This window comes from Actinomadura harenae, from assembly GCF_003696215.1.
GTDB classification, from domain to species: Bacteria; Actinomycetota; Actinomycetes; order Streptosporangiales; family Streptosporangiaceae; genus Spirillospora; species Spirillospora harenae.
Genome location: NZ_RFFG01000007.1, coordinates 56,975 through 154,259, shown reverse-complemented (window position 1 = coordinate 154,259; position 97,285 = coordinate 56,975). Strand labels below are relative to the sequence as shown.

Sequence of the window (97,285 nt, the reverse complement as noted above, 5' to 3'; positions counted from 1 at the left end):
GCCTGGGCGACACTCTCCAACCCCTTGATGATGGCCATGACGTCGAATCCCCCCGAATCCGATGGATGATCTTCCCGATTCCTCATCTACCCCTGAAGATCATTCCCACGCCTGAAGAGATACCCCCGACTACTCAAAGCGCAGTAGGGCGGCGTGGCTGGGGCGCGGTGCGCTCGGGTGTCGTGGGATGGGGCGTGTAAGGACTCGGGCGTGATGCCGGGGCGCGATGGTGTTGGTGCGTGGTGGTCAGACGAGGGCGGCGCGTAGGCGGGCGGCGAACTTGGCGGCTTCCTCGTCGGACTCGTACTTGTGCCGAGGCCAGAAGAAGCCCTTCAGTCCGTCCTTCGGGTTGCGGGGGACGACATGAACGTGCAGGTGAGGGACGCTCTGGCTGATGCGGTTGTTGGTCGCGACGAACGACCCGGCCGCCCCGAGCTCGGTCTCCATCACTCCCGCCAACCGCCGGGCCTGCGCGAACAGCGGTCCGACCTGCTCCTCGGGGAGGTCGACGAGCGTCTCGTGATGCTCACGTGGCACCAGCAAAGTGTGCCCCTTGAACAGCGGACGAGTGTCCAGGAAGGCCATCGCCTCAGGCGCGTCCAGGACCACGTGCGCCGGATGCTCGCCCCGGATGATCTCGCAGAACACACACGGCTTGTCCGCCATCAGTCCCGTCCTCCCGGCGGCTCACGCCGCCTTTAGTCCGCACCCACTACCGTGCGCAGCCTATGCGTCTAGACAGTGTCGCCTTCCGTTACGGACGGCGGGGCCCATGGGTGCTCCGCGACGTCTCGCTTTCCCTCCATCCCGGCGACATCGTCGAACTCACCGGACCGAACGGCGCAGGCAAGTCGACCCTGTTGCGTCTGCTCGCCGGGCTCCACCGACCACGCGGCGGAACCATCACCGGACGCCCATCCGTAGTCGGCTACGCACCCGAGCGCTTCCCCACCGACCAGCCGTTCACCGTAACCGCCTACCTGGCGCACATGGCCGCCCTTCACGGTCTCCCCGCGTCCGCCGCGGCCCGCTGGTCTCACCTCCTCAACCTCGATCACCTGCTCAACACTCGGCTCCCTGAACTCTCCAAGGGCAGCGCCCAGAAAGTGGGCTTGATCCAAGCCCTCCTCCCCACGCCCAAGCTCCTTCTCCTGGACGAACCCTTCTCTGGCCTGGACGCCGCGACCTTGGGCCTCCTCCCCGAACTCCTGGCCTCCCTCGCCAAGGCAGGCGCGACGATCGTCATCAGCGACCACCAGCGCGTCCTTCACGCACCGGAAGCCACCATTCACCTCCCCTCCATCAGGCACCTCCACCTCTCCAACACCGCCCTGACGGACAGGGTCTCCACATCGACCTCCGCCACAGCAGCGAGCGCTGAGGCTTCACCTGCCACAGGAACGGCACGCGCCGCAACAGCGAGCGCACCAGCCCCAACACGGCCGAGCGCGCTGGCCTCGTCTGCAGGAGACTTCTCGACCACCGCTGCAGCGCACACACCCTCCGCGCCGGTCGCGGACGCGAATGGCCCAGCAAGGACCGACACGCCACACCAGGTGATGGCGGATGGGTCCGCTTCCTCGGTCACGATGACGCCGTCCGACTTCAGGTCCACCGCTGGCTTGGCTGAGCCCTTCGCGAGGCAACTCGAGCCCTCGGCCGGGCCGTGGTCCGGATCCCCCCGCCGGCAGGTCGAGCCTCCTGGCGAAGGGGCTCATTTCCCAGCCAGGGGGCCCGCGCCCTCCGACCAAGCCGACGGGCCCACATCCTCCGGTCGAGCCGGGGCGCACGTGCCCCCCGCCCAAAAGGACACGGCTCATATCGATGAGGTCGCAGCTCCGAAGCGTGGGGTCGAGCCCTCTGTCGTGGGGGGCGCGCACCCGGCTCCTGAGGAGGCGACTCCCACCAATGGGGACGCGCCTCCCGCGCAGAGAACCGAGGTCCCCGAGGGGTGGACGGTGCTCGAGGTGATCGTGCGTGCGGACGAGGCCGACGACGTCGAGCATGGGTTGCGGGCCGCCGGCCGAATCGTTCGGAGAGGCGGCGGCTCATGATCGCCCTCATTCGCTTTCAGCTCGCCGGATACCTCCGTTCGTCGCGATTCCTCCCCTCTTTGATCGTCACACTGCTGCTCGTGATGCTGGTGTTCAGCCAGTGGCCGACCGGCCCCGACCCGGTCAAGCTCGCCACGGGCACCTACGGGGACGCGGCCGCGTTCATGGTTCCGCTCGCGGCCTGGACGACCCGTTCGCTGCTCGACACCCAGCCCACCGTGCAGCGATGGCTCACCCTCCTGGCCGTCCGCCGTTCCGCGGTCGCCGGGCTGTTCGCGGCCTTCTTGGCCAGTGCCGCTCTCAACCTCGTGTTGTTCGCCGCTCCCCTCCTTCAGGCGGTGACGGTCGGCGTGCCGTTCAAGACCACGGCCGCCGCCGCGCTGCTGGCCGTACTCGCCTGCACCGCCGGCGCCCTCATCGGCGCCTGGTCCAGCCGAGCGATCATTCCGGGATCCGGCGCCTCCCTTCTGGTGCTGCTCTCGGCGCTGACGATGACACTCCTGCTCGGTCTCGGCCGCCTCGGTTTCCTGGCCATCCCCTACCTGGACTGGATCAAGGCGGCTCACGACGGTCCGGCGAAGTTCCAGGCCGCGCTCCCCGGGCTCCTCCTGCACCTGGTGCTCTGGTGCGTGGTCGTGGCGACCGGCTACTTCGTGACCCTTCACCGCCGCAGTTCTCCCACCTAACCCGCACCACCCGGGGCTGCGGCCGATGGGGCAGGTGCCCGGTCGGGCCTCACGGAGGGCGATCTGGGGTCAGAGTGCCTGGCGGTCGAGCCAGGCACTCTCCAGCGGCTCATCCGGTTCGATCGTGAACATCAGGCATCCCGGATCGCCCCAGAACCAGCCCAGGCGCGGATCCGCGTCCAGTTGCAGGATGAGTCGTCTCGCGTTGAGGAGTTCGCGAAGTCGATCGGTCAGCCCCCGAGTGCCGACCTTCCGGGCCTCGGAGGCCCTTCTTGCCTCCTCCTCGAAGGCTTCCCGGCTCTCGGACGATGTCGATCTCGCCGCCGCGATGGCAGCCCTGACCTCCTCAAGGCGGAGGGAGTCCACATTCGACGGGAGGACGGAGACCGACCGCCGTGGGGTTCGCGGATACAGAAACGCGGGATCGCCGTCTCCTCCGAAGCGTCCGCGATCCAACTCGGGCGGGACGGGTTTCAGAGCAGATCGGCCATCGTCGCCCGCCCCGGAGGGAAGGCAAGCAGTGGGCTGGCAGACACCGTTCCCAACCGAAAGGGCTGACGCGGTGGCCGCCATCGACGGTCCCGGCACACTCGATGCCGCGTAGCGAGGCTGGATCCGACCGAAGCCGGTCTGGCGCGGATCTCGGAGGCTCGGCGCGGAACGGCGACGATTTCTCTTGCCCGCAGCGCTCCGATGGTCGGTCAGGCGAATGACCTGGTCACTCCTGGGCTCGGTCTCCACCGTGGACGGCGTTGCCTCAGCGTCGGGGTAGGGCGGAGCGTCCGGGATGTCGGCCGCGGGCACGCCGTGCCCCACCGGCCCCACGGGACGTCCGGCCTCGACCAGCACGGGCCATCCCCCGACCTGGTGCCTGGGGCAATCCTCCGGCCAGACCTGATCAAGCCAGCCCTCGTACAGCACCCCGTACGGGGCGAGCGTCCCGGGGCGGACCTGTTCCAGCAGGTCGAACGCCGGTTCCAGCGGGCTCGGAAGGGACCAGAACGGAGCCACACCCCAGGACTGAGAGACAGGCGTGGGTCTCCGGACGGGCGGCTCGGTCGGCTTCAGATCGTGGGCGAAGACGCGCCACGCCTCGCGCGGCCCGGACGCGTCGTCCCACGGGCTGGGCGTGATGCCCGAGTGGTAGAAGGACGCGTGGCCCAGAGTGGGCAGGCCGTCCAGGCGCGGGATCCCGGCGAAGTCGATCGTGCCGAGATGGTCCATGGGACGGCCCGCCGTGGTCGGCCAGGGCTCGCCGGACGGAAGTAAGGGCCGTCCGCCGAGGTGTACGACGGTCGACCCGCCGGAGACCAGGCGCAGGGCCGGACGGGCGAGGGAGAGCAGGATCCCGGCGGTCTCCGGCGTCAGGAAGGCGCTGAAGAGCGGGTGGAGTCGGCGGAACAGTTCGGTGTTCATGTGACCCAGCGTGACGGCTCGCCGCCGACCATCGCCAGTCATCCCGCGATCTGTGGATAACTCGTGGGTCAGTGTGGTTCGAGGGCCCCTGCGAGCTGCTCCAGGAACTGGTCCACCTCGCGCTCGCCGTAGGCGAGGTTGAAGCGGGCCGTCCGGAACGTCACCTCACGCACGTCGCGCCCCGTGACCGGGGCCTGCTTGCCGCGCAGGCCGGCGATGACCCGGTCCAGAAAGGCGTCCACATCCGCCATGACGTAGCCCTCACGCGCCACGGACTTGGGGAAACGCACGTTCTGCACCCACGAGATCAGCCACTCGGGCTGGACTCGCGGACGTCGCTGGCGACCGCCGGACGGCGTCGTCGTGGCCCGGAGCCTCAGGATGCACTCGTGCAGCATCGCGTCCACGGCCTTGCGGTCATAGCCGCGGACGACCACGTCGAAGCGGGTGTCACGGACGTCGTCCGCGCTCAGCCGCGGCCCGGTCCCCTCCAGGGCGGCGCGGACGCGTCCGACCAGCTCGTCCACCTGGGCGCGGTGGTATCCGCGCATGGCCACGGAAAAGCCCTCGGACATCGCCGCCACCGGCGTTCTCCTTCCGGGGCGCGCGGCCGGGGCTCAGTCCTTGGTGGACGCGGCGAGCTGGCCGCAGGCGCCGTCGATCTCGCGCCCGCGCGTGTCGCGGACCGTGACCGGAACCCCGTGGGCCTCCAGCCGCCGGACGAACTCACGCTCGTCCTCGGGCCGGGATGCGGTCCACTTGGAGCCCGGCGTGGGGTTCAACGGGATCAGATTGACGTGGACGAGGTGTCCGCGCAAGAGGCGTCCGAGGAGGTCGCCACGCCAGGCCTGGTCGTTCACGTCCTTGATCAGCGCGTACTCGATGGAGACCCGGCGTCCGGACCGTTCCGCGTAGGCCCACGCGGCGTCCAGGACCTCGGAGACCTTCCAGCGGTTGTTGATGGGGACGAGGTCGTCGCGCAGCTCGTCGTCGGGGGCGTGCAAGGACACCGCGAGTCGGACGGACATGTCCTCGGCCGCGAGCTTCTCGATCGCGGGCACGAGGCCGACCGTGGAGACCGTGACCGAACGCTGGGAGATGCCGAGTCCGCCGGGGGCGGGGTCCGTGATGCGCCGGACGGCGCCGATCACGGACTTGTAGTTGGCGAGGGGCTCGCCCATCCCCATGAAGACGATGTTGGAGACCCGTCCGGGGCCTCCGGCGACGTGTCCGCGGGCGAGCGCTCGCGCGCCCGCGGCAACCTGCTCCACGATCTCGGCGGTCGACAGGTTCCGGGTGAGGCCGGCCTGACCGGTGGCGCAGAACGGGCAGTTCATGCCACATCCGGCCTGTGACGAGACGCACATCGTGGCCCGGTCGGGGTAGCGCATGAGCACCGACTCGAACAGGACCCCGTCGAACGCCTTCCAGACGGTCTTCAGCGTCCTGCCGTCGTCGCAGGCGAGTTCGCGGACCGGGTCGAGGAGTTTGGGCAGCAGCGCCCCGACCAGCCGCTCACGGAGGGCGGCGGGCAGGTCGGTCATCTGCTCGGGGTCGTCCTCCAGCCGCGCGAAGTAGTGCCGGGACAGCTGGTCGGCCCGGAACGGCTTCTCACCGAGCTCGGCGACGGCCTCGCGGCGCTCGGCGACGGTCAGGTCCGCGAGGTGGCGCGGCGGCTTGCCCCGGCGCGGAGCGGCGAAGACGAGCTTCGGCGGGGTCTTCTTAGCGGTGGCGGCCGGTTCGGCGGTGGCAGACATGGTGCTCCCAGTGTCGCAAACCCCGGCCTATGCCTTGGCCACTCCGCACACGCCTCGGCCACTCCGCACGCCCGCCCTGCGAAGGCGCCCAGCCCTACGGAGTCGGGTCGTCCGCCCAGGCGTTGCGGACGTGCCGCAGGTGGTGATCCATCGCGGCTGACGCGGCGCTGGGGTCGCCTGAGGCGACCGTGTCCAGCAGCTCCAGGTGCTCGCGCGCGTAGAAGCTGAGCTCCTGGCTCTGGGCGAGCTTAGGCACCCCATAGAGGCGGGAGCGGTAACGGAGCCGTTCCACGACCTCGATCAGGTGGCGGTTGCCCGCCAAGGCCAGCAGTTCGAGATGGAACGCGTGATCAGCCTCGATATAGGCGATCGTGTCGCCGCGCTCTGCCGCCTCCACGATGGCCTCGGCCATAGGCCTCAGGGCGGCGATCCGCTCGGCAGGAACGGATTCGGCCACCTGGCCGACAGTGGGGACCTCGATCAGGGTGCGGACGGCCGTGATCTCGTCCAGGTCGCGGGCGGTCAGCTCGGTCACCCGGAAACCCTTGTTCCGGACGGCCGTGACGAGCCCCTCCTTGGCGAGGTCGAGCATCGCCTCGCGCACGGGCGTGGCGGAGACGCCGAACCGCTCGGCCAGCACCGGCGCGGAGTAGACCACGCCCGGACGCATCTCGCCCGCGACCAGGGCGGCGCGCAGCGCCTCGGCGATCTCCTCCCGGACGTTCGGGCGGGCCCCGAGCGCGGGCAGGTTCGGCGTTTCGGTCACGGACGCTCCTTCTTTCCCTGGCCGGTAGCGTGTCACATTGTGACGCAACGTCACAACACGGCCGAGCCATGCAATGTGAAATGTTACAGTGCGGGCATCACCCCTCACCTGGCCTTCACCCAGGTCACCCGAAGGGACCGCCCATGTCCGACGCCGGCATCCCCGACACCGCAGCCGACCGTTTCGCCACCGGCAGCCACGATCTGCCCGTCTCCCCCGCGCTGGCCGAGTACTTCAGCCATTCGTGGGCCGACACCTCCCTCGCGCCCACGCCCCTCGACTCCGCGCCCTATGCGCAGAAGCGCCGGGCCGCGCTCTCGGACCGATTCCCGGGCGAGCGCCTGGTGATCCCCGCCGGAAGCCTGAAGGTCCGCAGCAACGACAGCGACTACGCCTTCCGGCCGCATTCGGCGTTCGTCCATCTCACCGGTGACACCGGCCTTGGCGCGGTCCCGGATTCGGTTCTGGTCCTGGAGCCCACCGGCAACGGCCACGAGGCCACGCTCTTCACGCACCCGCGCTCCCCCCGCGACACCGGGGAGTTCTACCGGGACCGGCGGCACGGCGAGTTCTGGGTCGGCCGCCGCCGCACCCTTGAGGAGCTTCAGGCCACGCTGCAAATCGAAGGCGCGCCTAGGGAAAAGCTCGCTGACGCACTGCGCGGGCGCGAGGTTCCGACGCGCGTAATGCGCGGTGTCGACGCCGAGGTGGACGGCCTTGCCCCCGCCCATTCCAATCCGGCGGCCGACCACGAACTGGCCTCTTTCGTCTCCGAACTCCGGCTCGTCAAGGACGAATGGGAGGTGGCACAGCTCGCCGCGGCCGTCGACTACACGACCCTCGGATTCCGTGACGTCGTGGCCGCCCTGCCCAAGGCTCTGACGCATCGGCGTGGTGAGCGTTGGGTCGAGGGCCAGTTCAACATGCGCGCCCGCCTCGAGGGGAACGGCGTCGGATACGAGACGATCGCGGCCTCCGGCTCGCACGCGTGCGTCCTGCACTGGATCCGCAACGACGGGCCCCTGCGCTCCGGTGAGCTGCTTCTGCTGGATGCCGGCGTCGAGACGGACACGCTCTACACCGCCGACATCACCCGCACCCTGCCGATCTCCGGGAGGTTCACCCCGGAGCAGAGGCGCGTGTACGAGCTCGTCTATCGCGCGCAGGAGGCGGGCATCGCGGCGGTCAAGCCGGGCGCCCGATTCCGCGACTTCCACCTCGCCGCAATGCGCGTCATCGCGGAAGGGCTCGAAGACTGGGGCGTCATCCCGGACGCCGAAGCCGCCCTCGACCCCGACTCCGGCATCTACCGCCGCTACACACTCTGCAGCAGTGGCCACATGCTCGGAATGGACGTCCACGACTGCGCCAAGGCACGCGCAGAGGTCTACCTGGACGGCGTCCTCGAGCCCGGCCACGTCCTCACCGTGGAGCCCGGCCTTTACCTCCAGCCGGACGACCTGACCCTGCCCGAAGAACTGCGCGGAATCGGCGTCCGCATCGAGGACGACCTCGTCGTCACCGAAGACGGATCGCGGCTGCTGTCGTCCGACCTGCCCCGCCACCCGGACGACATCGAAAGCTGGATGGCCGACCTCATGTGAGTTCGCCCTGGCGCGACTCTGGGTTCTGCCAAGTGAACGGCCTCCCCGGTTCTCGGGGAGGCCGTTCCTCATGGGGCCGGGCCGTTGGTGGGGCCCGGAATTCATGGGCTGAGCCGAGATAGGGCACCTCGACTCATGCGCGCGCGAGGCCGGGACCGCCCCGATGAGGCCCCGGCCTCACACGGGTCAGCGGATCCGGTAGTTGTCCAGCGGACGGACCGACTCCCCCGGCTGCGCGGCGGCCTTGGCCACGCCGACCCACGTGGGCGTGGGGTCGGGTGTCTTGGCACACCGGAGGTCTACCAGACCCCGGTTCTTGGGCAGCGTACCGTCGCGCAGGTAGTCGAAGAGAGGTTTGTCGAGACAAGCGTTACCCGCGAGGGTGATGGCGTGACGGCCACCTCCCTGCTCGACGACGAAGCGCGAGTTCGGCATGGCCTTGGCCATTTCCACACCGCCCTGGTAGACGGTCGCGGCGTCCTCGGTGGCCTGGAACAGCAGCGCTGTAGGCAGCCCCTTGCCGGTAATGCGCGGACGCTCTCCGCCCTTGCCCGCCCAGAAAACACAGGCGGCGTTGTACCACATGTTGGAATACGTGTAGTAGTGCGCCTTCTTGTCGATCCGGGCTTGGTCCTTACGCCAGAAGCCCCAGTCCCGAGGCCACGTGCTGTCGCTGCACTGGACCGCGTTGTAGAGGTCGAACGAGTCGTCGCTGGGATCAGGCGCGGCGTACTTGTCATAGGCGACGCGCAGCGGCCCGGCGTCCTTGCTGTTCGTGTAGGCCGCGAGAACGGTCGCTAGGCGCGGCCACTTGGCAGGGTCGTAACCGCCCGCGAGCTGGGTGTCGTCCCACTCGTCCGCGCCGATCTTGCCGTCCACCGGGGCCTTCCCCAAGGCCGCGCGCATGGCGTACCACTTACTCTCGACCCCGGACGCGTCCGTGCCCAGGTGGTAGGTGCCGTCCGCCTTGGCGACCCACGCGGTGAACGCCTTGAAGCGCTTCTCGTGCTGGAGGTCCTGCCGGACGTTCTGCTCGTACCACGTGATGTGCGGGCCCACGATGCTGTCCAGGACGAGCCGCCTCACATGGCTCGGGTACATCGCGCCATACGTCGACCCAAGCGTCGTCCCGTAGGACCAGCCGAAGAAGCTGATCTTCTTGGCGCCAAGCGCCTGCCTGATGTCGTCCATGTCCCGGACGATGTCGACCGTACGGAGGTGCGGCAGGAGGTCGGCGTACTTGGAGGCGCAGTCGGCGGCGTATCCGGACGCCTTCCGCAGCCAGGCCTGCTCCGTGCCGGCACTGGGCTGGTAGTCGGGACGCGGCCCATCGAAGTAGTTCGGGTCGCATGCCATGTGCGGCTCACTGCTCTGGGTGCCGCGCAGGTCGAAACCGATCCAGTCATAGGACGCGGCCACGTCCGCGGGCATTTTCGAGGGAACCCACGGCGCCATCCACAGGCCGCTGATACCCGGACCGCCCGGATTGAGCAGGATCGGCCCCTGCTGCTTGTCGGCCGGGGCGGTCGCGGGCAGCCGGTTCACCGCGATCTTGATCTTCGGTCCGTTCGGCCGGGCATGGTCGAGCGGGACCTCGAGCTTGGCGCACAGCAGCCGCGGATTGCTCGCGTCACCACAGGACTTCCAGTCCAGGTGCGGACGGTACCCCGCGGCCCCCGAGGGCGCTCGCCCCGGGGCGGCCTGCGCGGGCATGGTGGCGGCTACCAGGGCGGACGATGCCGCAGCGGCGGTCATCGCCAACGCGACGGATCTCCTCATGCGTCTCTCTCCTCCACTGCGCGGAACCGGAACGAGGGAAGGCCCCGCGGGGCCTTGCGGCCCGACAGAAGAATGCGACAGTACAATGTCACGCACTACACACCTGTGAACCTGTGGCCGAACCGTGACCAAGAGCAGGCCTCGAGACACAAGACCCCCACCCAACACGAAGACCCCGGGAGTGACTCCCGGGGTCTGTCGGGCAACGCTTCTTTCGAAGATCGCGCCGATGTGTCTAAGCAGGGACGAAGAGCTCCAGCAGCAGCCACACGACTGGGGCCGTGGCCACCAGGGAATCCAGACGGTCCATGACCCCGCCGTGCTCCGGCAGGAGCGTCCCCATGTCCTTGATGCCGAGATCACGCTTCAGCATGGACTCGATGAGGTCGCCCACGGTCGCGGTGACCACGGCCGCCAGGCCGATGATCACACCCTGCCACCACTGGCCGTCGTCCAGAAGTGTGGCGACGAGGACACCCCCCACCAGCATGCAGGTGAGGGCCGATCCCGTGACGCCTTCCCAGGTCTTCTTCGGGCTGATCGTGGGCGCGAGCTTGTGCTTGCCCAGGAACGACCCCGCGAAGAAGCCCCCGATATCGCTGGCCACCGTCACCGCGATGAAGATGACGATCCGGTGATCACCGTCGTCCGGCTTCATCAGCAGGGCGACGACGCCGCCCATGAGAACCAGGTAGCCGATCGCGAAGACGCCCGCCGTGACGTCCCGGACATAGCCCTCCGCGCCGTCCACCATGCGTGTGACCAGGACCGCCAGCGTGGTCAGCGCGACCACCGCCACCAGGCCGTTCGTGCCCCACACATAGGCGACCACCGGCGCGGCCACCATGCCCGCCGCCAGCGGGATGAACGGCACCTCGATCTCGCGCGTGCGGAACGCGTCGGTCAGCTCCCGCAGCCCGAGCAGCAGGAACCCCACCATGACGACGAGGAAGATCTGCTTGAACGTGTAGAGCGAAAGCAGGACGAGCGCGCCGAGCGTGACGCCCACACCGACGGCGATGGGCAGGTTCCGCCCCGCCTTCTTCTGCTTCGCCGGAGGCTCCGAGGAGGTCTCACCGCCTGCGGAATCGCCGTCGCTCGCCGGGGCGTCGCCACCCGTGGAGGCGACGGTGTCGAGGGAAGCGCGCTCGCCGGCCCGCTCCTCGGAGGCTTCGCTCCGCATGCCTGAAGCGGCGCTCGCCTCCGCCGGGGTCCTCCCCGGCTCGGCCTGAGCGCCGCCCGCGTCCGCCGTTGCGGACTCGGTCACCGGACGGTCCCCGTGATCCGCCTCAACGGGCGGATCAACGGGACCGGGGGTGACCGGCTCGTCCGGGGAGCGAGCTGGCTCCCCGGCGTTGTCCAGTTCCATCAAACCTCGAGCAGTTCGGCCTTCTTGTGCTCGAGCAGCTCGTCGATCTGCGCCACATAGCGGTGCGTGGCGTCGTCGAGCTCCTTCTCCGCACGCCGGACGTCGTCCTCACCGGCCTCGCCGTCCTTGGCGAGCTTGTCGAGGGCGTCCTTGGCGCGGCGGCGGATGTTGCGCACCGACACCTTGGCGTCCTCGGCCTTGCCGCCGGCGACCTTGATGAACTCCTTGCGGCGCTCCTCCGACAGGTCGGGGAACACCACGCGGATGACGTTGCCGTCGTTGGACGGGTTCACGCCGAGGTCGCTGTCACGGATCGCGCGCTCGACCGCCGCCATGGACGACTTGTCGAACACCTGCACGATCACCATGCGCGGCTCGGGCAAGGTGAACGAGGCGAGCTGGTTGATCGGCGTGGGCGTCCCGTAGTACTCCGCGGTGATCTTGTTGAACATCGCGGGCGTGACCCGGCCGGTGCGGATGGCCTGGAAGTCCTCCTTGGCGACCGCGACCGCCTTCTCCATCTTCTCCTCGGCCTCGAGGAGGGTCTCGTCGATCACTGCGACTCCCATGTCATCCGATGGTCCGTGCCGTCACTGCTCGGCCGGGCTGACCAGCGTGCCGATCTTCTCACCGCGGACGGCCCGGACGATGTTCCCCTGCCCCATGAGGTCGAAGACCACGATGGGGAGCGTGTTGTCCATGCAGAGGCTGATGGCCGTGGCGTCCATGACCTTCAGTCCCCTCTGCAGAACCTCACCGTATTCCAAACGGTCGAACTTGACCGCATCCGGATTCTTGCGGGGATCGGCGTCGTACACGCCGTCCACCTGGGTGGCCTTGAGCACCGCCTCCGCGCCGATCTCCAGCGCGCGCTGCGCGGCGGTGGTGTCGGTGGAGAAGAACGGCTGGCCGAGGCCCGCGCCGAAGATGACCACGCGCCCCTTCTCCAGGTGCCGCATGGCACGGCGCGGGATGTAGGGCTCGGCGACCTGGCTCATCGTGATGGCCGTCTGGACCCGGGTGTCGACCCCGAGCTTCTCCAGGAAGTCCTGGAGCGCCAGGCAGTTGATCACGGTGCCGATCATGCCCATGTAGTCGCTGCGGCCCCGGTCCATGCCGCGCTCGGCCAGCGCCGCGCCGCGGAACATGTTGCCGCCGCCGCAGACGACCGCGACCTGGACGCCGTCCTGGACGGCCTCGGCGATCGCCTCCGCGACGTGCTGGACGACCTCCGGGTCGATGCCCATGGGGTCGCCCCCGGCGAAGGCCTCGCCGGAGAGCTTCAGCAGGACGCGCTTCCAGCCCGCCCTCGGCGCGTGGGTCTCACGCTCCCGCGCGTCGGCGGACGGCGCGCTCTTCGCGGACGACGAGGCCGCCGTCGTGTCAGTGTTGATGTTGTCCGGCACGTCGGCGGCCCCCTCGATCATGGTCTGCGTTTTCTCGTCCCGTCTCCAGGGTGCGTCAGGACTGGCCGACCTTGAAGCGGGCGAAGCGAACGACCTTGACGCCGTTCTCGTCGAGCAGCTTGGCGATCGTCTTCTTGGTGTCCTTGACGAACTGCTGCTCGAGCAGGACGAAGTCGCGCAGGTAGGCGTTGACCCGACCCTCGACGATCTTGGCGATCGCGGCCTCGGGCTTGCCCTCCTCGCGCGTCTTGGTCTCGGCGAGCGCGCGCTCCTTCTCGATCACCTCGGCGGGGATCTCCTCGAAGGTGAGGTACTTCGGCGCCATCGCGGCGATCTGCTGCGCGACGTCCTTGGCGACCTCGGCGTTCTCCTTGTCCAGCTCGACCAGGACGCCGGTGGTCGGCGGCAGGGACGGGTCGGACTTGTGCAGGTAGCTGGCCACGAAGGCGCCCTTGAAGTGGGCGTACCGGCCGAGCTCCAGCTTCTCACCGATCTTGGCGCTGTTCTCCTCGATCAGGGCCTGGACGGTCTTGCCCGGCTCGATCTCGGCGGTCGCCAGGGTCGCGGCGTCGGTGGCGTCGCCACCGGCGGCGAAGTCGACGATCCGCTGCGTCAGCTCGATGAACTCGGCGTTCTTGGCGACGAAGTCGGTCTCGCACTTGATCTCGAGCATCGCGCCATCGCCGGAGCCGTTGAAGTGCTCGGCGACCAGGCCGTTGGCGGCGGTGCGCTCGGCGCGCTTGCCGACGTCCTTGGCGCCCTTGAGGCGCAGGATCTCAACAGCCTTCTCGAAGTCCCCGTCGGCATCCGTCAGGGCGTTCTTGCAGGCCATCATGCCCGAGCCGGTGAGCTCACGGAGGCGCTTGACGTCCGCGGCGGTGAAGTTGGCCATCGCTCTTCGCTTCTCTCGTCAGTGGTCGTGGTGCCCATGGCGATCCCCGGCGGCCGCCTCGGGTGGGCGGCGCACCGGGGATCGGGGGCTCAGGACTGGTCGGACTCGGCCGGCTTCTCGGCGGCCTCGGCCTCGACCTCGACCTCGGCTTCGGCCTCGGCCGGCTTCTCCGTGGCCTCGGCCTCGACGGCGCGCTCGGTCTCGGCGGCGCTCTGGACCTCGGTGGCGCCACCCTCCTCGGCGCGGGCCTCGGTCGCGACCTCCTCGGCGGGCTTGCCCTCGAGCAGGTCGCGCTCCCACTCGGCCAGCGGCTCGGCGGCGGCACCGCCGGCGGCCGGCTTCTCGTCGCCGCCCTGGGCGGCGCCGGCGCGGGCGATCAGGCCGTCGGCGACGGCGTCGGCGACCACGCGGGTCAGCATCGCGACCGAGCGGATGGCGTCGTCGTTGCCCGGGATCGGGTAGTCGACCTCGTCCGGGTCGCAGTTGGTGTCCAGGATGGCCACGACCGGGATGCCGAGCTTCTTCGCCTCGTTGACGGCGATGTGCTCCTTCTTGGTGTCCACGATCCAGATGGCGGAGGGGACCTTCGCCATGTCGCGGATACCGCCGAGGGTGCGCTCGAGCTTGTCCTTCTCACGACGCAGGCCGAGCAGCTCCTTCTTGGTCATACCGGAGCCGGCCACGTCGTCGTAGTTGATCTCCTCCAGCTCCTTGAGCCGGGTGAGCCGCTTGTGGACGGTGGAGAAGTTGGTGAGCATGCCGCCCAGCCAGCGCTGGTTGACGTAGGGCATCCCGACCCGGGTGGCCTGCTCGGCGATGGCCTCCTGGGCCTGCTTCTTGGTGCCGACGAACAGGATGGTGCCGCCGTGGGCGACCGTCGCCTTGACGAACTCGTAGGCGCGGTCGATGTAGGACAGCGACTGCTGCAGGTCGATGATGTAGATGCCGTTGCGCTCAGTGAGAATGAAGCGCTTCATCTTCGGGTTCCAGCGGCGAGTCTGGTGGCCGAAGTGGACGCCGCTCTCGAGGAGCTGCCGCATGGTGACGACGGGAGCCATAGCCCGTGTTCTCCTGTCCGGCCCGGCCTTGTGGGGCGGGGCCACGTCTCGGTTGGTACCTGCGCCCGGACACTGCCCCACCGCCGCAGACGACGGACCGAGAGGCCGGTGCCCCACACCAGGTGGCGGGCGGGCGCGTGAATTCGGCCGCCCGGGGGTGACCACCGTGCGACCGTTTCCCAAGTCTACGGGATGACGGGACCCAACGAGGAATCAACCGGCCATCACGGCCCGTCGCGACCGGGGTTATCCACAGGACGGGCGTCCACTGGCGGCGTCGCTCCCGGGCTGGGCACCCTCGGTTCATGACCCTGCTCACAGCGTTGACCATCTGCGTGCTGACCGTATCCGGCCCGGTTCTGGGCCTCTTCGTACCGCCCGGTCGCCAGACCTCGCCCCATCTGCCGCCATCCGGTTCGGGCAGCGGTAGGTCCTTCTGGGTGACCGCTGCGGCTTTACCTGGATTGACCAGGTCGAATGCGACGATCCGGGCGGCGAGCAGCTCGCCACCGGCTTCGGCGGATGTCGCGATCATGGCCGGTGGCGCCGGAAACGATCCGCCTGCGACCTCATGGCGGTGGCCGCTAGGCCCGCCGGTCCCTGCGGTGGTACGTGGCTTCAGCCCGCCTACGTCGCCTTGGCTCCCCGGGCATCGTGGCGTCGATCTTGCGGCGTCGCCGGGTGACCCGGTGTACGCGGCCGGATCTGGACGGGTCTCGTACTCAGGCGCCTTGGCCGGACGGGGTGTCGTGGCGATCACCCACGGGGAGCTGCGGACCACTTACCTGCCAGTGCGCCCTGCCGTCCTTGTGGGTCAGGATGTCCTGGCCGGTGCGCGTATCGGGACCATCGAGGCCGTGCAGGCCTCACCTCACTGCACACAGGCGTGCCTGCATTGGGGGCTGCTGCGCGGCGCGACCTACCTTGATCCGCTGGCCCTCGTCCGTCCCATCGTCCGCTTGCTGCCGTTGTGGCAGTCGAAGTCCGCACCCGATCTTCATGGGGCGCCTGCTCCTGGGGAGCCGATGCCCTCGCCTGGGCTGCGTCCCCCGCCTGAGCGGCGGTTCTCGCGGGATGGGGAAAGGCCTTCCGCCCCTGGTGGGCCCAGTGAAGCGCCAACGACAGGGAAGCATCGGCCACCGCACGGTGATCGTCCGTCGCATCCTGCGCTGCGTGGGGCTTCATCTGCCGCCGCTGGCGCCCTGACCTGCCTGGTCCTCGCCCTGTCGCTGGCCTTTGTGCGCCGGTCGCGGACGCGCCCTCGCTCTTCTCCCCCGGAGCCGCGCCTCCACCACCGGCCTCCGCCAAACGTGATCGATCTGGCACACGAACGCCGTCTCCGACGTCCTCCGGCGACGCAACACCATCGGTAGGCAGACGCCCCCAGGACGAGGGCTTGAGCCGGGCCTGTGTCAGTCCGCGGCGCCGCGGGGGTGGGCCTGGCGATGCACCTGCTTGAGGCGTTCGACCGAGACATGGGTGTAGAGCTGCGTGGTCTGAAGGGAGGCGTGACCGAGGATCTCTTGGACGCTGCGCAGGTCGGCACCACCCTCGAGGAGGTGGGTCGCCGCGGAATGGCGTAGGCCGTGAGGTGCCAGGTCCGGCATCTCGCCGACCTCCGCGATGCGCGTATGGACGATCCGCCGGGCGCTGGTGGCATGCAAGCGTCCTCCGCGCACGCCCAGAAAGAGTGCGGGACCGCTGGCCTCCGTCACCACGCTCGGACGTCCTGCCCGCATCCAGTCCCCCAGGGCTCTGAGCGCCGGCTCCCCCAGGGGCACGGTGCGCTCCTTCCCGCCTTTACCGAAGACGCGCACCGTATTGCGGGCGGTGTCGATGTCGTCGACATCGAGCCCGCACAACTCGCTGACGCGCATGCCCGTGCCGTAAAGGACCTCCAGGATCGCGAGGTCCCGGAGGCCTATCGGCCCGGTGGCGTCCATCTCGTCCAGCAGGCGGTCCGCGTCGTCCTGGGCGAGCACGGTCGGCAGGTCGCGCGTCCGTTTCGGCGTGCCCAGAAGCGGCCCTGGATCGCTTGGGAGGACGCCCCGCCGGTACAGCCATCGGGTGAACGTCCTCGCGGCCGCGGTTCGTCTGGCAAGGGTCGCCCGAGACAGGCCCATCGCGTACTGGCGCGCGAGCCACGCGCGAAGGACGTGCACGTCGAGTTCCGCCGGCCCGGAAAGCCCGACGGTGGTCCCGTAGCGCGACAGATCCCGGAGATCTCCCAGGTAGGCGCGCAGGGTGTGTTCGGAGACGTCTCTTTCGGCCTTTAGGAACGTCGTGAACTCGGGGAGCACTTCGTCCAGCACACCAGGACCGTCGCCCTCATCCTCCGGCTGACCGCCACCACGTTCCTCAGTGCTCACATCCGCCACGTTGCGTCCCACAACCACCGAAATCAAGTACCGGCACGTCCCTGAATCTCACAGCACCCAACAACGCACGGGACACGTTCGGCCGAGGGCACCCAGCTCGCGCATGAGCGACACACACGTTTCTCCGACTTATCCACAGAATGGCGTTCGGTTATCGGGGAGGGGGGCCGGGCGGCATCGTCGAAGGCCGGAGGTGAAGCCGATGAACGGCAATCAGTTGCTCGGACGGCGAGGCGAGGACGCGGCGGCCGCGTACCTGGAGCGTCTCGGATGGAACGTGCTCGACCGGAACTGGCGGTGCTCGGAAGGCGAACTCGACATCGTCGCGTACGACGGGCGGCGGCACGTCGCCTGCGAGGTGAAGACCCGCAGGTCGAAGGCGTTCGGCGACCCGCTCGAAGCGATCAACGAACGCAAGGCGACGCGGTTACGGAAGCTGGCGCTGCGCTGGGCGGCCGCGAACCGGGTTCCAGGGTCGCAGATCCGGGTGGACGTCATCGCTCTGGTCTGCCAGGGCGAAGGCTTCGCCCTGGAGCACCTGCGGGAGGTGTGCTGAATGACGCTCGCCAAGACGCGCTCCGTCTCGCTCGTGGGCGTGGACGGCTTCGTGGTGGACGTCGAGGCCGCCATCACGAGCGGCGTCCCGGGCCTCCACCTGGTGGGGCTTCCCGACGCCGCCCTGAACGAGGCCCGCGACAGGGTTCGCGCCGCGATCTACAACTCTGGTGAGGATTGGCCCAACAGGCATGTCACGGTCTCGCTCTTCCCGGCCAGCCTGCCGAAGAAGGGCTCGACCTTCGACATCGCGATCGCCATCGCCCTCCTCGCGGCAGCCGAGGCGATCCCCCCGTTCTCGTGCGCCGGTCTGACGCTGGTCGGCGAGCTCGGGCTGGACGGACGGATGCGGGCCATCCCGGGTGTGCTGCCCGCGGTCCTGGCGTCCGCCAACGCGGGCTGTCAGACGGTCGTCGTGCCCCGGGCGAACGCCGCCGAGGCCAGGCTCGTCCCGGATGTCGAGGTCGTTCCGGTCGCCAGCCTGCGCGAGTTGCTCTGCCTGCTCCGCGATGAGCCGCCGCCGACCGAGGAAGAGCACTCCGAGCCGTCCCCTCAGTACGGCATGGACGGTCTCACCCCGCGCTGCCCCGACCGGCGCACCGACCTCAACCTGGCGGACGTCCGCGGACAGGCCGAGGCCCGTCGGGCCCTGGAGATCAGCGCAGCGGGCGGCCATCATCTATTTTTCTCGGGCCCGCCAGGTTGTGGGAAGACGATGTTGGCCGAGCGGCTCCCCACTCTGATGCCGCCGCTGGAGCCGGGGGCGGCACTCGAGGTCACGGCGATCCACTCGGTCGCGGGCACTCTCCCGCCCGACCAGCCGATGATCACCAATCCGCCGTTCCACGCCCCGCATCACACCGCGACGAGGGCGGCGATCGTGGGCGGCGGTTCGGGGCGCGTCCTGCGACCGGGAGCGGTGTCCCTGGCCCACAGGGGCATCCTCTTCCTCGATGAGGCGCCCGAGTTTCACGGCGGGGTCCTGGACGCGCTGCGGCAGCCGCTCGAAGAAGGGGAGGTCAGACTGTCCAGAGTGGAGGGCACCGCACGGTTCCCTGCACGGTTCACGTTGGTCCTGGCGGCGAACCCATGCCCGTGTGCCGCCGCCAAGCAGATGGACTGCTCCTGCGCCCCGGGCGTCCGCCGCAAGTACATCTCGCGCGTCTCAGGCCCCCTGCTGGACCGTATCGATCTGAAACTGGAGCTCACCCCGGCGAGCCGCGCCGAACTCCGATACGACCTGGAGTTCGCCGAATCCAGCGACGTCGTGGCCGAGCGTGTCCTGAACGCGCGCGACCGGGCTGTGAAGCGCCTGTCCGGCACCCCCTGGCGGACCAACTCCGAGATCCCCGGCCCGGAACTCCGGCGCCACTTCACCCCGCCGGGAGAAGCGATGCATGCCGCCGACGAGGCACTCCAGAAAGGGACTCTCAGCGCTCGCGGCCTCGATCGTGTCCTCCGCGTGGCCTGGACGATCGCCGACCTCGCCGACCGCAACGAGCCGGGCGAGGACGACGTCGGCGGTGCCCTGGCCCTATGGAACAGCCGCTGGACATGACCCCTAGGCCAGGACACACCCCAACCCTCGCCCAGCAGAGGAGACGAACATGACCGATGACCAGACCGCACGCGCGGCGCTCACAGCCTTGGCCGAGCCCGGAGAACCCGTGCTCAACCAGATCATCGATGCGGTCGGGGCGGCCAGAGCCCTCGATGCCATCCGCTCCGGCCGGTTACCGGACGAGTTGAAGGCCCGAATCGCCGACGACTCCGAGACGGCTCGGATGACCGAGCGCCTGGCACATTGGCGAATCCGGTTGTCGGCCGCCGAGCCCGCCAGTGATCTGCTCGTGGCCGAACGTCTCGGCGTCAGGCTGGTCTGCCCAGGTGATCCGGAATGGCCCACCACTCTGGATGACCTCGGCTCACGCCGCCCGTACGCCTTGTGGCTGCGCGGCCCCAGCGATCTGCGCCACGGTTGTCTGCGCTCCGTCGCGCTCGTCGGGGCCCGCGCCGCATCCTCCTACGGGCTGCGCGTCGCGGCGGAGATGGCATCCGAACTGGGCGACCGCGGGTGGACGGTCGTCTCGGGCGGAGCGATGGGGATCGACGCCGCAGCACACCGAGGCTCGCTCGCCGCCGACGGCCCGACCGTCGCGGTCCTCGCCAACGGAGTGGATGTCCCCTATCCGGCATGCAACGACGGCCTGTTCGCCGAACTCGCCCGCCGTGAACTGCTCATCAGCGAGTCACCGCCTGGAACATCACCGAGACGACAACGTTTCCTCGTCCGCAACCGCGTCATCGCCGCGCTCTCCAGGGGCACGGTCGTCGTGGAAGCGGGCCGTCGCAGCGGCGCACTGAGCACGGCCCACTGGGCCCGGAAACTGAGCCGCGTGGTCATGGCCGTCCCCGGGCCTGTGACCTCTGCGTCCTCGGTCGGCTGCCACGCGCTCCTACGCGACCCGCCGCCCGCGCTCCTCGTCACCCGAAGCGAGGAGGTGATCGAAGCCGTGGGCGAACTCGGCACGGACCTGGCCCCGATCCCCGCCAGCCCCGTCCTGTCCCGCGACCTCCTGGACAAGGTCACCCAAACCGTCCTGGAGGCCCTCCCCACCCGCGCAGCGGCCGGCCCGGCTCAGATAGCGGCCAAAGCCGGCCTGGACCTCCCCACCGCCAACGCCAAACTCGGCCTCCTCTCTGCCGCCGGCTTCGTAGAACGCGCCCCCGGCGGCTGGCGCCTGACCCAGAAGGCCAAGTCCCCATGACCCCACACCCAGCAACCAAAACAACGCGGAGCGTCCTGTTCCGCGTCCCTTTCCTCTCGCTCCACCCCAAGTCAACGACCTGCGAGCAGCTCATGGCGACTCACACCCCCCTACCCCCCCATTCCAATCTCCAGAGAGGAGCAGGGCAGCAGTAAGAGGCCTCACAGCGAAGAGATACATGGCGAACGCCCCACATGGTGGAGGTCACCACACGATGGAAGGCACCGCACGAACGGAACGCGGCACATCGCAAGACCGCACCACACGGCGAGGGCGCGTGCGTGGCATGGCGTGCGGCGCGGCAGGACGCACGTGCGGCACTCCTGGGGAAACCGTGCGCCGTGGGGAGGCCGTGCTGCGGTTAGGCGTGACACGCCGCGCAGGCACGCCAGGGCGAGGAGGGCGCGGCGCGGCGGAGCGGGGCGGGCGACGTGGGTGAGCTGGGGGAAGGGGGTGCGGTGTGGTGCTACTGGTCGCCGGGGAGTTCGAAGTCGCTCTTGGCGAGTTCTTCGACGTTGACGTCCTTGAAGGTGACCACGCGGACGTTCTTGACGAAGCGGGCAGGGCGATACATGTCCCACACCCAGGCGTCCTGCATGGTGACCTCGAAGTAGACCTCGCCGTTGTCGGCGCCGCGGACCTGGAGATCGACCGAGTTGGTCAGGTAGAAGCGGCGCTCGGTCTCCACGACGTAGCTGAAGAGGCCGACGACGTCGCGGTATTCGCGATAGAGCTGAAGCTCCATCTCGGTTTCGTACTTCTCGAGATCCTCGGCGCTCACACCCGTGTCCCTTCCATCCGGGTCCCGTGGTCCTCCCCGGCTTGCTCCCCCGTGACCACGCCCCCATTCTTACGCACCACCCGGCCGACATTGACGAAGGAGAGGCGGTGTTCGGCACAGGGGCCGTGTTCGGCAAGGGCTGCCGTGTGCGCCTTGGTGGCGTATCCCTTGTGCACGTCGAAGCCGTACTGGGGGTAGCGCTCGTGCAGGTCGACCATGATCCGGTCGCGGGTGACCTTCGCCACGATGGACGCGGCGGCGATGCAGGCCACCACCTGGTCGCCCTTGATCACGCCGAGGCTGGGCGCCACCAGGCCGGGAACGGAGAAGCCGTCGCTCAGGACGTATTCGGGGCGCCGGCCCAGTGCGGCCACGGCGCGGCGCATCCCGGTGATGTTGCACCGGTGCACACCGAAGCGGTCCACCTCGTCCCGGGGCACGATGATCACGCTCCAGCTCGCCGCGCGCTCGACGATCTCCTCGTAAAGCGCCTCGCGGCGGGCCGGGGTGAGCAGCTTGGAGTCGCTGAGGCCCTCGATCCGGCCTCGTTTGCCGTCCGCCAAGATCGCGGCACCGATCACCAGCGGACCGGCGCAGGCTCCGCGGCCCGCCTCGTCGACCCCGGCCACAGGGCTGAATCCCCCGTGGCCCAAGGCGCGTTCGAAGCCGTACAGCCCGGCGTCACGCCTCGGCGTGAACCGCAGTGGACGACCGTTCATACTCGCAGCGTACGTCCCTGGAAAGCCGGAAAACCCCGCTTTGGCGCTTCAGCACCTCCGGAAGCGGATGACCTCCACGAATCCGCAGATCATGTCCGCGTCGATGACGTTCAGCCCAAGGCGGAACCTTCAAGAAGGCAAAACGGTGCTTCGCGGCGCCCTCGACTACCCACTGCTATTGCAGTCGCAACCATCGGCGCAAGTGCAACCACGAACGGGCCCAGGAGCAGCGCAGGCCCAGACCCAGGCACAACGTGGCCCCAGGCACAACGCGAGTACGGGCGCAGCGCAGGTACGCGCGGGGCAGAAGCATGGGCACGAGGCGAAGGGGCAGGGGCCTGGGTCCGAGGGCGGGGTGTTGGCGCGGGGCAGAGGCGGGGCAACGCTGAGGCCGCCGTGGGCAGGGTGGATGCCTCGGCGGGCCGGAGGCCGTTGGGGGCGAGCCTTGGCGCTGAGGGCGGGGACGACGCTGAGGCCGCCGTTGGCAGGGCGGAGGCACAGGCGGGCCAGAGGCCGTTGGCGAGCGAGCCTTGGCGCTGGGGCGGGGCGCTGGCGTGGGGGTCGAGGCAGGGGTGGATGCGGCTCAGATGCAAGGCAGGTGTGGGGGCCAGCACAGGGCTGGTGCTAACGCCCGGCAGCCCGGGAGCGGTTGCGGCCGTGGGTGTGAGTGCCGGGCCGTGGTTAGCGGCGTGGGCGATTCTTGCGGCGGATCAGGTGGGTGAGGGGGATGGCGGCCAGGAAGCCCAGGGTGAGGGGGGTGGCTGGGGCCAGGGCGGCGGCGGCCTTCAGGGTCGGCTGCTTGAAGGTGGACGGGATGGGGAGGGTGTCGAGGCGGTTCAGGGGCCAGACGATGACGAAGGCACGGCCGATGACGTGGTCGATCGGGATGGTGCCGCCGCCTCGGTCGCCGCGGTGCCAGCGGGAGTCGGAGGAGGCCTCGCGGTGGTCGCCCATGACCCAGAGCTGGCCGGGGCCGACGGTGGCGTCGAAGGGGTCGATGGACGGCTTGTTCTGGACGTGTGTGGACGGGTCCGTGAACAGGTAGGTGTGCTCGTCCAGCGGGACGCCGTTGACGGTGACGCGGCCCTGGGCGTCGCAGCACTTGACGTGGTCGCCGGGGACGCCGATCACGCGCTTGATGTAGTCCTTCTCGTTCGGCGCCACGCCGAAGGCGCCGCCGATGGCGTGCAGGACCCGGGTGACGGGGTTGCTCGAGTGGCTGACCTGGATCTCCGGGTCCCAGGAGTCGAGGCCGTTGAAGACGACGACGTCGCCGCGGGAGATGTCCCGGGTGTGGTAGACGACCTTGTTGACCAGGACGCGGTCGCCGATCTGGAGGGTGTTCTCCATCGACCCGGACGGGATGTAGAACGCCTGGACGACGAACGCCTTGATCACCAGGGCGAGGACGAGGGCGACGCCGATCAGGACGGGGAGTTCCTTGAGGAACGAGCCCTGCTTCTTGCGCTTCTTGCCGGTGGACTCGTCCTCCTCCGGCGTCTCGGGCTGCTCGGAGTCGGTGTTCCCGGCGTCGGACGACTCGCGCGCGGAGGTCACGGTCTGCTTCTCTTCGGGCACCGCGCCCTCGGCTTCGGAACGCACGTCTCTCCGATCGTCCTCGTCAGTCATCAGAGCGCCAGACTAGCGGCGGGAGGGCCGCCGAATCTCGTGCATGGCCGTGTCGTGCCGTCGTGCCGACCCGGTCCGACGTGCACTTTCCCCCAAAACGGTCAGCGCCCCGGGATCCGTGATGGGATCCCGGGGCGCCGGACGCTCGGTGAGGCGAGAGCGATCAGAAGTCGCGCTTCTCCTTGATGCGGGCCGCCTTGCCGCGCAGGTTGCGCAGGTAGTACAGCTTGGCGCGGCGGACGTCACCGCGGATCGCGACCTCGAGCTTCTCGATGTGCGGGCTGTTGATCGGCCAGGTGCGCTCGACGCCGTAGCCGCCCTTGCTGATCTTGCGGACGGTGAAGGTCTCGCGCGAGCCGCCGCCCTGGCGCCGGATCACCACGCCCTCGAAGACCTGGACACGGGTGACCTTGCCCTCGGTGATGCGCGCGTGAACGCGCACGGTGTCGCCGGGACGGAAGTCCGGAACGTCGGCCCGCAGGGCGGCCTTCTCGATCTCCTGGATCAAAGCGTGCATGGCAGCTGTACCTCAGTCGTGTCGAACGCGGACGTCGAGAGGCCCCGTCACGTACTGCATGGGGGCGTCGCTCCGCGCGAAATGGATCTTCTTGGAAGTCTGCGCGCCGTGCGTCACGAGCTACACGGCGACGCTCTAGTTTGCCATATCTTCGCCGTGCTCCGGAAAACCGGCCTCGGCGAGGATCTTCAGGTCGTGCTTGTCAAGCGTTTCGGGGGCGAGGCGTCCGAGCAGCTCGGGGCGGTTCTGGGCGGTCCGGCGCAGCGCCTGGTCGCGCCGCCAGCGGGCGATCGCGCCGTGGTTGCCCGACAGAAGGATCTCCGGGACGGCCCGCTCCCGCCACACCGGCGGCTTGGTGAAGACCGGGCCCTCCAGGAGCGATTCCATGGCTCCGGGGGCGAACGAGTCGTCGGCGACGGACTCGGCGTTCCCGAGGACGCCCGGGATGAGCCGTCCGATCGCCTCGACCATGACCAGGACGGCGACCTCTCCGCCCGCCAGCACGAAGTCGCCGAGGCTGACCTCGGACACCGGCATGCGGGTGGCGGCCTCCGCGACGACGCGGGAGTCGATGCCCTCGTAGCGTCCGCAGGCGAACAGGAGGTGGTCCTCGGCGGCGAGTTCGGCGGCCATGGCCTGGGTGAAGGGGCGCCCGGACGGGGTCGGCACCACGAGCCGCGGTGCCGGGCCGTCCGGCGGGGCGACGGCGTCCAGGGCCTCGCCCCAGGGCTCGGGCTTCATGACCATGCCGGGGCCGCCGCCGTACGGGGTGTCGTCGACGGTGCGGTGCCGGTCGTGCGTCCAGGACCGCAGGTCGTGGACGTGGACGTCGAGGAGGCCGGTCCGGCGGGCCTTGCCGATCAGCGAGACGTCCAGGGGGGCGAAGTACTCGGGGAAGATGCTGATGATGTCGAGTCGCATCGGGGGGTCAGTCCTCGTCCAGCAGGCCGGCGGGCGGGTCGATGACGAGGCGGCCGCCCTCGACGTCCACCTCGGGGACGAGCGCGGCGACGAACGGCACGAGGAGCTCGCCGCGGCCGCCGCCGGCACGGCGGATGACCAGCAGGTCCTGGCCGTGGTGGCGGACGTCGGTGACCTCGCCCACGGCGGTGCCCTCGACGGTGCTGACGGCCAGGCCGACCAGCTGCGCGTCGTGGAAGTCGTCGGGGTCGTCCGATTCGGGGATGTCGTCGGCGTCCACGACGAGCCAGGTGCCGCGCAGGGCCTCGGCGCCGTCCCGGCCGGTGACGCCCGCGAAGCGGACGAGCAGCCGCCCGGAGTGCCAGCGCGCCTGCTCGACGACCAGCGGGCCCGTCCCCGCGGGGTCGGTGGCGATCTCCGTGCCCGGCGCGAACCGCAGCCCCGGGTCGTCGGTCCGCACGTCCACGGTGTTGTCGCCGCGGACGCCGTGCGGACGCCCGATCCGGCCGATCACGATCCGTTCGGCCACGAGCCGTCCCTTCCAGATGATCGATGAACGTAACCCCGCGCCGCCGCCGTTCCGGCGGTCCGCGCGTCCCTGTGTCCGGCCTGCCGGCCGGCCTGTGTCCAGCCTGCCAGCCGGATCCCCATGCCCGGGACAACCGCGCCTTCGCCGCCGTCCCGTGATGGGGATGATCTCACCGGCGTCCGCCAGGATGATCATGCCCTCCCCCGCGGGGGCATGATCGGCGTCTTCGTGCGGGCGGCGATCGCGGGTGACCCCGTGATCGCCTTCCGACCCTGGTCCCCCGCGTGAGCGGGCGTGGCGCGAGGCCGTGAGAGGTCTGGTCGGCGCACCCGGCCGGGTGTGGCCGGGTAAACGCGATCCGAGCCGCCACGTCGTGAACGACATGGCGGCTCGGAATCGTTGTCGGGCCCGCGAGCGGATCCGTTATGACGTCCTCCCCCGCTAAGGGGCAGGTTCCGCCGTCACTCGGACGGCGGTGAAGTGGGCTCCCAAGGGGGCATGCCAAAGCATCGCCTTGGCGCGTCCCTACGGGCGGACGGCGGAACCGTCCGCGCGGGGAGCCCTGCGCCCGAGCCGTCCGGGGTCAGCGGACCTCGTTGACGTCGAGCAGGTCGACGCGCACGTAGCGGCCTCCGGAGAGGGCGCTGACGACCGTGCGCAGGGCCTTGGCGGTGCGACCGCTGCGGCCGATGACCTTGCCGAGGTCGTCGGGGTGCACACGCACCTCAAGGACCCGGCCGCCCCTGATGCGGCGGGCGCGGACCCGGACGTCGTCCGGGTTCTCCACGATCCCGCGCACCAGGTGCTCGAGCGCTTCTTCGAGCACGTCAGTCCTCGCTCTTGACTTCGGTCTCGGCGGACTCGGCGTCGGCCTTCTTGGCCTCGGCCTTCTTCTTCGGCTTGGCGGCCGGGGCGGCCGCGGCGTCGACGTCGCCCATCGACTCCTTGACGGCGGCCTCGAAGACGGCCTTCTTGTCCGGCTTCGGCTCGGCCTTGCGCAGGGTGCCCTCGGCGCCCGGCTCGCCCTTGAACTTCTGCCAGTCGCCGGTGACCTTGAGCAGGCTCAGCACCGGCTCGGTCGGCTGCGCGCCGACGCCCAGCCAGTACTGCGCGCGCTCGGAGTCGATCTCGATGAGCGACGGCTCCTGCTTCGGCTGGTAGAGGCCGATCTCCTCGATGGCGCGACCGTCCCGCTTGGTGCGGGAGTCGGCGACGACGATCCGGTACTGCGGGTTCCGGATCTTCCCCAGACGCTTGAGCTTGATCTTGACTGCCACGGGTGTGGTGTTCTCCAGACTTGGTACAGGCGAGATTGGCCGCACCAGGTGGGGACACCGGCGACCGGCCAACTCTGTGGACTCCGGGCGCGCGAGACGAGAGAGGGCGCCAGCGCGATTCCCGGGGTTTCCAGCCTGCCATTCTGCCAGACGTTCGCGGAAAAAGCGCAATCGGACGATGACACGCGGCCACTCCGTCGGCAAAGCCCACCTGACCTGCGTGAACGTTCCGCCCAGAACGCCCGTCCGAACCATCGCTCCCAGGACGCCCAGGGCCCTCGGAAATAAGGCGAATCGGCGCGCACGGACATCCGTGACCACGAACCGCCCACATGTCCGGCGTCCCCGCCACGTCAGATACCTCACAGACGGTGGAACGGCGAACGCCGCGTCCCGCGGAGGAGCGGAGCGCGGCGTTCGCGGTGACCTGGGTCACCGTGTTCGCGGTGGCGCGGGCTACTTCTGCTTGCCGCCGCCGAGGTCGCCGAGGTCGGGCATCTGGAAGCCGGGCGGGAGCTGCTTGGCGAGGCCGGGCGGGAGCTGGCCGCCGAGGCCCGGCGGGAGTCCCTGGGGCAGGGCGTCGGGCTGGCCGTCCGCGGGCTGCTTGCCGACGGCGCGCTTGCGCGGGTCGCCGCTGCGCCGCTTGCCCTTCTTCTTGGCGGCCTTCTGGGCCTGCTTGGCGCGGCGGCGGCCCGGCATGCCGGGGAAGCCCATGTTGCCGGCCATCGCGCGGACCATCTTCTGCGCGTCGAAGAACCGGGTGACCAGGCTGGACACCTCGCCGACCTGGACGCCGGAGCCCTTGGCGATGCGGGCCCGGCGCGAGCCGTTGATGATCTTCGGGTTGGACCGCTCGTCCGGGGTCATGGAGCGGATGATCGCGGCGACCCGGTCCAGGTCCTTGTCGTCGATCTGGGAGATCTGGTCCCGGACCTGGCCCATGCCCGGCATCATCCCGAGCAGGTTGCCGATCGGCCCGAGCTTGCGGATCATCATCATCTGCTCGAGGAAGTCCTCGAGCGTGAAGTCCTCGCCGGACGCGAACTTCGTGGTCATCTTCTCGGCCTGCTGGGTGTCGAACGCCTGCTCGGCCTGCTCGATCAGGGTGAGGATGTCACCCATGTCGAGGATGCGCCCGGCCATCCGGTCCGGGTGGAAGACGCTGAAGTCGTCCAGCTTCTCGCCGGTGGACGCGAACATGATCGGGCGGCCGGTGATGTGCCGCACCGACAGGGCCGCGCCGCCTCGGGCGTCGCCGTCGAGCTTGGTGAGGACGACGCCGTCGAAGCCGACGCCGTCCAGGAACGCCTGCGCGGTGTTCACCGCGTCCTGGCCGACCATGGCGTCGACGACGAAGAGGATCTCGTCGGGCGTGACCGCGTCGCGGATGTCGATGGCCTGCTGCATCATCTCCGCGTCCACGCCGAGGCGGCCCGCGGTGTCGATGATGACCATGTCGTGCTGGGCGTGCCGGGCCTGCTCGATGGAGCGGCGCGCCACGTCCACCGGGTCGCCGACGCCGGAGCCGGGCTCGGGGGCGAAGACCTGCACGCCGGCGCGCTCGCCGACGACCTGCAGCTGCTGGACGGCGTTGGGGCGCTGGAGGTCGGCCGCGACCAGCAGCGGCGCGTGCCCCTCCTTCTTCAGGTGCCGGGCGAGCTTGCCCGCGAGGGTGGTCTTGCCGGCGCCCTGCAGACCCGCGAGCATGATCACGGTCGGCGGGTTCTTGGCCAGGTTCAGCCGCCGGGTCTCGCCGCCGAGGATGCCGATGAGCTCCTCGTTGACGATCTTGACGACCTGCTGGGCCGGGTTGAGCGCCTGGGAGACCTCCGCGCTCGCGGCGCGCTCCTTGATCCGCGCGATGAAGTCCTTCACCACGGGCAGCGCGACGTCGGCCTCGAGCAGCGCGACGCGGATCTCGCGGGCCGTCGCGTTGATGTCGGCCTCGGAGAGCCGGCCCTTGCTGCGCAGCGACGAGAAAACCGTCGTCAACCGGTCGGAGAGCGTCTCGAACACGTGTGGACCCGTCCTTGGAAAGCTTCGTGGGATCGCCTATCAGACTATCGGGTCACGCGCCGGGTCCCGCCCTGTCCGAATTTCGGACTTGTCCGGCCTGTCGTGATCAGTGCAGGGACGCCAGGACGTGGTCGCGGACGGACGCGGCGGACTTCCCCGGCGGACGGTGGCCGGCGGGGAGGGGGAGGCCCTCGGCGTCCACGACGTAGAAGGCGTCGACGGCCTCGGCGCCCAGGGTGTCGACGCGGGCGGCGATCACCTGGAGGCCGCATTCGCCGAGCGCCTGGCCGACGCGCCACAGCAGGCCGGGGCGGTCGTGGGCGCGGACCTCGACGACGGTCGCGCTCTCCGACGCGTCGGGGACGATCGTGACGCGCGGCGGCGGGACGGCCGCTCCGGGCCGGATCCGGACGGACCGGGCCCGGCGTTCGAGGCGGTCGGCGACGTCGAGCCGCCCGGCCAGCATGCGGCGGAGATCGGACTCCAGCGCGGCCGGGTCGGGCGGATCGCCGAACTCCGGGACGGCCGTGAAGTCGAGCACGGCGGTCGGTGTCATGGTGGTCGGCGTCACAGGGGTCGGGCTCACAGAGGTCGGCGTCATGGTGGTCGGCGTCACGGCGGTTCCCTCCGCTTCGGCCTTCGGGCCGGTCGCGGAGACGGTCCTCGCCGTCCGGACGGCGAGGCGGTGCAGGGCCAGGACGCCCGCCGCCCGCCAGAGCAGGCCCGGACGGTCGGGTGCGACGATCATGATCCGGGAGCCCTGGACCCGGACGGCCGCGCCGTCGTGCCTGGCCAGGGCCAGGGTTTCCGGGCCCAGGGACGGCGCGGGCGGCAGCGTCCCGCCCGCGAGCGACATCAGCGCGCGCCGGGCCAGTTCGGCCACGAGGCGGGCCTTCCAGGAGCCCCAGGCGGCGGGGCCGGTGGCCTGGCCGTCCGCGATCGCGAGGGCGGCGAGCAGTTCGAGGACGTCGCGCTCCCTCCCCGGGGCCTGGCGGGCGGCGGCCAGGACGGTCTCGATCGTCCTGGGGTCGTCGATGTCGCGGCGGGTCGCGGTCTCGGGCAGCAGGAGATGGTGCCGGACGACGGTCTCCAGCACCCGCGCGTCGCCCGGTGGGAAGCCCATCCGGGCGGCGGCGTCGCGCGCCACGACCGCGCCGCAGACCGAGTGGTCACCGGGCCAGCCCTTGCCGATGTCGTGCAGGAGCGCGCCGGCGAGCAGCAGGTCGGGGCGGGCGACCTCGCGGGTCAGCGCGGCGGCCCCGGCGGCGGTCTCGACGAGGTGGCGGTCCACGGTGAAGCGGTGCACGGGGTTGCGCTGCGGCCGGTTCCGGACACGCTCCCAGTCGGGCAGCAGCCGGACGACCAGGCCGACCTGGTCGAGGGCCTCCCAGACGCCGATGGCGGCGGGACCCGCTCCCAGCAGCGCGATCAGGGCGTCGCGGGCCTCCGGCGGCCACGGCGCGCCGGGCAGGGCGGCGCGCTCGGCGAGCGTGTGCACGGTCGCGGGAGCGAGGGGCAGGCCGTTCTGCGCGGCGGACGCGGCGACGCGGAGGACCAGCGCTGGGTCCGCCAGGTCGGCGCCGCGGGCGAGGACGACCTCGCCGTCCTGCTCGACGGCGCCGTCGCCGACGGGGCGCCGCCGGGGTCCGGCGCGTCCGGCGCGTCCCGTGCGGGGGCGGGTGAACCGGTCGACGCGCCTCCGGACCTGGTCGTCGGCGTGGGTGATCGTCCGGGCGGCCGTGGCGACCGCGCGGAGCAGGACGTCGGCGTCGAGCATGCCGAGTGCCGTGGCGACGGCCTCCTGCTCTTGGAGGACGAGCCGGTCGGACGGGCGGCCGGTGGTCGCGTGCAGCGCGTGCCGGACGTCCAGCAGCAGGTCGTGGGCCTCGCGGACCCGTCCGTCGGGCGCGGGGGCCACCCAGGACGCGGCGACGGCGTTCATGACCTCCACGTCGCGGAGCCCGCCGCGCGCCTCCTTCAGGTCGCCCTCCAGAAGGAACGCCAGCTCGCCCTGGGCGTCCCAGCGTTCCCGGCAGAGGGCGCCGAGCTCGGCGAGCCGCCGCCGCGCGTCCACCCGCCAGTCGGCGAGGACGGCCGCGCGGACCTCGTCCACGAGCGCGCGGTCACCGGCGACGCGGCGCGGCGCGAGCAGGCCGAGCGCGGCCTTCATGTCGTCGCGGGCGACCGTCCGCGCCTCCTGGACGGTCCGGACCGAGTGGTCGAGCCGCAGCCCGGCGTCCCAGATCGGGTACCAGATCCGGTCGGCGATCTCCGCGACGTCGCCGCGTCCGCGGTGCAGGAGCACCAGGTCGAGGTCGCCGCCGGGCGTCAGCTCGCGCCGCGCGTGGCTCCCGACCGCGACCAGCGCCACATCGGCCGGACCCGCGGACGGCCTCCCTTCCGTCGCCTCGGAGAAGAGCCTGGTCAGGCGCTTGTCGAGGTCGGAGCCACGGGTGGCCCTGGCGGCGGCCAGGGCCACCCGGACCCGGGGCGCGGACCCGGCCGGAGCACCGGGCGCGGCAACGGCGGGAGCGGGTTCGGGCCCTTCCTGGGTGAGGGGCACGCGGCGGCCTAAAGGGCGTCCGGGCCGGTCTCGCCGGTGCGGACGCGGACGACCGTGTCCACCGGGACGGCCCAGACCTTCCCGTCACCGATCTTGTCGGTGCGGGCGGCCTTGACGATGACGTCGATGATGTCGTGCGCGTCCTCGTCGTCCACCAGGACCTCGACGCGGAGCTTCGGCACCAGGTCGACCTTGTACTCGGCGCCCCGGTAGACCTCGGTGTGGCCCTTCTGGCGGCCGAAGCCGCTGGCCTCGCTGACGGTGAGGCCGCGGACCCCGAACGCCTCCAGCGCCGCCTTGACCTCGTCGAGCTTGAACGGCTTGATCACCGCGGTGATGAGCTTCACGGTCACGCCTCCACCTTCGTCTCGGCGGACGCTCCGCCGGTGGTCACCGGGCCTGACGCCACGGAGGCGTGGCCGGTGCGGACGACCGAGCCGGCGCCCGCCGGGGCGAGATCGTAGGCGGTCTCGGCGTGCGTGGTGAGGTCCACGCCGGTCGCCTCGTCCTCCTCGTCGATCCGGAAGCCCAGGGTCTTGTCGATCACGGTGCCGATCACCCAGGCCATCCCGAACGAGTACAGGCCGATCACGACCGGCCCGAGCACCTGGAGGCCGAGCTGGTGGACGCCGCCGCCGTAGAACAGGCCCTTATGCTGCGAGGTCAGCGCCGGGTAGGCGGCCAGGAAGCCGAGCGAGACCGCGCCGACCGCGCCGCCGACCAGGTGGACGCCGACCACGTCGAGCGAGTCGTCGTAGCCGAGCCGGTACTTCAGGCCGATCGCGTAGGCGCAGACGGCGCCCGCGACCAGGCCGAGGACGATCGCGGCCCACGGGTCGACGAACCCGCACGCGGGGGTGATCGCGACCAGGCCCGCGACCGCGCCGGACGCCGCGCCGAGCGTGGTGGCGTGGCCGTCCCGGAGCTTCTCGACGATCAGCCAGGCCCCGGCCGCGACCGCGGTCGCGATCTGGGTGTTCATGAACGCCAGGCCGGTGGTCGTGTCGACGCCGATCTCCGAGCCCGCGTTGAACCCGAACCAGCCGAACCACAGGATCGCGACGCCGAGCAGCACGAACGGCAGGTTGTGCGGACGCATCGGCTCCTTGGGCCAGCCGCGCCGCTTACCGAGGACGAGCGCCAGCGCGAGCCCGGCCGCGCCCGCGTTGACGTGGACGACCGTCCCGCCCGCGAAGTCCTCGATGCCGAGCTTGTTCAGCCAGCCGGTGCCCCACACCCAGTGCGCGACCGGGAAGTACACCAGCGACGCCCACACGACCGTGAAGGCCATCCACGCCCCGAACTTGGCCCGGTCGGCGATCGCCCCGCTGATCAGCGCGACCGTGATGATCGCGAAGGTGAGCTGGAAGGCCGAGTAGACCAGCAGCGGGATGTTGTGGTCGGGGCTGGTGCCCTGCTGGATCGCGGTGACCGTCCCTTTCAGCCCGACCGCGCCGAATCCGCCGAGGAACTTGTTGAGGAAGGAGCTGCCGTTGTCGGTGAAGGCGATGGAGTGGCCGAAGAGCACCCACAGAACGGTCACGCTGATGATGCTGCCGAACGACATCATCATCATGTTCAGCACGCTTTTCGCGCGCGTCATGCCGCCGTAGAAGAACGCGAGCCCGGGGGTCATGAACAGCACCAGCGCCGTGGCGGCCAGCATCCAGGCCGTCGCGCCTGTATCGATCTTCATCTCGGGGGATGCCCCTCCTCGACCGGGAACGTGGACTGGGCAAAAGATTCCGGCGCGGCCGTTTCGCCTGTTCGGCTCCCGTGTTTCGGCGGTGTGAAACCCCGTCGCGGCGTGTTGCGCGGGTGTTTCGGAATCCTCACCGACTGCCCGGTTAGGACAGGGGTTTCGAGCGTTTCCGCCAGCCCTTTCCCTACGAAAGACCCCACCGGTCGGGTGACCGGTGGGGTCTGGTGTCGTGACGGGACGGCGGACGATCCGCCGGTGGGTCTCCGCCGGAAGGCCGGCGGAGCCCCATGGACGATCAGTCGCCGAGGATGGCGTCCACGAACGCGCCGGGCTCGAACGGGGCCAGGTCGTCCGGGCCCTCGCCGAGGCCGACGAGCTTGACCGGGACGCCCAGCTCGCGCTGCACCTGGACGACGATGCCGCCCTTGGCGGTGCCGTCCAGCTTGGTCAGCGCGATGCCGGTGATGTTGACGACCTCGGCGAACACGCGGGCCTGCTGCATGCCGTTCTGGCCGGTGGTGGCGTCGAGGACGAGCAGCACCTCGTCGACCGCGGCCTGCTTCTCCACGACCCGCTTGACCTTGCCGAGCTCGTCCATGAGGCCGGTCTTGGTGTGCAGCCGGCCGGCGGTGTCGATGATCACCGTGTCGACCTTGGCGTCGATGCCCTGCTTGACCGCGTCGAACGCGACCGAGGCCGGGTCGGCGCCCTCGTCCTTGCGGACGACCTGCGCGCCGACCCGCTCGCCCCAGGTCTGCAGCTGGTCGGCGGCGGCGGCGCGGAAGGTGTCGGCCGCGCCGAGGACGACGGTCTGGCCGTCCCCGACCAGGACGCGGGCGAGCTTGCCGGTCGTGGTGGTCTTGCCGGTGCCGTTGACGCCGACGACCATGAGCACGGCGGGCTTCTCGCCGTGCCGCTGGGTGTGGAGCGAGCGGTCGAGGTCGGGGCCGATCTGCTTGACCAGCTCCTCGTGCAGCAGGGCGCGGACCTCCGCGGGCGTGCGGCTGCCGAGCACCTGGACGCGGGTGCGCAGGTCGTCGGTGATCTGACGGGCCACCGAGACGCCGATGTCGGCGCCGATCAGGGTGTCCTCGATCTCGTCCCACGCGTCGTCGTCGAGATGGTCGCGGGACAGGAGGCCGAGCAGCGTCTTGCCGAAGGTGTTCTGGGACCGGGCGAGCCGGGCGCGCAGCCGGACCAGCCGGCCGGCGGACGGCGGCGGGACCTCGATCTCCGGCTTGGGCGGCGCGGCGGGCGCCGGTGGGGCCCGTTCCACCGTCGGGGCGGCCTGATCCTCCTCCGGCGGCGCGGTGGTGGTCGCGCCTGCCTGGATGTCGGGCCGCTCCGCTGGTTCGACGGGAGCTTGGGGCTTGCGGCGGCCGGGCCGCAAGAACATCACGCCGCCCACGATCAACGCGAGGACGGCCAGCCCGGCGATGAGGATCACGTATTCCATAGCGGGTCCAGTTTTCCAGACGGCCGCCGATGCCCCGTACCGCAGCGCCGGATGGGACGCCTTTCAGTCCCGTCAGCGCCGATACATGCGGATCCAGTCGACCTGGAGCGTCGCGGGGGCGTTCCTCCTGATACCGCGCGCGGTGTGGCGAGCGTCTCGCGGGAACCAGTCGAGCTGGATCGTCTGCCCCATCCGCCCGTGCGGCAGGGCGTCGCGGCGGGTGGTGTGGAACCAGCGCCTGCCGTCCACGAAGCCGCTGACCCAGGTGTTCGTCCATTCGACGGCGAACGCGTGCCAGCGGGTCAGGTCGACGTGGACCTGACCGGAAACCTGCTGGTCCTTGCGCGTGGAGCCGTAGTGCAGGAAGAACTCCGCGGTCCGGCGGGTGCCGTTGTCGGCGACCTCCAGCCAGTCCACCTCGCCGCCACCGCCGTTCGGGGCGTTTCCCCCGCGTGCGCGCGTAGGCCACAGCAGGAGGACGGGGTGGTAGGCGGCGGAGGCCCGGGACATCCGGACGCGGGCCTCCCAGCGGCCGGTGTGCTGCGAACCGCGTTTCCAGGCCACGCCGCCGGTCGTGCCGTCCGGGCGTCCGGTGATCGTGAGGACGCCGTTCCGGACGCCGACCGCGCGGGGGCTGCGGTGTCCTTTGCCGTCCTGACCTGGGCCGTCGTAGACCTCCCAGGCGCGTCGGTCGAGCCGCTCCCCACGGAAGTCGTCGGACGCGACCGGCCTGCCCCAGTGGAACCGGTAGGCGGCCGTGGCCGGGCGTCCGTGCGGTGGACGCCACGGAGGCGCCGGTCTCCCCGGCGAACGGCCCGTCCCCTTGCTCGGGGGTGAGGACGAGCCGTCCTGCCGGCCCTGTTCCGGACCTCGGCAGTGACCACCGGGCGCGAGGAACACGGCCGGAATGATGACGGCGATGATCAGTGATCGGAGCCGCATGGCCACGTTAGGACGTTACGGAGTCCGGCCTAGATCGCGCCTCCCCCGGTTCCTCGATTCTCGGGAAAGAAAACCATCCGCAGGCAAAGTCCACCCAGATCACTGAGGTTTATGCACCACTTGACCGGATCTAGACGGGCGCGGGGGCGGGCTCCGGTTCGTCGCGGACGAGGCGCTGGCTGACCACCTGCGTGACGCCGTCGCCCCGCATCGACACGCCGTAGAGGGCGTCCGCGCCCTCCATCGTCCGCTTCTGGTGGGTGATGACGATGAGCTGGGACGACTCGCGCAGCTCCTCGAAGACCCTGATGAGCCGCTGGGTGTTGGTGTCGTCGAGCGCCGCCTCCACCTCGTCCAGGACGTAGAACGGGGACGGGCGGGCCTTGAACACCGCGACGAGGAACGCGATCGCGACCAGCGACCGCTCGCCGCCGGACAGCAGCGACAGCCGCTTGACCTTCTTGCCGGGCGGACGGGCCGAGACCTCGACGCCCGTGGTGAGCATGTCGTCGGGCTCGGTGAGCGACAGGCTGCCCTCGCCGCCGGGGAACAGCCGCGCGAAGATCCGCTCGAACTCGCGCTCGGTGTCGGCGTAGGCGGACGCGAACACCTGCTGCACCCGGTCGTCCACCTCCTTGACGACCAGCAGCAGGTCACGGCGGGTCTTCTTGAGGTCCTCCAGCTGCGAGGTCAGGAACGCGTGCCGCTCCTCCAGCGCCGCGAACTCCTCCAGCGCGAGCGGGTTGATCTTGCCGAGCTGGTTCAGCTCGCGCTCGGCCTTCTTCGCCCGCTTCTCCTGCGTGGGACGGTCGTACGGCAGCGGCCTGGCGTCCTCGGCCGCCTCCGGACCCGGCGGGACGTCCTGGTCGGGCCCGTACTCGCCGACCAGCGCGTCGACCTCGAGGCCGAACTCCTCCAGCGCGCGCTGCTCCAGCTGCTCCAGCCGCAGACGCTGCTCGGCGCGCGCGACCTCGTTGCCGTGGACGACGTTGACCAGGCGTTCCAGCATCGACGACAGCTCGCGCACCTGCGTCCGGATCACCCGGAGCTCCGACTCGCGGGCGGCGCGCGCCTCCTCGGCCGCCTCGCGCTGCGTGACGGCCGCGGCGAGCGAGTGCTCGATGCGCGCCAGCGCGGCCAGCGACCCCTGGTGCACCGCCTCGGCGATCTTCGCCTGCTGCTCGCGGCGGGCGCGGCGGCGGGCCGCGCGGGCGCGCTCCTCGCGCTCGCGGCGGGCTCCGTGTTCGAGGGCGTCGGCGCGTCCGGAGATGGCCTGGACGCGCTCCTCGGCCGTGCGGACCGTCAGCCGCGCCTCCATCTCGGACGAGCGCAGCTCCTGCACGCGCGCGGACAACTCGTCGCGCGCGGACGTGTCCTCGCCGACCTCGTCGGCGACGTTGGCGGCCTCCTCGGCCTCCTCCAGCCGCATCGCGAGGTCCTCGGCGGCCTGGAGGTCCGCCTCGCGGGACTCGGCGGCCGCGTCGAGCGCCTTGCCCAGCCGCTCGACCTCGCCACTCGCGGCCCGGACGTCCGCCTCCAGCCGCGCTGCGCGCTTCGCCTCCTGTGCGGCCTGTGACTCGACCTCGCGCACGCGCGCGCGAATGCGGTCGAGCTCCGCCTGGGCGGCGTTGACAACGGCCTGGGCCTCCCCCACCGCGACCTGCGACGCGTCCAGGGAGAGCTGCGCCTGCTGCTCGGCCTCGGTCGTCTCCGTGAGGTCGTCGGCGCTGCGCTCGGCGGCGGTCTCGGCGGCCTCCAGGTCGGCGGTGGCCTCGTCCAGCGTGGCGCGCATCCGAAGGATCGACTGCCCGCCGTCCGCGCCGCCGCCCTGCGCCCAGTGCGCGCCCACGAGGTCGCCGTCGCCGGACACGACGCGCAGCGACGGATGGGTCCGGACGAGCTTGGCCGCGGACGTCACGTCGTCGGCGACCGCGACGTCCCGCAGCAGGAACTCCATCGCGGGACGCACCGCGTCCGGGACGGTCACCGCGTCGATCGCGTAGTCGACGCCCGGAATCCGGTCGAACGCGTCGGGCACGCCCGAACCACCGACGAGCAGCCCGGCGCGTCCCGCGTCCTTCGCGCGCAGCAGCGTCAGCGCGGCCTCGGCCGTGTCGAGCGAGCCGACGGCGATCGCCTGGGTGGCGTCGCCGAGCGCCGCGGCGACGGCCGTCTCGTACCCCGGGCGGACGGTCAGCAGCGACGCGACCGTGCCGAGGACGCCGTCCAGCCCGGACGCGAGCAGCGCCTCACCGCCGTCCGCGGCCGACGCGAGCGTCAGGTTCAGGGCCTCGATGCGGGCCTGGAGGGCGGTCACGCGCTTCTGCGCGGCCTGGTCGGCGGACCGGGCGGCCGACACCGCGGCGCGCGCCTCCTTCAGCGCCTGGCGCGGGACGTCCACGGCGGCGCGGGCGGTCTCGGTGGTCTCCTTCGCGGCGTCCAGCAGCTCCTGGGCGGCGTCGTGCTCGGCGGCGAGCGCCGGGTCCTCGACGACCTCGGCCTCGAACGCCTCGAACTCGGTCCGTGCGGTCGCGGCGCGCTGCTCGGCGTCGGCGCGCGCGGCCGACAGGCGGCCGATCTCCGACTGCCCGGCCTGCGCCTTGCTTCGGAGCGCCTCGACACGTCCGCGCAGCCGGGCCAGCTCCTCGCGGCGGTCGGCGGCGGCGCGCGCGGCGGACTGGAGGCGGCGCTCCTCGCTGTTCAGGCCCTCCTCCGCGTCGGACCGTTCGCGCACGGCCTCGTCCAGGCCGTCCTGGGCCTCCTCGAGAGCCTCGCGGAGCATGTCCTCCTGCTCGCGGATCTCGGCGGCCTCGCGCTCCATGTCCTCGGGGTCGCGGCCCCGGCGCTCCTCGTCGCGCGCCTCGGCCGCGTTCCGGTGCCGCTCGGCGGCCAGGTCGGCGACGCCGCGCAGCCGCTCCTTCAGCGACGACAGCTGGTACCAGGTGTCCTGGACGAGCGCCAGCTTCGGGGCCTGCTCGGCCTCCTCCGCCTCCAGCACGCCCTCGCGTTCCTGCGCCTCGGCGAGCGCCCGCTCGGTCTCGACGCGCCGCCCGCGGATCTGCGCCTCGTCGGCGGCCTCGCGCTCCAGCCTCGTCCGCAGCGTGACCAGGTCGTCGGCCAGCAGCCGCAGCCGCGCGTCGCGCAGGTCGGCCTGGATGACGGCGGCGCGGCGGGCGATCTCGGCCTGCCGTCCGAGCGGCTTGAGCTGGCGGCGCAGCTCGCCGACCAGGTCCTGGACGCGGGTGAGGTTGGCCTGCATCGCGTCCAGCTTCCGCAGCGCCTTCTCCTTGCGCTTGCGGTGCTTCAGGACGCCCGCGGCCTCCTCGATCACCGCGCGGCGGCCCTCCGACCCGGCGTGCAGCACCCGGTCCAGCTGGCCCTGCCCGATGATCACGTGCATCTCGCGGCCGATGCCGGAGTCCGACAGCAGCTCCTGGATGTCCAGCAGCCGGCAGGAGTCGCCGTTGATCGCGTACTCCGACTGGCCGGACCGGAACATCAGCCGGCTGATGGTGACCTCGGTGTAGTCGATCGGCAGGGCGCCGTCGGAGTTGTCGATGGTCAGCACGACCTCGGCGCGGCCCAGCGGCGGACGGTTCGCGGTGCCCGCGAAGATCACGTCCTCCATCTTGCCGCCGCGCAGCGACTTGGCCCCCTGCTCGCCCATCACCCAGGCGAGCGCGTCCACGACATTGGACTTGCCGGACCCGTTCGGGCCGACCACGGCGGTGATCCCGGGCTCGAACTTCAGGGTGGTGGACGACGCGAACGACTTGAACCCGCGCAGGGTCAGGGTCTTCAGGTACACGCGCTCGCCGTCCTCCTCCGGGTTCGCGGTCGGGGAGCGGCACATCGCGTCATGTCGCGTCGCGCCGGACGGCGCCGGGCGGGCTCGCTCACCCCCGTGGCCCGCCGGGCGAACGCCCGCGAGCCTGTCGAACGATACCGGCAGAGGACGCCGGGACCCCGCATCCGCGCGGCCGTTCTCCGCCGAAGTGCCGCCAATATGCCGCGATCGGCCACATCACGCCACGCCGACCCGGCGGCCAGGGGCCTCGCCGGACAGCCCGAAGGCACGCCCGGGAGCCGGGCGCGCCGGTGGACATCGTGCTGGACTGCGGCAGCCACGGCGCCCACCGGCGTCCGAGAAACGGGCCTATCCCCAAATGCAGGTCAAGAAGTCCGAATCAGGGGCCGAGGGCACTGCGGGAAAGAACAAGGGACGCCATGGGAAACGGCGTCCCTGCCTTGACTGACATGAAAAAGCGGCGCCGATCAGGTCAGCGCCGGTTCGCGATCCTTCACTCCGAGCGACACCATGTCGCCCTCGGCGGCCGTCGCGAGCGCGTCGTTCTCCTCCTGGAGCCGGACGAGCTCGGCCTCCAGATCACGTACGCGCTGCTGCAGGCGCCGCATCTCCGCGACCATCCGGGGGTCGGGACCGCCGACGTGGCCGAGTAGAGCCTTCGCCATGACTAAGGGTCCTCCACGCTGAGTAACCAGCAGGAATCGCGCACGGGAAGTAACTGGATTCGGTGCGCGTATCATCTAGAGTCGCACCGGCACGAGTCCTGGTCAAGACGGACATCACAGGCCGGTAACAACCTGTCGTCCCCAGTTTAGCAGGATCAAACCGGAATTCCCTACCCGGTCAGCGTTCCTCGAAACCGGAGACCCCACCACGCGGCTCGCTCCACCGCTCCACCACCGAGGCCACGCGTCCCGGACGCGCCGGAAGCCCCGATTCGGGCCGGGCGTCGGGCCGGAGCAGCTCCAGCAGCCGGTCACAGGCCGTACGCGGACCTTCGGCGTTCACCTCGACGCGGCCGTCCCGCAGATTCGACGCGCTCCCCACGAGCCCCAGCTCCAACGCGCGGGCCCGCACCCACCAGCGGAACCCGACCCCCTGGACGTGACCGCGCACCCACGCGGTCAGCCGCACGTCCGGTTCGTCCGACATCTCGTCTCCCGGTCTCGGTGGCGCCACCTCGGAAGCGCCGTCTCAGTAGCGCCGTCTCAGTAGCGCGCCCGGCGCGGGCGCGGCTGGCAGGTCGGGCAGCTGAAGGACGAGCGGTTCATGAACTCGTCCCGGCGGATGGGGGTTCCGCAGCGGCGGCACGGCTCGTCCTCGCGCCCGTAGGCGTCCAGGGACCGCTCGAAGTAGCCGCTGTCACCATTGACGTCGACGTACAGGGCATCGAAGGACGTCCCGCCGACCGCGAGCGCCTCGCTCATCACCCCGCGCGCGGCCTCCAGCACCCGGGCCGCCTCGGCGCGCGTCAGCGTCTCGGTGGGACGCGCCCAGTGCAGCCGGGACCGCCACAGCGCCTCGTCGGCGTAGATGTTGCCGACGCCGCTGATCAGCGACTGGTCGAGCAGCGCCCGCTTGACGCCGGTGCGCTTGCGGCGCAGCGCCGCGAAGAACGCCTCCTCGTCGAAGGCGTCCTCCAGCGGGTCGGGGGCGATGTGCGCGACCGGCTCGGGCACCGGGTCGCCCACCCGCGACGGGACGAGGTCGGCGACCAGCAGGTGCCCGAAGGTGCGCCGGTCGACGAACCGCAGGTCGGACCCGTCGTCGGTGAACGTCACCCGGACGCGCAGGTGCTTGTGGCGCTCCCGGTCCGGCTCCCCCACCAGGAGCTGCCCGCTCATGCCGAGATGGGCGAGCAGCGCCTCGGTGGGCTCGTGATCCGGGGCGTCCGACGGGCCGTCGCCGCGCAGGGGCAGCCACAGGTACTTGCCGCGCCGCCTCGGTTCGGTGACGACGCGTCCGGCCAGGCGTCCGGCGAAGTCGGCCGGGCCCTCCCCGTGCCGCCGGACGGCGCGGGGGTGCAGGACCTCGGCGGACGCGACCGTCCGCCCGGTCACCCAGCGGTCCAGCCCGCGCCGGACGACCTCGACCTCGGGAAGCTCAGGCACCGGCGACAGCGGCCGCGGCGCCGCCCTTCCCCTCGCCGTCCTTCGTGGACACGTCATCGTTCTCGGCAGTGCCGTCATGCTTGGCGGCGCCGTCGTTCTTGGCGGCGCCGTCATCCTTGGCGGTGCCGCCCTCCCGCTGGACGACGGTCTCGCGGATGGCGTGCCAGGCGGCCTCGGCGGCGTGCTGCTCGGCCTCCTTCTTGGACCGGCCCTCGCCGGATCCGTAGGCCGTGCCGCCGACCCGCACCGAGGCGCGGAACGTCTTCTGGTGGTCGGGGCCGGACTCGGCCACGTGGTACTCGGGGACGCCGAGCTCCTCCACGGCGGTGAGCTCCTGGAGCGAGGTCTTCCAGTCCAGGCCCGCGCCGAGGCCCGCCGAGCGGGTGATCAGCGCGTCGAACAGCCGGTGGACCAGCGCGGACGCCTCGTCCAGGCCGCGGTCGAGGTAGACGGCGCCGATCAGCGCCTCGAGGGTGTCGGCGAGGATGGACGACTTGTCCCGCCCGCCGGTGCCCTCCTCGCCCCGGCCGAGCCGGATGTGCCGGCCGACGCCGAGCTCGCGCGCGACGCCCGCGAGGGCGCGCATGTTCACCACGGCGGCGCGGAGCTTGGCGAGCTGGCCCTCGGGCAGGTCCGGGTGGCCGCGGAACAGGGTGTCGGTGACGACCAGCCCGAGCACCGAGTCGCCGAGGAACTCCAGGCGCTCGTTGGTCGGCAGGCCGCCGTTCTCGTAGGCGTACGAACGGTGCGTCAGCGCCCGCTCCAGCAGGTCGGGCGTGACCTCGACCTGCAGTGCCGAGACCAGCTCGGCGCTGCCCGGGTTGGGACGGTCCTTCTTGCCGCTCACAGGCCCTCCTCGCCTGGCGGGACAGCCTCGGACGGCTGCCCTGTGGACGGCGCGCGCGGCGGCGAGGGGCGACGAAGGCGGGTCCGCGAAAGCGAGGTGCGCGCCGGTGGGAATGTTCCCGGCGTGCACCACGGCTCCGGGCCCCGGCCTCGGCCGGTCACCACGCTGGCGCGACGCGCCCGGGTGGCCGGTCCCCGGACCGCGGCGGCGGATGCCGGCGCGGGTCCCGGGGAACCGTGAGGGGCGGCCGCGTTCAGCACGCGAGACCGCCCCCCGGTTACGACGAGTTCGCGTCGTCAGGCCGACGGCGCGATGACCTGACGCCGGTCGTAGGTGCCGCACGTCTGGCACGCGGTGTGCGGCAGCTTGGTGTCACGGCAGGTCGGGCACTCGACCAGGGTCGGGGCAGCGGTCTTCCACTGCGAACGACGGTGCCGCGTGTTGCTGCGCGACTTCTTCCGCTTCGGGACGGCCACTTCAGCCCTCCTGCTTTCCTCGTTGTAGGTCGATGGATCCGAGCGCCGCCCACCGGGGGTCGGCGGCGTCGTGGTGGTGGTCGGGCCCGGCGTCCGCCAGCCTTACACCGCACTCCGGACACAGGCCAGGACAGTCGTCCTGGCACAGCGGCGACAGCGGCAGTTGGAGGACCACCGCGTCCCGGAGCACCGGCTCGAGGGCGAGCAGGTCGTCCTCGAGGCGGAGCTCGTCGTCGCCTGCGTTCCCACCGGAGCGGGTGTCAGGATAAACGAAGAGCTCCTGGAAGTTCGCCTCGAAGTCCGAGGCGATCGGGTCCAGGCAGCGTGCGCACTCCCCTTCGAGGGGTACCCGTGCCGTTCCGGTGACGAGAACGCCCTCGAGCACCGACTCGAGCCGGATGTCCAGCTCCATCGGCGCACCCTCGGGCACTCGCACCATCTCGATGCCGAAATTCTCCGGAGCCGGCACGGTGAGGTGCTCCCGCCGCTCGGACCCCGGCTGCCGGCTGAGGGCTCGGGTGTCGAGCACGAGCGGGCTTTGCGCGGGTTCGTTGCGGGACAGAGCTTTCCTGCTTTCGTGAGGCATGGCGAATCGCGACCGTCGTTCCTGGCCGATGTCCCAGGGTATCCGACCGGGGGCGTTCACCCAACTCAGAGGGTCCCGTTCGGCCTCGTCAGACCGCCCCGAGCGGCCTCGGGAGGGTCGCGAAACCAGCCCTGAACCGGCCTTGAACCGCCCCCGAACCGGCCCCGAACCGGCCCTGAGAGCGGCTTCAGGACGGGCGGAGGCGTTCGGCCAGGCGGTCGTGGACGAGCTCCGGGACGAGCCCCGACACGTCCCCGCCGAACTTGACGACCTCCTTCATGAGGGAGGACGACAGGTAGGAGTAGAGCGGGTTGGTGGACATGAACATGGTCTCCACGCCCGCCATCCGGTGGTTCATCTGGGCCATCTGGAGCTCGTACTCGTAGTCGCTGACCGCGCGCAGGCCCTTGACGATCACGGGGATGTCGTTGACCTTGCAGAAGTCGACGAGCAGCCCGTGCCAGGAGTCGATCCGGACGTTGCCGTACTCCTTGGTGACCTCACCGAGCAGTTCCATCCGCTCGTCGACGGTGAACAGGCCCTGCTTGGTCTTGTTGATCAGGACGGCGACCACCACCTCGTCGAAGAGGCGGGACGCGCGGCTGATGATGTCGAGGTGGCCGTTGGTCACGGGATCGAACGAGCCGGGGCAGACGACACGGCGCATGAGACGGCTCCATCCTTCGGGCGGGGACGACTGCGGCGCGACCGTACCAAACCGCCCGCGACGCGCCCGCGACCGGGGCGCGGGCTCACCGGCCGGGCCGGGCGAGCGGGACGGATCCCCAGGTCAGCCGCCCAAGGCATCGATGATCTTGGCGGCGATCGGGCCGGACTCGATGCCGTACCCCTTCGCCTCGGTCATGACGGCGACGGCGTACTTGGCGCTCGGTCCCGGGCCGAAGCCGATGAACCAGCGATCGTTGTAGGCGACGCCCTGGATATCGGCGGTGCCGGTCTTGCCGCCGCCGACGGACGTCCCCTGAAGGGTCTTACCCGTGCCGGACCGGACGACCTCACGCATCATGTCGCGCATCTCACTCGCCTGGTCCGCGGAGAGCGCCTGGCCGAGCACCTGGCGGGTCGCGCCCTGGACGACCGATCCGTCCGCGCCGCGCAGCTTGTTCACCAGGGAGGGACGCATCACCTTGCCGTCGTTGACGACCGCGGCGGCGACCATCGCCATCTGCAACGGCGTCGCGACCGTGCTGCCCTGCCCGATCGAGCCGAGCGCGCTCAGCGACGGCTGGTCGGTCTTCGGGAACGAGCTGACCGCGCTGGACAGGCCCTTGTCGTACTCGATCTTCTTGTAGAAGCCGTACTTCGCCGCCTGGTCGGACACCCCGCCGTTCCCCGGCTGCTCGGCCCCCAGGAACGCGAACGTGGTGTTGCAGGACTGCGCGTACGCCGTGATCAGCGGGATGGAGGCGTTGTCGCACACGCCCCCGATGTCCCCGGCGTCGTTGTTGATCGGCTGCCCGGCGCCGCGCGGCTGGTAGCTGCGCCCGGCGCGGACGGCGGTGTCCTTGGTCGCGCCCGCGGCCAGGTCGGCCGAGGCCACGACGGTCTTGAACGTCGATCCGGGCGGGAAGAGCTCGCCGGTCGCCTTGCTGAGCAGCGGCTTCAGCGGGTCGGTGTTGAGCCGGGTGAACGCGGCCTGCGCCTGCTTGGCGTCCGGGACGGCGACCTGGTTCGCGTCGTAGGACGGGTAGGACGCCAGCGTCAGGATCGCACCGGTCTTCGGGTCGAGCGCGACGGCGGCGGCCCGGCGCGCCCCGCTGGCCGCGAGCGCCTGGTAGGCGGCCCGCTGGGCGGCCGGGTTCACGCTGGTCTCGACCGTCCCGCCGGGAACCTTCCGGCCGAGGAGGCGGTCGATGAGGCTGGTGGTCGACAGGCGCGAGTCGGTGCCGTCCAGGATGTGGTTCTCGGAGCCCTCGAGCTGCGTCTGCGAGTACATCGAGAAGTAGCCGGTGACCGGCGAGAACGCCGCGCTGTCCTTGTAGTGGCGCTGGTAGCGGCCCTTGGCGACGGCGTCGGACCAGGCGATCCGCTCGCCGCCCGCGACGATCGGCCCCCGGTCGATCGTGTCGCGGTTCACGTACTGGCGCGTGTTCAGCGGGTCGTCCCGCAGCGACTGCGCCTGGAACCCCTGGACGTAGGTGATGTTCGCCATCAGCGCCAGGACAAAGACCAGGGTGACCACCCAGGTCCAGCGCAGCGCCTTGTTCGTCCCACCGGAACTCATACCGACCCCTGCCCCCTGAGATCGTCCCTCGGTGGCCCATGGTATTGGCCGACCGGGGGATCAGCCGGTGGCTCGCCCGTACCAGAATACGGCTTCGCCGTAACGACGGTCACGTTCCGGCATATACCCCGTGGGCCACACCAGAGCGGGCGATCGGACGGATCGTTCGACGGCGATCAGCGCGTCCTCGGCGAGCCAGCCGTTGTCGCGGAGGGATTCGAGCATCTCGGCGACGGCCTCGTCCGCGAGCGCGTAGGGCGGGTCGGCGAACACCAGGTCGTACGGCGCGTCCGGCGGGCGCTTCACGACGCGCTCGACCTTGTCGGCGACGACCTGCGCGCCGGGCAGTCCCAGCGACTCGACGTTCTGCCGGACGATCCTCACCGCGCGCGGGTGCGACTCCACCAGCAGCGCGTGCGCGGCGCCCCGCGACAGCGCCTCCAGCCCGACGGCCCCCGACCCGGCGAACAGGTCCGCCGCCCGCAGCCCGTCCAGCGGCCCCAGCAGGGCCTGGACGGTCGAGAACAGCCCCTCCCGTGCCCGGTCGCTGGTGGGACGCGTGTCCCGTCCCGCCGGAACCGCCAACCGCCGTCCGCCCGCACTCCCCGCGATAACCCTGCTCACGGCACAAAGTATGACCGTCCGTGGGCCGCGGTACGGGCAGGGGATCCCCACCCCGAGATTCCCTGCCCGCACCGCGGCCCACGGACGGCCGGTATGACGTCCCCTACTTGGACAACGCCCACCGCGCCTGGGTTCGGACTCCGGGGTCGGAATCCGAGAGCGCCTCGGTGAGCGCGGTCAGGACCTCGGGATGCGTCGGGGCCCACTGCTCGAGGGACTGGACGGCGGCGCGCCGGACGTCCACGATCCGGTCGCGGAGCGCGCGCACCAGCGGCCGGACGGCGACGTCCGGCTCGGCGAACGCGAGCGCGAGGGCCGCGCGGCGGCGGACCTGCCAGCTCGCGTGCGCGGTGGCGGTGACGACGCGTCCGACGAGGGGCTCGGGCGCGCCGAGTTCGCCGACCGCGTCGATGGCCGCCATCCGGACGACCGGGTCGTGGTCGGCGAGCAGGTGGTCGAGGGCGGACGGCGCGGGTTCGGGCAGCGCGATCTCCTCGGCGAGCCGGGCCAGTCCGCCCGCGACCGCGACGCGGACCTCGCGGGCCGGGTCGTCGGCCGCCTCGGAGACCTCGGCCACCGCGCGCAGGGTGACCAGGCCGAGCACGGCCTGCACGCGGATGTGCGGCTCGTCCTCCTGGAGGCCCTGCGCGTACAGCTCGCTCGCGGCGCGCACGAGGGCGGCCAGCAGCGTGGTCGCGACGTCCCGGACGCGCCGGTCGCGGTCGGGGGCGGCGGCGAGCAGCAGCGCCTCCACGCCGTCCGTGCCGAGGACGGCCTCGGGCAGGTCGCCGAGGGCGTCCGCAGCGGCGTCCCGGACGCGGGCGTCGGGGTCGGCGAGCGTCCAGGCCAGGGTGTCGGCGACGTCCCGCGTCCCGTCCCCGGCGCGCTGCAGGCGGCCGAGCGCGAGGACCGCGGCCTCGCGCACCTCGGGCTCGGGATCGCTCAGGTACGGGTCGAGATCGGCGAGCGCGGGACGGTCGAGACGCTGGACTTCGAGGACGCGTGCGGGCGCCCCGGGGGTCGGGGATGTGGGCAAGAGCGACATGGCGGACCTCTGTCAGAGCCGTGCGGATCGTCCTGTTCGGGTGGCGTCCGGGCCGCGGGCGGGGCGCGGGCCCGGAGGCTCGATCAACAGAGCGCGCTGGCCTGGCGTCGGAGGTCGACGTGGCGGCGCGCGACGAGGGAGGTTCGCTCGGTCACGGATCCAGGGTGACCCAGGTTTTCCGTAAAGTCAACTTGAAAAGTAGGGATTTACGGCGAAGAAGAGGGGGCGCGTGCGGGCGCGCCCCCTCTCCGTACAGTCGGTCACGCGACGCGCTCCACTTCCGGAGCCCCGGCCGCCTCCGTCCCGGCGGGACGCGGCTTGCGCAGCAGGACCAGGGCCGCCACTCCGCCCGCCGCCGCGATCACGGCCGCGATCTCGAAGGCCGAGCGGAACCCGTCGGTGAGCCGGACGGCGTTCCCGAGGGCGTCCGCGCCGCGGGAGGCCGCGAAGGCGGTCGCCCCGGCCAGGCCCAGCGCCGAACCCACCTGGTAGGAGGTGTTGACGATGCCGGACGCCAGGCCCGCCTGCTCCGGCGGGGCGCCGGCGAGGGCGGACATCATGGTCGGGATGAAGGCGAGCGACATCCCGAGCGCCGCCACCAGGGACGCGGCGAGCACGTCGGCGGCGAAGCTGCCGTCCGGGCGGACGAAGGTCAGCCCGGCCAGGCCGAGCGCCAGCACGAACAGTCCGGTGACCGCGAGCGGCTTCATCCCGAAGCGGGCCATGAGCCGGCCGGTGACGCCGACCATGAGGATCATGATCGTGACGGTCATCGGCAGCAGCGCCGCGCCGCTGGCGAAGGCCCCGAACCCGAGCACCTGCTGCAGGTAGAGGTTCAGGAAGTACCAGGCCGGGATCCAGGCCGCGCCGAGCAGCGCGAAGGCGACGTTGGCCGCGGCGAGGCCGGGCACCTTCCAGATGGACGGCGGGGCGAGCGGCGCCTTGACGACCTTCTGGACGATCGCGAAGAGGACCAGCAGCAGCGCGGCGCCGGCGAACTCCAGCAGCGTCGAGGCCGAGCCCCAGCCCTGCTCCGGTGCCCGGACGACCGCCAGGACGGCGAGGGCCAGGCCACCGGTGACCGAGATCGCGCCGAGCACGTCCACCGAGCCGCGGTGGCCGCGGACGGCGGGCAGGACGGCCGGGACGGCGGCGAGGGTCGCCAGGCCGATCGGAATGTAGATCACGAACACCCACGGCCAGCTCAGCCACTGGGTGAGGACGCCGCCGAGGAACACGCCGGCGGTGCCGCCCGCGGGGGCCGCCGCGCCGTACAGCGCCATGGCCTTGCCCAGCTCACGCGGGTTCGCACCGAAAGTGATCATGAGCAGCGCCATCGCGGCCGGGGTGATCAGCGCGCCGCCGACGCCCTGGATGCCGCGGCCGAGCAGTTCGACCCAGGCGCTCTGGGCGGCCGCCGCGACGACCGAGCCGCCGATGAGGACGACCCATCCGGCCGCGAAGACCCGGCGGGCGCCGAGCAGGTCGGCGAGCCGTCCGCCGAGGAGCAGCAGGCCGCCGAACACGACCACGTAGGCGTTGAACACCCACTGCAGGCCGCCGGGCGAGAAGCCCAGGTCGTGCTGCATGTCGGGCAGCGCCACTCCGATGATCGAGGTGTCCATGATGACCATGAACTGGGCTGTGGCGAGCACCAGGAGGGCCCACCACCGCTTCGGGTGAGACGCGGACATCTCGACTCCTCATACAAATAGGGGGTAGGGGTATGTCTTGCTGACGCGGAGAAACGTAACACACCCCCAGGGGGTATGAATCGTGATCTGTGTCACAGCATGCGAAAGCCCCCGGTCCGCGTCACGCGAACCGGGGGCTTGGGACGTGCCGCCGATCAGGTCTTCTCGAGGTACTCCGTGCGCTCCTCGTCGAGCAGGGACGCCAGCTCCGTGGCGAGGCCGGGATGCCGCTCCAGCTCCGGATCGTCCTCGACCAGGGCGGTCGCCTCCTCACGGGCGAGCCTGATCACGTCCTCGTCCCGCTGGAGGGTCAGCAGCCGCAGGCTGGACGCCCGCCCGGCCTGTGCCGCGCCGAGCACGTCGCCCTCCCGGCGCTGCTCCAGGTCCAGCCGGGACAGCGCGAACCCGTCGGTCGTCGAGGCCACCGCGTCCAGCCGCTCGCGCGCCTTGGATCCCGGCTCGGCGTCGGTCACCAGCAGGCACAGGCCGGGCAGCGTGCCCCGTCCGACGCGTCCGCGCAGCTGGTGCAGCTGCGACACCCCGAACCGGTCCGCGTCCATGATCACCATGGCGGTCGCGTTCGGGACGTCCACCCCGACCTCGATCACCGTCGTCGCGAGCAGGACGTCCAGCTCGCCCGCCGCGAACCGGCGCATGACGGCGTCCTTCTCGTCCGGGTGGAGCTTGCCGTGCAGGACGCCGATCCGCAGCCCGGCGAGCAGCTCGTCCTCCAGCATCGGCAGCAGTTCCATGATCCCGAGCGGGGACCGGCGGCCCTCCTCGTCGGGCGGCGCGGGCACGTCCCCCTCGTCGCCCTCCCGCTCGCCGATGCGCGGGCAGACGATGTAGACCTGCCGCCCCTTCCCGGCCTCCTCCCTGATCCGCTCCCAGGTGCGGGCCAGGAACGCCGGCTTCTCGGGCGGCACCACGTGCGTGCCGATCGCCGACCGCCCGGCGGGGAGCTGCCCCAGCACGGACGTCTCCAGATCGCCGAACACCGTCATCGCGACCGTCCGCGGGATCGGCGTCGCCGTCATGACCAGCACGTGCGGCCGCCCGCCCGACACCTTCTCGCGCAGCGCGTCCCGCTGCTCGACGCCGAACCGGTGCTGCTCGTCCACGACGACGAGCCCGAGATCGGCGAACTGGACGTGGTCCTCGAGCAGCGCGTGCGTCCCGACCACGATCCCCGCGTCCCCGGACGCCGCCTCCAGCAGCGACGCCCGCCGCACCTTGGCACCCTGCGACCCCGTGACCAGCGTCACCCGCGTCGCCCGCTCGGCCCCGCCGATCTGCCCGGACTGCCCGAGCTCCCCCAGCATCCTGGTGATCGACCGGTAGTGCTGCTGCGCGAGCACCTCCGTCGGCGCGAGCAGCGCCGCCTGCCCCCCGTTGTCCACAACCTGCAACATCGCCCGCAAAGCGACAATTGTCTTCCCCGCGCCGACGTCGCCCTGGAGGAGGCGGTGCATGGGGTGGGACTCGGCGAGGTCGGCGGCGATCTCCTCGCCCACCTGGAGCTGGCCTTCGGTGAGGTCGAAGGGGAGGCGCTGGTCGAAGGCGTGCAGGATGCCGTCGCCGGTGGACGGGCGGGGGCGGGCGGGGAGGGCGGCGGCGGCGCGGCGGCGCTGGGCCAGGGCGATCTGCAGGACGAACGCCTCGTCCCACTTCAGGCGCTTGCGGGCGCGGCCGAGCTGCTCCCAGTCCTTCGGACGGTGGATGCCCTCGTAGGCGTCGGCGAGCGGGATCATGCCGAGGCGGTCGCGGAGGGTCTCGGGCATCGGGTCGTCGCCGAGGTCGGCCAGGTCGAGGACGGTCGCGACGGACTTGCCGATCGCGTCGATGTCCAGGCCCTTGGTCGTCGGGTGGATCGGGATGATCTCGTCGGCCCACTCGCGGGCGGCGGCGTCGGCGTCCCGGGCGGCGACGACCTTGTACTGCGGGTGCGCGAGCTGGCGCTGCGGACGGCCCGACCGCGGCCGGTAGGTGCTGATCTTGCCCGCGAACAGGCCGCGGGTGCCCGGGGACAGGTCGCGTTCGGGGATGTAGGAGCCGCGGCGGCCGAAGAAGCTCAGCTTCAGCTCGCCGGTGCCGTCGGTGACGGTGATCTCCAGCACGTAGCCGGGGCTGCGGGACAGCGCGCGGCCCTGCACCTTGACCACCTCGGCCATGACGGTGACGTGCTCGCCGTCGGCCAGCTCGTTCAGCGGGGTCAGCTCGCCCCGGTGCGCGTAGCGGCGCGGGTAGTGGTGCAGCAGATCGCCGACCGTGTGCAGGTCGAGGCCCTTGGAGAGGACCTTGGCGGTCTTGTCGCCCAGGACCTTCTGCAACGGCTCGTCGAGGTTCGTCACCCGTCTTTTCTACCGTGACCGTCCGTCATTCGACGCCGACGAGGAGGGGGCAGGGCTCCTGGCGTCCGTCGTAGGAGGCGGTCTCGACGTCCGGGTGGCGGACGCGCAGGTGGTCCTCGACGACCTCGGTGAGATCGGCGGGCGCGGCGGCGCCGCGGACGAGGGTGACCAGCTCGCCGCCGCCGGACAGCATCCGGTCGAGCAGGCCGCGCGCGGTGGCGGCCAGATCGCGGCCGATCATGGCCACGTCCCCGTCGATCAGGCCGAGGACGTCGCCCGGACGGCACAGCCCGACGCTGGTCACGGCCTCCTCGGCGGCGATCTCCAGCCGTCCGAAGCGGGTGGCGCCGGCGGCGCGGGTCATCGCGATCACGTCCTCGGCGAACCGGCGCAGCGGGTCGTGGACGGCGAGCGCGGCCAGCCCCTGGACGGACGCCCTGGTCGGGACGACCGCGATCCGCGCGCCGCCCTCGCGGGCCCGTTCCGCGGCGGCCTCGGCCAGGTCCAGCACCTCCGCCTCGTTCGGGAGCACCGCCACCTCGTCCCCGGCCGCGAGGATCGCCTCGGCGAGGACGGCCAGCGGCGGGACGGTCCCCGGCGCGCGGCGGACGACCCGCGCGCCGGCGTCCTCGAACAGCTCGGCCAGGCCCTCGGCGGCGGTGACGGCGACGACGGCGCGTCCGGCGCAGGGCGCCTGCGGGCCTCCCCCGGCGTCCTTCAGGCAGGTGACGCGGATCCGGTGCGGACGGCCCGCCGCCAGCCCCGCCTCGATCGCGGCCCCGGCGTCGTCCACGTGGACGTGGACGTTCCACAGGCCGTCGCCGCCGACCACCACGAGCGAGTCTCCGAGGCCGTCCAGGGCGGCGCGGAGATCGTGGATGTCGTCGTCGGGGGCGTCCAGGAGGTACATGACCTCGTAGCCGGGACCGGGTGGCGGAGTGTCGGGGGGTATCGCCTCCACGGCGGGCGCACGACGGGGCGGGACCTCGTAGCGCTCGGGGAACTCGTCGGTGATCACGGCGGTGAGGGCGTCGAGGACCACACAGAGGCCCGCTCCGCCCGCGTCCACGACGCCGCCCCGGGACAGGGCCTCGAGCCGGCCGGTCGTGGCCCGCAGGGCCCGCCTCGCCTCGGCCGACGCCGCCCGCGCCGCCCCGGCGAGCGTCGGCTCGTCCCCGGTCCCGCCGGACGCGCCGGCGAGCACGCTCAGGATCGTCCCCTCGACGGGATGCTCGACGGCGTGCCTGGCCAGCAGGGCCGCGTAGCCCAGCGCCTCGCCGAGGACCCGGCCGTCCGGGGGCGGGGCGCCGCGTCCGCCGAGGATCTCGGCCATCCCCCGCAGGAACTGGCTGAGGATCACCCCGGAGTTGCCGCGGGCCCCGAGCAGGGCGCCGCGCGCGAGCGTCCGCCACACCTCGGCGGTCTCGGCGCCCTCCGGGAGCGCCTGGACGGCGTCCGCCGCGGCGAGGACGGTCAGGTGGAGGTTCGTGCCGGTGTCGCCGTCCGGGACGGGGAACACGTTGATCGCGTCGATCTCCGCCCGCGTCCGGCCCAGCGCCTCGGCCGCCAGGACGCACCACCGCCGCACCACCGCGCCGTCGAGGACCTCGCCCACACCCGCTCCCGTCGGCCGTGCCGGCCGCGGACCCGTTCTCCGGACCGCGTCAGGACCACCGGTCTATCGCGGCGAACCCGCCCTTGGGAACACCGGGCGCGGGGCTGAATCCGCAGGCCGATTCGCCTATAGGGCGCACCCTGGGCTACTCTGATCCATGCGCCTCGTCCGGGGCGCTCACCAGGCTGCGCCTCCGGTGTCCACCACCGAGTCAGAGGCCGCCCGGTCCAGAGCATCGATACCCAACTTGGAGTTTCCCGTGGCTTCCGTCTGCGACGTCTGCGGCAAGGGACCCGGTTTCGGCATGCGCGTCTCCCACTCGCACCGCCGCACCCCGCGCCGCTGGAACCCCAACATCCAGCGCGTGCGCGCCGTCCTCAACGGCACGACCAAGCGCATCAACGCGTGCACCTCTTGCATCAAGGCGGGCAAGGTCGTCAAGCCGACCGTCTGACCTTCCAGACTCCGAGAAACCGGCCGAGGGGCTTCCCCTCCGGCCGGTTTCTCTTTGCCCGAGAACCCTGAGCCCGGCTCTCCGCTCACGCGGAGGCCGGGTGCTCCAGGGGAAGAGGCCAGGCGTGGTGGATCAGGCGTGGTGGATCAGGCGTGGTGGAGGTTCCAGCCGTGGTCGACGGGGCCGATCCCGGTTCCCAGGGGGAAGCCGTTGGCGATGGCGCCGGTGACGTAGCGCTTGGCCTTCTCGACGGCCTCGGGGACGGGCTCGCCCTTGGCCAGGTTGGAGGCGATCGCGGACGCCAGGGTGCAGCCGGTGCCGTGGGTGTGCCGGTTGTCGTGGCGTTCGGCGGTGAAGCGGTACTCGTCGGTGCCGTCGAAGAGGAGGTCGGCGGGCTCGCCGGGGAGGTGGCCGCCCTTCACGAGGACCCAGCGGGGGCCGAGCTCCTTGACGGCCTCGGCGGCGGCGCGCATGCCGGACTCGTCCGTGACCTTGACGCCGGTGAGCTGCTCGACCTCGAAGAGGTTGGGGGTGACGACCGTGGCGACGGGCAGCAGGCGCGTCCGGACGGCGTCGACGGCGTCCCCGGCCAGGAGCGAGTCGCCGTGCTTCGAGACGCCCACGGGGTCGACCACGATCGGGGCGGACGCCCCGGCGAGGGCCTCGGAGACCAGCTCCACCAGCGCCCGTGAGGCGAGCATGCCGGTCTTCACGGCGTCCACGCCGATGTCGGAGAGGACCGAGTCGAGCTGGGCGCGGACGGCCTCGGGGGGCAGCTCCCAGTAGCCCTGGACACCGAGCGAGTTCTGCGCGGTCACGGCGGCGATCACGCTCATGCCGTGGACGCCGTGGGCGAGCATGGTCTTCAGGTCGGCCTGGATCCCCGCGCCGCCGCCGGAGTCGGAGCCGGCGACGGTGAGGACGAGCGGAGGGGCCTGACCTGGCTGGTGGGACGTCATGCCGCCCACTCTAGGCAATCCGGACTCCCGGTGATCCACGGCGGGGATCTGGCGCCGGACCAGGGGCAGGGGCAGGGGCAGGGGCAGGTCAGCCTCGGATGCAGACCGCGCGGTTGAAGACGCAGTCGACGGGGGCGGCGACGGCTCCCGCGGCCGTGTAGGTGACGCGGATCGAGGCGCCGGGCGGGAGGGCCTGGCCGGAGCGGCTGCGGACGTGCACCACCGGGCCGGTCTGGACGACGGCCGCGCCGGAGACCGCGCGGACCTTGCCGCCCGGGACGCGGAAGGCGAGCGCCCACTTCGGGACGGTCGTCGATCCGTGGTTACTGATCGTGACGGTTCCCCGGAAGCCCGTGGACGTGCGGGACGCCACACGGAACGCCACGGTGACGTTCGTGCGGTTCGCGCCGCGGCTGGCACGCTCGCCGGGCGAGCGCTGCGACATGGTCCCGTCGGAGCCGCCCGCGTCCTGCGGGGTGGCCGCGTGCGACGGCTTGTTGAAGTTCAGCGAGATCTGCTGCGTGCTGTAGGCCAGAACGACGACGCCGACGGCGAGCATGAGCGCGACGAGCGGCATCAACGGGAACGGCACGTGCGCGACCAGCTGCTTCCACCGGGGGCCCGCGGCGGGCCCTGCCGGTGGCGGGGGGGCCTCGTCGTCAGGCGGCCGGAGTCTGGTGTGTCGTCCCATCCCATCCCTCTTCGATCACAGGATGTATACCAAACCCTCACCAAGCATGCCTACCGGACGAGTAAACCCCGAGAGCGGCGGCGACCCCTTTTAACCTGCGCTTAACTCCGAAAATGGTCCCAGCCTCGGAGGCTTGGAACGCTCCCGTCGACGGTGACTCCGGCACCCTCGGCTACGTGTCCGACGATCGTCCAGCCGGCCGGGAACGAGGTCCCTCCGGGGAAGGTCGCGGCGAACGCGTGGTCCTCCCCGCCCGTGAGAGCCAGGTGGAGGGGGTCCGGCACCGGGACGCCACCCACCCCGGATTCGGACGGCGAGGTTTTACCTTCGGAAGGAATCGTCGGCGTTTCGTCACGGGACACTGACGATTCGGCAAGGCTGGGCGGCAGCGGGACGAGCGCGGCGGTGATGTCGATCGCGACGCCCGACAGTTCGGCGATGTGCCCGAGGTCCTGGAGCAGGCCGTCGCTGACGTCCATCATGGAGGTCACTCCGAGTGACCGGGCCTCCTCCGCGGCGGTGTACACCGGGCGGGGACGGCGGTGCGCGGCGATCAGCTCGGCGGGGCCGTCGAGGCCGTTCTCCAGGAGGTGCAGCCCGGACGCGGCCCATCCGAGCCGTCCCCGGACCGCGACCACGTCGCCCGGACGAGCGCCGGACCGGGTGAGCGGCGGCGCGCCGCCGAGGTCGCCGAGCGCGGTCACCGCGATCGTGACGGTGGGCGATCCGACCGTGTCGCCGCCCGCGATGGACGCGCCGACGAGGTCCGCCTCGTCCACGATGCCGTCGGTGAGGCGCCGCGCCCATTCCACGGACGTGGTGCGGGGCGCTCCGAACCCGACGAGGAGGGCGGTCGGCCGGGCGCCCATGGCGACGACGTCCGCGAGGTTCTGCGCGGCGGCCTTTCGGCCGATGTCGTAAGGGGACGACCAGTCGAGCCGGAAATGGCGTCCTTCGACGAGGACGTCGGTGGTCGCGACGACGCGTCCGTCCGGGGCGGCGATCACCGCGGCGTCGTCCCCGGGGCCGAGCAGCACGTCGGGGCCCATGGGGCGCCCGGTCACCCTGCGGATCAGCCCGAACTCGCCGAGATCGCCGATGCTCTCCACGTTTCTCCCGTTCTCCCCCGCCGACGTGATGACCCGCCCCCGGTCGCCCGCGGCGGCGCGTAACACGATACGGTGACCGTCCGAGTTTGATTCTCCGCCCGGGGAGGACGTGATGGTGCAGGCCTACATCCTCATCCAGACCGAAGTGGGCAAGGCCGCGTCAGTGGCCGACACGATCCGCGAGGTCACCGGCGTGACCCTGGCGGAGGACGTCACGGGTCCCTACGACGTGATCGTTCGAGCGGAGGCGCGCAATGTCGACGAGCTCGGCAAGCTCGTCGTCGCCCAGATCCAGGGTGTCGAGGGCATCACGCGGACGCTCACCTGTCCGATCGTCCACATCTAGCACGACCGCACACGCCCCGTCCGCGGCGACGCGGCGCGGGTCGTCTCAGGTCGGAACGTCCACACGCGAGGTCGCGGTGACGCGGCGCGGGTCGTTCGGCGTGCGGGCGGTCTTGCGCAGGGGTGCGGCGGTGGTCTCGTTGCTGGCCGCGGCGCCGTTGCTGGCGGCCTGTGGTGACGGGGCGGTGCAGGTTCCCGCGCCGAAGCCGGACGCCGCGACGGTCAAGCTGTGCCAGGGGCTCCAGCTGCCCGCGAGGCTGCGCGGGCTGAAGCGCCGCGACACCACGCCCGAGTCGCCGCTGACGGCGGCCTGGGGCGATCCGGCGATCGCGCTGCGCTGCGGTGTGCCGCTGCCGTCCACGTACCGGATGGACGAGCAGCTCATGGAGGTCAACGGGCTGAAGTGGCACGGGTATCCGCATGACCGTCCGATCACGTGGACGGTCCTGGGCCGCCAGGCGTACGTCGAGGTGACGATCCCGCCGAAGTACGCGCCGCCCGGGGACACCCTGATCGAGATCGGGCAGGCCGTCTCGGCCACGATTCCGGCCAAGCCCGAAAACCAGATCTAGTCCGGAAAAACCTCCTTGCGCGGTTCGCGGGCCTCCACGTACCGTCGAAGGCGTGGGTTCGCTGATTTTTCTCTGATCGACACGTGACCGCCGTGTCGAGCACCGCCCGCCTCGTGAACCGACCCGAGGCGTCATCGGGCGTCGCTCCGCCGCGGAACGTGTTCCGGCACGTCCCTGTCGATCAGCGAACCCTCGGGAGTTCTTCTTGCGCACCGCGCAACTCACTCTTCGTCATGTCACCAAGCGTTACGCCGACCGTGTCGTCCTGAGCGACGTCGATCTGACCGTCGGTCCCGGCGAGAAGGCCGGCGTCGTCGGCGACAACGGATCCGGGAAGTCCACCCTGCTCAGGCTGCTGGCCGGGCGTGAGCGCGCTGACAACGGCGAGCTGACCGTCGTCGCGGACGGCGGTGTCGGCCACTTGCCTCAGACGCTCGCGATGCCGCCGCGCGCGACCGTCCGGCAGGCGATCGATCGCGCGCTCGCCGATCTGCGGTCGCTCGAAGCGCGGATGCGGGCCCTGGAAGAGCGGCTCGCGGACGATCCGTCCCTGCTCGATCTCTACGGCGACCTGCAAGAACGGTTCGAGGCGCGCGGCGGATACGACGCGGACGCCCGCGTGGACGTCGCGCTCCACGGTCTCGGCCTGCCCGGTCTCGACCGGGATCGTCCTCTCGGCACGCTGTCGGGCGGTGAGCGGTCACGGCTCGCTCTCGCCGGCGTCCTCGCCGCCGCGCCCGAGCTGCTCCTGCTGGACGAGCCGACCAACGACCTGGACGACCAGGCCGTCTCCTGGCTCGAGGACCATCTGCGCGCGCATCGCGGGACGGTCGTCGCGGTCACCCACGACCGGGTGTTCCTCGACCGGCTGACCACGACGGTACTGGAGGTCGACGCGGGCAGGGTCGTCCGGTACGGCAACGGGTACGGCGGCTACCTGGCCGCCAAGGAGGCGGAACGCGCCCGCCGCCTGCGCGAGTACGAGGAGTGGAGGCATGAGATCCGGCGCAACCGCGGCCTGGTGACCGCCAACGCGGCCCGCATGGACTCGATCCCCCGCAAGGTGGACAAGCCCGGTTTCGGCCATGGGGCGTTCCGCGGACGCGGGCGCGCGCACGGCGCGATGAGCCGCATCCGCAACGCGAAGGAGCGTGTCGAACGACTGACGGCGAATCCAGTGGCGCCGCCCGCTGATCCGCTGTCGTTCACTGCCGACGTGAGGACGGCAGGGGGTGATCCGGTCGCCGTCATGGGCGTCGAGCTGACCAAGGTCCGGGTCGGTGCGCGCCTGGACGTGCCGTCGCTGCGGATCGGGTCCGGTGAGCGGATGCTCGTCACCGGGCCGAACGGCGCGGGCAAGTCCACGCTGCTCAAGGTGCTCGCGGGCGAACTGGAGCCGGACGAGGGCACGGTCGTCCGCCCGGCGCGGATCGGGCATCTCCGGCAGGACGAGGTCCCGTGGCCGCCCGCCATGAGCGTGCTCCGCGCGTTCGCCCACCGGCGGCCCGGCGACCTGGACGAGCACGCCGACACGCTGCTGTCGCTCGGCCTGTTCGACGCGTCCGACCTGGGACGGCGCGTCGGCGAGCTGTCCTACGGGCAGCGGCGGCGGATCGAGCTGGCGCGGCTCGTCGCCGAGCCCGCCGACCTGCTGCTCCTCGACGAGCCGACGAACCACCTGTCCCCCGTCCTCGTCGAGGAACTGGAGGACGCGCTGGCCGGGTACGAGGGCGCGCTCGTCGTCGTGATGCACGACCGGCGGATGCGGTCGCGCTTCACCGGGTCACGGCTCGTCCTCGAGGAAGGACGAATCGTGTCACCGGCCGGTTAGTGGTTCGTCACCACAAGGGGGTGGGGGCCGTGCCGCGCCTGTAGTAGCCGGGGACCGGTTCGCCGGAGGCCCTGTCGAGGCGGCGTCGCATGCCGTCCGACAGGGCGCCCGCCTTCATCATCTCGACGAAGACGGACGTGACGTTGCCGAGGTCGAACCAGTCGCGCTGCCACGACCAGCGCAGGTCCCCGGCGTAGCGGAACCAGCTTCCGCCGATCCCGGCGACCTCGTACGGCGTGCCGTCCGGACGCGTCGCGTCGGCGACCTGCTTCCAGAACCCGACGACCTCGCCGCGCCGCTCGTCCACGAGAAGGGCCTGGTAGGGGTAGGTCCAGCCGTCGAGTCCGCCCATCTCGGCGCCGAGCGCGACGTCGCGGATCTCGGCGCGTCCGACGGCCATGAAGTCCTGGCCGGGGCCGGCGTTCCAGCCGTAGGTGGCGTCCTCGGTGTAGAGGTCGGCGAGCGGACGCCAGTCGCCCGCCGCCTCGCAGCGCCGGTTGGCCTCCAGCCAGTGCTCGACCATCGCGTCCATTTCGGCGCGGGGGAACCCGGGCATCACTCCTCCATCCGCAGGGCCTGGGCCGGGCAGTACCGGACGGCGGCCGCGACCTCGTCGCGGTGCTCCTCGCCCGGCTCGGGATCGAGGATGCGGACCGTGCTCCGATTCGGCACCTCGAAGACGTCCGGCGCTTCGAGCTCGCACATCCCGTGCCCCTGGCACAGGTCGAGGTCGACGGTGATCCTCATCGCCGCCTCCTCCGGTACCGGACGACGCACGGGCGCGCGAGCTGGACGACCATCGTGGAGTGGTCGTTCCGGTACGTCCCGGGCGGCTGGGCGAGCTCGAACTCCCAGTCGCGGAGGAGGACGGAGAAGATGGCCTTGAGCTGGATCATCGCGAAGTTCGCGCCGACGCAGCGGTGCCGTCCCGCGCCGAACGGGACCCACGTCCAGCGGTTGAGCAGGTCTTCCTCCCTCGGGGCCTGGTAGCGGCCGGGGAGAAAGGCGTCGGGTTCGGGGAAGTCCTCGGGGATGCGGTTGGAGATCGCGAGGGAGCAGCCGACCATCGTGCCGGGTTCGATCGTGTGGCCCTGCACGTGGAGTTCGCGCTGGGCGACGCGGAGGACGAGGATCAGCGGCGGGTGCAGGCGGAGCGCCTCCTTGACCGCCGCTTCGAGGCGCGGGATGGCGCGGAGTGCCTGGAAGCTGACGTCGCGTCCGTCCGCGTAAAGGTCGTCGAGCTCCTTGGTGACGTCGAGCAGGACATCGGTGTTGCGGAGCAGTTCGATCAGCGTCCAGGCCGCCGTGCCGGACGAGGTGTGATGCCCGGCGAACATCATCGAGATGAACATGCCGGTGACCTGGTCGGCGGTGAACTTCGGGGCGCCGTCCGGCTCGCGGATCGACAACAGGACGTCGAGCAGGTCGCGGTCGTCGCGCGGCGGGTGCGGGTCCCGGCCGTCCATGATCTCCTGGACGAGCCGGACCAGCGCCGCGCGCGCCTCGTCCCGCCTGCGGAAACTCTCGATCGGCGCGTACGGGTCGACGTAGGCGATCGGGTCGGTGCCGCGTTCGAGGTCGTGGTACAGCTCGGCGAACCGGCGGTCGAGCCGCTCGCGGAACCTCCGGCCGATCAGGCACGCGGACGAGGTGTAGATGGTCAGCTCGGCGAACCATTCGAGCAGGTCGATCTCGCCCTCGTCGTCCCATCCGGCGACCATCCGGGCGACCTCGTCGGCGATCGTCTCCGCGTGGCCCTTCAGGAAGGAGCCCTTGAGCGCCTGGTTGTGGAGGGCCTCGCGGCGCTGCTCGGGTGTCGCGTCGAAGACGACGCCCTCGCCGAAGATCGGTGTCATGAACGGGTACGCCTCGGCCTGGTCCAGGTCCTCGTCCGGGGCGCGGAAGAAGAACTCGTTGGCCTCGGCGCCGGTCAGCTGCACGACGCGGCGTCCGCCGATCCGGAACTCGCCCACGTCACCGCACTCGTCCCGGACGCGCCGCATCAGCGCGATCGGGTCCTGGCGGAGTTCTTCCAGGTGGTCGGGGCCGCCCGACACGATCGGAATCGTCATTCCCCCTCCAGTGGGGCTTCCGGCTGGACCTCTATCAGCGAAAGGTGCGCGCCGCGGGGCGCGGTGACGACGGCGGTGACCGCTGCGGCGACGTCGGAGGGACGCAGGAAGTAGGGGTGGCGCGCGTGCCCCCATTTGACCCAGTCGTCCAGGACCAGGCCGGTCGTCTCGGGATCCCAGTCCATGCCCATGGCCGTGGACGTCGGGCCCGGCCGGATGAGGGACGCGCGCACGCCTGTCCCTTCGAGCTCCATCCGCATCTGGCGGGCCATGCCTTCGACACCGCTCTTCGCGGCCACGTATCCGCCCATGCGCGTGCGAGGCGAGCGAACGACGTCGGACGAGATGAACACGATGTCGCCACGCCTGCGCGCGACCATCCCGGGGACGAACGCGGACACCATCCGGTGCGCGCCTACGAGATGGACCTGGATCTGCGCGGCGAACTCGTCCGAGTCGATTTCGTGGAGTTGCTGGGCCTGGAGGTCGCCTGCGCCTGAGACCACGATTTCGATCGCGCCGAGCGCCTCCGCCGCCGCCTGCGCGAATGCCTTGACCGAGTCGCTGTCGGCCACGTCGAGTGGATGCGCGAACGCTTCGCCGCCACCCGCGCGGATCGTCGCGGCCAGCTCCTCGCACTTGTCCGCTCGGCGCGCGCCGAGCGCCACGGGATGCCCGGCCATCGCGAGCGCCGTCGCCGTGGCCGCTCCGATTCCGGACGAAGCGCCCGTCACGACGGCGGGGCGGCGGGTCGGGTGCGGCTCGAATCGGGGCATCTACCTCGCCTCCCATCGGACGGGCAGGCTCGCGAACCCGCGCACGTTGATCGAGTGGACGCGTCGCGCGTTCGCCTCGTCCACCTCGAAGCCCTTGACGCGCCGGAGGAGTTCGGTGAGGGCGATGCGCGCTTCCAGGCGGGCGAGGTTCGCGCCGAGGCAGAAGTGCCGTCCGCCGCCGAAACTCACCATGGGGGACGTGTCGCGGTCCAGGTCGTAGGCGTCGGCGCGGTCGAAGACGCGCGGGTCGCGGTTGGCCGATCCGACGAGCAGCAGCACCCGCTCCCCCGCCTTGAGCGTGGTGCCGTGCAGTTCGACGTCCTGGGCGACCGTCCGGCCGATCATCTGCGAGGACGTGTCGTAGCGGAGCGTCTCCTCCACCCAGTCGTCCACACGACCGGGGGCCTTGCTCAACTGGTCGGGGTTGCGGAAGCCCCAGTACAGGGCGTTGGCGAGGAGTTTGGTCGTCGTCTCGTTCCCGGCGACGACCATCAGGAAGAGGAAGCCGATGAGCTCCTTGTCGTCCAGCCGGTCGCCGTCGGTCTCAATGTCGATCAGGGCGGACGTCAGGTCGTCGCCGGGGCGGGCGCGCTTGGCCGCGACGAGGTCCTGGTAGTAGCCGGCGAGCGTGAGTGCCGCGTCCATTCCCGCAGGTGGGACGTCGTGCAGGCCGTCCTCGCGGTGGACGACGACGTCCGCGAGGCGACGCACCTCGTCCCGGTCGGCCTCGGGGACGCCGATCATCTGGGAGATCACGTCCATGGGGAGGCGTCCGGCGAAGTCGGCCACCCAGTCGCACTCGCCGCCGCCCAGCGCCTCGTCCAGGTATCGCCTGGTCAGGGCCGTGATGCCGGCGGTCATCTGGTCTGCGCGGCGGGGGGTGAACGCCTTGGAGACCAGGGCGCGCATGCGCGTGTGCTTGGGCGGGTCCAGGGCGAGGAAGGACATCGTCCGGTGCGCGAAGGGTCCCCATGCGCTGGGCTCCAGCGAGACACCGTTGCGATTCGAAAAGGTCGCGAAGTCGCGGAACGCTTTGGCGACGTCTACATGCCGGGACAGCGCCCAGAAATCGAGCTCGTCGTTGCGGTACAGGGGTTTTTCGTCCCGCAGCCGCGCGTACAGGGGGTAGGGGTCTTCGTGGACGGCATAGTCGTACGGGCTGTAGGAGGGGTCCACAGCCGCCACCTCGCTTAGGAGTCGGGCAGGATCAGCTCCGCCATCTCTTCCAGTCGATCGGCCACGCGCGCGTACGAGGTGTAGCCCATCCCCGCGTGCACGAGCGCCCCCGAGTAAGCAAGTTCCAGCGCCCCCAGGATCTTCTGGTCGTCGGAGCCGAGCGCGTTCCGGAGGCGTCCGCGGATCGCGACCCCGATCTTCAGCCGCAGCTCCCGGACGTCCGGATCGGTGCCGAGCATCGCCGTGGTGCAGGCGGCCGCGAGCTCCGGTTCGTCCGAGACCAGCAGGGCGATCTCCCGCAGCACCTCGACGACGCGTCCGCGGCCGGGGGTTCCGTCCACGACCGGCAGCGCGCTGAGCCGTCGCCAGAACACCTCGGTGACCAGGTGGTTCTTGGACGCGAAGTACGTGTAGGCCGTCGCCGGCGCCACCCCGGCCCGCCGGGCGACGTTCCGCACGGTCAACCGGTCGAATCCGACTTTCCGCACTTCGTCCACCGCGGCCTCGGTCAGCCCCCGTACCGTCTCCGCCTGCCGCGACGTCAGCCGCCGCCGAGTGGACTCGGCCGCCATTTCCCTAGACACATGTCCAGACACTAGTTCAGCTCCTGGTCTCCGTCCACCCTCACGCTCCTCATTACCTGTCAGGTCATCGCCACGCCGCGCCCGAACCGGCAAGATCAGTGACACACCCGCACGAAACACCGGAGGAACACCGTGACCGCCTACGTCATCGCCCGCCTGCAGGACGCCGCCCCGCACGCCGACATCGTCGAGTACATCGAGCGCCTTCCGTCGACGTTCGAGCCGCACGGCGGCCGCTACCTCGTCCACTTCACCCAGCACCAGGTCCTGGAGGGCGAGTGGACCGGAGGCGTCGTGATGATCGGCTTCCCCGACACCGCGAGCGCTCAGACCTGGTGGGACTCCCCCGCCTACCGCGCGATCGCGCCCCTGCGGTCGCGGCACATCGAGGGCGACATCATCCTGATCGACGGCGTCCCCGACGACTACGTCCCGACCGCCGCGGTGACGACCCTGCGCGAGGCCCTCGCCGCGAGCTGAAGACCGCGGCCACCCTAGGTCAACTGTTAGCGGCCCGGTTCTGAATCAAGTTGGCGTGGCTAGCGTCGGCTCTGTGCGATACCGACTCTTCGGCCAGACCGGCCTACGCGTATCCGAACTTTTCCTAGGCGCCATGACGTTCGGCGACCCTGACGGCCCCGGCGCGTCCCTTAAGGAGAGCCGTCGCGTCCTGGACGCCTATGCCGACGCGGGCGGCAACTTCGTCGATACCGCTGTTACGTACCGTGGCGGGGCGAGCGAGGAGTATCTGGGAGAACTCCTCGCCGAGCGCCGCGACAGGTTCGTCCTCGCGACCAAGTACACGCTCTCCCGGGATGGATCCGACCCGAACGCTTCGGGAAACCATCGGAAGAACCTGCGCCTGTCCCTTGAGACCAGCTTGCGCCGTCTGCGCACGGACCACATCGACGTCTACTGGGTGCACATCTGGGACCGCAACACCCCTCTTGAAGAGACGATGCGTGCGCTGGACGACGCCGTCCGCGAGGGCAAGATCCTCTATGTCGGCATCTCGGACGCGCCGTCCTGGGTGGTCGCCCGTGCCAACACGCTCGCCGAATGGCGCGGCTGGACGGCGTTCGCCGGTCTCCAGGTTCCCTACAGCCTGCTGAAGCGTGACATCGAGAACGAGCTGCTTCCTATGGCCGAGGCCCTCGGCCTGACTGTCGCCGCGTGGAGCCCGCTGGCGAACGGCATCCTGTCGGGCAAGTACAACACGGGCGCCGCGACCCGCACCCGCCTGAACCCGAGCCAGGTCAGCGACCACGATCTGGCCGTCGCCAAGACGGTCGGCGAGGTCGCGGACGAGCTGGGAGCGACGAGCGCCCAGGTCGCGCTGGCCTGGGTCCGCGCCGGCTCACCGTCCGTGCACCCGATCATCGGAGCCCGGACGGCCGAACAACTGGCCGACAACCTGGGCGTCCTGGACGTGACACTCGAACCGGACGTCGTCCAACGCCTGAACGACGCGTCCGGCTTCACGCGAGGTTTCCCGATGGACTTCATCGACGGCACCCAGGGGCTCGTCCACGGCGAGGTAGGCGCCCAAGTCGACAACCGCCACTGACCACACCCCCGCGGCCCGGCCCCACACCGGCCGGGCAGCGGTCACAAACCACGCACTTCCGCCGCCGTCCACCCACGAGCCGCCTCCGGATCAGCGCGAACCAGAACGTCCGCCAGCGCCTCGGCCGACGACGCACTGACAAGGACGACACCCACCGCGCGCCAGACCGACCGGTCGTCCACGAAGACGTCCCACTGCGGAAACACCTCGCGCAGGACGTGGAGGAGCAGAACGCGCCCGGTCACCCGGCGTCCAGGACCGCGAAGACGACCTTGCCGCCGCCTCCACGCGGACGAACACCCCACGCGAGCGTCATGAGCTCGACCATCGCCAGCCCCCGCCCAGTCGTCTCGTCCAGCGTCAGGGCCTGGACGAGAGGCCGCACATCGGACCCGTCCTCCACCTCGATCACCGGCCCCGCATCCGAGAGCAACACCCGCGCAGTAATCGGATCACCGGGATCACACGCATGGTTGAGCGCGTTCGTAACGAGCTCCGAAACCACCGTCCGCGCGACGTAGACCAGGTCGGACGCAAAGTCATGCGCACCGACCCACTCCGCCACGAAGTCCCGCGCCTCCTTGATCGATTCCCCGCACGCCTCCACCACGATCTCGGCCACAGCCGCCGCCACACACTGATCGTTTTCCCAGCTCATGAACGCCCCTCGCGAATTTCCTCACGCAGAGTTGCCGAATGTGTACTCATCCAGCCACGCGGCGGCGTAGCGTTCCGTGACAGTCGGCAAGCGCCAACAACACGCTCACATTTGTTAACTGATTCGCGCGGGATGGTGATCGGAATGCCTCGGAGCAAGATCGACCCGGTGCTGCTCAACTTCGGCCTAGGGGTGAAGCGCTTCCGTCTGTCCGCGAACCTCAACCAGGAAGAGCTGGGCAAACTCACCAACGTGTCACGCAGTTACGTCACGCTCGTGGAGACCGGCCGCACCCGCTGCCGCCGCGACTACGCCGAGCGCCTGGACGAGGCACTCCACGCGTCAGGCGAGATCATCCGAGCCTGGGACGACCTCCTTCAGGAGTTCAAGGCAGCCCGATATCCGGCCTCGTTCGGCAACTTCCCTCGCGCCGAGGACGCCGCTAGCATGCTCCGCTCATACGAGGACCGGCTCGTCTACGGCCTCTTCCAGACAGAGGCGTACGCCACCGTGCTTCTCCAGGACGAGAGCAAGGTCAGAGCCAGGATGATGCGGCAAGAAGTCTTGTCACGCGACGTCCCGCCCGCCATCCACTCGGTCATGGACGAGGCTGTTCTCTACCGAGAGGTCGGAAACAAACAAACGATGCGGGAGCAGCTCGAATACCTTTACGAGCTTTCCCACAGGCCCAACATCACCATCCAGGTACTGCCGGTGATCTACGTCCGCAACCTGTGGGCCGCCTTCTCTGTCGCATCACAAGCTGATCAGAAGGAGCTAGGCTACACAGAGAAGGCATACGGCGGTGAGACTTCTTCCGCCCCGGACGACCTGGCACTGCTCAACGAAACGTTCGCCCGCTTGCAGGCAGAAGCCTCGAACATCCGGGAAACGCGGTCGCTCATCAGAAAGGTGATTGACGAGCGATGGACCTGAGTCAGGTGATGTGGCGCAAGGCTTCCAAGAGCAAGGAGGACGGCTCGAACTGCATCGAAGTCGGAGCCATCCCGAGCTCCGCATGGCGTATAGCCACCCGCAGCAGCGAAGCAGGCGACAACTGCGTCGAAGTCGCCGGTGCGGGTGGCGGAGTGGCGCTGCGGGACAGCAAGAAGCCGGACGGCGGGGTGCTCGTGCTGACCCGTGACGGGTTCGGCGCTGTCCTGGACGCTGCGAAGGCTGGTTAGCCGCCTAGCGCGGGCCTTCGTATCCCCAAGCCTTGCCGGTTCCCTTGTACTCGCTGACGCTGATCGGCTCGGTGCCGGGGCGCATTCGGTCCAGGTAGAGGTGTCCGTGCAGGTGATCGACCTCGTGGGCGACGAGGCGGGCGAGCGCGTCCTCGAACACGGTGATCGTCCGCTGCCCATGCGCGGTGGTGTGCTCGACTTCGAGGCGCAGTGGACGGGGCACCATGCCTCGGACGTCGAAGAACGACAGGCACCCCTCGTACTGCTCGTCCGTGTCGGGTGAGGCGTCCACAACGCGCGGGTTGAGCAGGACGATGGGGTCGGCGTCATCCCCCGGCGGCTGGACGACGGCGGCCGCGCGGCCGACGCCGATCTGAGGCGCGGCCAAGCCCATGCCCTTGCCGAACACGTGATGCTCCCGGACGCGCTGCATAGCGGCGAACAGCTGATCGACCAGGTCACGGGCCTGCTCCGCCTCGGCGGGCAGGTCGAACCGCTCCGCCACGGCGTTCAGGATCGGATCACCCTGTTGGACGATCCCGGCGGTCTTCATCCGATCGCTGGCCAGCCGCAGGTCAGGATGGTCTTCAGCGTCCTGATTCCGGTTACGGAAGCGCCATTCCAGCCGGTACCGAGCGTTCAACGGCGGACCTGTGGCAGTCCAGTCGAACAGGTCGGCGTCGCCCTCGCGACTCCGGTTGATCGGAGTACGCAGAGGCACCGCCTCGGCCGTTTCCGAGGTCTCGGTACCCCACACGATCGCATCGAGATCGGTGGGAAACCGCAGCCGCACCGACAGGTCGATGGTCGGCAGTCGGATGGCGCGCTGGAACCACGGCCCCCATTTGTCGTCCCCGATCCGGTACGAGTACTCCAAGGTGGCCCGCTCGTCCGGGTACAGCGGGAAGCGACCCTGGTCGTTCTCGAACTTCAGCCAGATCTCCTTGAACGAGTCCCGGTCGAACTTCACGACCTGCCGCATCGGCTCGCCGTCACACCAGGCTTGGGGGTTCAGCTCGTCCAGCGTCAGAGGCGCCCGCCGGTACAGCCGGTTCGACGCCTCCGGATCGCCCGGGTGCCGGTCGACACTGACACGGACCAGGTAGCGGGTGACCGGCTCGGGGCCGGTGTTGGTGATCACGCGCCGCATCGTCGCGACGAACGTCGACCCGTCGTAGCCGAGCTCGGCATGGTCATGCTCGACCACCAAGCCGCCAGGCCCACGCGCGGCATCCAGCGTTCGCTGGTGGACCGGTTGCGCGGCCTGCCACGCCTGCCAGATCTCACCCCCGGCGTTCAGCACGGCCTCCGCCTTTCGTGCGAAAGAGGCTGACGCGCCGTGCCTTCCCGCCGCCACATGCGACACGTACGAACGATCCAGCCCCATCGTCTCGGCGAGTGCCTTCTTCGTCATCCGACGTCTGACCCTCCACCGCTCGATCACCGCGCCGAACGACTCGCCGACCGGGGCCGTCTGACCGCTATCACCCATGGCCTTCCCACCTCTTCCGTGAGGGTGAGTGAACTGTGAATGACGCCAGTTCACCATGGCGTCACACACCCCATGCACGGTTTCCTGGCTTCAAGCACCCTCCGCCGACGAACATAACTCCCATACCGCCAATGCCCTTCGGGGCATTTCCCTCGCGGCATAGTGTCGGCCGTCTCCGCTCACCACCTGAGATAGCGGCACTACCAGGAGAAACGTGCACAGTCGATCACTTCGAGGAGATGTGATGTTCAAGAACCCGGAACCGATCAACACCTTGCTCTGCTCACCCGACGGGGAGTCTCGTGGCCTGATCGCCAGGGTCGGCGACATGTTCCCACTCGACCCGATGCCTTCAGTACAGGCCGAAAGCACCGCACCACCCTCGACCACCGGCGTCCGCCCGTGGGGCTTGCGGTTCATCCGGCAGCCCCGGACCCGTCCCCTCGCTCCCGACGGGTCGGTGATCTACGACCCCGTCCGGCAGCTCACCGTCGAGATCGCGACGGGAAACCCGGTGTTCAGGCACAAAGGCGGCACCAAGGAGACGACTGGAACGCCGGATGGGAGCAAGCCGTCCCCCGAAGAGACGACAAAGGACTAGACATCGATGGCCTCAACCGTTCTCGTCATCACCAACCGGGACGACGGCACCGCAGACAGGGTCCTGCACGAACTCGACCGGCGCGGCGTCTCGGTCATGCGCTTCGACGCCGCTGACTTCCCGCAACGGCTGGCGCTGTCGGCTGAGTGCGGACCTGGTATCTGGTCGGGAACACTGATCGGAGACCACCACTCAGCGCGACTCGAAGATGTCGTCGGCGTCTACTTCCGTCACCCCGGGCAGTTCGAACTCCCCGAAGGAATGACCAGGCCTGAACAGCTTTGGTCTTATGGCGAGGCGCGTCTCGGGTTCGGTGGGGTGCTGCATGCCCTCGACTGCGCCTGGGTCAACAACCCCACGCGTACCGCCGCCGCGGAGTACAAGCCACTTCAACTGTCGACCGCTGTCTCCGCCGGTCTGCGCATCCCCCGCACCTTCATCGGAAACACGCCCGACCAGGCACTCGCATGGGCGAAGGCCATAGGCGTCGAGATCATCTACAAGCCGCTCGCCGGATCGGTGCATACCGAGGCGGGGTCGACGCACATCCTGTACGCGACACCGATCACCGACCTGACCTCCCTCGGCGATCCCTCGATACGCGTGACCGCGCACTATTTCCAGGAGTGGATCCCCAAGCAGGCCGAAGTGCGGGTCACCGTGGTCGGCGATGACATGTTCGCCGTTGCCATCCATACCGACAGTCCTGAGGGACGCATCGACTGGCGCGCCGACTACGCCTCGCACCGGTACCGGGTCGTGGCAGTCCCCGACGAGGTGCGGGCCGGGCTACGCGAATGCCTTGATCGGCTCGGCCTGGTCTACTGCGCGGCAGACTTCGCCATCAACCCGCGCGGCGAGTGGTTCTTTCTCGGTGACCTGAATCCCAATGGCGAGTGGGGATGGCTGGCCCATCACTGCGATCTGCCGATCGCTGCCGCCATCGCCGACGTACTCGAAGGGGCAGAGCAATGACCCGGTCCGGCATCGCCGCAGACGTCAGACGTCGGGCCGCCGCGCTCGCTGATCGGCTCAGGGAGAGCGGCGATATCGCCGATCCCACGTGGAGGCGGGTCTTCGCGCGGGTTCCGCGGCATTTGTTCGTTCCGCATTACGCCCGGTACGAACACGCGCCGGACGGCGTCCGATACACGCTGATCAGTGGGGACGACCCTGGCCAGCGTGAGCAGTGGCTTGACGGTGTCTACTCCGACGAGACCCTGATCACCCAGGTCAGGGGGGTGCCTGTTGAGGTCGCACTCGCCAACGGGAGCCGCAGCGGCGCGTGGACCAGTTCGTCCACCGCACCTGGTCTCATGGCACGACTCTTGGAATCCCTGAATGTCGCCGACAGCATGACCGTGCTGGAGGTGGGGACCGGCACCGGCTACAACGCCGCTCTTCTGAGCGAACGTCTCGGCTCGGGCAACGTCACATCGGTCGATATCGACGAACAGCTTGTCGACGGTGCGCGGGAGCGTCTCGCAGGTCTCGGGCATCGGCCGACGCTGGCGGTCGCCGACGGGCGCGAGGGACTTCCTGCGAACGCCCCTTATGACCGCGTCATCGGGACCTGCGCGTTCCCCAACGTTCCGCCTGCTTGGATCGAGCAGACCAGGCCCGGCGGGCTCATCCTCGCCAATGTCGCCGGCGGCCTTGGCGGAGCGATGGTCCTCGTCCAGGTGGGCGAGGACGGCACAGCATCGGGTCGCTACCTACCGAGATGGGCTGGATTCATGCCCGCACGGTCGGCCAAGCCCACAGCCGAACCTCACTATCCCGAGGCCGAGGTCATACGTGGGACTGAGCTCGCGCCCGCCGTCCTCGATGACCCCGCGTTCGCCTTCCTGGCGCAGTTGCAGCTTGGCGATGCCTCTCCCTACTGGGCCACCCACGAGGACGGGTTCCAGCTCTACGGCCTTGCCGCGTCCGATGGGTCCTGGGCCGAGGTCCACCCTGCCGACGACCATGGTCGGCGTCGCGTCGAGCAAGGCGGGCCCCGTCCCCTCTGGGACCTGGTCGAGGCGGCGCACCAGTCGTGGGAGGACTTCGGCCGTCCGGACTGGTCGAGCTTCGGGCTCACAGCGCGCGCAGGAGCACAGCGTGTGTGGCTCTCCACGCGCAGCGGAATCTCCTGGGCCCTGCCTGAGTAGGCACCCGGCACCGGCGTGGTTCAGGAGGTGATGGCGTATTCGGTGAAGTGGGCGGTGGTGTGGAAGCCCAGGCGGCGGTAGACGGGTTCTCCGTCGGATGATGCTTGGAGCACCGCAATGTTGTGCCCCCGGCTGCGGGCGGTGTGGAGGGCTGCCAGGGTGATGGCGCCGCCGTAGCCGCGGCGGCGGTGGGTGGCCAGGGTGGAGATGTTGTAGATCCCGGCGACTCCCGCATGGTCGAAGACCTCGGCGGAGCACACCGGGCGGTCGTCCACGTAGCCGACGAGGTAGCGGGCCTTGCAGTCGGGGGCCAGGGCTTGTGGGGCGGCCATGTCGAAGAAGCGGCGTACGGTTTCGGCGGGCGGGTCCCAGTTGGCGGCGAGGACCGTGGCGTAGTCGGTGAGCTGCGCGGATGTGGTCACCGGGAGGATGTCGAGGCCGTCCACGTGCGGACGGGGCAGATCGTCCTTCAGGTCGGCCCACATGGCCGCTTCTTGTTCCGTGGCCACGAGGCCGGCGGCCGACAGGTGGGCTTCCAGGTTCTCCGGCGTGGAGGCGGGCCCCACCCACCAGGAGAACGGGCGGCCCGTGGCGGTCAGCGTCGTCACCGTCTCCGCGATCCGCGACGGGGCGGTCTCGGGGGTGAAGCGGGCCATGGCGACGATGTTGAAGGTGTCGTCATCGAGGCCGCTGTCGGCGATCAGGAGGTCGGCGGTCTCCATGACCGTGGCGCCCTTGAGCTGTCTGTGCAGGTGACAGGCATGCTCGGCCAGGTTCTGCTCCATCCTGGCCGGCAGGTCGTTCTCATAGTTCGTCGGACGCACGGAGTCGATCCCATCACGACTGCCCGCGGCGGGGCGAATTCGGAATTCCTTGTGGGGTGGGTGGGATTCGAACCCACTCAGCGCTGAGCACCTGCTTTACAGGCAGGCCCGACTCTCCTGCTTCGGCGCCACCCCTGGCGTGCCCTCGATGGGATTCGAACCCATACCATCCCGGCCCTCAACCGGACGCCTCTGCCAATTGGACTACGAGGGCGTCGTGCGGCTCCGGGGATTCGAACCCCGAACCTTCGGCACCTAAGGCCGACGTCTCTGCCTGTTGGACCAGAGCCGCGCGCGTTGGTGGAATCTCGGCGTCACCCGGGCGCGGGCCGGAGTCAGGAAGTGGGATACCGGCCGGTGCTGGCGAGCGACGCCTTGGGCAGTCGATAGAGCTTCAGCATGGCCGGTTCTCCTCTCGGGGCTTCATGTCCGTTGCGGACGTTCATCAGAGTGCCAAGGCTTCAGAAACGGCGCAACGGAATTAATCAGAGGTCGAGGGTGAGGCGGCCCTTGGTGGCTCGGGAGACGCAGATGAGCATGGTGTCGTCGCCGGGCGGGTCGGACGGGGCTCTTTGGTCGACGTCGCCGGAGAGGACGCTGACCTTGCAGGTTCCGCAGAAGCCTTGACGGCAGGAGTAGGCGACGTCCGGTTGTTCTTCCTTGATGACATCGAGGGCCGAGCGGGTGGGGGGAACCTGCAGGACGCGGCCCGAGCGCTTCAGTTCGACCTCGAACGGGTGGCCGTTGGTGACGGGGGCCGGGGCGAAGCGTTCGTAGTGGAGGGTCGCGTCGGACGGGAAGGCGGCGCGGATGGTGTCGATCATGGGGGCCGGGCCGCAGACGTGGACGGCGGTGCCGGGGGTGGCGTCGGCGAGGAGGTCGGCGCTGGTCGGGATGCCGTCGGTGTCGTCCGTCCGGATGGTGATGCGAGCGGACGGGAGGCCCGCGAGTTCGTCCAGGAAGGGGAGGGTCTCGCGGGTGCGGCCGGTGTAGATGAGGCGCCAGTCGGCTCCGGCCCGGTGGGCGGCCTGGACCATGGGGAGGATCGGGGTGATGCCGATGCCGCCCGCGATGAACAGGTAGCGGTCGCGGGGGATCAGGGGGAACGCGTTGCGGGGGCCCTGGATCTTGAGGACGTCGCCCTCGGTGACCTCGTCGTGGATCTCGACCGAGCCGCCCCCGCCGTCCGGGAGGCGGCGGACGGCGATGCGGTAGGTGCGCCGGTCGGACGGGTCGCCGCACAGGGAGTACTGGCGGCGGCGTCCGGACGGCAGGTGCAGGTCGAGGTGGCAGCCGGGGTGCCAGGCGGGCAGGACGCCGCCGTCGGGGGCGGCGAGGGTGAGCGCGACGACGTCCTCGGCGACCTTCCGGACGGACCGGACGACCAGGTCCGCCGACCGGTCGACCTCCCGGACGGGCGGCAGGACGGGCGACCGCAGCATCCGCACCCGCTGGACGCTGGTGAAGAACGTGTTGACCGCGACCCAGAACCGGTCGCGGTCCCGGCGTCCGTACAGGTCGGCGGGGTAGGACATGCGGGTCATCGCAGGGCCGCCTGGGCGGCCGGGGACGAGGCGAGGTAGGCGAGGGCCTGCTCGGTGGAGCCCTCGTTGAGAGGGCTGTAGTCGCGGCGCAGGTAGCGTCCGATGGACGCGCCGACCATGCGGCCGCTGGGGGTGAGCCCCTGGGCCCCGGTGCGGCGCATGTGCCGGACGCCGCCCTTGACGCGTCCCTGGACGATGGGGTCGGCGGCCATGAGGTAGCGGTGTCCGCGCTGCCAGAGGGAGGTCAGCATGGTGATCGTCTCGGCCATGGCGCGGACGCGGACGGGGTAGCGGCCGTCGAGGTGCATGAACAGCTCGTGCGCGACGTGCCGGTGTTCGACCTCCTCGGCGCCGTGCCAGCGCAGCAGGTCGAGCATCATCGGGTCGGCGCCGGCGCGGTCGAGCGCCTCGGCGTTGAGGATCCAGTCGCCGAGGACGCCGGTGAAGTGCTCGATGGCGGCGATGAGGGAGATCCGCTCGTTGAGCCAGGCGCGGCGGCGGTCGCCGGTGAGGCCGCGGTCGCCGAGCATGGTCTCGAAGAAGAACTCGGCCTGCCGGACGAACGGGCGGACGTCGAGGCCCTGGTCGACGAAGTGGTCGAGGACGCCGTCGTGGGACGCGGCGTGCATGGCCTCCTGGCCGATGAAGCCGAGGACGTCCTCGCGCAGGCGGTCGTCGCGGACGAGCGGGACGGCCTCCTTGAACACCCGCACGAACCACTCCTCGCCGGCGGGGAGCAGCATGTGCAGCACGTTGACGAGGTGGGTCGCGACGGGGTCGCGCGGGATCCAGTGCAGCGGCACCGCGGACCAGTCGAAGCGCACGTCGCGGGCCTGGAGAACGAGGTTGTCCGGCTCCCCGAGCTGGGCGGTCATGGGCGGCTCCGGCGAGGCTGTGACTCTTATTGACGAACTGTCCAGAAAGGTACCCCGGGCGTCCGGCCGTGACAACGTGTCGCTCAGGTGAGGCACGTCACCCGGGAAGGTGAGGAGTGCCGTCCCGCATCGCGGGGAAGCGGTGGCGGGCCGCGGTGGTGCCGCGGGTCATGCGGGTGATGTCGGCCTCGGGCAGCGTCTCGGTGTCGTCGTCGATGACGACCTCCCAGCGGCAGTGCGGGACGCGTCCGGCGGGGTTCCGGGGCGGCCGGTGGACGGGCCGGACGCGCGCCTTCGGGTTCACGGCCTGCGCGGTGATGTCGAACGTGCCGTCCTCGATGGTGTGGCACATGCCCGTGACGGACCGTTCGCCGAACGGCTCGACGTCGAGCAGCGCGCCGCAGGAGCGGAGCTGGAAGAAGCCGTGCCGCTCGTCGACCAGCTCGTACTCGACGTCCATGTAGTGCTGGGCGAACCCCGGGTCGAGCTGGAGTACCTTGAAAATGGCCGAGACGCCGTCGCCCTCGATCCGCATGATCTCGCGGATGCGCCGTGTGTAGACGGGGCTGGCGCCCTTCCACTCCTCGATGGCGATCTGCTCGACGGCCTCCTGTCCGTAGCGGAGTCCGACGGCGGTCAGGCAGGAGCGGTCGAGCAGGTGGACGATCAGCGCGTACTCGCGGACGAGTCGGACGAGCGCCGCGTGCGACAGGTCCTCGAAACGGAAGCCGGGGTCGAAGTCGCCCGAATAGTCCGTGCGGTACTTGCGTTCGGTCATGGTCGGAAATGTAGTCTGGACAGGTGTCCAGAACAACCGATCGCTTGTTCGGCAACACTCCCTCTCCCCTCCTCCTGGACGGCCGTCTCGTCCCCGGCTCCGGCGGCGTGTTCGACACCGTCGACCCCGCGACGGGCCAGGTCATCGGCCAGGCCGCCGACGCCACGGCCGCCGATCTCGACCAGGCGCTGACCGCCGCGCGGCGCGCGTTCGACGAGACCGGCTGGTCGTCCGACGTGACGTTCCGGGCCCACTGCCTGCGGCAACTCCGGGACGCCCTGCAAGCCCACTCCGACGAACTCCGCGAACTGACCATCAGCGAAGTGGGCGCGCCGCGCTTCCTGACGTTCGGCGCGCAGCTCGACGCCCCGGTCGCGGACCTCGGCTGGTTCGCCGACCTCGCCGAGTCCTACGCGTGGGAGACCGACCTCGGACGCGCCGAGCCGATGGGCATGGCGTCGCACCGGCGGATCGTCCGGGAGCCGGCGGGGATCGTCGCGGCGATCACGCCGTGGAACTTCCCGCACCAGATCAACCTCGCGAAGGCCGGCCCGGCGCTGGCGGCCGGGAACACGGTCGTGCTGAAGCCCGCGCCGGACACGCCCTGGTGCGCGGCCGCGCTCGGTGTCCTCGCGGCGAACGAGACCGACCTTCCGCCCGGTGTGCTCAACGTGGTCACGTCGTCCGACCACGGGATCGGCGCGCTGCTCGCCGCGGACGACCGCGTGGACCTGGTCTCGTTCACCGGGTCGACCGGCACCGGGCGGGCCGTCATGGCGTCCGCCGCGACGACGTTGAAGCGGGTGTTCCTGGAGCTCGGCGGCAAGTCCGCGTTCATCGTCCTGGACGACGCGGACCTCAAGGCGGCCTGCTCGTACGCGGCGTTCGCGGGCGTCACGCACGCCGGGCAGGGCTGCGCGCTCACCACGCGCGTCCTCGTCCCACGCGACCGCTACGACGAGGCCGCCGCGATCATGGCGAAGACGCTGACCAGGCTCGGGCCCGGCGACCCGTCCGACGACGGGACGATCTGCGGCCCGCTGATCTCGGCGGGGCAGCGCGACCGGGTGGAGGCGTTCCTGCGGCTCGCGCTCGACGAGGGCGGCGCGTTCGCCTGCGGAGGGGGCCGCCCGGCCGACCGGCGGGACGGCTTCTGGATCGAGCCGACGCTGGTCACGGGCCTGAGCAACGACTCCCGCACCGCCCGCGAGGAGATCTTCGGCCCGGTGCTCGTGCTGCTGCCGCACGACGGGGACGACGACGCCGTCCGGATCGCGAACGACTCGCCGTACGGGCTGTCCGGCGCGGTGCACGGGAGCCCGGAGCGGGCGAACGCGGTCGCGGCGCGGCTCCGCACCGGGACGGTCAGCGTGAACGGCGGCGTCTGGTACGGCGCGGACGTCCCGTTCGGCGGTTACAAGCAGTCCGGAATCGGCCGCGAGATGGGCGTGGCCGGGTTCGAGGAGTACCTGGAGACCAAGGCGATCGCCGAAGGGGCGTGACGATGGGACGGTTCGAGGGAAAGGTCGCGATCGTCACGGGCGCGGCGGGCGGGATCGGCGCGGCGTACGCGCGGGCGCTCGCCGCCGAGGGCGCGTCGGTCGTCGTCGCCGACGTGAACGACACCGGCCAGGACGTCGCGGACGAGATCAAGGGCCTGTTCGTCCACGCGGACGTGTCGGACCCGGCGTCCGTCCAGTCCTTGGCGGACACCACGGCCGAGCGCCTCGGCGGCGTCGACCTGCTCGTCAACAACGCCGCGATCTTCGGGACGATGCGGCTCGACTTCCTTTTCACGGTCGACTGGGACTACTACAAGCGCTTCATGGCGGTGAACATGGACGGCGCTCTGCTCTGCGCCCGCGCCGTCATCCCGCACATGCAGGCGCGCGGCGGCGGCGCGATCGTGAACCAGTCGTCCACGGCCGCCTGGCAGTACTCCGGCTTCTACGGCCTCGCGAAGGTCGGCGTGAACGGCATGACGCAGCAGCTCGCGCACGAACTCGGCTCGATGAACATCCGCGTCAACGCGATCGCGCCCGGCCCGACCGACACCGAGGCGAACCGGACGGTCGTCCCGGGGAACATGGTGCAGAAGATCGTCCGCGACAGGCTCGCGCTCAAGCGCATGGGCACCCCCGAGGACCTGACCGGAATGTGCCTGTTCCTCCTCTCCGACGAGGCGCGCTGGATCACCGGGCAGATCATCAACGTGGACGGCGGCGAGGTGTTCCGCGCATGACGGTCGGCTTCGTCGGGCTCGGCCAGATGGGCGCGCCCATGGCGAAACACCTGGTCAAGCAGGGTCTCCTCGTCTACGACACCCGCCCCGAGGCTCTCGCGCCCCTCGTCGAGGACGGCGCGCGCGCCACGTCCGGCATCGCCGAACTGGCCGCCGGGTCCGACCTCGTCTCGATCATGGTCCGGGACGACGCGCAGGTGACCGAGGTCGCCGCCGAGGCCCTCCCCGCCATGCGGCCGGGCGCCGTCCTGGCGATCCACTCCACCATCCGCGCCCGCACCGCCGCGGACCTCGCCGCGCGCTCCGGCCCCGTCCACGTCGTGGACGCCCCGGTCAGCGGCGGTTTCATGGGCGCGGCCGGCGGCACCCTCGCCGTCATGGTCGGCGGCTCGGACGAGGCGTTCGACGCCTGCCGCGAACCGTTCGGGGCGTGGGCGGACCTCGTCCTGCACATGGGCCCCGTCGGCGCGGGCACCCGCACGAAACTGGCCCGCAACCTGCTGCATTTCACCGCGTTCACGGCCGCCGCCGAGGCGCAGCGCCTCGCCGAGGCGTCGGGCGTGTCGCTGCGGAAGCTCGCCCGGATCGTCCGGCACACGGACGCCGTCACCGGCGGCGCGGGCTCCATCATGTTGCGTCCCACGACCGCGCCCCTCGCCGACGACGACCCGCTGCGCCCGATCCTCGACCACGTCCGCGCGCTCGGCGAGAAGGACCTCACCTTCGCCCTCGAACTCGCCGCCGACCTGGACGTCGACACCCCGCTCGCCCGCCTCGCCCTGGCCCGCTTCGCCACCGGCCTCGGCCTGCCCCAGGAGGACCAGGATGGATGAGCGCCGCGCCCGTGGCCTGGCCAAGATGCGCGAGGTCTACGGCTGGGACGTCGGGGACGCGCCGGGCGACTTCTTCGGCATCACCGTCGACCACCTCTTCGGCGACATCTGGACGCGCCCCGGCCTGTCCCTGCGCGACCGGCGCCTCCTCCTCATCGGCATGCTCGCCGGTCAGGGCCTCAACGACGTCCTGGACATCCAGATCCCCGCCGCCTTGGAGAGCGGCGACCTCACCCCGGACGAACTCCGCGAGACCGCCATCTTCCTGACCCACTACATCGGCTGGCCACTCGGCTCCCGGCTCGCGGTCCAGACCGACACCCTCATCGCCAAGCGGGAGAAACGCCGGGCCGCCGAGGGCCCTAGCGGAGACCGACCTCACGCGTGAGGGCGGTCTGGATGAGTCGGTCGACCAGGGACGGGTAGTCCAGCCCGGTCGCGGCCCACATCTGCGGGAACGCCGACGTCGGGGTGAAGCCCGGCATGGTGTTGATCTCGTTCAGGACCCAGCGGCCGTCGGTGGTGTGGAAGAAGTCGACGCGGGCCAGGCCCTCGCAGTCGAGCGCCTCGAAGGCGCGGACGGCGATGCGGCGGACCTCGTCGATCGCGTCGGCGGGCAGCTCCGGCGGGATGGACAGGGACGTCGAGCCGTCGAGGTACTTGGTCTCGAAGTCGTAGAAGTCGTGCTGGTTCGCCATCCGGATCTCGGCGGGGACGCTGGCCTCGGCCGGCTCGTCGCCGATGCCCTGCAGGACGCCGCACTCGATCTCGCGCCCGTCGATCTGGGCCTCGACGATCACCTTCGGGTCGTGCTCGCGGGCCGTCTCGATCGCGGCCTCGATGTCGGCCGCGTCGGTCACCCGGGTGATGCCCATGCTGGATCCGGCGCGGGCGGGCTTGACGAACACCGGCAGGCCCAGCTCGGCGATCTCGTCCAGCTTGCGCTTGCGCTCGCGCCGCCACTCGCGGTCGGTCATCGTCACGTACGGGCCGACCGGCAGGCCCTGCGCCTGCCAGACCAGCTTCATGAAGCCCTTGTCCTGCCCGACCGCGCTCGCGAGCACGCCCGCGCCGACGTACCGGACGCCCGCGAGTTCGAGCAGGCCCTGGAGCGTGCCGTCCTCGCCGTAGGGGCCGTGCAGCAGCGGCAGGACGACGTCGACGTCGCCGAGCGCGCGCGGGACCTCGCCCGGCTCGACGACCAGCAGGCCGCGCGAGTCGGGGTCGAACGGGAGCGCGAGCGCGCTGCCCTCGGTGCCCACCTCGGGCAGCCGGCCCTCGGTGATCGCCAGGTCGAGATCCGCCGGGGGGAGAACCCACCTGCCGTCACGGGCGATGCCGACCGGGACGACCTCGTAGCGGTCGCGGTCGATCGCGGCCATCACCGCGCCCGCGGTGACGGCGGAGATGGCGTGCTCGGAGCTGCGCCCGCCGAACACCACCGCCACACGGATCTTGCGAGAAACCTGGGACATGGTGTCCGACCCTACCGGTGATCAGGCGGTATCGGCCACGCCCGTGATCGTTCCGGAGGCGCGCTCCTGCGACGGGACGACCACGTCCGGCGTCCCGGCGACATGATCGCGAACGGCATGGTCGTAGGCGGCATGGTCGTAGGCGGCGGGGTCGCGGACGGCGCCGGTCTCGCGGCCGGTGACGCGCGCGGCCGTGTCGAGGGCCCGGCCGACGTCGCGGACGAGGTCGGCGGCGTCCTCCAGGCCGACGGTGAACCGGACGGCGGCCGGGTCGGCGCCGGGCGTGAACGTCGCGGCGTGCGCGACGGTCGTCCGGACGCCGCCGTCCGCGCCCGCGACCAGGGCCAGTCGGACGGCGTCCACCAGCGCCTGCCCGGCGGCGAGCCCGCCGTGCGGGGTGACCGTCACCACTCCCCCGAACCGTGTGCCCTCCGGTCCGGCATCGAACAGGCGGCGCGCCGTCTCATGCCCGGGATGCCCTAGAAGGCCCGGATACGCCACGGTCCGGACGGCCGGATGCTTGGCCAGGGCGGCGCTCGCCGTGTCGCACTGCCGCCGCACGCGCAGGGGCAGCGTCTCCAGGCCGCGCCGCAGCAGGAACGCCTCGTCCGGGGCGAGCGACGCGCCCGTCTCCACCCGGACGCGCCGGACGACCGTCATCACGTGCGCGCCCCCGGCGACCACCCCGCCGGACGCGTCGCCATGACCGCCCAGGCTCCCGGACGCGTCGTGCACCACGAGGTCGGCGCCGTGTTCCAGCGGACGGCACACCACCGGCGTCGTCCGGGACGAGTCGACCGCGAGCAGCGCGCCGTGCGCGTGCGCGATCCCGGCGAGCCGCGGCAGCTCGGCCACGAGGAGGTCGGGATCGGAGAGCGTCTCCGCCCAGACGAGCCGTGTCGCCGGGCGCATCGCCGCGGCCGTCTCGCCCGGCTCGGCGAACGTCGTCTCCACGCCGAGCCGGGCGAGCAGCCCGGTCAGGATCGAGCGCACCGGCCCGTGGACCCCGGCGGGCGCCACGACGTGCATCCCGGACGTCGCGCAGGCCAGCAGGACGCCCGTGACGGCCGCGGCCCCCGACGGGAACGCCTCGGCGACGACCGGGCCGTCCAGGTTCGCGCCTTCCAGCGCGGCGACGCCGGACGCGAACGCCAGCGCCGACGGGTTGTCGACCGGGCCCGCGGTCTCCGACGCGGTCAGCTCGGCGTGCTCGGCCGCGCCCGCGTAGGCGAAACCGGCCGTGCGCCACACGGGCGCGCCGACCGGGGCCTGCTGCGGGACGGCCGGCTGCGGCAGGTGCGCGGCGCGGGTGTTCTCACCCTGCCGGACACTGGAGGTACTACGCATCGCCTCCAGTGTGTCACGGACAGTACTAATCCTGCTTCGGTGTCACGCCGTAACGCTCGGGTTTCGGTGACCGGGTGATCAGCGCGAGGCCCGCCTCCTTGACCGGCTTGCCCTCGTGGATGACCGCGACCACCTCCTCGGTGATCGGCATCTCCACGTGGTTCTTGCGCGCCAGCTCCAGCACCGCCTTGGACGACTTGACGCCCTCGGCGGTCTGCTTGGTCACCGCGATGACCTGCTCCGGCGTCATGCCGCGGCCCAGGTTCTCGCCGAACGTCCGGTTCCGGGCCAGCGGCGACGAGCAGGACGCCACCAGGTCGCCCATCCCGGCGAGGCCCGCGAAGGTGTGCTCGTCCGCGCCGAGGGACGCGCCCAGCCGGGCGATCTCGGCGAGCCCGCGCGTCATCAGCACGGCCTTGGTGTTGTCGCCGAAGCCGAGCCCGACGGCCATCCCGACGCACAGCGCGATCACGTTCTTCACCGCGCCGCCGAGCTCCACGCCGATCACGTCGGTGGAGGTGTAGGTGCGGAAGTACGGGGTCATCGTCGCGGCCTGGAGCCGTTCGGCGCCCGCCATGTCCAGGCAGGCGGCGACGGCCGCGCCGGGCTCGCCGACGGCCAGCTCGCGGGCCAGGTTCGGGCCGGAGAACACCGCGACGCGCTCGAGCGGCGCGCCCGCGACCTCGGCGATCACCTCGGTCATCCGCTTGGTGGTGCCGAGCTCGACGCCCTTCATCAGGCTGACCAGCAGCGCGTCCGGCGGGAGGAACGGGGCCCAGGCGGCGAGGTTGGCGCGCAGCGTCTGCGCGGGGACCGCGATCCCGACGACGTCCGCCCCGGCGAGCGCCTCGGCGGCGTCGGTGGTGGCGCGCAGCTCCCCGGGAAGGGGGATCCCGGGCAGGTAGTCCGGGTTCTCGTGCCGCTCGTTGATCGCGTCGACGATCTCCGCGCGGCGTCCCCAAAGGGTCACCTCGCTGCCCGCGTCGCACATCAGCTTGGCGACGACGGTCCCCCACGACCCGGCGCCGAGCACGGCGCAGCGGATGGTCACTTGCCGCCCTCCCGCTCCGCGGTCTCCGACGTCCCGGCCGCGTGCGCCGCCTCGCCGGTGCCGGGACCCGCGTCCGGCCTCCGCCCGGCGGCCCGGCGGCGCTCCTCCAGGACCTTGTGGTGATCGTAGAGCTCGGCCGGGGGGCTCTCGCCGCGCAGCTCGCCGAGAAGGTCGGTGATCTGGCGCATGATCTCGTCGGTCGCGGCGTGCAGGACGTCCTTGGTGAGCTCCTGGCCCTCGTACTTCGACAAGTCCACGGGCGGCCCGGCGAGCACGTGCATGGTCTTGCGCGGGAAGGGGTGGAAGCCCTTCTTCAGGCGTCCGCGCAGCCCGGTCGGCTCGCCCTTCTTGTACGGGAGCAGCTCGTGCGCGCCCCAGTTCGCCACCGGGACGACCTTCGCGCCCGTCTTCAGCGCCATCCGCGCCACGCCGGTCTGGCCGGTCATCGGCCACAGCTCGGGGTCGCGGGTGCAGCTGCCCTCGGGGTAGAACATCAGGCACTCACCGTCGCGGAGGGCCTCCTCGGCGTCCCGCAGGGCGAGGGAGGCGTCGGAGCGGTCGCGGTAGACGGGGATCTGGCCCGTCCCGCGGAAGACGGTCTTGACGATCGGGACGTCGAACAGGGTGGACTTGGCGAGGTACACCGGGTAGCGACCGGACTCGTACACGAAGTGCGCGAGCGCGAGCGGGTCGGACTCGGAGATGTGGTTCGCGGCGATGATCACGCCGCCCTCGCCCGGCACGTTCCCCCGGCCCCGCCAGTCCCTCTTGAGCAGCCCGAACAGCATCGGGCGAAGGATGACGATGGTCAGCTTGCGCCAGCCGGGCGAATAGCGGTGCCCCATTCCCGTCCCTCCTCGTACGGACCCCGCGCCGGGATGAACGCGGGGTGTCCTCAAGTGTCGCGGTTGCGAGCGCATAAAGTCGAATGGCCATGTCTACAGCAGAACGTGCCGTGCCCCGCCCCGGCTGGACCCTGGTCGTCCCGGTCAAGGTGCTGGCCAGGGCGAAGACCCGGATGGCGGACGGCGCGGGCCGGCACCGCGAGGCCCTCGCGCTCGCGGTGGCGGGCGACACGGTCGCGGCGGCGCTCGCCTGCGACCGGGTCCGCGCTGTGATCGTCGTCACCGACGACCCCCTGCCCGCCGCCGAGCTGTCCGCGCTGGGCGCGACCGTCGTCCCGGACGAACCGGACGCCGGTCTCAACCCGGCCCTGGTCCACGGCGCCGGAAGGGGCCGCGAGCTGCACCCGGACACGGGCGTCGGCGCGCTCTCCGCGGATCTTCCCGCCCTGCGCCCGGCAGAGCTCGCCCTCGCGCTGGACGCGGCGTCCGAGGCGGCCGAGGCGTTCGTCCCGGACACGGCCCGCGTCGGCACCACGCTCTACACGGCCCGTCCGGGCGTGCCGTTCGCCCCGGCGTTCGGCGGCGACTCGCGCACCGCGCACCGCGCCCGGGGCGCCCGCGAGCTGCTCGTCCCGGGCATCGACAGCGTCCGGCGGGACGTCGACACGCCCGCCGACCTGCGGGCCGCGCTGGAACTGGGCGTCGGCCCCCGGACGGCGGCCGTCGCGGCCCTCCTGCCCGAACCGGTGACCGGCCGCTAGCCGGAACCCGCGTCGGCCGCTGACCAAGACGCTGCGGCGGCCGCCAAGCGGAACACCATGTTGGCCGCTTGCCGGGACGCTTCGAGGGGGCGGGCAGTAGGGTCGGGGCCATGCAGGCGACCGTGCGCGACTACGACCCGGAGACCCGCTCCGGCGGCGTCCTGCTGGACGACGGGTCCGAGCTGGGCTTCGACGCCGAGGCGTTCGACCGGGGCGGCCTGCGGCTGCTGCGCCTCGGCCAGCGGGTGAACCTCGCGGTCGGGCCGGACGGCCGCGTCACCGCGATCACCCTGTCCACGTTCCCCCTGCCCTAGAACATCCGGCGCGAAGGCCCGGACACACGTTGACGCCCGGCCCCGCCGGAGCGGAACCGGGCGCCGTCGGACGCCACGGGCGCCTTACTTCTTCCCGGCCACCAGGTTCTTGAAGTCGGCGCCGGCCTTGAACTTCGGCACCGACGTCGCGGGAACCTCGATGGTCTTGCCCGTTGCGGGGTTCCGGGCCGTGCGGGCAGGCCGGTCGGCCTTCTCGAACGAACCGAAACCGGTGATCGCGACCTTGTCGCCCTTGGCGACCGTGGTCTGGATCGTCTCCAGGATCGCGTCGACGGCCTCAGCGGCGGCCTTCTTGCTGCCGAGCCGATCGGAGATGGCGTCTACCAGCTCACGCTTGTTCATGGGTTACTCCTCTGGTTCCCCCCTTGCCCGAACGAAACTATGGGAGGCATGGCACCGACACAATCACCTGAACGCGAGAGTTCCCGTGTCGCAGGCGTTTTGGTCGGTCTCGCCCCCGTCTCGCGCGGGCGCCGGACCGGATCCGGCCACGGCGAACGCTAGCGGGCTTCGGGGGAAGACGAGAAATCGGCGACACGTCCCGAAAGGAAGGCGTCCAGCCTGCGGGCGGCCAGGTCAGCGTCACGTTTGGCCAGATCGGTGATCGCCAGGAGCTGCCGGATGAGCCGCCGCCGGTCGTCGGCGGGCAGCGGCGCGACCCGCCGGTGCGCCTCCCGGAGACGCTCGGCGAGCCGGGTCAGCTCCGGGTCGTCCCAGGCGGGTCCGTCCCACGGATCGCCGCTCATCGCGGGCCTCCTGCCACGCTCGGCCCCCTTCGCGAACACGTCCGGCCTGCTCCCCGCACACCACGAATTGTCGTCGGTGCGGGGGCAGGCTCGTGTGCGCGGGGTGCCGAAAGACGGCGACGCCGCAGGTCAGGGACGGGCAGAACCCTCAGGGCAGGGCCGTCAGGACGTGGTGGGCAGCAGCGCCGGGCGGCGCTCCTCGAACGCGGTGATCGCGTCGGCGTGGCGCAGGGTCAGGCCGATGTCGTCCAGGCCCTCCAGGAGCCGCCAGCGGGTGTAGTCGTCGATCTCGAAGGACGCGACGACGTCCCCGGCCCTGACCTGGCGGTTCTCCAGGTCCACGACGATCTCGGCGCGGGGGTCGCGCTCGGCGCGCTCCTGGATCGCCTCGACGGTCTCGGCGGGCAGGACGACCGGCAGCAGGCCCATCTTGGTGGAGTTGTTCCGGAAGATGTCGCCGAAGCGCGGCGCGATCACGACCCGGAACCCGTACTGCTGGAGGGCCCAGACGGCGTGTTCGCGGGACGACCCGGTGCCGAAGTCAGGCCCGGCGACCAGAACGGACGCGCCCTCGTACTCGGGCTTGTTCAGCACGAACCCGGGGTCCTCGCGCCAGGACGAGAACAGGCCCTTGTCGAATCCGGTGCGGCTGACCTGCTTGAGCCAGACGGCCGGGATGATCTGGTCGGTGTCGACGTTGCTGCGGCGCAGCGGGACCGCGCGCCCGGTGTGCGTGACGAACTTCTCCATGGTCCTTCGACTTCCTTACAGGTCGGCGGGCGCGGCCAGGCGGCCGGTGACGGCGGTGGCGGCGGCGACGGCGGGGCTCACCAGGTGGGTGCGGCCGCCGGGTCCCTGCCGTCCCTCGAAGTTGCGGTTGGACGTGGACGCGCTGCGCTCGCCGGGCGTGAGCTTGTCGGGGTTCATCGCCAGGCACATCGAGCAGCCCGCCTCGCGCCACTCGGCGCCCGCCGCCGTGATCACGGCGTTCAGGCCCTCGGCCTCGGCCTGCTTCTTGACCTCCATCGAGCCGGGGACGACCAGCATGCGGACGCCCTCGGCGACCCTGCGCCCGGAGAGGACGTCCGCGACGGCGCGCAGGTCCTCGATGCGGCCGTTGGTGCAGGAGCCGACGAAGACCGTGTCCACGGCGATGTCGCGCAGCGGCGTCCCGGCGGTCAGGCCCATGTAGTGGAGGGCGCGCTCGGCGGCCTGGCGCTCGGTCGGGTCGGCGATGGCCGCCGGGTCCGGCACGGAATCGCCCAGGGGGAGGCCCTGGCCGGGGTTGGTGCCCCAGGTGACGAACGGGGTCAGTGCGGAGGCGTCGATGACGACCTCCTTGTCGAACACGGCGTCGTCGTCGGTGCGCAGGGACGTCCAGTACGCGACGGCCTCGTCCCACGCCTCGCCCTCGGGCGCGTGCGGACGGCCCTTGAGGTAGGCGAACGTCGTCTCGTCCGGGGCGATCATGCCCGCGCGGGCGCCCGCCTCGATGGACATGTTGCAGACCGTCATCCGGCCCTCCATCGACAGCTCGCGGATCGCCCGGCCGCGGTACTCGATGATGTGGCCCTGGCCGCCGCCGGTGCCGATCTCGGCGATGATCGCCAGGATCAGGTCCTTGGCGGTCACGCCGTCCGGCAGCGAGCCGTTCACGGTCACGGCCATCATCTTGGGCTTGACCTGCGGCAACGTCTGCGTGGCGAGGACGTGCTCGACCTCGCTCGTCCCGATGCCGTGGGCCAGCGCCCCGAACGCGCCGTGCGTGGAGGTGTGCGAGTCCCCGCACACGACCGTCATGCCGGGCTGGGTCAGGCCGAGCTGCGGGCCGATGACGTGGACGATGCCCTGCCCGTCGTCGCCCATCGGGTGCAGCCGGACGCCGAACTCGGCGCAGTTCTTCCGCAGCGTCTCCACCTGCGTCCGGGACACCGGGTCGGCGATCGGCGCGAGCAGGTCGGTCGTCGGGACGTTGTGGTCCTCGGTCGCGATCGTCAGATCCGGGCGCCGGACGGGTCGGCCCGCCATCCGCAGGCCGTCGAACGCCTGCGGGCTGGTCACCTCGTGGACGAGGTGGAGGTCGATGTAGAGCAGATCCGGTTCGCCCTCGGCACGTCGCACGACGTGCGCGTCGTACACCTTGTCGGCCAATGTGCGGCCCATCGCTCCACCTCACCTGTCGTCCTGCCGGGCGCGCCCATGCGCCCGGCGACCTTGTCCCGCCTGATTTGCATCTCACATCGCGAGACGGCAATATCAAGACATGGACAACTCTAGCGGAGTCGGCGTTCTCGACAAAGCGGTACTCGTTCTGAACGCCCTGGAAGCCGGGCCGGCCTCCCTCGCCCAGCTCGTCCAGACCACCGGTCTGGCCCGGCCGACCGCCCACCGGCTCGCCGTCGCGCTGGAGCACCACCGGCTCGTCCACCGCGACACCCAGGGCCGGTTCATCCTCGGGCCACGGCTCGCCGAGCTGGCCGTCGCGGCCGGTGAGGACCGGCTGCTCGCGATCGCCCAGCCCGTCCTGGCGCAGCTGCGCGACATGACCGGCGAGAGCGCCTCACTGTTCCGCCGCCAGGGCGACGTCCGGGTCTGCGTGGCCGCGGCCGAGCGCTCCAGCGGCCTGCGCGACACCATCCCGGTCGGCGCGGCCCTCCCGATGACCGCCGGTTCGGCCGCGCAGATCCTCCTCGCCTGGGAGGAGCCGGACCGCCTGCACCGCGGCCTGCGCGGCGCGAAGTTCGAGGCCACGACGCTGGCCCAGGTCCGGCGGCGCGGCTGGGCGCAGAGCGTCGGCGAGCGCGAGCAGGGCGTCGGGTCCGTCTCCGCCCCGATCCGCGGCGCGGGCGGGCGCGTGATCGCCGCCGTCTCCGTGTCCGGCCCCCTGGAGCGCCTGACCCGCACCCCCGGACGCCTCCACGCCGCCCCCGTCACGTCCGCCGCCGAGAAGATCAGCGACGCGATGCGCCGCACCACCAACTGACCTGATCATGAGGAACGCCGGGCCCTCGGACGAGGGCCCGGCGTTTCCGTGCGCTCAGGCGCCGACGACGCCGTCGACGCCCTCGCGGACAAGGTCGGCGTGGCCGTTGTGCCGCGCGTACTCCAGCAGGACGTGCACCACCGCGAAGCGCAGGGAGACGTCCTTCTCCCAGCGCGGCTGGTGGCCGATCACGTCCAGGGACCCGGCCTCGCGCTCGACCCGGCGCGAGGTCTCCACCTCGTCCCGCCAGGCCGTGAACGCCTCGGAGACGGTGCCCCTGCTCGCGTCGTAGGCCGCCTGGAAGTCGAACATCTCGCCGGACCAGACCATCGGCGCGTCCGCGTCCTCGAAGACCCGGCGGAACCAGGCGCGCTCGACCTCCGCCATGTGCCGGACGAGCGCGAGCAGGGAGAGCGCCGAGGGCGGCATCGAGGTCCGCCGCAGCTGCTCGTCGGTGAGGCCCTCGCACTTCATCGCCAGGGTCGCGCGGTGGTAGTCGAGGTTGGCCCGCAGGGTGTCGCGCTCGTTCCCGGTGATCGGCGGGGCCACACGGTCGTCGCTGGTCATGGACGGTCCTTCCGGTCGGGGGGCGGCGGGCCACCCATGATCCCGGTGATCCGCGTGGCGTGCGACTCGGGCACGGGATACGCCCGGCGGCGGCCGTAGGGTCCGGGAAGGTGGTCGACGTCACAGGAGGTCCGATGGACGACAGGGACGACATAGACGGCAAGGACGACAGGGACGGCGCGCTGCGGGCGCGTCTCGCCGAGCTCACCCTCGAGGAGAAGGCCGGGCTGCTGACCGGCGCCGACTTCTGGACGCTGCCCCCGATCCCGAGGATCGGCCTGCGCCGGACGGTCATGTCCGACGGCCCGTCCGGCGTGCGCGGCACCGCCTGGGACGAGCGGGACCCGAGCCTGCTGTTCCCCTCCGTCACCGCCCTCGCCGCGACCTGGGACGTGACGTGCGCCGAGCGGGCCGGACGGCTGAACGGCGCGCAGGCCCGGGACAAGGGCGTTCACGTGCAGCTCGCGCCGACGATCAACCTGCACCGGACGCCGCTCGGCGGCCGGCACTTCGAGAACCACTCCGAGGACCCGCTGCTCGTCTCCCGCATCGGCGCGGCCTTCGTCCGCGGCGTCCAGTCGGCGGGAGTCGCGGCGGCCGTGAAGCACTTCGTCGGCAACGACTCGGAGACCGCGCGGACGTCCTATGACGCGATCATCGACGCGGCCACCCTGGACGATCTCTACCTGCGGCCGTTCGAGGAGGCCGTGAAGGCCGGGGCGTGGGCGGTCATGGCCGCCTACAACAAGGTCAACGGCCTCTCGATGACCGAGAACGGGCCGCTGCTCACGGGCGTCCTGAAGGGGAGGTGGGGGTTCGACGGCGTCGTCGTGTCGGACTGGACGGCGATCCGCTCGACGGCGGCGTCCGCGAACGCGGGCATGGACGTGGAGATGCCCGGCCTGCCCGGCCCCCTGAACCACTGGCGGGACAGGCTCGTCGCGGCCGTCCGGGCGGGCGAGGTCGCCGAGGAGCTGGTCGACGACAAGGTGCTGCGGGTCCTGCGGCTCGCGGCGCGCGTCGGCGTGCTCGACGGATTCCCCGGGCCCGCGCCGGTGACGACGCCGTCCGACGCGCGCGACCAGCTGCGGGACCTGGCCGCGCGCGGGATGGTCCTGCTGCACGACGAGGGCGGCGTCCTTCCTCTGGACGCGCCGGGCAGGGTCGCGCTGATCGGCCCGAACGCGGTGCGGTTCGGCGCGCAGGGCGGCGGATCCGCGCACGTCAACGCCGAGCACGTGGTCACGCCCCTGGAAGGGCTGCGCCGCGTCCTGGGCGAGGACGCGGAGATCGAGGTCCACGCGGGCGTCTACCCGCACCGGCGCTTCGCGGGCCTGCCGATGGATCTGGCCACCGACCCCGAGTCGGGCGAGCGCGGCGTCCGGCTGGCCTTCCTGGACGCGGGCGGTGCCGTGCTCCGCTCGGAGAACCGGCGGGCCGCGGGCTTCCTGTTCCTCGACGGCGTCCCGGACGGCACGACGACGATCACGGTCGCCGCGGACGTCACGGCCGCCACGTCCGGAGTGCACGCCTTCGCCGCCCAGGGCCTCGGCGACTTCCGCGTGACGGTCGGTGACACCGTCGCCCAGGTCACGCTGGAGATGGCGAGCGACGATCCGCTCGGCGGGCTGCTCGCGCCGCCGGAGCACCGCGTCGAGGTGGCGCTCGACGCGGGCGCGACGATCCCGGTCCGGGTGGAGCACGCGCTGAGCGGCGCGGGACTGTTCGGCATCGCGTCCCTCGGCCTCGGCCATCTGGCCCCGCGCCTCCCCGAGGACGAGGAGCTGGCGGCGTCCGTCGCCGCAGCGCGCGAGGCGGACGTGGCGATCGTGGTCGTCGGCACGAACGACGACGTGGAGTCCGAGGGCTTCGACCGGGCCACCCTCGCCCTCCCGGGACGCCAGGACGAGCTGGTCTCGGCCGTCGCCGCCGCGAACCCGCGCACCGTCGTGGTCGTGAACGCCGGGGCTCCGGTCCTGATGCCGTGGCGGGACGAGGTCGCGGCGGTCCTGTGGGCGTGGCTGCCGGGCCAGGAGGGCGGCGACGCGATCGCGGACGTCCTGACCGGCGCGTCCGAGCCGGGAGGACGTCTTCCGACCACCTTTCCTGCGTCCGAGGACAACGTCCTGTCCCCCGTCCCTGTGGACGGCGTGCTCGCCTACGCCGAGGGCGGGGCGATCGGCTACCGGCACTATCCGGCGGACGACGTCGCCTACCCGTTCGGGCACGGCCTCGGCTACACGACCTGGGAGTACGTGGACGCCGAGATCGTGGACGGCGTCGTCGAGGCGACCGTGCGGAACACCGGGGACCGGGCCGGACGGGAGGTCGTCCAGGCGTACGCCTACCCGGAGGCGGAGGCTGAGGCTGAGGCGGAGGACGTGCCGGTCCGGCTGGCGGGCTTCGCGGTCGCCGAGGCCGCTCCCGGGGCGTCCGCGACCGTCCGGATCGCCCTGGACGCAAGGCTTCCCGCGTCGTGCGCGGTGCGCGTCGGCCGCTCGGTCGCCGACCTCCGGTTGAGCGTGTGACGACACTGGACGGCGATAAGCGAGGTTTGTCAGGTTGTGCCGTCCCGGCATGCCGGGACGGCGCCGCCGTTTGTTGGATAGTGCCGGTATTCAATGCCCCTCCTGCTGGATAGTGGCGATATCCAGACTCGGCAGGCATCAAGGCGAGGGGCGTGGACGGGTGCAGATCTCCGAACTCAGCGACCGCAGCGGGCTGACCGTTCAGACGATCAAGTTCTACATCCGCGAGGGCCTGATGCCGAAGGGCACCTCCACCACCGTGACCCGCGCCGACTACGACCAGCGGCACCTGGAACGGCTCCGGCTGATCCGCGCGCTGCGCGAGGTCGGCGACCTGCCCGTGGCGTCCATCAAGAAGATCGTCTCCTCCATGGAGGACGAGTCGGTCGGCCTGCACGAGCTGTTCGGCACCACCCAGTACGCGCTCGGCCCGCACATCGTCCCGCCGAACGACCCGCACTGGCGGGCCGCCCGCGAGGACGTGGACATGCTCGTCCGCGAGCTCGGCTGGGAGGTCGGCGACCACGCCCCCGCCCGCGCGCTGCTCGCGCAGACCTTCGTCGCGCTGCGCCGGCTCGGCTTCCCGGTCACCCTCACCGACCTGCGCCCCTACCTCGCCGCCGCGACCTCGGTCGCCGAGCACGAGATCAACCGGGTCGCGCTCGACAACCCGCGCACCCTGACCGTCCACGCGATGCTCGCCTCGACCGTGATCTACGAGCAGGTCCTCACCGCCCTGCACCGGCTCGCGCAGGAGGACGCCTCCGCCCGCCGCTTCACCGCGCGGAGCTCCTGAGCGGATTCCTTTTCCGGCGCCCCGCCTCCCCTCATTGATCGAATACGCACGGACGCCGACCTGCGGCTGAGCGGGATCGATTTCGATGTGGCGCAGAGCACTTCGACACTTTTCCCGTATATCGAGTCGGAATTCTCGCCACCTTCCGGGACGTAATATGTGAATTCCCCGGATCGAAAGAGGCGAAGTGAGCGGCCGATGAGCGCCCAGGACACCCCCGACCAGCCGTCCCGCTGGACCGAGCGCCTGCTCGCCGAGGGCAGCGACCCGGACCCCCGGTTCACCCTCGCCAACGAGCGCACCTTCCTGGCCTGGATCCGCACCGCGCTCGCCCTGATCGCGGGCGGCGTCGGGCTCGCGCTGAGCGGGCACCTGCTCGCCACCCCGCTCCGGCAGGGCCTCGCCGCGGCGTTCGCGGCCGTCGGCGCCCTGGTCGCGGCGATGGCGTTCCGCCGCTGGCTGCGCACCGAGCGCGCGCTGCGGCTCAACAAGACGCTCCCGCCCCTCGTCCTCGCGCCCCTGATGTCCTACGGGCTCGCCGCCGCGGCCGTCGTCGTCCTGGTCGCCCTCCTCGCCACCCGGTGACCGGCCCGGACCTCCGCACCCGCCCCGCCCGGCGCGGCCGCACGGCGGCGGGCGGCGAGCCGTCCCGCGCGCTCTGGGATCCGGGCGCCCAGCCCGAGCGCACCTCCCTCGCCTGGACGCGGACGACCGCGGCGTTCATGGGCGCCGGCCTGCTGTGCGTCCGGCTCGCCCCGGACGACCTGGGCGCGGCGCTCGCGGCCGTCGCGGTGTCCGGGCTGGCCGCGCTGCACGTCCACCGGACGCGCCGCAAGCGCCGGGGGCGCGGACGGCGGCTGCGCGAGGGCCGTCCGGTCGCCGATCCCGCGTCCGTCCTCCTGCTCACGGGCGTGACCGTCCTGCTCGGCGTCGTGGGCATCGTGTTCGCCCTGCACTGAACCTTGCACTGGACAAGGCATGCGTTTCACGCATGGCTCCCATGTGAGATCTTCGCTGGTGGTATGACTCGGCGGCGCCTAGCGTCGATCCCGTTATGACACGTATCGCCTTTCTGGGCCTGGGGCGCATGGGCGCCCCCATGGCCGGACGGCTGCTCGCAGCCGGCCACGAACTGACCGTCTGGAACCGCACCCCCGAGCGCGCCGCGCCGCTGGCCGAGCGGGGCGCGGTGATCGCCGCCACCCCCGCCGAGGCCGTCGCCGGAAGCGACCTCGTGATCACCATGTTCACCGACGCCGAGGCCGTCCACGACGTCCTCGGCCGCGCCGGGATCGCGTCCGGGACGCTGGTCGCCGAGATGTCCACGATCGGCCCGGACGCCGTCCGGGCACTGCGCGCGCTGCTGCCGGACGGCGTCGCGCTGGTCGACGCGCCGGTGCTGGGCAGCGTCCCGCACGCCGAGGCCGGTGAACTGGTCATCGTCGCGGGCGGGACGGACGCCGACGTCGAACGGGCCGCGAAGGTCCTCGGCGTCCTCGGGACCGTCCGGCACGTCGGGCCGTCCGGGCAGGGCGCGGCGGCGAAGCTCGTCGTGAACGCCGGGCTCGTGGCCGCGTTCGGCGCGCTCGCCGAGTCCGTGGAGCTCGCCGCGCGCCTCGGCCTGGACCGGGACACCTCGCTCGACCTGCTCGGACGCGCGCTCCCCCAGGCCGGGCGGACCCTCGCCCGCCGCCCGGACGCGCCCGTCACCTTCACCGCCGGGCTCGCCGACAAGGACCTCGGCCTCGTCCTCTCCGTCCTCGGCCCGGACGCCCCCGTCCTCAGCGCCGCCCGCGTCCACACCGCCGCCGCCGTCGCCCGCGGCCTCGGCGGCGCCGACATCACCACGCTCGTCCCCGGCGAGGAGATCTTCTGATGCGCGTCACGATCGATAATCCGCCCACTGTCCCGGCGACCAACGGCTACTACTCGCACGTCGCGCACGTGACGTCCGGGCCGCTGCTGTTCCTGTCCGGCCAGGTCGCGTTCGGCGAGGACGGCGAGATCGACCGCCCCGGCGACATGACCCGCCAGTCCGAGGTGATCATGTCGATCATCGAGCGGCTGCTCGCCGCGCACGGCGCGACCTTCGCCGACGTGGTCAACATCCGGACGTTCGCGACCGACCTGTCCCGCCTCCGCGAGTACGGCGAGATCCGTAGCCGCTACTTCCCCAAGGAGCCGCCGACCAGCACGACCGTGGAGGTGGCCCGCCTCTTCCACCCGGACGCCCTGCTGGAGGTCGAGGTCATCGCCGCCCCGCCCGCCCCCGCGGGTTAGGCGAGCAGGTCGGCGGACACGGCGCGAAGATCGTCCAGGAACGCCGTGACCGCCGGGGCGCGGCGGGCGTGCCGGGCGACCGCCGCGTACACGGTCCGCAGGGGCCGGGCCTGGGCGTCCGCGACCGACAGGGGCCTCAGCGCCACGTCGTCGCGGACGCCCCCGACCGCGAGCGCGGGCACGAACGTCACCCCGAACCCGGCCGCGACCAGGCCGAGCTTCGACGTCCACTCCGCCACCCGCAGCGGCGTCCGCGGGACGAACCCGGCGGGGGCGCAGCGGGCGTGCAGGGCCGCGACGGCGGCCTCGTCGTCGGCGACGATCCACGACTCGTCCGCCAGCCCGGCCAGCGGGACGGACCGCTCCCGCGCCAGCCGGTGCCCCGGCGGCAGCGCCACCAGCAGCGGGTCCGCCCCGAGGACGACCAGGTCCGCGGACGCGATCTCGCTCTGCTTGTGGGTGCTGACCACGGCGAGATCGAGCTCCCCGGCGTCCAGCGCGGGAAGCAGCCGCTCGGTCAGGCCCTCCCGCAACCTGATCTCCACACCCGGATGCCGCTCCCCGAACCGGCCCAGGGCCCGCGGGACCAGCACGGCGTTCGCCGTGGAGAACGCCCCGAGGCGCAGCGTCCCGGCGTCCACCCGGCGCAGGCCCTCCAGGGCACGCGCGGCGTCGGCGTACCGCTCCAGCAGGGCCCGCGCGTGCGGCAGCAGGTACTCCCCCGCCGGGGTCGTCCGGACGCCCCGGGCGCCGCGCGCGAACAGCTCGACGCCGCACGCCTCCTCCAACGCCCTGACCTGCCGCGACACCGCCGACTGGGTATAGCCGAGCGCTCCGGCCGCGGCCGTGAACGAGCCCAGCTCGGCCACGGACGCGAACGTCCGCAGCAGTACGGGGTCCAGGGCGTCGGCGCGCATCGCCGCAGCATACGGCCGCCCGCCCGGCACGGAGCACCCGTCCGTCCCGGCACGGAGCGCTATGCGTCCCGGCACGGAGCGCCACGTACCCCACCGCGAATGTGTGAAATTCCGGGCGGCTTGGTACCCTCAGGCGTCACTTTCCGTGATAACCGCAGCTCGCGTTAGGTACGCCCGTGTCCGAGTCCCGCCCGTTCGCCAGCCTCACCACCGACTTCGGCGCCGCCTACAGCGGCACCTGTGCGGGCGTCATGTACGCGATCGCGCCCCAGGCCAACGTGCTCGTGCTCAGCGACGAGGTCACGCCCTACCGGATCGTCGAGGGCGCGATGCTGCTGCGGCAGGCGCTGCCCTACCTCCCGGTCGGCGTGCACGTCGGGATCATCGACCCGGGCGTCGGCACCCCGCGCCGTCCCGTGGCGGTCGCGACCGGACGCGGCGACGTCCTCGTCGGCCCGGACAACGGCCTCCTGGTCCCCGCCGCCGAGGCGCTCGGCGGCGTCACCGCCGCCCACCACCTGGAGAACCCCGCCTACCGGCAGCCCGCGATCTCCACCACGTTCCACGGCCGCGACATCTTCGCCCCCGCGGCGGGCCACCTGCTGGCGGGCGTCCCGATCACCGACCTCGGCCCCGCCGCGGACGCGCTCCTCCCCCTGGACCTGCCCGCCCCCGTCGTCGCGGACGGCTCGCTCACCGCGTCCGTCCTCTACACCGACCAGTTCGGCAGCCTCGTCCTCGGCGCCGAGCCCGCCGAGCTGGCCGCCGCGTTCGGCGAGCTGCCGTTCGGCACGGGCCTGGAGCTGTCCTGGGACGGCGGCACCGCCCGGGTCCCGTTCGAGGAGACCTTCGGAAAGGTCGCCGTGGGCGACCCGCTGGTCTGGGTCGACTCGTCCGGACGGCTCGGACTCGCCGTCAACCAGGGCTCCGCCGCAGGACGCTTCGGCCTCGCCGACGGCATGGCCCTGACCGTCACCAGAGCCTCCTGATCCCGGGCCGGGCCCCGCGCCCGCGCCCGTACCGGCTCCCACAACACCTCACCCGCAACACCACGCCCGCCGCACTCGATTCCGTCGTAACCGATCCGTCGTATCGCTGGAGGCACGCCTTGGCCCGTCGTCCCTTGCTGACCGTCCTCGCGGGGCTGGCCGCGCTCACCGTCGCCGCGACGGCCTGCGCACCGCAGAAGGAGGACACCACCTCCGACAAGACCCCGGCGTCCGCGGCGTCCTGCACCAAGGACAAGCTGAAGCTGACGAAGCCCGGCCAGCTCACGGTCGCGACCGACAAACCCGCCTTCGAGCCCTGGTTCAAGAAGGACGACCCGACCAACGGGCAGGGCTACGAGAGCGCCGTCGCCTACGCGGTCGCGGAGAAGCTCGGCTTCGCCAAGAACGAGGTCAAGTGGGTCACCGAGTCGTTCGACTCGTCCTTCGCGCCCGGCGTGAAGAAGTTCGACTTCGACATCAACCAGATCTCGGCCACCCCGGCCCGCGAGAAGGCCGTGACCTTCTCCGACGGCTACTACGACGTCCAGCAGGGCGTGGTGACCCTGAAGAACGGCAAGTTCGCCGGCGTCACCCAGGTCGCGGAGCTCAAGGACGCCAAGATCGCCGTCCAGGTCGGCACGACCGCGCTCGCCGCGGTCCGCGACCAGATCAAGCCGGGCAGCCAGCCCAAGGTGTTCAACACCCAGATCGACGCCGTGAACGCGCTGAAGAACAAGCAGGTGGACGCGCTCGTCGTGGACCTGCCGACCGCGTTCTACGTCACCGCCGCCCAGGTGGAGGACTCCAAGATCGTCGGCCAGCTGCCGCAGAGCGCGGGCGCCAACGAGCACTTCGGCCTGCTGCTCCAGCAGGGCAACTCGCTCGTCGGCTGCCTGAACCGCGCGATCGGCGACCTGAAGTCCTCCGGCGACCTGGCCAAGCTCCAGCAGCAGTGGCTGACCGCCTCCGCGGGCGCGCCCGTCCTGAAGTGACGCCGCCGGTGACCTCCCAGACGACGGCCGCCGCCCGTGTGGCGGCGGCCTCCGGCCTCCGAGGGGCGGGCCGGTGAGCGCCCCCGCCGACACCTGGGTGAAGAGCGAGCGGCAGCTCGCCCGCGAACACGCCCAGCGCCGCGCCGGCATCCGCAGCGGATCGATCGCCGCGGCCTCCACGATCCTGTGCGTCGCGGTCGTGGCGGTCGTCGTGCTGTCCTCCCCGGGCTGGCCCCGCGTCCACGAGACGTTCTTCAACTGGGGCCAGTTCTCCGAGGCGTTCCCGGACGTCCTCAGCGGCTTCTGGCTGAACGTCAAGATCTTCCTGATCGCCGAGCCGGTCATCCTCGTGCTCGGCCTCCTGGTGGCGCTCGCGCGCGGCCTGCGCAGCCCGCTGTTCTTCCCGGTGCG

The 97,285-nt window shown here is 71.3% G+C and carries 101 protein-coding genes, 3 tRNA genes and 1 pseudogene (1 of these 105 only partly in view); 34 read left to right on the top strand and 71 right to left on the bottom strand.

What is annotated here, in order from left to right; genetic code table 11:
* Window positions 1-246: 246 nt before the first annotated feature.
* On the bottom strand, window positions 247-666 hold the full coding sequence (locus EBO15_RS06110; protein ID WP_122193312.1) for an HIT family protein: 420 nt from the start codon (window positions 664-666) through the stop codon (window positions 247-249).
* A gap of 62 nt (window positions 667-728) precedes the next feature.
* Between EBO15_RS06110 and EBO15_RS45800 the strand changes: the two are divergent.
* A pseudogene (locus EBO15_RS45800) lies at window positions 729-1,106 on the top strand (ATP-binding cassette domain-containing protein); the annotation flags it as partial.
* Between the two features lie 182 nt (window positions 1,107-1,288).
* Here the strand turns inward: EBO15_RS45800 and EBO15_RS45795 are convergent.
* Entirely contained in the window at window positions 1,289-1,615 is a 327-nt protein-coding gene (locus tag EBO15_RS45795; protein ID WP_233616010.1) for a hypothetical protein, read from the bottom strand.
* A gap of 498 nt (window positions 1,616-2,113) precedes the next feature.
* Between EBO15_RS45795 and EBO15_RS06100 the strand changes: the two genes are divergently transcribed.
* Window positions 2,114-2,740, top strand: a complete 627-nt coding sequence (locus EBO15_RS06100; protein ID WP_122193311.1) for a hypothetical protein — start codon at window positions 2,114-2,116, stop codon at window positions 2,738-2,740.
* 69 nt (window positions 2,741-2,809) lie between these two features.
* Here the strand turns inward: EBO15_RS06100 and EBO15_RS06095 are convergent, their stop codons facing one another.
* The 4 genes from EBO15_RS06095 to EBO15_RS06080 all read right to left on the bottom strand — a co-directional run bounded on the left by EBO15_RS06095 (window position 2,810) and on the right by EBO15_RS06080 (window position 6,679).
* Window positions 2,810-4,156 (bottom strand): DUF1963 domain-containing protein, encoded by a 1,347-nt coding sequence (locus tag EBO15_RS06095; protein WP_158628139.1) that lies wholly within the window; start codon window positions 4,154-4,156, stop codon window positions 2,810-2,812.
* Between the two features lie 68 nt (window positions 4,157-4,224).
* On the bottom strand, window positions 4,225-4,731 hold the full coding sequence (locus tag EBO15_RS06090; RefSeq protein ID WP_233616009.1) for a DivIVA domain-containing protein: 507 nt from the start codon (window positions 4,729-4,731) through the stop codon (window positions 4,225-4,227).
* A 42-nt stretch (window positions 4,732-4,773) separates the two neighbouring features.
* Window positions 4,774-5,913: a 23S rRNA (adenine(2503)-C(2))-methyltransferase RlmN gene (gene rlmN, locus EBO15_RS06085; protein ID WP_122193308.1), complete on the bottom strand. Its 1,140-nt coding sequence runs from the start codon at window positions 5,911-5,913 to the stop codon at window positions 4,774-4,776.
* Window positions 5,914-6,007: 94 nt separating this feature from the next.
* Window positions 6,008-6,679: a GntR family transcriptional regulator gene (locus EBO15_RS06080; RefSeq protein WP_233616006.1), complete on the bottom strand. Its 672-nt coding sequence runs from the start codon at window positions 6,677-6,679 to the stop codon at window positions 6,008-6,010.
* 143 nt (window positions 6,680-6,822) lie between these two features.
* On the opposite strand from EBO15_RS06080, the gene EBO15_RS06075 reads away from it, so the two are divergent.
* On the top strand, window positions 6,823-8,283 hold the full coding sequence (locus EBO15_RS06075) for an aminopeptidase P family protein (RefSeq protein WP_122193307.1): 1,461 nt from the start codon (window positions 6,823-6,825) through the stop codon (window positions 8,281-8,283).
* Between the two features lie 186 nt (window positions 8,284-8,469).
* Here the strand turns inward: EBO15_RS06075 and EBO15_RS06070 are convergent, their stop codons facing one another.
* From EBO15_RS06070 to rpsB, 6 genes are all read right to left on the bottom strand, one after another.
* Window positions 8,470-10,062: an alpha/beta hydrolase gene (locus EBO15_RS06070; RefSeq protein WP_199744348.1), complete on the bottom strand. Its 1,593-nt coding sequence runs from the start codon at window positions 10,060-10,062 to the stop codon at window positions 8,470-8,472.
* A gap of 235 nt (window positions 10,063-10,297) precedes the next feature.
* Window positions 10,298-11,329 (bottom strand): phosphatidate cytidylyltransferase, encoded by a 1,032-nt coding sequence (locus EBO15_RS06065; RefSeq protein ID WP_233616005.1) that lies wholly within the window; start codon window positions 11,327-11,329, stop codon window positions 10,298-10,300.
* 101 nt (window positions 11,330-11,430) lie between these two features.
* The gene (frr, locus tag EBO15_RS06055) at window positions 11,431-11,988 is read right to left on the bottom strand and encodes a ribosome recycling factor (RefSeq protein ID WP_122193305.1); all 558 of its coding nucleotides are present in this window, start codon (window positions 11,986-11,988) and stop codon (window positions 11,431-11,433) included.
* A gap of 33 nt (window positions 11,989-12,021) precedes the next feature.
* Window positions 12,022-12,858 (bottom strand): UMP kinase, encoded by an 837-nt coding sequence (gene pyrH, locus EBO15_RS06050; RefSeq protein ID WP_378239584.1) that lies wholly within the window; start codon window positions 12,856-12,858, stop codon window positions 12,022-12,024.
* A gap of 34 nt (window positions 12,859-12,892) precedes the next feature.
* Entirely contained in the window at window positions 12,893-13,729 is an 837-nt protein-coding gene (gene tsf, locus EBO15_RS06045) for a translation elongation factor Ts (protein WP_122193304.1), read from the bottom strand.
* An 89-nt stretch (window positions 13,730-13,818) separates the two neighbouring features.
* Entirely contained in the window at window positions 13,819-14,787 is a 969-nt protein-coding gene (gene rpsB / locus EBO15_RS06040; protein WP_122193303.1) for a 30S ribosomal protein S2, read from the bottom strand.
* A 305-nt stretch (window positions 14,788-15,092) separates the two neighbouring features.
* On the opposite strand from rpsB, the gene EBO15_RS06035 reads away from it, so the two are divergent.
* A complete protein-coding gene (locus EBO15_RS06035) occupies window positions 15,093-16,160 on the top strand; it encodes a M23 family metallopeptidase (RefSeq protein WP_122193302.1) in 1,068 nt (355 codons plus the stop codon).
* Between the two features lie 39 nt (window positions 16,161-16,199).
* Here the strand turns inward: EBO15_RS06035 and EBO15_RS06030 are convergent, their stop codons facing one another.
* Window positions 16,200-17,099 carry a tyrosine recombinase XerC gene (locus EBO15_RS06030; RefSeq protein ID WP_122193301.1) on the bottom strand — a complete coding sequence of 300 codons (900 nt, stop codon included), beginning with the start codon at window positions 17,097-17,099 and terminating at the stop codon, window positions 16,200-16,202.
* A gap of 268 nt (window positions 17,100-17,367) precedes the next feature.
* On the opposite strand from EBO15_RS06030, the gene EBO15_RS06025 reads away from it, so the two are divergent.
* Genes EBO15_RS06025 through dprA form a run of 3 tightly spaced genes read left to right on the top strand, consistent with a single transcriptional unit; the run spans window position 17,368 to window position 20,488 of the window.
* Window positions 17,368-17,721, top strand: coding sequence for a YraN family protein (locus EBO15_RS06025; RefSeq protein WP_122193300.1), 354 nt, complete (start codon window positions 17,368-17,370; stop codon window positions 17,719-17,721).
* Window positions 17,722-19,278, top strand: a complete 1,557-nt coding sequence (locus EBO15_RS06020; protein WP_122193299.1) for a YifB family Mg chelatase-like AAA ATPase — start codon at window positions 17,722-17,724, stop codon at window positions 19,276-19,278.
* Window positions 19,279-19,327: 49 nt separating this feature from the next.
* The gene (gene dprA / locus EBO15_RS06015) at window positions 19,328-20,488 is read left to right on the top strand and encodes a DNA-processing protein DprA (protein WP_122193298.1); all 1,161 of its coding nucleotides are present in this window, start codon (window positions 19,328-19,330) and stop codon (window positions 20,486-20,488) included.
* 466 nt (window positions 20,489-20,954) lie between these two features.
* On the opposite strand, the gene EBO15_RS06010 is transcribed toward dprA, so the two are convergent.
* The 29 genes from EBO15_RS06010 to EBO15_RS05875 all read right to left on the bottom strand — a co-directional run bounded on the left by EBO15_RS06010 (window position 20,955) and on the right by EBO15_RS05875 (window position 52,942).
* Window positions 20,955-21,269: a DUF2469 domain-containing protein gene (locus tag EBO15_RS06010; protein ID WP_122193297.1), complete on the bottom strand. Its 315-nt coding sequence runs from the start codon at window positions 21,267-21,269 to the stop codon at window positions 20,955-20,957.
* Window positions 21,266-21,988, bottom strand: a complete 723-nt coding sequence (locus tag EBO15_RS06005) for a ribonuclease HII (RefSeq protein ID WP_122193296.1) — start codon at window positions 21,986-21,988, stop codon at window positions 21,266-21,268. The genes EBO15_RS06010 and EBO15_RS06005 overlap by 4 nt, the downstream gene beginning before the upstream one ends.
* A 681-nt stretch (window positions 21,989-22,669) precedes the next feature.
* Window positions 22,670-23,590: a signal peptidase I gene (lepB, locus tag EBO15_RS06000; RefSeq protein WP_233616004.1), complete on the bottom strand. Its 921-nt coding sequence runs from the start codon at window positions 23,588-23,590 to the stop codon at window positions 22,670-22,672.
* Between the two features lie 190 nt (window positions 23,591-23,780).
* Entirely contained in the window at window positions 23,781-24,134 is a 354-nt protein-coding gene (gene rplS / locus EBO15_RS05995) for a 50S ribosomal protein L19 (RefSeq protein WP_122193294.1), read from the bottom strand.
* A gap of 135 nt (window positions 24,135-24,269) precedes the next feature.
* On the bottom strand, window positions 24,270-25,055 hold the full coding sequence (gene trmD, locus EBO15_RS05990) for a tRNA (guanosine(37)-N1)-methyltransferase TrmD (RefSeq protein ID WP_122193293.1): 786 nt from the start codon (window positions 25,053-25,055) through the stop codon (window positions 24,270-24,272).
* A 7-nt stretch (window positions 25,056-25,062) separates the two neighbouring features.
* Entirely contained in the window at window positions 25,063-25,584 is a 522-nt protein-coding gene (gene rimM / locus EBO15_RS05985) for a ribosome maturation factor RimM (protein WP_233616003.1), read from the bottom strand.
* Between the two features lie 583 nt (window positions 25,585-26,167).
* Window positions 26,168-26,410, bottom strand: coding sequence for an RNA-binding protein (locus EBO15_RS05980; RefSeq protein ID WP_122193291.1), 243 nt, complete (start codon window positions 26,408-26,410; stop codon window positions 26,168-26,170).
* Window position 26,411: 1 nt separating this feature from the next.
* On the bottom strand, window positions 26,412-26,861 hold the full coding sequence (gene rpsP / locus EBO15_RS05975; protein ID WP_122193290.1) for a 30S ribosomal protein S16: 450 nt from the start codon (window positions 26,859-26,861) through the stop codon (window positions 26,412-26,414).
* Window positions 26,862-27,317: 456 nt separating this feature from the next.
* Window positions 27,318-28,877 carry a signal recognition particle protein gene (gene ffh, locus EBO15_RS05970; protein ID WP_122193289.1) on the bottom strand — a complete coding sequence of 520 codons (1,560 nt, stop codon included), beginning with the start codon at window positions 28,875-28,877 and terminating at the stop codon, window positions 27,318-27,320.
* 106 nt (window positions 28,878-28,983) lie between these two features.
* On the bottom strand, window positions 28,984-31,440 hold the full coding sequence (locus EBO15_RS05965; protein ID WP_122193288.1) for a [protein-PII] uridylyltransferase: 2,457 nt from the start codon (window positions 31,438-31,440) through the stop codon (window positions 28,984-28,986).
* A gap of 8 nt (window positions 31,441-31,448) precedes the next feature.
* On the bottom strand, window positions 31,449-31,793 hold the full coding sequence (locus EBO15_RS05960) for a P-II family nitrogen regulator (protein WP_456047863.1): 345 nt from the start codon (window positions 31,791-31,793) through the stop codon (window positions 31,449-31,451).
* Window positions 31,790-33,136: an ammonium transporter gene (locus EBO15_RS05955; protein ID WP_122193287.1), complete on the bottom strand. Its 1,347-nt coding sequence runs from the start codon at window positions 33,134-33,136 to the stop codon at window positions 31,790-31,792. The genes EBO15_RS05960 and EBO15_RS05955 overlap by 4 nt, the downstream gene beginning before the upstream one ends.
* Before the next feature lie 301 nt (window positions 33,137-33,437).
* Window positions 33,438-34,598: a signal recognition particle-docking protein FtsY gene (ftsY, locus tag EBO15_RS05950; protein ID WP_122193286.1), complete on the bottom strand. Its 1,161-nt coding sequence runs from the start codon at window positions 34,596-34,598 to the stop codon at window positions 33,438-33,440.
* Between the two features lie 72 nt (window positions 34,599-34,670).
* Window positions 34,671-35,540: a glycoside hydrolase family 16 protein gene (locus tag EBO15_RS05945; RefSeq protein WP_122193285.1), complete on the bottom strand. Its 870-nt coding sequence runs from the start codon at window positions 35,538-35,540 to the stop codon at window positions 34,671-34,673.
* Between the two features lie 130 nt (window positions 35,541-35,670).
* Window positions 35,671-39,348 carry a chromosome segregation protein SMC gene (smc, locus tag EBO15_RS05940; protein ID WP_122193321.1) on the bottom strand — a complete coding sequence of 1,226 codons (3,678 nt, stop codon included), beginning with the start codon at window positions 39,346-39,348 and terminating at the stop codon, window positions 35,671-35,673.
* A 467-nt stretch (window positions 39,349-39,815) separates the two neighbouring features.
* Window positions 39,816-40,013, bottom strand: coding sequence for a hypothetical protein (locus tag EBO15_RS05935; protein ID WP_122193284.1), 198 nt, complete (start codon window positions 40,011-40,013; stop codon window positions 39,816-39,818).
* A 178-nt stretch (window positions 40,014-40,191) separates the two neighbouring features.
* A complete protein-coding gene (locus EBO15_RS05930; RefSeq protein WP_122193283.1) occupies window positions 40,192-40,500 on the bottom strand; it encodes an acylphosphatase in 309 nt (102 codons plus the stop codon).
* A 56-nt stretch (window positions 40,501-40,556) separates the two neighbouring features.
* Window positions 40,557-41,459 carry a bifunctional DNA-formamidopyrimidine glycosylase/DNA-(apurinic or apyrimidinic site) lyase gene (mutM, locus tag EBO15_RS05925; RefSeq protein ID WP_122193282.1) on the bottom strand — a complete coding sequence of 301 codons (903 nt, stop codon included), beginning with the start codon at window positions 41,457-41,459 and terminating at the stop codon, window positions 40,557-40,559.
* Window positions 41,452-42,264 carry a ribonuclease III gene (gene rnc / locus EBO15_RS05920; protein ID WP_233616008.1) on the bottom strand — a complete coding sequence of 271 codons (813 nt, stop codon included), beginning with the start codon at window positions 42,262-42,264 and terminating at the stop codon, window positions 41,452-41,454. The genes mutM and rnc overlap by 8 nt, the downstream gene beginning before the upstream one ends.
* Before the next feature lie 338 nt (window positions 42,265-42,602).
* Complete coding sequence (gene rpmF, locus EBO15_RS05915) at window positions 42,603-42,782, bottom strand: 50S ribosomal protein L32 (RefSeq protein WP_026414645.1); 180 nt, start codon at window positions 42,780-42,782, stop codon at window positions 42,603-42,605.
* 1 nt (window position 42,783) lies between these two features.
* On the bottom strand, window positions 42,784-43,368 hold the full coding sequence (locus EBO15_RS05910) for a YceD family protein (RefSeq protein WP_199744347.1): 585 nt from the start codon (window positions 43,366-43,368) through the stop codon (window positions 42,784-42,786).
* Window positions 43,369-43,555: 187 nt separating this feature from the next.
* Window positions 43,556-44,035 carry a pantetheine-phosphate adenylyltransferase gene (gene coaD, locus EBO15_RS05905; protein ID WP_122193279.1) on the bottom strand — a complete coding sequence of 160 codons (480 nt, stop codon included), beginning with the start codon at window positions 44,033-44,035 and terminating at the stop codon, window positions 43,556-43,558.
* A gap of 123 nt (window positions 44,036-44,158) precedes the next feature.
* Window positions 44,159-45,613 (bottom strand): penicillin-binding transpeptidase domain-containing protein, encoded by a 1,455-nt coding sequence (locus EBO15_RS05900; RefSeq protein ID WP_122193278.1) that lies wholly within the window; start codon window positions 45,611-45,613, stop codon window positions 44,159-44,161.
* Between the two features lie 60 nt (window positions 45,614-45,673).
* Window positions 45,674-46,237, bottom strand: a complete 564-nt coding sequence (gene rsmD / locus EBO15_RS05895; RefSeq protein ID WP_122193277.1) for a 16S rRNA (guanine(966)-N(2))-methyltransferase RsmD — start codon at window positions 46,235-46,237, stop codon at window positions 45,674-45,676.
* A gap of 103 nt (window positions 46,238-46,340) precedes the next feature.
* Window positions 46,341-47,282 (bottom strand): HEAT repeat domain-containing protein, encoded by a 942-nt coding sequence (locus EBO15_RS05890; protein ID WP_122193276.1) that lies wholly within the window; start codon window positions 47,280-47,282, stop codon window positions 46,341-46,343.
* A gap of 83 nt (window positions 47,283-47,365) precedes the next feature.
* The gene (locus EBO15_RS47220; protein WP_378239651.1) at window positions 47,366-47,437 is read right to left on the bottom strand and encodes a putative leader peptide; all 72 of its coding nucleotides are present in this window, start codon (window positions 47,435-47,437) and stop codon (window positions 47,366-47,368) included.
* Between the two features lie 105 nt (window positions 47,438-47,542).
* Complete coding sequence (locus EBO15_RS05885; RefSeq protein ID WP_122193275.1) at window positions 47,543-48,976, bottom strand: MFS transporter; 1,434 nt, start codon at window positions 48,974-48,976, stop codon at window positions 47,543-47,545.
* A 155-nt stretch (window positions 48,977-49,131) separates the two neighbouring features.
* Window positions 49,132-51,327, bottom strand: coding sequence for an ATP-dependent DNA helicase RecG (recG, locus tag EBO15_RS05880; protein ID WP_122193274.1), 2,196 nt, complete (start codon window positions 51,325-51,327; stop codon window positions 49,132-49,134).
* A gap of 25 nt (window positions 51,328-51,352) precedes the next feature.
* Window positions 51,353-52,942 carry a DAK2 domain-containing protein gene (locus EBO15_RS05875; protein ID WP_122193273.1) on the bottom strand — a complete coding sequence of 530 codons (1,590 nt, stop codon included), beginning with the start codon at window positions 52,940-52,942 and terminating at the stop codon, window positions 51,353-51,355.
* Window positions 52,943-53,201: 259 nt separating this feature from the next.
* Here EBO15_RS05875 and rpmB point away from each other — a divergent pair, with 259 nt between their 5' ends.
* Window positions 53,202-53,396, top strand: coding sequence for a 50S ribosomal protein L28 (gene rpmB, locus EBO15_RS05870; protein ID WP_026414654.1), 195 nt, complete (start codon window positions 53,202-53,204; stop codon window positions 53,394-53,396).
* A 146-nt stretch (window positions 53,397-53,542) separates the two neighbouring features.
* Here the strand turns inward: rpmB and thiD are convergent, their stop codons facing one another.
* From thiD to EBO15_RS05855, 3 genes are all read right to left on the bottom strand, one after another.
* Entirely contained in the window at window positions 53,543-54,355 is an 813-nt protein-coding gene (gene thiD / locus EBO15_RS05865) for a bifunctional hydroxymethylpyrimidine kinase/phosphomethylpyrimidine kinase (protein ID WP_122193272.1), read from the bottom strand.
* A gap of 88 nt (window positions 54,356-54,443) precedes the next feature.
* Window positions 54,444-54,947, bottom strand: a complete 504-nt coding sequence (locus EBO15_RS05860) for a cellulose binding domain-containing protein (RefSeq protein ID WP_233616002.1) — start codon at window positions 54,945-54,947, stop codon at window positions 54,444-54,446.
* Between the two features lie 200 nt (window positions 54,948-55,147).
* A complete protein-coding gene (locus EBO15_RS05855; RefSeq protein ID WP_122193270.1) occupies window positions 55,148-56,155 on the bottom strand; it encodes a thiamine-phosphate kinase in 1,008 nt (335 codons plus the stop codon).
* 112 nt (window positions 56,156-56,267) lie between these two features.
* Between EBO15_RS05855 and EBO15_RS05850 the strand changes: the two genes are divergently transcribed.
* The 3 genes from EBO15_RS05850 (at window position 56,268) to EBO15_RS05840 (ending at window position 58,903) form a co-directional block, all read left to right on the top strand.
* The gene (locus EBO15_RS05850) at window positions 56,268-56,501 is read left to right on the top strand and encodes an Lrp/AsnC ligand binding domain-containing protein (protein WP_122193269.1); all 234 of its coding nucleotides are present in this window, start codon (window positions 56,268-56,270) and stop codon (window positions 56,499-56,501) included.
* Between the two features lie 130 nt (window positions 56,502-56,631).
* Window positions 56,632-57,072: a DUF3515 domain-containing protein gene (locus tag EBO15_RS05845; RefSeq protein WP_233616000.1), complete on the top strand. Its 441-nt coding sequence runs from the start codon at window positions 56,632-56,634 to the stop codon at window positions 57,070-57,072.
* 205 nt (window positions 57,073-57,277) lie between these two features.
* Window positions 57,278-58,903 (top strand): TlrC/CarA/OleB/SrmB family ABC-F type ribosomal protection protein, encoded by a 1,626-nt coding sequence (locus EBO15_RS05840; RefSeq protein ID WP_122193267.1) that lies wholly within the window; start codon window positions 57,278-57,280, stop codon window positions 58,901-58,903.
* 7 nt (window positions 58,904-58,910) lie between these two features.
* Here the strand turns inward: EBO15_RS05840 and EBO15_RS05835 are convergent, their stop codons facing one another.
* The 6 genes from EBO15_RS05835 to EBO15_RS05810 are packed head-to-tail and all read right to left on the bottom strand — an operon-like array spanning window position 58,911 to window position 63,499.
* A complete protein-coding gene (locus EBO15_RS05835) occupies window positions 58,911-59,459 on the bottom strand; it encodes a Cif family virulence factor (protein ID WP_122193266.1) in 549 nt (182 codons plus the stop codon).
* Entirely contained in the window at window positions 59,459-59,650 is a 192-nt protein-coding gene (locus EBO15_RS05830; protein ID WP_122193265.1) for a ferredoxin, read from the bottom strand. The genes EBO15_RS05835 and EBO15_RS05830 overlap by 1 nt, the downstream gene beginning before the upstream one ends.
* Window positions 59,647-60,975 carry a cytochrome P450 gene (locus EBO15_RS05825; RefSeq protein ID WP_122193264.1) on the bottom strand — a complete coding sequence of 443 codons (1,329 nt, stop codon included), beginning with the start codon at window positions 60,973-60,975 and terminating at the stop codon, window positions 59,647-59,649. Before EBO15_RS05825 ends, EBO15_RS05830 begins: the two co-directional genes overlap by 4 nt.
* Window positions 60,972-61,751, bottom strand: a complete 780-nt coding sequence (locus tag EBO15_RS05820; RefSeq protein ID WP_122193263.1) for an SDR family oxidoreductase — start codon at window positions 61,749-61,751, stop codon at window positions 60,972-60,974. Before EBO15_RS05820 ends, EBO15_RS05825 begins: the two co-directional genes overlap by 4 nt.
* A complete protein-coding gene (locus EBO15_RS05815) occupies window positions 61,752-62,927 on the bottom strand; it encodes a cytochrome P450 (RefSeq protein ID WP_199744346.1) in 1,176 nt (391 codons plus the stop codon).
* Window positions 62,928-62,941: 14 nt separating this feature from the next.
* Entirely contained in the window at window positions 62,942-63,499 is a 558-nt protein-coding gene (locus EBO15_RS05810; RefSeq protein ID WP_122193261.1) for a TetR/AcrR family transcriptional regulator, read from the bottom strand.
* 144 nt (window positions 63,500-63,643) lie between these two features.
* Here EBO15_RS05810 and EBO15_RS05805 point away from each other — a divergent pair, with 144 nt between their 5' ends.
* Together EBO15_RS05805 and EBO15_RS05800 are read left to right on the top strand one after the other, a co-directional pair.
* Window positions 63,644-63,991 (top strand): DUF1330 domain-containing protein, encoded by a 348-nt coding sequence (locus EBO15_RS05805; RefSeq protein WP_122193260.1) that lies wholly within the window; start codon window positions 63,644-63,646, stop codon window positions 63,989-63,991.
* A gap of 73 nt (window positions 63,992-64,064) precedes the next feature.
* Window positions 64,065-65,078 (top strand): aldo/keto reductase, encoded by a 1,014-nt coding sequence (locus EBO15_RS05800; protein WP_122193259.1) that lies wholly within the window; start codon window positions 64,065-64,067, stop codon window positions 65,076-65,078.
* Window positions 65,079-65,119: 41 nt separating this feature from the next.
* Here the strand turns inward: EBO15_RS05800 and EBO15_RS05795 are convergent, their stop codons facing one another.
* Together EBO15_RS05795 and EBO15_RS05790 are read right to left on the bottom strand one after the other, a co-directional pair.
* Window positions 65,120-65,323, bottom strand: a complete 204-nt coding sequence (locus tag EBO15_RS05795) for a hypothetical protein (protein WP_122193258.1) — start codon at window positions 65,321-65,323, stop codon at window positions 65,120-65,122.
* On the bottom strand, window positions 65,320-65,736 hold the full coding sequence (locus EBO15_RS05790) for an ATP-binding protein (RefSeq protein ID WP_122193257.1): 417 nt from the start codon (window positions 65,734-65,736) through the stop codon (window positions 65,320-65,322). Before EBO15_RS05790 ends, EBO15_RS05795 begins: the two co-directional genes overlap by 4 nt.
* Window positions 65,737-65,904: 168 nt before the next feature.
* Between EBO15_RS05790 and EBO15_RS05785 the strand changes: the two genes are divergently transcribed.
* Together EBO15_RS05785 and EBO15_RS05780 are read left to right on the top strand one after the other, a co-directional pair.
* Window positions 65,905-66,672, top strand: a complete 768-nt coding sequence (locus EBO15_RS05785; protein WP_158628138.1) for a helix-turn-helix domain-containing protein — start codon at window positions 65,905-65,907, stop codon at window positions 66,670-66,672.
* Window positions 66,663-66,920: a DUF397 domain-containing protein gene (locus EBO15_RS05780; protein ID WP_122193255.1), complete on the top strand. Its 258-nt coding sequence runs from the start codon at window positions 66,663-66,665 to the stop codon at window positions 66,918-66,920. The genes EBO15_RS05785 and EBO15_RS05780 overlap by 10 nt, the downstream gene beginning before the upstream one ends.
* 4 nt (window positions 66,921-66,924) lie before the next feature.
* Here EBO15_RS05780 and EBO15_RS05775 read toward each other — a convergent pair whose 3' ends face one another.
* On the bottom strand, window positions 66,925-68,469 hold the full coding sequence (locus tag EBO15_RS05775; RefSeq protein ID WP_233615997.1) for a peptide deformylase: 1,545 nt from the start codon (window positions 68,467-68,469) through the stop codon (window positions 66,925-66,927).
* 187 nt (window positions 68,470-68,656) lie between these two features.
* Between EBO15_RS05775 and tgmA the strand changes: the two genes are divergently transcribed.
* The 3 genes from tgmA to tgmC are packed head-to-tail and all read left to right on the top strand — an operon-like array spanning window position 68,657 to window position 71,166.
* Window positions 68,657-69,013, top strand: a complete 357-nt coding sequence (gene tgmA / locus EBO15_RS05770) for a putative ATP-grasp-modified RiPP (protein WP_122193253.1) — start codon at window positions 68,657-68,659, stop codon at window positions 69,011-69,013.
* Between the two features lie 6 nt (window positions 69,014-69,019).
* Entirely contained in the window at window positions 69,020-69,988 is a 969-nt protein-coding gene (gene tgmB / locus EBO15_RS05765; RefSeq protein ID WP_122193252.1) for an ATP-grasp ribosomal peptide maturase, read from the top strand.
* Entirely contained in the window at window positions 69,985-71,166 is a 1,182-nt protein-coding gene (gene tgmC, locus EBO15_RS05760) for an ATP-grasp peptide maturase system methyltransferase (protein WP_122193251.1), read from the top strand. The genes tgmB and tgmC overlap by 4 nt, the downstream gene beginning before the upstream one ends.
* A gap of 20 nt (window positions 71,167-71,186) precedes the next feature.
* On the opposite strand, the gene EBO15_RS05755 is transcribed toward tgmC, so the two are convergent.
* The 7 genes from EBO15_RS05755 to EBO15_RS05725 all read right to left on the bottom strand — a co-directional run bounded on the left by EBO15_RS05755 (window position 71,187) and on the right by EBO15_RS05725 (window position 75,187).
* Entirely contained in the window at window positions 71,187-71,990 is an 804-nt protein-coding gene (locus tag EBO15_RS05755; RefSeq protein ID WP_233615995.1) for a GNAT family N-acetyltransferase, read from the bottom strand.
* A gap of 52 nt (window positions 71,991-72,042) precedes the next feature.
* A tRNA-Tyr gene (locus tag EBO15_RS05750) sits at window positions 72,043-72,125 on the bottom strand.
* A 5-nt stretch (window positions 72,126-72,130) separates the two neighbouring features.
* Window positions 72,131-72,204 (bottom strand) — tRNA-Leu (locus EBO15_RS05745).
* A 4-nt stretch (window positions 72,205-72,208) separates the two neighbouring features.
* A tRNA-Leu gene (locus EBO15_RS05740) sits at window positions 72,209-72,282 on the bottom strand.
* Window positions 72,283-72,475: 193 nt separating this feature from the next.
* Window positions 72,476-73,525, bottom strand: a complete 1,050-nt coding sequence (locus EBO15_RS05735; protein WP_199744345.1) for a PDR/VanB family oxidoreductase — start codon at window positions 73,523-73,525, stop codon at window positions 72,476-72,478.
* A gap of 5 nt (window positions 73,526-73,530) precedes the next feature.
* Entirely contained in the window at window positions 73,531-74,409 is an 879-nt protein-coding gene (locus EBO15_RS05730) for a metal-dependent hydrolase (protein WP_122193249.1), read from the bottom strand.
* 97 nt (window positions 74,410-74,506) lie between these two features.
* Window positions 74,507-75,187 (bottom strand): hypothetical protein, encoded by a 681-nt coding sequence (locus tag EBO15_RS05725; RefSeq protein ID WP_122193248.1) that lies wholly within the window; start codon window positions 75,185-75,187, stop codon window positions 74,507-74,509.
* A 23-nt stretch (window positions 75,188-75,210) separates the two neighbouring features.
* On the opposite strand from EBO15_RS05725, the gene EBO15_RS05720 reads away from it, so the two are divergent.
* The 4 genes from EBO15_RS05720 to EBO15_RS05705 are packed head-to-tail and all read left to right on the top strand — an operon-like array spanning window position 75,211 to window position 78,650.
* The gene (locus EBO15_RS05720; RefSeq protein ID WP_233615993.1) at window positions 75,211-76,689 is read left to right on the top strand and encodes an aldehyde dehydrogenase; all 1,479 of its coding nucleotides are present in this window, start codon (window positions 75,211-75,213) and stop codon (window positions 76,687-76,689) included.
* 2 nt (window positions 76,690-76,691) lie between these two features.
* On the top strand, window positions 76,692-77,429 hold the full coding sequence (locus tag EBO15_RS05715; protein ID WP_122193246.1) for an SDR family oxidoreductase: 738 nt from the start codon (window positions 76,692-76,694) through the stop codon (window positions 77,427-77,429).
* Complete coding sequence (locus EBO15_RS05710; RefSeq protein ID WP_122193245.1) at window positions 77,426-78,262, top strand: NAD(P)-dependent oxidoreductase; 837 nt, start codon at window positions 77,426-77,428, stop codon at window positions 78,260-78,262. The genes EBO15_RS05715 and EBO15_RS05710 overlap by 4 nt, the downstream gene beginning before the upstream one ends.
* Window positions 78,255-78,650 (top strand): carboxymuconolactone decarboxylase family protein, encoded by a 396-nt coding sequence (locus EBO15_RS05705; RefSeq protein ID WP_122193244.1) that lies wholly within the window; start codon window positions 78,255-78,257, stop codon window positions 78,648-78,650. The genes EBO15_RS05710 and EBO15_RS05705 overlap by 8 nt, the downstream gene beginning before the upstream one ends.
* On the opposite strand, the gene EBO15_RS05700 is transcribed toward EBO15_RS05705, so the two are convergent.
* The 4 genes from EBO15_RS05700 to EBO15_RS05685 are packed head-to-tail and all read right to left on the bottom strand — an operon-like array spanning window position 78,625 to window position 82,980.
* Entirely contained in the window at window positions 78,625-79,737 is a 1,113-nt protein-coding gene (locus EBO15_RS05700; RefSeq protein ID WP_122193243.1) for a D-alanine--D-alanine ligase family protein, read from the bottom strand. The two genes, EBO15_RS05705 and EBO15_RS05700, sit on opposite strands and share 26 nt — an antisense overlap.
* Window positions 79,738-79,758: 21 nt before the next feature.
* A complete protein-coding gene (locus tag EBO15_RS05695) occupies window positions 79,759-81,084 on the bottom strand; it encodes a trans-sulfuration enzyme family protein (protein ID WP_122193242.1) in 1,326 nt (441 codons plus the stop codon).
* 25 nt (window positions 81,085-81,109) lie between these two features.
* Complete coding sequence (locus tag EBO15_RS05690) at window positions 81,110-82,135, bottom strand: NAD(P)H-dependent glycerol-3-phosphate dehydrogenase (protein WP_122193241.1); 1,026 nt, start codon at window positions 82,133-82,135, stop codon at window positions 81,110-81,112.
* Entirely contained in the window at window positions 82,132-82,980 is an 849-nt protein-coding gene (locus EBO15_RS05685; protein ID WP_122193240.1) for a lysophospholipid acyltransferase family protein, read from the bottom strand. The genes EBO15_RS05690 and EBO15_RS05685 overlap by 4 nt, the downstream gene beginning before the upstream one ends.
* Window positions 82,981-83,069: 89 nt before the next feature.
* Here EBO15_RS05685 and cofC point away from each other — a divergent pair, with 89 nt between their 5' ends.
* Window positions 83,070-83,741 (top strand): 2-phospho-L-lactate guanylyltransferase, encoded by a 672-nt coding sequence (cofC, locus tag EBO15_RS05680; protein WP_378239616.1) that lies wholly within the window; start codon window positions 83,070-83,072, stop codon window positions 83,739-83,741.
* Between the two features lie 110 nt (window positions 83,742-83,851).
* The gene (locus EBO15_RS05675; RefSeq protein WP_122193238.1) at window positions 83,852-84,055 is read left to right on the top strand and encodes a hypothetical protein; all 204 of its coding nucleotides are present in this window, start codon (window positions 83,852-83,854) and stop codon (window positions 84,053-84,055) included.
* An 84-nt stretch (window positions 84,056-84,139) separates the two neighbouring features.
* On the opposite strand, the gene EBO15_RS05670 is transcribed toward EBO15_RS05675, so the two are convergent.
* From EBO15_RS05670 to leuC, 4 genes are all read right to left on the bottom strand, one after another.
* The gene (locus EBO15_RS05670; protein ID WP_030164461.1) at window positions 84,140-84,418 is read right to left on the bottom strand and encodes an HU family DNA-binding protein; all 279 of its coding nucleotides are present in this window, start codon (window positions 84,416-84,418) and stop codon (window positions 84,140-84,142) included.
* Window positions 84,419-84,576: 158 nt separating this feature from the next.
* Window positions 84,577-84,822 (bottom strand): SCO5555 family protein, encoded by a 246-nt coding sequence (locus EBO15_RS05665; protein WP_122193237.1) that lies wholly within the window; start codon window positions 84,820-84,822, stop codon window positions 84,577-84,579.
* Between the two features lie 162 nt (window positions 84,823-84,984).
* Entirely contained in the window at window positions 84,985-85,572 is a 588-nt protein-coding gene (gene leuD / locus EBO15_RS05660) for a 3-isopropylmalate dehydratase small subunit (protein ID WP_122193236.1), read from the bottom strand.
* Between the two features lie 15 nt (window positions 85,573-85,587).
* Window positions 85,588-86,985, bottom strand: coding sequence for a 3-isopropylmalate dehydratase large subunit (leuC, locus tag EBO15_RS05655; protein WP_122193235.1), 1,398 nt, complete (start codon window positions 86,983-86,985; stop codon window positions 85,588-85,590).
* A 100-nt stretch (window positions 86,986-87,085) separates the two neighbouring features.
* Here leuC and EBO15_RS05650 point away from each other — a divergent pair, with 100 nt between their 5' ends.
* On the top strand, window positions 87,086-87,805 hold the full coding sequence (locus tag EBO15_RS05650; protein WP_122193234.1) for an IclR family transcriptional regulator: 720 nt from the start codon (window positions 87,086-87,088) through the stop codon (window positions 87,803-87,805).
* 54 nt (window positions 87,806-87,859) lie between these two features.
* Here EBO15_RS05650 and EBO15_RS05645 read toward each other — a convergent pair whose 3' ends face one another.
* Complete coding sequence (locus EBO15_RS05645) at window positions 87,860-88,372, bottom strand: DinB family protein (protein WP_122193233.1); 513 nt, start codon at window positions 88,370-88,372, stop codon at window positions 87,860-87,862.
* A gap of 134 nt (window positions 88,373-88,506) precedes the next feature.
* Between EBO15_RS05645 and EBO15_RS05640 the strand changes: the two genes are divergently transcribed.
* The 6 genes from EBO15_RS05640 to EBO15_RS05615 all read left to right on the top strand — a co-directional run bounded on the left by EBO15_RS05640 (window position 88,507) and on the right by EBO15_RS05615 (window position 93,976).
* Window positions 88,507-90,900, top strand: coding sequence for a glycoside hydrolase family 3 protein (locus EBO15_RS05640; protein ID WP_122193232.1), 2,394 nt, complete (start codon window positions 88,507-88,509; stop codon window positions 90,898-90,900).
* A gap of 160 nt (window positions 90,901-91,060) precedes the next feature.
* Complete coding sequence (locus EBO15_RS05635) at window positions 91,061-91,696, top strand: MerR family transcriptional regulator (RefSeq protein ID WP_122193231.1); 636 nt, start codon at window positions 91,061-91,063, stop codon at window positions 91,694-91,696.
* Window positions 91,697-91,894: 198 nt separating this feature from the next.
* On the top strand, window positions 91,895-92,281 hold the full coding sequence (locus EBO15_RS05630) for a YidH family protein (RefSeq protein ID WP_122193230.1): 387 nt from the start codon (window positions 91,895-91,897) through the stop codon (window positions 92,279-92,281).
* Window positions 92,278-92,655, top strand: a complete 378-nt coding sequence (locus EBO15_RS05625) for a DUF202 domain-containing protein (RefSeq protein ID WP_122193229.1) — start codon at window positions 92,278-92,280, stop codon at window positions 92,653-92,655. Before EBO15_RS05630 ends, EBO15_RS05625 begins: the two co-directional genes overlap by 4 nt.
* A gap of 95 nt (window positions 92,656-92,750) precedes the next feature.
* Window positions 92,751-93,572, top strand: a complete 822-nt coding sequence (locus tag EBO15_RS05620) for an NAD(P)-dependent oxidoreductase (RefSeq protein WP_122193228.1) — start codon at window positions 92,751-92,753, stop codon at window positions 93,570-93,572.
* A complete protein-coding gene (locus EBO15_RS05615; protein WP_122193227.1) occupies window positions 93,572-93,976 on the top strand; it encodes a RidA family protein in 405 nt (134 codons plus the stop codon). Before EBO15_RS05620 ends, EBO15_RS05615 begins: the two co-directional genes overlap by 1 nt.
* Here EBO15_RS05615 and EBO15_RS05610 read toward each other — a convergent pair.
* Window positions 93,973-94,893 carry a LysR family transcriptional regulator gene (locus EBO15_RS05610; protein ID WP_122193226.1) on the bottom strand — a complete coding sequence of 307 codons (921 nt, stop codon included), beginning with the start codon at window positions 94,891-94,893 and terminating at the stop codon, window positions 93,973-93,975. The two genes, EBO15_RS05615 and EBO15_RS05610, sit on opposite strands and share 4 nt — an antisense overlap.
* Before the next feature lie 176 nt (window positions 94,894-95,069).
* Between EBO15_RS05610 and EBO15_RS05605 the strand changes: the two genes are divergently transcribed.
* From EBO15_RS05605 to EBO15_RS05595, 3 genes are all read left to right on the top strand, one after another.
* Window positions 95,070-95,882 (top strand): SAM hydrolase/SAM-dependent halogenase family protein, encoded by an 813-nt coding sequence (locus EBO15_RS05605; protein ID WP_122193225.1) that lies wholly within the window; start codon window positions 95,070-95,072, stop codon window positions 95,880-95,882.
* 119 nt (window positions 95,883-96,001) lie between these two features.
* Window positions 96,002-96,874: an ABC transporter substrate-binding protein gene (locus tag EBO15_RS05600; protein WP_233615991.1), complete on the top strand. Its 873-nt coding sequence runs from the start codon at window positions 96,002-96,004 to the stop codon at window positions 96,872-96,874.
* A gap of 73 nt (window positions 96,875-96,947) precedes the next feature.
* Window positions 96,948-97,285 carry the 5' portion of an amino acid ABC transporter permease gene (locus EBO15_RS05595; protein WP_122193223.1) on the top strand. The gene runs 523 nt beyond the window's last position, so 338 of the gene's 861 nt are visible here — the first part of the coding sequence; it begins with the start codon at window positions 96,948-96,950; its stop codon lies off the right edge, out of view.

Excerpts from the sequence above, each read along its gene's own strand:
- EBO15_RS06025 (WP_122193300.1), top strand. The coding sequence starts at position 17,368 with ATGAACGGCAATCAGTTGCTCGGACGGCGAGGCGAGGACGCGGCGGCC.
- EBO15_RS05890 (WP_122193276.1), bottom strand. The coding sequence starts at position 47,282 with ATGTCGCTCTTGCCCACATCCCCGACCCCCGGGGCGCCCGCACGCGTC.
- EBO15_RS05735 (WP_199744345.1), bottom strand. The coding sequence starts at position 73,525 with ATGTCCTACCCCGCCGACCTGTACGGACGCCGGGACCGCGACCGGTTC.
- dprA (WP_122193298.1), top strand. The coding sequence starts at position 19,328 with ATGACCGATGACCAGACCGCACGCGCGGCGCTCACAGCCTTGGCCGAG.
- rlmN (WP_122193308.1), bottom strand. The coding sequence starts at position 5,913 with ATGTCTGCCACCGCCGAACCGGCCGCCACCGCTAAGAAGACCCCGCCG.
- EBO15_RS05645 (WP_122193233.1), bottom strand. The coding sequence starts at position 88,372 with ATGACCAGCGACGACCGTGTGGCCCCGCCGATCACCGGGAACGAGCGC.
- EBO15_RS05615 (WP_122193227.1), top strand. The coding sequence starts at position 93,572 with ATGCGCGTCACGATCGATAATCCGCCCACTGTCCCGGCGACCAACGGC.
- EBO15_RS06070 (WP_199744348.1), bottom strand. The coding sequence starts at position 10,062 with ATGAGGAGATCCGTCGCGTTGGCGATGACCGCCGCTGCGGCATCGTCC.
- EBO15_RS05885 (WP_122193275.1), bottom strand. The coding sequence starts at position 48,976 with ATGTCCGCGTCTCACCCGAAGCGGTGGTGGGCCCTCCTGGTGCTCGCC.
- ftsY (WP_122193286.1), bottom strand. The coding sequence starts at position 34,598 with ATGGAATACGTGATCCTCATCGCCGGGCTGGCCGTCCTCGCGTTGATC.
- EBO15_RS05900 (WP_122193278.1), bottom strand. The coding sequence starts at position 45,613 with ATGAGTTCCGGTGGGACGAACAAGGCGCTGCGCTGGACCTGGGTGGTC.
- EBO15_RS05780 (WP_122193255.1), top strand. The coding sequence starts at position 66,663 with ATGGACCTGAGTCAGGTGATGTGGCGCAAGGCTTCCAAGAGCAAGGAG.
- EBO15_RS05775 (WP_233615997.1), bottom strand. The coding sequence starts at position 68,469 with ATGGTGAACTGGCGTCATTCACAGTTCACTCACCCTCACGGAAGAGGT.
- leuC (WP_122193235.1), bottom strand. The coding sequence starts at position 86,985 with ATGGGCCGCACATTGGCCGACAAGGTGTACGACGCGCACGTCGTGCGA.
- EBO15_RS05835 (WP_122193266.1), bottom strand. The coding sequence starts at position 59,459 with ATGCCCGGGTTCCCCCGCGCCGAAATGGACGCGATGGTCGAGCACTGG.
- EBO15_RS06005 (WP_122193296.1), bottom strand. The coding sequence starts at position 21,988 with ATGAACGGTCGTCCACTGCGGTTCACGCCGAGGCGTGACGCCGGGCTG.
- EBO15_RS05825 (WP_122193264.1), bottom strand. The coding sequence starts at position 60,975 with ATGACGATTCCGATCGTGTCGGGCGGCCCCGACCACCTGGAAGAACTC.
- cofC (WP_378239616.1), top strand. The coding sequence starts at position 83,070 with ATGTCTACAGCAGAACGTGCCGTGCCCCGCCCCGGCTGGACCCTGGTC.
- EBO15_RS05930 (WP_122193283.1), bottom strand. The coding sequence starts at position 40,500 with ATGTCGGACGAACCGGACGTGCGGCTGACCGCGTGGGTGCGCGGTCAC.
- tgmB (WP_122193252.1), top strand. The coding sequence starts at position 69,020 with ATGGCCTCAACCGTTCTCGTCATCACCAACCGGGACGACGGCACCGCA.
- EBO15_RS05850 (WP_122193269.1), top strand. The coding sequence starts at position 56,268 with ATGGTGCAGGCCTACATCCTCATCCAGACCGAAGTGGGCAAGGCCGCG.
- tgmA (WP_122193253.1), top strand. The coding sequence starts at position 68,657 with ATGTTCAAGAACCCGGAACCGATCAACACCTTGCTCTGCTCACCCGAC.
- EBO15_RS05730 (WP_122193249.1), bottom strand. The coding sequence starts at position 74,409 with ATGACCGCCCAGCTCGGGGAGCCGGACAACCTCGTTCTCCAGGCCCGC.
- EBO15_RS05675 (WP_122193238.1), top strand. The coding sequence starts at position 83,852 with ATGCAGGCGACCGTGCGCGACTACGACCCGGAGACCCGCTCCGGCGGC.
- pyrH (WP_378239584.1), bottom strand. The coding sequence starts at position 12,858 with ATGATCGAGGGGGCCGCCGACGTGCCGGACAACATCAACACTGACACG.
- EBO15_RS05725 (WP_122193248.1), bottom strand. The coding sequence starts at position 75,187 with ATGACCGAACGCAAGTACCGCACGGACTATTCGGGCGACTTCGACCCC.
- trmD (WP_122193293.1), bottom strand. The coding sequence starts at position 25,055 with ATGCGACTCGACATCATCAGCATCTTCCCCGAGTACTTCGCCCCCCTG.
- EBO15_RS05665 (WP_122193237.1), bottom strand. The coding sequence starts at position 84,822 with ATGAGCGGCGATCCGTGGGACGGACCCGCCTGGGACGACCCGGAGCTG.
- EBO15_RS06095 (WP_158628139.1), bottom strand. The coding sequence starts at position 4,156 with ATGAACACCGAACTGTTCCGCCGACTCCACCCGCTCTTCAGCGCCTTC.
- tgmC (WP_122193251.1), top strand. The coding sequence starts at position 69,985 with ATGACCCGGTCCGGCATCGCCGCAGACGTCAGACGTCGGGCCGCCGCG.
- EBO15_RS06090 (WP_233616009.1), bottom strand. The coding sequence starts at position 4,731 with ATGTCCGAGGGCTTTTCCGTGGCCATGCGCGGATACCACCGCGCCCAG.
- EBO15_RS05830 (WP_122193265.1), bottom strand. The coding sequence starts at position 59,650 with ATGAGGATCACCGTCGACCTCGACCTGTGCCAGGGGCACGGGATGTGC.
- EBO15_RS05695 (WP_122193242.1), bottom strand. The coding sequence starts at position 81,084 with ATGCGTAGTACCTCCAGTGTCCGGCAGGGTGAGAACACCCGCGCCGCG.
- EBO15_RS05610 (WP_122193226.1), bottom strand. The coding sequence starts at position 94,893 with ATGCGCGCCGACGCCCTGGACCCCGTACTGCTGCGGACGTTCGCGTCC.
- EBO15_RS05620 (WP_122193228.1), top strand. The coding sequence starts at position 92,751 with ATGACACGTATCGCCTTTCTGGGCCTGGGGCGCATGGGCGCCCCCATG.
- coaD (WP_122193279.1), bottom strand. The coding sequence starts at position 44,035 with ATGCGCCGTGTCGTCTGCCCCGGCTCGTTCGATCCCGTGACCAACGGC.
- EBO15_RS05685 (WP_122193240.1), bottom strand. The coding sequence starts at position 82,980 with ATGGGGCACCGCTATTCGCCCGGCTGGCGCAAGCTGACCATCGTCATC.
- EBO15_RS05790 (WP_122193257.1), bottom strand. The coding sequence starts at position 65,736 with ATGAGCTGGGAAAACGATCAGTGTGTGGCGGCGGCTGTGGCCGAGATC.
- EBO15_RS05670 (WP_030164461.1), bottom strand. The coding sequence starts at position 84,418 with ATGAACAAGCGTGAGCTGGTAGACGCCATCTCCGATCGGCTCGGCAGC.
- tsf (WP_122193304.1), bottom strand. The coding sequence starts at position 13,729 with ATGGCCAACTTCACCGCCGCGGACGTCAAGCGCCTCCGTGAGCTCACC.
- EBO15_RS05715 (WP_122193246.1), top strand. The coding sequence starts at position 76,692 with ATGGGACGGTTCGAGGGAAAGGTCGCGATCGTCACGGGCGCGGCGGGC.
- EBO15_RS05710 (WP_122193245.1), top strand. The coding sequence starts at position 77,426 with ATGACGGTCGGCTTCGTCGGGCTCGGCCAGATGGGCGCGCCCATGGCG.
- EBO15_RS06075 (WP_122193307.1), top strand. The coding sequence starts at position 6,823 with ATGTCCGACGCCGGCATCCCCGACACCGCAGCCGACCGTTTCGCCACC.
- EBO15_RS05705 (WP_122193244.1), top strand. The coding sequence starts at position 78,255 with ATGGATGAGCGCCGCGCCCGTGGCCTGGCCAAGATGCGCGAGGTCTAC.
- EBO15_RS05955 (WP_122193287.1), bottom strand. The coding sequence starts at position 33,136 with ATGAAGATCGATACAGGCGCGACGGCCTGGATGCTGGCCGCCACGGCG.
- EBO15_RS05810 (WP_122193261.1), bottom strand. The coding sequence starts at position 63,499 with ATGGCGGCCGAGTCCACTCGGCGGCGGCTGACGTCGCGGCAGGCGGAG.
- EBO15_RS06110 (WP_122193312.1), bottom strand. The coding sequence starts at position 666 with ATGGCGGACAAGCCGTGTGTGTTCTGCGAGATCATCCGGGGCGAGCAT.
- rplS (WP_122193294.1), bottom strand. The coding sequence starts at position 24,134 with ATGCACGCTTTGATCCAGGAGATCGAGAAGGCCGCCCTGCGGGCCGAC.
- rpsB (WP_122193303.1), bottom strand. The coding sequence starts at position 14,787 with ATGGCTCCCGTCGTCACCATGCGGCAGCTCCTCGAGAGCGGCGTCCAC.
- EBO15_RS05640 (WP_122193232.1), top strand. The coding sequence starts at position 88,507 with ATGGACGACAGGGACGACATAGACGGCAAGGACGACAGGGACGGCGCG.
- EBO15_RS05650 (WP_122193234.1), top strand. The coding sequence starts at position 87,086 with ATGGACAACTCTAGCGGAGTCGGCGTTCTCGACAAAGCGGTACTCGTT.
- EBO15_RS05910 (WP_199744347.1), bottom strand. The coding sequence starts at position 43,368 with ATGCCTCACGAAAGCAGGAAAGCTCTGTCCCGCAACGAACCCGCGCAA.
- thiD (WP_122193272.1), bottom strand. The coding sequence starts at position 54,355 with ATGACGTCCCACCAGCCAGGTCAGGCCCCTCCGCTCGTCCTCACCGTC.
- EBO15_RS05700 (WP_122193243.1), bottom strand. The coding sequence starts at position 79,737 with ATGTCCCAGGTTTCTCGCAAGATCCGTGTGGCGGTGGTGTTCGGCGGG.
- EBO15_RS05945 (WP_122193285.1), bottom strand. The coding sequence starts at position 35,540 with ATGCGGCTCCGATCACTGATCATCGCCGTCATCATTCCGGCCGTGTTC.
- EBO15_RS05630 (WP_122193230.1), top strand. The coding sequence starts at position 91,895 with ATGAGCGCCCAGGACACCCCCGACCAGCCGTCCCGCTGGACCGAGCGC.
- EBO15_RS05820 (WP_122193263.1), bottom strand. The coding sequence starts at position 61,751 with ATGCCCCGATTCGAGCCGCACCCGACCCGCCGCCCCGCCGTCGTGACG.
- EBO15_RS06020 (WP_122193299.1), top strand. The coding sequence starts at position 17,722 with ATGACGCTCGCCAAGACGCGCTCCGTCTCGCTCGTGGGCGTGGACGGC.
- EBO15_RS06035 (WP_122193302.1), top strand. The coding sequence starts at position 15,093 with ATGACCCTGCTCACAGCGTTGACCATCTGCGTGCTGACCGTATCCGGC.
- leuD (WP_122193236.1), bottom strand. The coding sequence starts at position 85,572 with ATGGAGAAGTTCGTCACGCACACCGGGCGCGCGGTCCCGCTGCGCCGC.
- EBO15_RS05935 (WP_122193284.1), bottom strand. The coding sequence starts at position 40,013 with ATGGCGAAGGCTCTACTCGGCCACGTCGGCGGTCCCGACCCCCGGATG.